The following is a 115,343-nucleotide window of genomic DNA, read 5'->3' on the forward strand; positions in this document are numbered from 1 at the left end:
ATGCAGATCGCCCAGAAAATGGCAGGCTATAGTCTTGGGGGGGCAGATCTTTTACGTCGTGCAATGGGTAAGAAAATCGCTTCTGAAATGGAACAGCAGAGGGCGATTTTCCGTGAAGGGGCTACGAAAAGAGGTATTCCCGCTGAAAAGGCTGAAGAAGTCTTTGACCTGATGGCTAAGTTTGCGGATTATGGTTTTAATAAATCCCATGCTGCTGCTTACGCATTGGTCTCTTACCAAACGGCCTGGATGAAAGCGAATTATCCTGTTGCATTTCTGGCCGGATGTATGTCTCTTGCTCGTGAAAAGACGGAGAAACTGGCTGCTTTATGTCAGGAGGCAAAAAGGATGGAAATCCCCATTTTGCCTGTAGATATTAATCGTTCACAAGCAGATTTCTCTATCGAAACACTTGAGACAGGGCAACAGGCAATTCGTTATGGCCTGTCAGCGATCAAACGGGTAGGAGCCACAGCCATGGAAGGGCTGGTTAAAAATCGTGGCGACGAGCCCTTTAGAGATATTACTGATTTTGCCGATCGTTGTGAGGCAAAAAACATGAATAAGATACAGATTGAAAGTTTGGCCAAGGCAGGTGCTTTTGATTCTATGGTTAAAAATCGTCACATGGTTTTTGCCAATGCTGAATTGATTATGCGTAGGGCGCAGGAAAGGGCACGTGAACGTCAGGTTGGGCAGGTTGGTTTATTTGGTGATGCAGGGGAATCTATGCGTGAGATCCTGCATTTGAAGCCAGTCAAACCCTGGCCTGATTTTGAGCGCTTATCACAGGAATCTTCTGTCATTGGCTTCCATATGAGTGCGCATCCGCTTGATGCTTATCGTTCTGTTCTACGTCGTATAGGCAGCACACCAGCAGCCAGTCTTGAACATCTGGCAGAAACTGGCGTGACAAGAGCCAAGATTGCCGGATGTGTTGTCGATAAAAAAGAGCGTCCTACCAGGACAGGAAAAAAAATGGCCTGGGTCACGCTGACTGATAGTAGTGGCAGTTGCGAAGTGACGCTTTTCTCTGAAACATTAGAGGTTAGCCGAGATCTTCTTGTAGCTGGGCAGGCTATATTGGTGACAGCTGACCTAAAAACAGATGGAGACGCTTTACGCATTACGGCACATTCAGTCATGGATCTTGAAAAGGCGGCAGAATCTGAAAAAGCTGAAATACGTCTTTGGTTTGATGATGAAACAGCTCTTGATGAGCTGGAGAATGTTCTTAAAGAAAGTACTGGGGGGCAGGGACGGATCGTATTGATGCCAGCAATGGAAGAAACACGAGATGTCGAGATTATCCTGCCCCAGTTTTACAAGGTAACGCCCCGTCTTGCAGAGAAACTTGCCACTTTAAGTAAGATCAGCCGCATGGAGCATCATTAATGCTGGAAATTGATCGGTAATTTCTTACCATTAACCCGGACTTTTGAATCTTCCAATGTAACTGTCCAGCCTGTGCGGTGATTGGGTTCACGGTCTCCCATAAGCCGTGCAACCAGAAAAGCCGCAGTCACTCTTACGGGGGCGACCCGACTTAAGTGATCAATCAACTTACCAATCTCACTGATGCTGAGATAAACATTTGCATTGGAGTTAGGCAAGTCTCCCGCAGCATGAACAGTGCCATGCCCATCAATCTGGCTATTGTCAATTACAGTATGGAAGCTGTTAAGTGAGAAATTAAAAGGCAGCTTGGTCGAAGGCTCCATTGATATGTCCGCCGATGCATTTTGCGGGAACAGGGGATAGGCTGCATCATGAAGCCCTTTGGCATTGATTTGTGCACGGATTAAAGGCGTTGTACTGACGATTTTGAAATTTACAGACCCGACATGAAAACTATGTTTGGGTTTTGTAATTGTTATATCAGACCATGTGGCTTCAGGGAGCGTGTCCTTGACTTCGTTAATTTCTGGAATGGCTGCGTTTTTACATCCTTCAGGCAGATCATGATGATAAGCAACAAGAACACCATAAGCGGCAGCAGCATTAACTCGGATGAGGGCATCACCATCAAGCTTCTTTTTATGGTCTTTTAACGAGGACGTGCCAACATCAATCGAATATCCAGTATCAGCGAGTTCAGCGTGGAAATTGATCGTCGTCAGACTATTGCCTGCGCCTTTATCCTGCTGGGAAAAAAAACGGAAACAGCTTTCTGGAAGGGGTGCCAGTGTACGCCCATAAGAAGGTGTAAAAGCAATGCTGCTGATGAAGAGAGAAGCTCCCCAGAACAGACTTTGCGCGGCTGTTTTCACGCGTGAAGGTTTTGGGGTAGAAAAAAGTGCCATGGCAGAACAGAAAAGCTCCATGAAAAACATATAAGATCAATCTTTATTAGAACTTTTTACGGTAAATAAAAGAGTAATTTTAGCTGCTTGTGCTATTACGTCTTTTCTTATGAGTAACAAATAAGCTACTTAGCTGGCTTACCATTGTATCACCTAAGTCTGCAGCTGAACTGATTGTCACACTATTGGCGTAATAGCGTGTGACGTCGTGACCGATACCGATGGCTGACAGCTCTATGGATGGATCTGCTTCCAGTTTGGCAATGACTTTATGAAGGTGGTCATCAAGATAATCAGGACTGTTCGCAGAGGCTGTACTGTCATCAACAGGGGCTCCATCTGAAATGACCATCAGGATACGCCTGCGTTCCGGTCTTGCTTTAAGTCTGCGTGCCGCCCATAAAAGTGCTTCACCATCAATATTTTCTTTAAGCAGTCCATCGCGTAGCATCAATCCCAGACTGAGGCGTGTGCGTCTCCAGGGGATATCGGCAGATTTATAGATAATATGGCGTAAGTCATTAAGTCTGCCAGGTTCAGAAGGGCGGCCGTCTTGTGTCCATTTGTAACGGCTTTGTCCACCTTTCCATGCACGGGTTGTAAAACCAAGCAGTTCTACCTTCACACCGCACCGTTCTAATGTACGGGTCAGAATATCGCTGCAAATAGCGGCTGTCGTAATGGGAGTCCCCCGCATAGAGCCAGAATTATCAATTAAGAGTGTAACAACAGTTTCTCTGAAATCTGTATTGCTTTCCAGTTTATAAGAAAGAGGAAGTGCAGGATTACTGACAATCCGCGGCAGGCGTGCAGCATCAAGAATACCTTCTTCCTCATCGAAGCTCCAATGGCGCTGCTGTTGAGCTAATAGTTTTCTTTGCAGTCGATGAGCCAAGCGGGAAACAAATTCTTTTGTCTGCTCTAATTGGTGGTCTAGCTGTTCTCTTAAAAAATGAAGTTCATCAAGGTCACATAATTCATCTGCTGGAATCGTTTCGTCAAATTCCCGTGTATAAACATGATATCCATCAGAGAAAGTGGTAAACTCTGAAGCTTCGGACCTAGGAGAAGAGGGACCAGCCGCTTCTTCATCTCCCTGCTCGCCCTCTGTCATGAGTGCTTCCATTTCATCTGAACTTAAATCTGCATTTTCAGAGACAGATTCGTCTCCCTGTTCAGTAGAAACAACCTGTTGCTCAGATTCTTCCGCAGCGGTTTCATCAGGTGTTTCTTTTGCTTGGGATTCACCTGTTTCGGATTGTTCCTGCGATTGCTGAGAATTGCTCTCCGAATCAGAGTCGTTTTTCCGTTTCTTTACAAGCCCCAGAGCGGTCAGAAGTTCCTGACCAGCCTGCATGAATTTTGCCTGATCAGATTGTGTTTCTGCAAGGTGATTAAGGGCCAGTTTTACCTGGGGGGAGAGGGCGTTTCGCCATTTTTTTAATGAAGGACCCCCGAGCTCTGCGCCAAATTCAGCCCCGAGCATATTTTCCCGTGCCAATAGCTCCAGGGCAAGGGCAGGAGGCATGTCCTCACGTGAGGACATCTCAGGTGTTTTGAGGATTTTTCCTCGCTCTATCAAACGCTGGTGCAGGTTTGACCTCACACCTTCCATATGGCGAGAACCATAAATTTCACAGCGGGCCTGCTCCAATGTGTCGAGAATATGTCGTGCTTCCTGGGGTAATAAGGGGTATGGAAGGTCAGGATCATGGTAGCGTGTTTTAAGAGCGTATGCGTCTATGGAACCACGGACTTTTAGCTTCTGCGCTTGGTCGAGTAGTTCCTGAGCATTTATAGACATGCCCGCGGGCAGCGTGATGCTGCCATCATGGCTCAAGGTACGTAAGGTTGCGAGGGTCGCCTTGCGAAAGCGTTCAGGCTGGGAGGTCATGACGCCTGAGATAAAGGTGAGCTGTTAAAACAACGTTGGTAATATTCTGCCACGATGTCACGCTCCATCTCATCACATTTATTGAGGAAAGTCAGACGGAACGAAAAAGCAATATCCTTGAAAATAAGATAATTTTCTGCCCAACTGATAACAGTACGGGGAGACATTAATGTTGAAATATCGCCCTGCATAAAGCCTGTCCGGGTGAGATCAGCCAATGTGACCATTTTCGCGATCAAATCGGAATCGAGCCGGTTTTCCATGCGTGATGTGACAATTCTGACTTCCTGTTCAAAGGGTAGGTAATTCAGGGTCGCAACGATGTTCCAGCGGTCCATCTGGCCTTGGTTAATCTGTTGGGTGCCATGGTAAAGACCGGTTGTATCCCCCAAACCGATTGTGTTGGCTGTTGCAAAAAGACGGAAAGAAGGGTGAGGGTGGATAACGCGGTTCTGGTCGAGAAGTGTTAGAGCGCCATTTGCTTCTAAGACGCGCTGGATGACGAACATGACATCAGGTCGACCTGCATCATATTCATCAAAAATCAGGGCACAGGGATTTTGCAGGCACCAGGGAAGCAGCCCTTCCTTAAATTCAGTAATCTGCAAACCATCTCGTAAGGTAATGGCATCTTTTCCGATCAGATCAATACGTGAAATATGGCTATCAAGATTAATTCGAACACATGGCCAGTTCAGGCGTGCAGCGATCTGGTCAATGTGAGAAGATTTTCCCGTACCGTGAAAGCCTTGTACCATGACACGGCGATTATAAATAAACCCTGCTAATATAGCGCGTGTTGTATCGCGGTCGAAACAGTAAGAAGAATCGATTTCAGGGACATAGTCAGTGTGCTGCGACCAGACTGGCACGTCAAAATCCAGATCCAGCTGAAACAGGTCTCTGGCCGGCTTTAGGCTATCAGGCTTGAGAGGCAAACTATTTGCCAGAGAAGAATCAGTCGAAAAAGTCACGGCAGTACTCCTGCGCTTAGCGATATTGAGATCGTGTTTATCGTAAAATGACATAAATTCATTTCTGGTGCTCAGTTTTTTGGTGAAGAGTCGCAAAATGAGCTTTTAGTGTCATATAGGCAGATACGATCGTCTTAAATTGTTCTTCAGCCTTGCTGTCGCCTTTATTCGCGTCTGGATGGTGGCGGCGCGCCAGAAGACGGTATCTGATTTTAACATCATCAAGGCTGACAGGCCACTTTAGATCCAGGGTTGCCAGCGCCTTTCTGAGTGGTTCTGACAATGGAGATGGCGGCACTTTTCTACTAGGTTTCTGGCGATATTCACGCAAAAGATCATGGGGGTCGCGTAAATCATTGAGAGTGAGATTAGGTTTCGCCCCTCCTCCGATAGATCCCAGTTTCCATGAAGGACGGTCCCATGAGGTATCTGCCCTGATCTGTGCTTCGATCTGGCCTGGTGTCATCCCCTTATAATAATTCCACCCGGCATTATATTGGCGGACATGCTCCAGGCAGAACCAATAATAATCGCGCAAATGCATCCTGCCTCTTGGTGCTTTATAGCCGGCAGGCTCTTCACATTCAGGGTGGTCACACACGCGGTCAGGGGCTTGGGGGTCAGGGGAAAAAGCTTTTGTTCGGGACATGTTACGTTGCATAGAGGGGAATATGGGTGTCTGCCTTTTCAACTTGCAAGTGAATTTACTATCTTTTGAAAAAAAGTGCTGGCAAGACGGTTTACTCTTTATCACAAAAGGAGATCAATTCGCCATGGCGATTCATGACCGTGAAGAGCGTATACGCCTTATCCTAAAAGAGGCATTACACCCGACAAAATTAATAATCATAGATGATAGTCACCGTCATGCCCGGCATGTCGAACATATGGCCGTGATTGATAAAGTCAAAGCACCATCTCATAAGGGGCAGACCCATTATAAAATAGAGATCGTTAGCCCGGTTTTTGATAGTAAAACACGTATAGAACGGCATAGACTGGTGCAGGATCTGCTGAAAACAGAGTTTGAAACTGGCCTTCATGCCCTGACGCTTACCTTAAAAGGAGAGGGAGAAAAATGAAAGGGAACTGGCGCGCAAAGTTTCTGTCAGTCTGTTTGGGGTTTGTGCCTGCCTGCCTGCCTGTCCTGTTACTTGAGGGGTGTGCAACAGGTGGTTATCACCAGCTTTCTGATAGAAAACAGGCAGATGTAAAGAGGATAGAATCCTATCTTAACAACCTTCATTCAATGCAGGCAGGATTTGCCCAGAACGGTTTTGGGAACAGCCAGCAGGGAGATGGCCATTTTGCCTATCTTCCCGGGGCTATCAGGATGGATTACGAAATCCCGACAGGCAGGCTTGTTCTGGCTCATGATGGGAAACTTCTTTTGATCGACCAGCAGACAGAATCTGTTACTCAGCTTTCCCTGAAGAAAAATCCACTGGGCTATCTGCTTCGCCATCCTATCCATTTTGATAAAGACGTACAGGTAACTGACGTACGCTATGGCAGCGAATATATCCAGATATCTCTGGCACAGGCAGATAATCCTTCGCAGGGACTTTTGACCCTGCAGTTTTCAGATATAAGAGGAAGACTGACTTTAATCGGTCTTAAGGGTGTTGATGCACAGGATCATCATTTCGGTTTATCCTTTTTTGATGTGAAGCAGAATCTGCCTGTTTCTGAAGAGATTTTTAAATTCCCGGCACATTAGAACCAAAAATGGCAGACCAGTTTTGCAGGAGTACCTTATCAGTTTTTTCCATTGAACAATCAGGGTCAAATTGTTTGAGGCTCGTTACACCATAATCACGAATCCCGCAGGGGATGATTCCTTCGAAATCATGGAGGTCAGGAGTGACATTGAGCGCTATTCCGTGCCAGCTGACCCAGCGACTGATGCGAATTCCTATGGCTGCAATTTTTGATTCCTGTTTGGTTAATGGGTCAAAGCACCATACTCCAACCCGGCCTTCACGTGTGAAGGCGTCAATATCAAGGCTGTTGAGTGAGGCAATAAGCCAGCTTTCTAGCCCTTTCACGTAAGAACGGATGTCACGTGGTGCGACCTGACCATGTGGGTGAGAGAGGTCCATCATGACATAGGCAATGCGTTGCCCAGGGCCGTGATATGTCCATTGTCCGCCACGCCCGGCTTTATAGGTCGGGTAATTATGAGGATTAATGAGGTCTTCAGCTCTGGCAGAAGTCCCCGCTGTATAAAGGGGAGGGTGCTGGGTGAACCAGAGCATCTGAGGGCCAGTCTGATGTTGTATATCCTGGACAATAGCGCTCATTTTGTCCAGGGCAGCCTCATAGGAACATAACTCTTTGTCACGTTTGAAAATTATTTCGTCAGAAAAGTGAATCATACTGTTGCTCTCTTTGTTTGTATGGGCTATACGCCGTCCCACCAGAGCGGTCACGTTTTAATTATCGTGACGCTTAAGCACGGAGCGGCCGTGGCGGAATGGTAGACGCGCAAGCTTGAGGTGCTTGTGGGAGAAATCCTGTGGAAGTTCGAGTCTTCTCGGCCGCACCACCTTCATATTCATTCTCACAGAGACGAATATGATCTGGTGGTAATTCTTTCTCGAAAATGTCTTTATTAAGAAACCGAAGGGGCTTATCTGATGACAGGAAGCCCTCATTCTTATTGTGCATCTGCTCGGAAATAGTAAATTAAGAAACGGTCATTTGCGATTTTTTAAATGAACTTTTATTCTTCTCCGTGATTTTAAAGTTGTTTTCCTTAATGGCTGTGAAGCTATTTATGTGCTCACGGTGGGGAATCTATTTTTGATTTGATGCTTAGAGAGGGTAGAGTACGTTTATGATTAAACCTTTACGTAAAGCTGTTTTACCAGTAGGCGGCCTTGGCACACGTTTTCTTCCTGCGACGAAGGCTATGCCCAAGGAAATGTTGCCTGTTGTTGATAAACCCCTCATTCAATATGCAATTGATGAAGCACGAGCTGCTGGAATTGAAGAGTTTTGCCTTATAACAGCACGTGGAAAAGACAATCTTATTGATTATTTTGATTCCGCTCCAGAACTTGAAAACACCTTACGTGAAAGAAACAAGACCAGCACGCTGGAGGCTTTAGAGGCGAGTATCATTGATGCTGGCTCAATGGTTGCTGTGCGTCAAAACAAACCCCTAGGGTTGGGGCATGCGATCTGGTGTGCGCGTTCTTTTATCGGGGATGATCCATTCGCGATTCTGCTCCCTGATGATATTGTAAAAAGTGAGAGAAGCTGCATTGCCCAGCTTGCAGATATTTATCATAAAACCGGTGGAAATGTCGTTGCGGTTAACGAAGTACCCCGTGAGCTAACCAAGCAATATGGTGTTCTTGAAACTGGCGCAGATGATGGCAGACTTGTGGAAGTCAAAGGTCTGGTTGAGAAACCTGACCCAGCTGATGCTCCTTCAAATCTGTCGATTATCGGGCGATATGTCCTGACGGCAGATGTGTTGAAACCCCTTTCAAAGCTGCAAACTGGCGTTGGTGGGGAGATTCAGCTTACAGATGCAATGGCGCAGCTGATAGGTAATCAACCTTTTCATGGTTTGCGTTATGAAGGTACCCGTTTTGATTGTGGAAGCAAGATTGGATTTCTTGAAGCCCAGATTGCCATGTCCATGGAACGTTCAGACCTGAAAGATGATGTTCGGGCGTTTTTGAAAAAATATATTTAAGAGGTTGTCATGACGTTTAAATATAATTTTGAGCCAACGAACCTCCGCGAATATGATATTCGCGGGATTGTTGATAAAACACTCCACCTTGAAGACGCCTATGCCGTCGGTAGGGTTTTTGGCAGTATTATCATTCGCAATGGTGGTAAATCCCTCGTTGTTGGTTATGACGGGCGTGTGTCATCTCCTTCATTGGAAGAAGCTCTGGTTCGTGGGGCCTCCGCATCTGGCGTTGACGTTAGGCGTATGGGGCGTGGCCCAACACCCATGCTTTATTTTGCAGCCGTGACAGGTCATGCTGACGGCGCAATCATGATTACAGGAAGCCATAATCCACCAGATCATAATGGCTTTAAAATGATGCTTCAGGGGAAGCCATTTTTTGGTCAGCAGATTCGTGAATTGGGGCGTATGGCTGCCAGTGGCGATGTTGTTCCTCAGGGGGAAGGTGCAATCAGCTCGTTTGACCCTTCAGAGGCATATATCGAGCGTCTTCTTCAGGATTATGACGGTAAACGGCCGCTCAAGGTTGTGTGGGATAATGGTAATTCTGCTGCGGGAGAAGTGCTTCAGAGGCTGGTAAAGAAACTTCCAGGTCAGCATATAGTCCTTTACCCTGAAATTGACGGTCATTTTCCCAATCATCATCCCGACCCCACAGTGGAAGAAAATTTGCAGGATTTGATCGCCGAGGTCAGAAAACAGAAAGCTGACGTCGGAATTGCTTTTGACGGAGATGCAGATCGCGTAGGGGTTGTGGATGATAAAGGTCATATCCTCTGGGGAGACCAGATCCTTGTTCTGCTTGCGCGTGACGTTTTGAAGCGTCATCCCGGTGCGACGATTATTGCTGATGTGAAAGCAAGTCAGGTCCTGTTTGATGAGGTGGAAAAAGCAGGTGGCAAGCCTTTGATGTGGCGGACCGGTCATTCATTGATCAAAAGCAAAATGGCTGAAACGAAGTCGCCTCTTGCCGGTGAAATGTCGGGCCATATTTTCTTTGCTGATAAATGGTACGGTTTTGACGATGCTATTTATGGTGCAATTCGCATTCTGAGTGTTGTCAGTAATCTGGATGGCAAACTTTCGAAGACACGTGAAGCATTGCCTGAAATGGTGAGTACTCCTGAGTTGCGTTTCCCTTGTGATGATAACCGCAAGTTTGAAGTGATCAAGGAAGTTGCTGCCCGCTTGAAAAAAGAAGGGGCCAAGGTTTCTGAAATTGATGGTGTACGCGTTTCGACTAATGATGGCTGGTGGCTGCTCAGAGCCTCTAATACACAGGCTGTTCTTGTTGCTCGCGCCGAGTCGTATAGCAATGAAGGCCTGGAAAGATTAAAAACAGCTCTCGTGGCGCAGCTTACAGCATCAGGTCTGAAAGCTCCTGATTTTTCTGCACCTGCTGTTCATGCTCATTGAACACATTGTTGTATCGTAAGATACTTGATTTCCTCTTCCCATCTGTTTGTCTTCTTTGTCGTGAGGAGATAGCAGAGGGAGGAGGTTTTTTTTGTGCTTCTTGTTTTTCGTCTCTCAGATTTATCACAGCACCATTCTGTAAGTCCTGTGGGGAGCCTTTTTCTTATAAAGAGCTTGGAGGAAAGGGAGGAATTTGCCTTTCCTGTCAGGAAAAACCCCCTTTGTGGCATGAAGCCCGTGCCTTGTTTATTTATAATGAGGCATCAAGAAAATTGCTCTTGCCGCTGAAATATGCAGATAGGCTTGAGAATATAAAGCCTCTTGTGATGCTTATGTATCGTCATGGATATGGGTTTTTATCAAAACATAAAGAGGCTGTTCTCGTTCCTGTTCCATTACACGCCTCGAAATTATGGTCACGTCGATATAATCAAGCAGCTCTTCTGGCCATGGGTTTAGGACGTTTGCAAAAAATACCGGTGCTTCCAGACGCCCTGATAAGACGCAAACGTACGGAAGCCTTGGCAAACTTATCTGTCCAGCAGCGTCGGGAAGAATTAAAAGACGCTTTTCAGGTGAATAAAAATAGGCTTATCTTTTTGAAAGATCGTCATGTGATTTTAATTGACGATATTTTAACAACGGGAGCCACGGCTGAAGCCTGCGTTTCCGTATTAAAGGAGGCGGGTTGTGGCCAGGTTGATCTTTTTGTTGTTGCAAGAGCCTGTGAAGGGCTAATGTAAAGAAGGATTTGAATTTTAATGACTACGCCCTTGATCGAGATTTATACGCAATCAGGTTGTCCATATTGCGTCAGGGCTGTGAACCTGCTGGAAAGCAAGGCAGTTGCGTTTATGGAGATCAATGCCCCCCGTGGATCAGCTGAGCGTGAAGAAGCAATTTTACGTTCAGGAGGGAAACAGACCGTTCCCCAGATATTTCTGAATAATCAGAGTTTGGGTGGCTGTGACGATATCATGCAACTCGAGGAAGAAGGAATGCTTGATGCGCTTTTATCTGGAGGGGAAAGCTAGAGGCGGCGCTGCTCTTATTGGCCGTTTTTCTTTCATAGGTCTTCTTGGTCTGCTCTTTTTTGTGGCGTCTTTTTCATATGGGAAAGCGGCGCCCGTAGAGCCTGTATCAATTCCTGAAGAAGGATATTGGCTTGCAGAGTCCAAGGATGGTGTTTTTTATCTGGCACCATGTAATCCCGGTGCCAAGCCTGATGAATTGCGTCTTTGTGGTTGGTTGGTTGGTCTGGATTATACTGAGGCAAAGCCCCCTGTTGATTATTGGGGACGCTCGCAATGTGGCCTGACGATGATGCAGAATCTCAAGCGTGATGATGAAGGTGCCTGGCAGGGTAAAATCCTCGATCCACGATCAGGCAGGCAATATGGGGCGCGTGTAAAACTGGGTAAGGACGGTATATTACGCCTTCATGGTTATGTCATTCTGCCATTATTTGGACAGACGCAGGAATGGACACGCTATAATGGTCCGCCAATTGGGCCAGAATGTCGTATGGACATGAGAAGATAATATCTTTCTTACGTTGAAAGTAATGACATAAAGCAGGGTAACAAGAAGAAACGGCTCAGCATATTTCTGTAAAGAAGAGGGAGTAAAGAATATGGAAAAAATTGTTTCCAGGCGCGGCTTTACTTTCGGTTTGACAGCCTTCGGTACTATTGCAGCAATGCCTGTAATGAGGATGCAACGGGCATGCGCTGAGGGTCCGGGTTTAAGGACATTATGTTTCGTCGGGGGCTATACAAAACATGGTCCTCCAGGCAATGAGGGAAATGGTCCGGGTATTTCAGTATTTGAAATGGATCAGAAGACGGGTGCTTTGACACTCATCACAAACTTTACAGATATTGCGAGTCCTTCTTTTATAACTCTCTCAAAAGATCACAGATTTTTATATGCTGTGAGTGAAATTGACGATTTTAACAAGGAAGGGCATGGGTGCGTTACGGCTTTTGCCGTGGATAAGCATACAGGATCTCTCTCTAAATTGAATAATGTCAGTTCGGGTGGTGCTATTCCAGCGCATTTAAGTGTGCATCCCTCGGGAAAATATCTTTTGGTTGCTAATTATGCCGGTGGGTCTGTCGCCGTAATTCCTGTAAAACAAGATGGCTCTTTGGGAACCGCAACAGATGTGGTGCATAATACAGGGCCACGTCAGCCAGACAGGGCTGCGGATAATCCACCCGGTAATTTTGCAGTTTCCGATCATAGTGGTGCTCATCCTCATATGATTGGTACTGATCCTTCAGGTCGTTATGTAATTGCAAATGATGCTGGACTAGATCGCGTTTATGTCTGGACCCTGAACCTGAAAAGCGGGAAATTAATGCCCGCAAAAACACCTTATTCTGAGATGACGCCTGGTTCCGCTCCCAGACATTTTGTTTTTAATCACTCCGGGCGGATTATGTATAATCTGTGCGAACAAAACTCAAAAGTGGATGTTTGCCAGTTTGATCCAGCGACGGGAGTTCTTTCTGTTGTGCAGACAGTCAGTACAGTCAGTTCCCATTTTAAAGGTTCAACTCTGGCGGCCGAAATCCTGCTTTCGGCTGATGGGAGGCATATTTATGTTTCAAATCGTCTGGGGGATTCTCTCGCCGTTTTTGATGTCGGGCAGGATGGCAGCCTAACTTTGAAGGATGAAGTCTGGATGCATGCTGATTATGGCCGGGCTATGATGTTCGACCCTGGCGGGAATTTTCTTTTCTGTGCAAATCAGCGCTCTGATGCCGTGACTTCATTTCGGGTAAATCGGGATGAGGGTATGCTTTCTTTTACGGATCATTTTACGGCAATAGGCAGTCCTACGACTTTTACCTTCTTGACGACGGATTCTTGATCAGAGAGCCCTGGTTATGGGAATTTTGAGACTCTCTGATCTATTGCCGGTTATTTTCTTGAAAAAAGCGCCATATAATTGACACTGAGATCCCGGCTTTCTTCCCATTTAGGCGGATGATAAGAAAGTCCACTTATATGGGTAAGCGTTAATCCGGCCTGAGTGGCCATATGGTCCAGTTCGACAGGTTTGATAAATTTCTGCCATTGGTGCGTGCCGATGGGAAGCAAACGAAGCACATATTCCGCGCCTAATTTGGCCATGAGAAATGAGCGGATCGTGCGATTCATTGTTGAAACGACGATATGACCGTTTTCTCTGGTTAAGGCTTGTAGCAGATAGAGAAAAGCTTCAGGGTCCCTGACATGTTCGATGATTTCCAGCGCGCAAACAACATCAAAATGTTTTCCTTCTCGCACAAGGCTTTCAGCGTCACCATGGCGGTATGCGAGGGGAGCAGCGGAAGGGGGTAGAGGAAATAGTTCTTTATGGGCGAGGGCAGCTTCTATCGCCTTGTCGCTGGCATCTACGCCTAATGTGTCAAATCCTAATTTGGCAAAGCTTTCACTGGCAAGGCCAGCACCGCAACCAATATCAAGCAAAGTAAGAGGGGAAGAAAAGGGAGAAAGAAGTGAAGTCAGCTTTTTTTTGACCCATTCGGTTCTGACTGGATTCATGGCATGGAGCGGGGCCATCGGTCCTTTGGGGTTCCACCATTCTTCTGCCAGGGCGCTGAAATGTTCAATTTCTTCTGTAACAACTGAAGAGTCAGCCTGTTTGAAGGCCGTATCAGAAACGGCTTGGGGTGTATCATTCATGACTCATTCTTTCTATAAAATTTATATTACTTAAGAGCATTGCTGGACGAGACCTGACAAGATGGGTATGTCATAAATCTTTCTGTGCAGAAAATCTGAATGTATCGGAGCTAATGTTCTAATGTCCACGCTTGATCCCTCTCAGGGTGATCCTGGCAGCCTCACGGATCATAATCTTTCACATCGTTCTCGTACAATCGTCATGAAATTTGGCGGCACATCAGTCGGGGACCTTGATCGTATTCGCAATGTTGCCCAGAAAATAAAAACTGAATATGAGCGAGGGAATCGCGTTGCCGTTGTTGTGTCGGCAATGGCAGGTGTCACCAATCAGATGGTGAAATACTGCTATGACCTCGATCCCGCACCTGTATTGGAAGAATATGACGCCGTTGTGGCGACAGGCGAACAAGTTACAAGTGGATTGGTGGCAATTGCGTTAAATAGCCTTGGGTTGAAATCCCGTTCTTTTCAGGGATGGCAAGTTCCGCTCATAACAGATGAGGCACATGGCAAAGCCGCTATTGAAACAGTTGATGGTCGGGCGATTCTCTCATGTCTTGAGGAAGGGGTCATCCCTGTCATTGCTGGGTTTCAGGGCGTAGATCATGCAGGAAGGATTGCAACCCTTGGACGTGGCGGGTCTGATACGTCAGCCGTTGCTTTTGCTGCTGCCATTGATGCTGATCAGTGCGACATTTATACCGACGTTGATGGGGTTTATACAACGGATCCGCGGATCGTAACAAAAGCCAAAAAGCTTGATCGTATTACATATGAAGAGATGCTGGAATTAGCTTCAGTTGGAGCAAAAGTCCTGCAGACTCGCAGTGTTGCTTTAGCGATGAGGGAAAAAGTACGTGTGCGTGTCCTGTCGTCATTTGAGCAGACTGACGATAAAAGTGGTACAATTGTTGTAGATGAGGATGAAGGCATGGAAAAAGGACTTGTAGCTGGGATCGCTTATTCCAGAGATGAAGCGAAAATCAGCCTTCGTGATGTTCCTGATAAACCTGGTGTTGCGGCAGCTATTTTTGGCGGTCTTGCCGGTAGTGGTATAAATGTTGATATGATCGTGCAGAGTATAGGTGTCGATCAGGCAACAAACATGACTTTCACAGTCAGTAAGGGTGATGAACGTAAAGCCTGCCAGCTTCTTGAAAATCTTCGTCAGGAAATCCCTTATAAGGGGCTGGAGACATCTCATGATGTTGTGAAGATTAGCGTTGTAGGCGTGGGGATGCGTTCTAATACGGGTGTTGCCGCAACAATGTTTAGAACATTGGCTGAACGTGGTATAAACGTGCAGGTTATTTCCACAAGTGAGATAAAAATTTCTGTACTAATTGACGCTGAATATACTGAATTGGCCATGCGTGCATTGCACGCAGCTTATGGGCTTGATGCTGAAAAGGAAGATTATTCATGAGCGACTCATCGGTGGAGGAGCAGGAAAAAGCTCGCCGAATTTTTACACAGCTTTCAAAACGTGGCTGTGATTTTCTGGGGAGTGATGTTGCGATTCTCGGTGGGGCAATGTCATGGGTAAGTGAGCGCAATCTTGTTTCAGCAATTTCAAATGCTGGCGGGTTTGGCGTTATTGCTTGTGGTGCAATGACGCCAGAAAGGCTTGAAGAAGAAATCATCGCCACAAAGGGTATGACGAATCGTCCTTTTGGGGTGAACTTGATCACGATGCACCCCAAGCTTGATGATCTTGTTGATGTCTGTCTGGCGCAGAGTGTGTCCCATATTGTTCTGGCAGGAGGGGTTCCAACTGGTGCTACGATCCGGCGCGTGCGTGATGGTGGGGCGCGTGCCATTGGGTTTGCACCTGCCCTTGCTCTTGGGAAACGCCTTGTTAAGCTTGGAATTGAGGCTCTTATTATCGAAGGGTCGGAAGCAGGGGGACATGTCGGCCCTGTTTCCCTGAATGTTCTGGCTCAGGAAATATTGCCTTATATAAGAGATGTTCCCATCTTCGTTGCTGGTGGCCTAGGGAGGGGCGGTGCTATTCTGTCCTATCTCGAAATGGGTGCTTCCGGTGCTCAGTTAGGGACGCTTTTTGCAGCTTCAACGGAAAGTATTGCTCATCCTAATTTTAAGGCAGCGTTTAAACGAGCCAATGCCCGTGATGCAGCGGTCTCTGTCCAGCTTGATGAGCGTTTTCCTGTTATTCCAGTGAGGGGGCTAGTAAATACGGCCAGCCGTCATTTCATGCAACATCAGGCTGATACGGTAGAAAAATTCAAGCAGGGCGTTATTGAGAAAGAAGCAGCTCAATTAGAAATTGAACATTTCTGGGCTGGTGCCCTAAGAAAAGCCGTAATTGAAGGCGATATTGACAATGGTTCAGTGATGGCGGGGCAGTCTGTCGGAATGGTTAAGGAAATCAGACCGGTTGCTGAAATTATAAAAATGCTTATTGACCAAGCGATAGAAGCTTTGGAAGTGAGAGATAGTCGTCCATAATCAGTAGATTGATACGTACTATTAGTTTTTTATCCCTATTTTCTGTCCTGTTATAGAGAGGTTGCTAATATGTCTGGCTCAAAATTAGAGGAGAAGACGACTCTACAGCCCACTATTGGCACAATCTTACGTAAAAGGCGTGAAGAACTGGGATGGGACGAGCAGCATATTGCAGATCATTTACGGATACGGGCTGCCCTCATATATGCCCTTGAAGGGGGGGACTATAAGTCCCTTCCAGGGCAGGCTTATGCAATTGGGTTTCTGAAAAATTATGCCTCTTTATTAGGGTTAGATGCTGAGAAACTCATTTCAGATTTTAAAACTGAAATTTCTGCCACTTTCCAAGAGGAGCCGGCTAAGCCGGAATTGCATTTTCCACAGCCAGTTGAAGAACGCTCATTACCAAAATGGCTTCTGATTACGGTTGGTCTGGCTGTGGTTTTGATGGCTTATATCGGGTGGTATCATTTTTCATCTCATGGAGGAGATGTTCCCAAAATAGAAAATGCTCCTCTTCTTGGTGGTAGTAATACAGATTCGAGCTCCCCGGTTCTTCCAAAAAAGACAGAATCTGATTTGGCAGAAAATAATAATGTTCCAGCTGATTCAGTTTCCAGTAATGCGTATGAAGAGAAGAGCGATAATCCTGTCCTCCCTGCCCAGACAGCGGAAAATGGAGCTGTCCAGAAGGAAAATGTTTCTTCAGAGCCATTGAGTAATTCTATGCCGGCTTCTGATTCGCAGCAGCCTAAATCTCCTTTTGTGGAACCAGCTCCTGCTTCTGAACCACAATCTGTTAAATCATCAGAACCTGCCTTGAAGCCTGATGAGTTACCCTCTGGTGTTATTGAACTGCATTTTACACAGGATAGCTGGACAAAAATTACCGACCGTAGCGGGAAAGTTCTTGAATCGCGTCTCTTTAAGTCTGGAGAGACATGGCACGGTGATGGCAGTGCAGCGCCTTATAGCATTACAGCGGGGAATGCAGCTGGAGTGATGATGAAAGCCGGAGCTGTTACTAGTGCACCTTTAGGACAGGCAGGGCAGGTTAAGAGAAATATTGCAGTGAGTGCTGAAGCTATCGTTAATGGAAGTTTCGGTCGTACAGATATGCAGCCTGCAAGTTCTGGGACTTCAGAAAAAGCTGATTCTGCAATATCAGCTGAGCCAAAAAATCTGGATCAAAACGAAGAGATTCATTAAATAAAAGCAGTCTGGCAGTTTTGGCCTTTATTCTTTATCGATTTATGAGTCTTTCAGTCTGACTCAGAGGGGTTGTTCATGAGTAGTTATCGTCCGTATCAATATATTGAACGCCGTAAATCCCGTCAGATACATGTCGGTAAAGTTGCTGTCGGGGGAGATGCCCCCATATCAGTTCAGACGATGACGAACACACTTACGACCGATATTGAGGCAACGATTGCTCAGATTCGTAAAGCTGAAATGGCCGGCGTGGATATTGTCCGTGTTTCCTGCCCTGATGAAGAAAGCACAAAGGCTCTAAAAACGATCATTGAAGAAGTGAATGTGCCGATTGTTGCTGATATTCACTTTCACTATAAAAGAGCGATTGAAGCTGCACAGGCAGGTGCCTCCTGTCTGCGTATTAATCCAGGTAATATTGGTAGTGCAGAACGTGTGCGTGAAGTCGTTAACGCGGCTCGCGAACATGGCTGTTCCATCCGTATTGGTGTGAATGCCGGCTCTCTGGAGAAGCATTTGCTTGAAAAATATGGTGAACCTAATCCTGATGCCCTGGTTGAAAGTGCCTTGGAGCACGCGAAAATCCTTCAAGATCATGATTTTCATGAATTCAAAATCAGTGTGAAAGCATCAGATGTATTTATGGCTGTTGCAGCATATCAGCAGCTTGCTGATTGCTGTGATCATCCCCTTCACATAGGCATTACAGAGGCTGGTTCAAAACGGGCAGGGACGGTGAAGTCCTCTATAGGTCTTGGAAATCTGCTTTGGGCTGGTGTTGGCGATACGATGCGCGTTTCTCTCTCTGCCCCTCCTGAGGAAGAGGTGCTGGTCGGCTGGGATATCCTGAAATCTCTTGGCTTACGGCATCGTGGTGTAAAGATTATTTCATGTCCTTCCTGTGCGCGTCAGGGCTTTAACGTTGTTGAGACTGTTCAGACACTTGAAGACCGTTTGCAGCACATTAAAACGCCTCTTACCCTTTCTATCATCGGTTGTGTCGTAAATGGGCCTGGTGAAGCACTTATGACAGATGTTGGCGTTACAGGCGGTGGTCAGGGGCGTCATATGGTTTATATGGCAGGTAAGCAGGATCATACGATTCCTGCCGAGGATATGATCAACCACGTGGTAGAGCTGGTTGAGGAACGTGTTGCGATTCTGGAAAAGGAGAAAGCAGCACAGGATGACTCTGGTAATTCAGCAGGCCACTAATGACACGTTTACAGCCGCCGCGCGGGACGCATGACCTTTTGGGAGAGGAGATGCGTCGTTATGTCCATATTGTTGACACAGCCAGAGATGTGTTGCGCCGTTATGGGTTTGCAGAATGGGCGACGCCCATCTTCGAAGATACACGCGTTTTCGCCCGTTCATTAGGTGAAACGTCAGATGTTGTCTCAAAGGAAATGTATAATTTCCAGGATAGAGGTGGCGACAGCCTGACTTTAAGACCTGAAGGAACAGCCGCGGTTTGTCGTGCATTGGTGTCAAATTCTTTGACGCAGTCTTTGCCACAGAAAGTTTTCTATCACGGCCCCATGTTTCGCTATGAGCGGCCGCAGAAAGGGCGTTTCCGTCAGTTTCATCAGATAGGAGCGGAGTTTCTTGGTGCCGACGGGCCTTTAAGAGATGCTGAGACAATTGTTATGGCTCAGGATTTTCTGTCATCTCTGGGGCTGATGGGTAATGTAACGCTTGAGCTTAATACATTAGGTGATCTAGCAAGCCGTCAGGCATGGAGAGAGGCTCTGATTGCCTATTTCCGTCAGCATAAAGAGGCGCTTTCGGAAGAAAGTCAGACAAGGCTTGAAGTCAATCCTTTGCGGATTCTTGACAGTAAATCAGAAAAAGACAAGCAGTTTCTGGCGGAGGCTCCTTCATATGCAGATTACCTGAATGAGCCTTCGAAGCGTTTTTGGGAGGAGTTGAAACAATATCTGACTGCTTTTGGTGTCAGTTTTGTCGAAAATCCTCGTATTGTGCGTGGTCTGGATTATTACAGCCATACTGCTTTTGAGTTTGTAACGACAGAGCTTGGGGCACAGGGAACTGTGCTGGCTGGCGGCCGTTATGAAGGGCTGGTAGAGGAAATGGGTGGTCCTTCCATTCCGGCTATTGGCTGGGCTGCGGGGATTGAACGTCTCTCATCATTAATGACATTGGCAGAAGCAGAAAAAGAAGGTATAGCCGTCCTCCCCGTAGGGGATAAGGCGTTACTGGAAGCTGCTTCACTGACTCATCAGCTGCGTCAGGCGGGTTTTGTGACCTCTCTCGAAACGCGTGGTGCCATTAAGAAGCGTATGGACCGTGTTTTACAGTCTGGTGCGACGCATGCTGTCTTTATCGGTGATGAAGATCTGGAGCGTCATGTGGTTCAGCTCCGGGATTTGAGGCAGCGTGAACAGGTGGAAATACCTGTAATGCAGCTGATTGAGACGTTAAAGCGGTTATAATTATAGGGACTTAAATTTGTCAGTCGATCACCGCCTTGGGCAGATTATTGCCCGTTTTGAAGAGTTACAGGCACTTATGTCATCGGGCGAGAATAGCGGGGAAGAGTTTACCCGTCTCTCGCGTGATTATGCGGCTCTCGAAGGGCCTGTTTCTGCTATAAAAGCTTGGCAGGAGGCTATTACACGTCGCGATGAAGCGCAGCTTCTTCTTAGTGATCCTGACCTGAAAGATCTTGCTGAATCTGAAATTTGCGAAGTTGAAGAGACACTTCCTGCTCTAGAACATGCCATGCATCTGGCGCTACTGCCTAAGGATGCAGCTGATGAGCGTAGTGCTATCCTTGAGATTAGACCAGCTGCTGGAGGTGATGAAGCTGCTCTTTTTGCTGCGGAGCTTTTTGAAGCCTATCGCCGTTATGCAGAAAAGCATGGATGGCGCTTTGAGGTTATGAGTCTGGTTGAAAGTGAGTTGGCTGGACTTAAGGAAGGTGTTGCAACAATTTCGGGCTCAGGGGTATTTGCCAGACTGAAATATGAATCAGGTGTTCATCGTGTCCAGCGTGTTCCAGCAACAGAAAGCCAGGGCCGTATCCATACTTCAACGGTGACGGTAGCCGTTTTACCAGAGGCCGAAGAAGTTGATGTGACGATTAATGATGAAGATCTCCGCATTGATGTTTATAGAGCGTCCGGTGCCGGTGGACAGCATGTAAACAAGACAGAAAGTGCTGTGCGAATCACTCATCTGCCGACTGGTGTGGTCGTTGCTATGCAGGAAGAGCGTAGTCAGCACCGCAACCGTGAAAAAGCAATGAAAATCCTGCGTTCCCGGCTTTATGAATCAGAACGTCAGAGAGCGCATAATGATCGTGCGGCTAATCGTAAGGCACAGGTCGGAACGGGAGATCGTTCAGAACGTATCAGGACCTATAACTTTCCACAGGGGCGGGTGACAGACCATCGTATTAATCTGACACTTTATAAAATAGCTCAGATCATGGCGGGTGATTTTGACGAGATCGTTGACGCGTTGACCCAGCATGAGCAGACGGAGCTTTTGGCAGCGGAAGGGTTTAAGGCGTAGTATCAGCTTGTCGGAAGTGAGCAGAGTTTTGAACGGCCTGGTTTGTGGCTGGAAGCATAGGGGTCGTCAAAATCTATGAGATAAAAATCGCTGAAATTCTCAGCTCCGATAGCCTCATAGGAATGGCCATCAGGATCATGCAAAATTCCTTCTGAGCTGACGCTCCGGGTCTCGATATGACCATTATGGTTAATGGTAATTTCTCCACATACTACATAGGGGACATCCAATCGTCCAACAGGTAGGGGAACTGTGACTTCCTGGCTATTGTGATTTATGGAAAGAGCAAAAGTCGCTACTAATGAGCCGTTAATATAGAGGCGTGATATTTCAGAAATTTCATCTTCAGCGCGGCGGTCAAGAACAGTAAAGCTTCCTCCTGCAAGGCCATCAACTTGTGCTGCGGCTTGTGAAGACTGTGTTCCAAGGGCAAAATTCCCTATTATGATAAGGCCAAAAGCAACGAGATTTAGAAATTTCATAAAGTTCTCCTTTAACCTCCGATAATTATGCTGCAAATGACCAATAAAAAACAACTCATGAAATGGGCCTCAGAGCAATTGCTCTGCGCTGGAATTGAAACACCCGAGCGTGAGGTCTCTTTACTGTTACAGAGTATTTTAGACTGTGAAGCATTAACTTTATGGCAGCGTGATGTGCTTTCAGAAGTAGAAGTTGCATCTTTTAAGAAAGCCCTTGCACGTCGTATAAAACGTGAACCTCTTGCTTTCATCGTAGGGAAGAAGGGATTTTGGACACTTGATTTCGAAGTTTCACCTGCGACCCTTATCCCAAGAGAAGATAGTGAAAGCCTCATTGAGGCACTTCTGGAAGTGAGGGCGGATCGTCAGAATGTTCAAACCATTCTGGACATGGGTACAGGCACAGGATGCCTGCTCCTTGCCGCATTAAGTGAGTATAAAAATGCCAGAGGCTTGGGTGTCGATATTAACGAAGAGGCCGTTTTATTGGCGCGTCGTAATGCATTATTAAATGGGCTTGAGAACAGGGCAGATTTTATGCAGTCTTCATGGGGTACGGAGGTTAGAGGGCGTTTTGACGTTATCTTGTCTAATCCACCTTATATCGAGCGGGATGTAATTGGGGAACTTATGCCTGAAGTTTCCCATTATGAGCCGCATCGTGCTCTTGATGGTGGAGAAGATGGTCTCGATGCTTACAGGATTTTATGCGCTACCATGCCGGATCATCTCGCAGAAGGGGGATGTATCATTTTTGAGCTGGGAGAAGGGCAGGAGGGGGATGTTAGTGCAATTGCGGCACAATATGGCCTGAAAAAACGACTGGTTAAACTAGATTTAGGCGGTATAGAACGTGCATTGGTTTTAGAGAAAGAGAATAAATATATTGGCGAACAGCTTCAAAATTGGTAAGAGAAGCCAAGTCAATCGGGTGAAAAGGTTTTCCCCGTAATGTCTCTCTTTGAAGAAGCGAGATTTGCAGCCTGAGAGGTGTTATAGCCTGATAGGTTAAGAAAGACTGCATGATGAAAAAACCGATAAACCAGACATTAGCGGGTAAGAATGATATGAAGCGTATGAGAAGCCGTCACCATCGCGCAGGAAGTGGGGGCGGAACGTCACGCCATGGGGCCGGGCAAGTACCCCTTAACCGGAATCATGTTTTTGAAAGCAATGGTCCTGATTTGCGCGTTCGTGGCACAGCTCAGCAGCTTTTTGAAAAATATCTCCAGCTGGGACGAGACGCAACTGGAACGGGAGACCGTATTCAGGCAGAAGCCTATTTCCAGCATGCGGAACATTATTTCCGCACATTAAATGCCATGAATCTGGCAGCACAGACAGCTCAGCAGGAGCGTGCAGAACGTCAGCGTTCTTATGACCAGGTCCGTCAGGGAAGCCGTCGCGAGGCTTCATTACGTGATAGACGCGAAGATGCTGAGGAAGAACAGGCAGAGATTGATCAGGAACAGCAAGACGAAGATCATAGGGATGAAGAGACACAGCTGGAAGACTGAGTCTCAAAAAAGAAAAAGGGAGGCGTTATGTGCTTCCCTTAGTTATTTTGTAATCGAAAAGCACGAAACATAACCCGTATAATATATACGGGCTTAATGTCGTTATTCTTATTATCAATGATTATTTATTGGTAGCGGCGGACGGATTTGAACCGCCGACCAAGGGATTATGATTCCCCTGCTCTACCACTGAGCTACGCCGCCATTTTCCAGGGATTTCCTGAAACGTTGAGTGGCTTTCTAAGCTAGTAAGAGGAAAGTGTCAACGGCAATTAGGACAGGAATTTAGTTTTTTTAACCTTCTTTTCTCTTTCGTTACAATCTCTTGTACGCTTCGAAGTCTCTTTGGATAAGTGGGATGAAATTGCAGCAAAGTAGCCTATTATGGAGTGCTGTTTCAGGAGATTAATTCTTTCCTGGAGCCATGGTGGAATTTTTACGTCCGTAAAAGACATAAGTTGCCAGTCCAAGGGAACAATAAATGGCGAGCAATATCACCGGAACAGGATTTCCGCCTCTTAGTGAATGAACCATATTTGCCAGAAGCGGGAAGCTCATAATTCCTGAAAATCCAATTCCAAGTGCAGGGATAATGCCGATCCATACACCTCTAATACGGATGCCTCCCAAAGGAACCTTGAAAGGTCTGGGTGTTTCAGGGTCTTTATTGCGTTGCCAGATCACAGTGAAGCAGACAATCCCAAAAGCTGATGCTGTGCCGATTGAAACCAGGTCACTGATAATATCAATCGGCATGGTCGCGGTCATAAGTCCAATTAGTAGACCAATAATGATCGTCCCAATCCAGGGGGTGCGGAATTTGGGGTGAATATGACAGAACATTTTGGGGATTAATCTATCACGACCAATTGTCAATAAGACTCGTGATTGCGCATACATTAGGCCAAGCAAAACAGAGCATAAGCCGATTGTCGCACCTAGATTGACGAGAAGAGCGAGCCATGGCTCATCCATGAGACGGGTTGCTACGGCAATAGGATCAGCGACATCAAGCTGTTGATAAGGAACAACGCCAAGTAAAACAGCGGCAACAGCAATATAGATAATGGTACAGATGATAAGGCTGCCAATGATGCCGAGCGGGATATCGCGGGTAGGGTTTTTGGCTTCTGATGAGGCCGTTGAGACGGCTTCAAAGCCTGCATACGCATAAAAGATCGTTGAAGCAGCTCTGAAAATGCCCGCAATACCGAAGTGAAAATTACCCTTGGAAGGAGGAATAAAAGGGTGCCAGTTTGCAGGATTAATAGTTTTAAGCCCCACAATCATAAAGATAAAGAGAACACCCACTTTGATGAACACAACAAGCGAGTTAAAACGGGCTGTCTCTTCAATTCCTCTGACTAAAAGCCATGTGATCAGCATTGTTGCAGCAAAGCCAATTGCGTCAAAACGCCAGCCAAAAGAAAGAGCTGTCCCGTCAGAGCCGGGAACTGGCTGTATGGTCGAGTGGTGTAAAAAATTAGGGATATGAAAACCAAATGTCTCGATCAAAGATGTTGCGTAACCGGAAAGACCTGCTGCAACAGCAGTGCAGGATATGCCATATTCAAGTAAGAGCAGCCAGCCGACAGTCCAGGCAACTTTTTCCCCCATGGAAATGTAAGCATAAGAATAGGCCGATCCTGAAACAGGAAATGTAGAGGCAAGTTCTCCATAGGAAAGGGCTGTAAAAAGACAGGCTAAAGCCGCGACCAGAAAGGAAAGTATCACAGAGGGGCCTGCATATTCTGCCGCAGCCGTCCCAGTCATGACATAAATACCAGCCCCCACAGTTGTCCCGACACCAATCAGCAAAAGTTGTAGGGCTGTGAGTTTCTTTTTTAGGCCATGACTTTGTGATTCCGCCGTTAATTGTGCCAGTGTTTTACGCCGGGAATGATTCTTTGAGGGAACTGGGGAAACAGGAAAGGTCATAAATTATTGCGACTCAATAATGAAAAAAGCCTTCCTGGGGCAGAAGGCGGCTCAGCATTCATGTGATGATTCCCTCTTGTTAGCGATGAAATGGAGGGAAGGAAAGGGGCAGATCACATTGAAAGGAAAAGAACTGCACCGATTCCTATACATAAACAGTAGATTCCAAATGGCGTTAAACCCTGCTGATCTGTCTTATGAAAAAAATGCAGAAGCAGTTTTGAACAGATAAGTGCTGCAATTCCAGCGACGACTGCACCAAAAAGGGACTGATACACAATTTGGGAATGGAGACTTACATGTCTCATCTCCCATATTTCTTTTGCGGTCGCAGCCAATATGACAGGCTGAGCCATGAGAAGTGAAAAGCGGGCAGCGTTAAAATGGTTAAACCCCCGTAATATCCCCCCATTCATCGTTGCTCCAGAGCGTGAAAACCCAGGTAGGAGTGCCAGACACTGCCATAGGCCTATAATGAAGGCATCTTTGAAGGTAATATGGCCCAGTTCCTGATCAGGACGTTCGCGGTGATGGTGCTGGATCTGCTCTGTCACAATGAGCAGCACGCCATTTAAGGTCAGGAAACAGGCAACCATGGTCGGGCTGGCAAAGAGAATTCTGAGTTTATGTTCAAACAGGCCACCCAGAATAACTGCCGGGATCGTGGCGATGATCAGGGTCAGGCATAATCTGATCGAAATCTGGCGTTCCTGCGTTCCTTTACGGCTTAAAAGTCCTTTAAGGATGCTCATCCAGTCTGCCCAGAATAGGCCTGCAAGGGCAATGAGTGTGCCGACATGCAGCATTGTCAGAAAAGGCAGGAAATATTCATTATTTTTATCAATAGACCAGTGCAGTAAACCAGGTAGCAGTACAGCATGGCCCAGACTGCTAACGGGAAATGGTTCGGTCACACCCTGAACGAGCGCCAGAATAAAAGCCTGAAGGTAGGTCATGCCTTGTTTTTCAGTCCCTTTGAAACGATGGATCAGTATAATTTGTTGGCAGAGTGCAAGCTTGACCCGTTATACGGACATCTCTACTCTGATCCTTTCCATACCAGAGGATAGACAGAAATTCGAGGGCACTATGCAAAGCATTATAAAAGGGCGTGTTGGTGCCTTTATTGCCAGTGCCGGTGTGGTAATTCTCACTTTGGGATTTATTTTTTATTGCCTGAAACAGGGGCAGCTGAACCATCATGATATGAGCCTTTACAAGGCTTCTTTCGTTTCTGCGAATGGTCTTGCAGCCGGGGCAGATGTGGTGTTGAACGGTGTTACCGTCGGTCGTGTCTATGAAATTACGTTAAATCCGGTTTTGGGGAAAGCACTTGTCTCTTTTGGTGTGGACGAAAATCTGCATCTGCCGAGTGATACGGCAGTGACGATTGGTGCCTCTACCATGACAGGAAATAACGCACTCCAGGTAGTGGTGGGGCAAAAACGTGATGTTTTGCCCCCTGACAGTATTATTACTGATGCTCGTCCATTGCTTTCGTTAGAGCAGCAAATCAGCAATTATATTTTTGGTGCAGGTAACTTATAAATTCAGTCATTCATTGGATAGGATGCAAGAAGTTTACGTTGTTTAAGCCATGACCGTAGAAGAGAGAAAAGCCCAGCACTTTTCCAACCTCGTTTTTTCATCTCGGCACCAATCAGAAAAGCCTGCCGATAGTGATAAAATTGGGCACGATAAGCTTCCCATATGGTTGTTTTGTGGTCCCAGATATGAATGGCCTCGGAGCCGACCCCGTTAATTTCAATAATCTGGAACTCTTCGCCTTTTTTCAAAGCATCAACTGACGCAAATTTTACGTCAATGCGGCCGAAATGAAAGTCGGGAATATCGGTCATGATTTCATTGATTCGTTTGCTCAGAGCAGGGGTTATATCCCCTCTGGCATCACGAAAGACCGAACCTTTGCAATGGTTTCCTGCAAAAACAAGCGTAAGTGATTCTCCTTTAGGAAGAATATCCTGAACACGGTGCTTGAGTCTGGGGAGATAGATATGGGGGATGAGACCCATGCGGGAATCATTGCAGATGAGTTCTTTAATTGTTGAGACGCCATCACCTGTAATAATGGGTGATTCCTTATAAGTGACAGAAGAAATCTGTCCTATTTTTTCACCGGGCTGGCGAATATAAAAAATACCTGCTTCATGAGGGTAAGTGACCAGGCTTTGAGCCATTAACATAACGTCAGCCGGGAAATGAGGCAGAATTTCAGCCAGCTCTTCTTCCGTTTTGACAAGTTTGACGCCCGTGCCATTACAGCCGATATCAGGTTTTACAACAACGGGAAATGAAATTCCTTTATGTTTCATGGCAGCGAGAGCATTTTTAAAAGCGGAAGTGCCACTCTTAAAGATCACATAGGGTGCAATGTACTTCTGGGCATGTGGCCCACCATCATCAAGAATTGAACTTTTACTTTCTCCACATAATCCCCCCGTCTCTATTCGGGGGTTAGCAGCTGTGGGAATGGTAAAATCCCTGTATCTGATGCCCATCAAAAGCCAGAAAAGAACGATAGGGGTATAAAAAATCGTATCAGGCCAGAATTCAAACAGGGAAAGAGACTTTACTGGTGTTGAAGGGGAAGAGGACGACATTTTAATTCAACGATTCACTTTCTGAAAATGAGCGATGAGACGCCCTATAACTAAAATACATAAAACAAACCCGATAATCCCAGCCCAACGCCATCCTCCCTTATGGGCAAGCAGCCAGCCCCCGATATGGAGTGAGAGCAGAAAAAGAAGTGACGTCCAGACCAGTGTGGCTACTACCGCAGTCAGGGCGAAAGGGATAAAAGGGGCATGATAAAAACCACAAGCTGTATAAAGTGGTAATCTGGCACCAGGTACGAAGCGTGAAATGCCAACAATTTTGATGACATTCTGGCCAAACCATTTTTTCGCTTGTTCCTGACTTGGAAGCGTTAGAAACCGTTTTATAAATGGCCATTTAGCACCGGCCCAACCCAATCCGTAAAGTCCTATATCGCCAACAGCGATGCCGATATAGAGGGCAATAAGTGCTAGAGTAACCGAAATTTCATGATCTTTCGAGGCAATAGCGACAAGGACCGTCGTTACATCTTCGAGGATGAATGTTCCGATAATGACGGAAAAAGCTTTGACCCAAGGGGACTGAGAAGCGATAAATGTTGAGAAATTAAACACCAGATCGTGACATTCCAGTTGTGGGTCCGTTTAAGGGCCGGTGACAGAGCACGGGAGTTCTTTTCCGTAATCATTCATAAATTTCACCCTATCTAGCGGTTAATGTATCAGACTGCTAGATGTAGATAATAATTTCGCTTTATATTCCAGTGCACTGATTCTGTAAGGCCTGAAAGGGCAATTTTTATGGAAAGACGGAATTTTCTTACTTTGCTGGCAGCAGGAAGCTTTTCTGTTCCAGTTTTTGCAAAAGCGGCTTCTTTAGGCGGTTTGCCTGGAGAGGCTGCACCTTATTATGCTGATTTTCTCCGCTCGATATATAGTCAGGCTCTTGCTCAGGGTGTGCCAGAAGAAATTCTCCAGCAGGCTTTAGGTGGCTTAAAAGCGCCCAATAATCAGGTTCTAATGCGGCAGAGACATCAACCTGAATTTACTCTTAGCTGGGCGCAGTATCGTGCAAAAGTGCTTGGGGAAGAACGTTTTGCCAAGGGCGTTGCAACTTACAGCCAGGTCCAGCCTGTCCTGGACCCAATTGCCTCGCGCTATCAGTGTGATAGCGCGATCATAATGGGGATATGGGGCCTTGAATCCTCATTTGGCGTGACACAGGGAAAATTCAATGTCATTGACGCCCTGGCAAGCCTTGCTTTCGCGAGTGGGCGTAAGAAGTTTTTCCAAAGTGAGCTTCTTAAGGCTCTCACTATATTGGGGCGTGGCGATATCAGTCCTGAAGCAATGATGGGCAGTTATGCTGGCGCTATGGGGCAGCCCCAATTTATGCCAAGTGCCTATCTACGTTATGGTTCCGATGGAGATGGGGACGGTAAATGCGATATATGGAACTCGCAGGCTGATGTATTTGCCTCCATTGCTCATTATCTGAGTGGGTCAGGATGGCAATATGGTCAGCCCTGGGTAGAAGAAGTCGTAGTGCCATTGGGAGAAAACGGACAGTTTTCGACGCCTCTGGCTAAAAGTTATCGTGAAGCCCAACCCCGTGCAGTTAGTCAATGGGCTTCTCTGGGAGTTACGAGACCAGATGGATCTGCCTTAAATATGGCAAATCCTGCAGCACGTTTGATACAACCTGACGGTGCCGGAACAGAAGCATTTCTGCTTTATCCGAACTTCAAGGCGATCAGAGCTTATAATCCTTCCGATTTTTATGCTCTTGCAGTGGGAATTCTCGGTCAGAGGTCGGTTGAGTTGAAAGAGTGAACTGGACTATCCAGTCATTAAGATAGTGGTGAGTGAATAAAGGTCAGATCATGTTGCAGAGAGTGAGAGGTTAACGTGCAGACAAGACGGTCTCTTATGAGTGGCGCTGCCGCTCTGGCAGTGGGGATAGGGGCGGGACAAGCCATTATGGCTTCTGATGCAATGGCAGCTGCACGTAAGAAACATCCCATACGTGCAAAACAGCCTTCAGTCTCTTCTCCGGCAACCAAGCTTCCGGTTGATGATAACGCCCAGACACTGCTTGGTCCAATGCCAACCTCTGCGCGTTGGGCCTATGTCTTGAATGCAACGACCAACACTGTCCTGCTAGAAAAAGCAGCTAATGAACGGATGGTGCCATCTTCTTTAACAAAGATGATGACAGCCTATATAGTCTTCGCTTTTCTGGCGGCAAACAGGCTACATCTGGATCAGCTGCTTCCTGTCAGTGAGAAAGCCTGGCGCATGCAAGGCTCGAAGATGTTTGTCCCTTTAGGACAGATGGTTTCTGTCCAGGATCTGATACAGGGTATGGTTATCCAGTCGGGGAATGACGCCTGTATCGTGTTGGCTGAACATATAGCAGGTTCTGAAGAGCGTTTTGCTGTTATGATGAATGAAATGGCAAAACGTATCGGACTGTCAGGGTCTCATTTCATGAATGCAACAGGCTGGCCTGTTGAAGGGCATTATATGACTGCACGTGACGTTGGGGTTCTGGCGTCCCGTCTTGTGCATGATTTTCCGCAATATTATCATTTCTTTGGTGAAAAAGAGTTCCTCTTTAACGGGATACGTCAAGGGAATCGTAATGTCCTAGTTGATAAGGGACTGGCTGATGGTCTGAAGACGGGCCATACGGATGCAGGCGGCTATGGGCTTTGTGCCAGCTCACTACGTGATGGAAGTCGCATCATTGTGGTGATTAATGGAGTAGAATCGAGTAATCAGCGTGCGCAGGAAGGTGAACGCCTTATGTCGTGGGCTTTTGCTAATTTTGAGACAGTAACTTTCTTTCATAAAGGACAGGTGATTGAACAGAATGTGCCTGTCTGGATGGGGTCTTATAAGACAGTCTCTCTTTTAGCCATGCAGACAGTCAGTATGACCTTGCCCATGGGAATGCGTGATCAGGTTATCATAAGCACTGATTATGAGTCTCCCCTTATACCACCTCTTCAGCAGGGGCAGTCATATGGGAGTTTGACATTGAGTTTTCCTAAAGGAGCAGGCCTGCCTTCAGAAAAAAAATATCCGCTGGCGGTGGGAGAAACCGTTGATAAACTAGGCTTTATGGGGCGTGTCCTTTCACGGGTTGGTTATGCTCCTTCGCGATAAGGTACATTCATCCGGTCTTTTTATTACATTTGAGGGCAATGAAGGCGTAGGGAAATCAACGCAAAGTCGCCTTCTGGCTGAAAGATTAAAACAAGACGGCTATCGCGTGTTTTTGACGCGAGAGCCGGGCGGGACAAGAGGTGCTGAAGAACTCAGAAACCTGCTTCTTTTTGGAGAGGGTGATTTCTCTTCCTGTTCCGAAATCCTTCTTCATATGGCAGCGCGATTAGACCATGTGGAAAAAAAGATCAGGCCTGCTCTTGCAGAAGGACAAATCGTAATCTGTGACCGTTTCCATGATTCGACGATTGCCTATCAAGCTTATGGAGTGAGCAGAAAAGAGAAAGAAGCCTTAGCGCTTGTCGCATTTCTCCGTGATTTCATAAAATGTGAACCAGATCTGACCTTCTGGCTTGATATGTCTCTTGAAGAAGCTTTTCTGCGTGTCAAAGAGCGTGGGGGGAAAATGGACCATTATGAGGCGCAGGGGACGGCTTTTCACGAGCGTGTCAGAGAGGGATTTATGGAGTTGTCACGGTTGGAAGTTGGCAGAATGATTCCTATTGATGCAACACCTTCTCAAGAAGAGATAGAGGAGCTGATTTATCAAAAAGTAAAAACGTCTCTGTTACAGAAGAGCTCATGACATTATTGCCTGCTCCACGCGCTGTCGGCAAAATTATCGGTCATCAAAAGGTGATAGAGCAGTTTCAGGAAGCTCTGGCTGCTGGCAGGCTTCATCATGGATGGCTGATTACCGGAGAGGAAGGAATAGGAAAGGCCAGCCTTGCTTTTTATCTGGCACGCAAGCTTTTAAAAGGTGAGGATCTGACATCTCCTGCGGGACGAAGGATTACAGCAGGTACTCATGGTGATCTTCTTGAAATTTCCCGGCAATATGACAGTAAGAAAGATCAGCTCAAAAAAGAAATAACAGTTTCTGACGTGCAGCCAGTGCAGGCGTTCTTTCATCAGACAGCAATGGATGGTGGATGGCGTGTTGTCATTATTGATGGTGCTGAATATCTCAATCGTTTTGCTGCCAATGCCCTTTTGAAGGTTCTTGAGGAACCGCCAGCCAAGACAGTCATGTTTCTGACGACATCATCACCAGGGAGGCTCTTGCCGACTTTGCGCAGTCGATGTCGCCTGCTTTCTCTCTCCTCTCTGGCAGAAAAGGAGATGAAAATATTATTTCCTGACCTGCCAGATGATCTGCTCAGCCATGCAAATGGTTCACCTGGCCGGGCTGTTTTTCTGATGCAGGACCAAAGGAAAGAGATCATAGCTCTTGTTGGACACATTCTTTCTCCTTCTTTTAAATTAGACAGTAATATCTGGCAGAAAATAAGCATTATAATAAAAGATAACCGGCTGTTTCCGTTATTGTGCAGCGAGCTGGGTGATGGTCTTGCCCAAAAGGCCAGATTATGCATTGTTCAGGGGGATCTGGAACAAGCGGCTGATTGGGCAGGAAAATATTCTGAACTTTCCGGTCTATGGCAGAAGCTTGAGCATTATAATCTCGATAAAATGGTCACGTTGCGAGAAGCTTTTGCGCTCATCAAGTCGTAAGAGTATAGAGTGAGAGATTATGTCTGACAATTTGACAGGAAGAATTATGACGCGGCGTTTTACCATCACAACTCCTATTTTTTATGTGAATGGAGCGCCCCATATCGGGCATGCTTACACTTCTATCGCTTGTGATGTGATTGCACGGTTTCACCGTCTCCGGGGGGAGGATGTTCTTTTTGTGACAGGGACGGATGAGCACGGGCAAAAGGTTGAGCAAAGTGCAGTGGCTCAGAATATGGCTCCGCAGGAATTTGCAGATCGTGTTTCAGCGCAATTCCGCCAGATGCAGAAAGAGATGGCGATCTCTGCGGATGACTTTGTTAGGACTACAGAGCCTCGTCATAAAAAAGCGGCGCAGGCTTTATGGGAAAAAGTTGCAGCGAATGGGCATATCTATTTAGGCGCCTATGAGGGATGGTATTCCACACGTGATGAAGCCTTTATCGGCGAAGATGAAGTGACTCTCCATGAGGATGGACGGCGTACTGCCCCTTCAGGAGCTCCGGTTGAGTGGGTGCGTGAGCCTTCTTATTTCTTTAAATTGTCGGAGTTTCAGGACCGTCTTCTGAAACTTTATGATGAAAATCCTGATTTTATCGGTCCTCAGGGCCCAAAGCGTGAGGTTGAGGCTTTTGTTCGGCAAGGCTTGCGTGACCTGTCTGTCAGCCGGACGAGTTTCAAATGGGGGATTGAAGTCCCAGGCGATTCAGAACATGTCATGTATGTCTGGTTTGATGCTCTTGCCAATTACCTGACAGCTGTAGGTTATCCTGATCCTCATGCTGAGAAGGCTGCTTATTGGCCGGCAGATGTGCATGTTGTGGGGAAAGAAATTGTCCGCTTTCACTGTATTTATTGGCCAGCATTTTTAATGGCAGCTGGGCTGCCTTTACCTAAAAAAGTGTTTGCTCATGGCTGGTGGACCGTAGAAGGCGAGAAAATGAGCAAGTCATTGGGCAATGTGTTGGACCCCAAAGCGCTGGCTGACGAGTTCGGACTTGACCAATTACGTTTTTTCCTGATGCGGGAAGTCCCATTTGGTGGGGATTCAAATTTCAGTCGTCGGTCCATGATTACACGGATGAATGTCGAACTGGCGAATGATCTGGGAAATTTGGCACAGAGAACATTGAGCCTTATTGCACGTAATCTGGAAGGACGTTTACCACCCCGTGGCAAAGTGACGGAAGATGACGAGGCTATTTTGGCACAGGCATCACTTTTGCCTGATCTGATGTCAGAACAGATAGAACGCATGGCTATCAGCGATGCTCTGGAAGAGGTCTGGAAGCTGATCAGGGCGGCGAATGCCTATATTGATCGTCAGGCTCCATGGGCTTTGAAGAAAACTGATCCTGAAAGAATGGCGGAGGTTCTGCGTGTGCTTTATGACGTTATCCGCACGATCGCAACCATGTTGCAGCCTTATATGCCTGATACAATGAACAAGATGCTGGATCAGCTCGCTCTGCAAAAAGACGAGCGCCATTTTTCTTCTCTGCTCACTCTTATTGAAGAGGGGCGCGTTCTGCCAAAGCCTGAAGGGCTTTTCCCACGTTTTGCAGAGACGGAAAAAGCATGATGGGACTTATTGACACTCATTGCCATCTTGACCGTCTTGAAGATGTAGAGCCTGCTTTCTCTCTTGCACGGGATATGGGGCTGAGTGGCATGATTACGATCGGCACAAGGTGGTCAGAACGCAGGAAACAGCTTGATCTTCTGAGGTATGATTCCCCTGAAATGCGTGTCTGGTGTGCTTTGGGCACGCACCCCGATCATGTTGGCGAAGAAAACCTGCCAGAGTGTGATGAGATGGTTGCAACACTTGAAACTTCAGGTGTTGTAGCTATTGGTGAAACAGGGCTGGATTACTTCCATAGTGGAGATGAGGCCAAGCCTGCTCAAAAAGCGTCGTTTCGGCGTCATATTGAAGCTTCGCGTAAAACGGGCCTGCCTGTTGTGATACATTCACGCATGGCAGATGAAGATATGGTTTCTCTTTTGCAGGAAGAAAGTGCCAAAGGGGTATTTCCTTTTCTGATCCACTGTTTTGCCTCAGGTCCATATCTGGCTAAATCCGTCCTTGAGCTTGGTGGTTATCTAAGTTTTTCAGGGCTTTTGACTTTTCCAAAATGCGATGAAATCCGCTCTGTTGCGCGGGAAGTGCCTGAAGATCGTATTTTAGTGGAAACAGATAGCCCGTTTCTTGCCCCAGTTCCCAAAAGAGGAAAACCAAATACACCAGCCTTTGTTACCTATACCGCAGAGCGTCTGGCACAAGAACGAGGCGTGGGTATTGAGCGGATCATTGAGCAGACAAGAGCAAATACTGCCCGGTTATTTACAAAACTCTCTTTATGAAGATCACGATTCTAGGGTGCGGAAGCTCTCCGGGGGTGCCGATGATTGGCGGAGAGGATTCTGTTCCCGCAGGTTTGTGGGGGGACTGTAATCCTGCTGAGCCAAGGAACCGTCGTACACGTTCATCCATCATGCTTGAAAAAAAGGGCTACAGGGTTCTGATTGATTGTGGTCCTGATTTCCGTTCCCAGATGCTGGATAATCATATGGGCCGTATTGATGCAGTGATTATTACGCATGCCCATAGTGATCATATAGCAGGTCTTGATGAGCTCAGGGCAGTTAACAGGGTTATAGAACGCCCTTTGCCTGTTATTGCGACTGAAGAAGTGATGGCTGAATTACGGAAGCGTTTTAATTACGCATTTCAGCCTTGGAATGGTGGAGGGTTTTTTAGACCTGTTTTTGAAGAAACTGTCATTCATTTTGACAGTGTTTTTGAAATCGGTCCCTTTACTTTTTATGGCTTTACCCAAAATCATGGTCGCGTCCGTTCCCTGGGTGTGCGTTGTGGCGATTTTGCTTATTCCACTGATGTTAACGACCTTCCAGAAGAGTCCCTGAAATGTCTGGAAGGGCTGGCTCTCTGGGTTGTCGGCTGCTTGCAATATCAGGCACATCCAGCTCATGCCTCACTGGAGCAGGTCATGACCTGGCGTGATCAGTTGAAACCACGCCAGATTATCCTGACCCATATGGGAGAAAAGCTGGATTATCACTCTTTGAAGGAGGTTTTACCTCCAGATACTACGCCCGCATGGGATGGACGTATGATCATGATGGGAGAGAATTAATGAAAATTCTTATGAATCCTGAAGAGCATGAACCCAAAGAAGCAGAAATATTTGAGACAGTAGAACAGTTCAAAGATTGGTATTGTAATTCATCAAAGGCAAAAATATTTGAACAGATTCCTCTGGCTGCTTTCAGTTATTATATGGAAGGGCTGACCGCTCTTACATTATGCAGGAGGGGAAACTGTCAGGTTGAGCTTTTAATAGGGCAGTCAGGTTATTGGTATGAGGGGGAGATTATTGCTGGTCAGCAATGTTATTTTTCCTATCAGGGAGGACATGTTCTTATAAAATATCTGGATGGTGGTGTCAGAGAGTGGAACCCCGAATCTTATATTGATGAATATTCAGTGATTAATGCGAGAGAAGAGTCCCCTTCATGGGCAGGTGAAGGTGGAAGTTACCAGGAAGGTGATAAATTCCAATTTTCTTTTGGTGCACAGGGCGGTGTCATTTTAGCCTATAGTCAGAGAGAAGATTCATATAGCTCCTGTCTGGAAACAGTGAAAATCATAGATAAAATTCTATAATTTCAGGGCGGGATGCAATGTCTTACATAACGCGCTTTGCTCCCAGTCCGACAGGATATCTCCATCTGGGACATGTTGTTTCTGCGCTTTATGCACAGGCTCTAGCTAGCTCTGGGGGAGATTATTACGTCAGGATTGAGGATTGTGATGAAACGCGTTGCACGGATCGGTTCAGATCATCTCTGATTGATGACCTTCAGTGGCTGGGTTTATGGCCACGGACAATGGTACGTGTCCAGTCTCAGCATAAAGTAGCTTATAACGCTGTCTTGAATGAATTACGACAGCGCGGGTTTCTTTATCCCTGCTGGTGTTCCCGGCGGGAAGTAGCTGAAAATGCCTTCAAAAAAGCTCCTGATGGAAGCTGGGTTTATAATGGAAAATGTCGTGGATTAGTCGTTGATCAAAAACAGTCCATTCTGCCGCAATGGCGGTTGGATATGCAAAAGGCTCTGGATTATTTAGGTGAAGAGCCTGGCTGGCGGGAGATAGGTTATTGTGCTGGAAAAGGGTTTCACCCAGGAAACGCTTCAGCTTTTGGGGATGTGGTTCTGGCGCGTCGTGATACGGGGGTTTCTTATCATCTATGCGTTACGTGCGATGATGCAGAACAAGGAATGGAGTGTATTACAAGAGGCATGGATATCGAGCCTCTGACAGCGATTCACCGTGTCTTGCAAGAACTAATGGGATGGTCCGAACCTGTTTATGCCCATCACGCCCTTATCATAGATCATCAAAGCGGGAAAAAACTCTCAAAACGTGACGGAGCAGAGGGTGTCCATGAACTGAGGAAACGAGGCTGGTCAGCCAGTCAGGTTAAAGCCCATCCCCTCGTTCAAGAGGCCCTTTCCGCCTCACTGATTTTGTAGCTTTTATTCCGGTGGATAAGAATGAGGGTAAGTGACGTCTCTTGAAGGACCGGGGGGCTGCGGGTTCCCCCTGATTCCACAGCCAGCTAAGAGAAGAGGGGCCAGACAGGCACATGAAAGCAGCAAAATACGACTGAATTTCATAAAATTATCCTTCGGGATTATCTTTGTGCTGACTTAGGATAATGATCCATTTTTCAGCTTGTAATTTTACGTTTTGTGGTGCTGTCCCTCCTTCACTGACGCGTGAGGCTAACGAAGAATCTACCGTCAGGACCGAATAAATATCTTTTGTAATGCCTGGTTCAACTGTCTGCATTTCGCTCAATGTTAGGTCAGAAAGGTCACATTGTTTTTTTTCAGCAAGACCGACTAATGTACCTGTGATGTGATGAGCCGTGCGGAAGGGGACGCGTAAAACACGTACCAGCCAGTCGGCAAGATCAGTTGCTGTTGAAAATCCGGCCCCTGCCAGTTCTCTCATACGCTCTTCATTGGGTTTAAGATCGCTAATCATTCCTTCCATGGCGGCGAGAGAGAGGGTAATAGCGCGGGTTGCGTCAAAAACAGGCTCTTTATCTTCCTGCGTGTCCTTGGCATAGGCAAGGGGAAGACCTTTCATGACGGTTAACAGTCCAACAAAATCGCCCATAATCCGGCCAATTTTAGCTCTCACCAGCTCAGCGGCATCAGGATTGCGCTTTTGGGGCATAATGGAAGAGCCTGTCGTAAACCCGTCTGAAAGTCTGATAAAGTTAAACGCAGCCGAAGCCCATTGAACAATTTCTTCCGCTAGACGTGAAAGATGCATGGCTTCAATAGAAAGACTGGAGAGGTAGTCCAAGGCAAAATCACGGTCTGACACAGCGTCGAGCGAATTGGCAGTTGGGCGGTCAAAGCCAAGGATATGAGCTGTCATCTGACGGTCTATAGGGAAAGATGTACCTGCAAGGGCCGCAGAACCTAAAGGACATTCATTAAGTCTTTTACGACCATCTTTCAGGCGGGAAACATCACGGGAGAGCATTTCGACGTAAGCGAGGAGATGATGGCCAAATGTAACAGGCTGTGCAACCTGTAAATGCGTAAAACCGGGCATAGGTAAAGCGTGATAGCTAAGAGCCTGACGCGCCAGTGTGAGCATGAGACTTTCTGTCTGGGTAATAATACTATCTGTTGCCTGCCGGACCCATAGACGAAAATCTGTTGCAACCTGGTCATTACGAGAGCGCGCAGTATGAAGGCGTTTCCCGGCTTCTCCAATCTTTTCAGCTAGTCTGGCTTCGATATTCATATGAATATCTTCAAGCGCTTCGGAAAATTCAAACTTACCTGCTTCAATATCGCGCGCAATGTCATTTAAACCATTGCGAATCTGCTCTTCTTCCTGAGGTGTTAAGAGCCCTACCTTGCAAAGCATGGCAGCATGAGCAAGAGAGCCCTGGATATCCTGACGCCATAATTGCTGATCAAAACTGATTGACGCATTTATTTCGCCCATAATGGCGGCTGGTCCGCCTGAAAATCTTCCCCCCCATTGGGCATTTTTCGAAGAAGTGGCGATTTGGTTTTCAGTTTTTTTGTGCGTCATGATGCCTGATTATGCTGACAGAAAAGGACAGATAATGATTATAATAGCGTCATAACGGTAAAGTGGCCAAGTGATGACGGTGTAATTAAATTCAGTAAAACCTACAGTTTTTTACTGAGTGGGTGGTCTGAAAGGGAAGAAAAGTGAGTTTTTTGAGTGAACAGGATCCAACCCCTTTTGCAAAAAAAGAGCTGTCTTCTGATAGTGTCTTTCTTCTGGTGAGCGATCACGCAGGGCGTCACGTTCCTCAACAGCTTGGTACAATGGGTGTCAGCGAGTCTGACTGGCAGCGTCATATCGCGTCCGACATCGGGATAAAACAGGTGGGTCATTTGCTGCATGAATTACTTGGCGCCCCTTTGATTGAGCAGATTTATTCCAGGCTTGTTATTGATTGTAACCGTTCTCCAGGTCATCCGACATCAATTCCAGAGGTGAGTGATTTTACGATTATAGAGGCAAATCAGTCTCTTACACCTGAAGAACGTAAAAAGCGTGAAGATGCTATTCTGCATCCTTATCATGCAGCCATAGAAGAGGCGTTGTTGCAAAGAAATCATAAAGAGACAGTTCTGGTGTCGCTACATAGTTTTACGCCTATTATGAATGGATTTCAAAGACCATGGCATGTCGGGCTTCTACATGACCATGACCCTATAAGCGCTGAAATCATGATCAGATTGATGAAGAAAGAAGGGCTGTGTGTTGGCGATAACGAACCTTATATCCTCACTGAACTGAATGATTATACGGTGCCTTACCATGCAGCCAGACGTGCTATGCCGGCTATTGAGATAGAAATTAGGCAGGACCTTATTGCTGATCGTGAGGGGCAGGAAGAATGGGCTGAGCGTCTGGCGCGCTTATTGCCTCTTTATTGGCAGGAAAGAAGAATAAAAGGAGCCTCTGAATGAATGGAGAAACACAATTAGCAGGCATTGTTGGCTGGCCTGTGGCACATTCGCGCTCTCCCCTGATGCATAATTATTGGTGTGAGAAATATGGCCTTAATGCCTCTTACGTCCCCTTGCCAGTAGCGCCAGGCGAGGTTGAAACAGCTTTGAGAGGGCTCGCGGCGGCTGGATTTAAAGGGGTGAATGTAACAATCCCCCATAAAGAAGCTGCATTTTCCATATGTGATGAATTAACTCAGACCGCAAAGCGGGCTGGCGCTGTCAATACGATTTTATTTGAAAAGGGACGTATTATAGGGGACTGCACAGACGGTACTGGCTTTTGTGAAAATGTCCTCACTCATGCCCATAATCTTGAAGGAACGGCCATTATTCTGGGGGCTGGCGGTGCAGCGCGTGCCGTTATCGCAGCATTACTGGATAGAGGGATGAACGTCATCATTACGAATCGCTCGCGTGATCGGGCTGAAACATTAGTTCAAACGCTGAAAGACGGTCAGGTTGTTGATTGGTCCGAATGGCCAGAGCATCTGGAGAAAGCCTCTCTGCTTGTTAATGCAACATCTTTGGGCATGCATGGTGTTGCGTCTCTTGATTGGGATAAATGCCTCAAACACGCTTCTTCTGAACTCTGTGTTGCTGATATTGTCTATACCCCCAGAGATACGCCTCTGATTCTGGCTGCACGGAAGAAGGGACTGAAGACCGTCGATGGATTGGGAATGTTGGTCTGCCAAGCTTTAGAGGGGTTTCGTCTTTGGTTTGGTGTTAAACCCGAGATGGATGAGGCTCTGATGAAACGTCTTGATGATGATTTGAATCATAAGGTGTAAGGGCATTACTTATGCGGGTGATCGGCCTTACAGGAGGGATGGCAGCGGGTAAGAGCACGCTCGCTTCCTGCTTTCGTCAATTTCATATCCCGGTTTTTGATGCTGATCTCTGTGTTAAAAAACTCCAGGCCCCTCATGGAAAAGCCATACCCTTATTGAAGAGATATTTTCCTGATGTCGTGTGCGGCAAGCAGCTTGATCGGGGTCTGCTTCGTAAACATCTCTTGGATTATCCGCATGATTTAAAAAAACTTGAGGCAATCATACATCCTCTGGTCCGCCGGGAGAGGGATTGTTTCATCCGCGCTTGTCGCCGACAGGGGCGAAAGTTATGCGTGCTGGATATCCCACTTTTATGGGAAAGCGGGGCCTATAAGAAATGTGATAAGGTCATTGTTGCCTATGCGCCATTAAGAGTGCGCCTGGAACGTTTAGGAAAGCGTTTCCAGAAAGAAAAGAAAATGTCTCTGCGGGAAGCGCGTCATTTTATAAAACGCCAGCTCCCCGAGGCGATTAAATGTCAGCGTGCGGATTTTGTCCTCCAGACAGGTCTTTCCCGTAACTGGACATTGCGCCAGAGTGTGTCTTTGGTAAAACAGCTCAAAAATCCATATTTTCACAATAGTAAAAAGGGTTAAGGGCGTCATGGTCCGTTCCATACTTTTCGATACAGAAACGACCGGCCTTGACCCTGAAATGGGTGATCGGGTTATTGAGATTGCGGCATTGGAGCTGGAAAACGATCTCCGTACAGGGAAGTTTTTTCATGTTCTGATCGACCCTGAACGTGATATTCCGCCCGAAGCGACCAAGGTTCATGGCTTTACGCGTGAAGACCTTTTGGGAAAGCCGAAATTTGCTGATATTGCTGATGCGTTTCTGGATTTTATCGCTGATGATAAAATGATAGCCCATAACGCGAAATTTGACTTTGGGTTTATCAATGCTGAGCTTAAACGATGTGGTAGGGAACCACTAGATTATCAGGTACGTGCCATTGATACAGTGATGATGGCACGAAAAAAATATCCAGGTATGCCCGCAAGTCTTGATGCCTTATGTCGCCGGTTTGGTATAGATTTATCAGAACGTGGTACCCATAATGCCCTGCTTGACTGTCGCCTTTTATCGGACGTTTATGTAGAGCTTATCGGAGGGCGGCAGAGAGGGCTTGGACTGGCTGGAATGGAGCGACAGGAAAACAGGATAAGCCAGTTAAACATAAAGCGTCAGAGCTATGATCGTGTGCCTCGTCCCATGGAAGCTCCTGATCAGGGGACGCTAGCGCGTCATGCAGAATTTCTTAAAACGATTACAGACCCACTCTGGATGAAATAAGGGTGAAAATACTTTTTATCACCTCACATCGTCTGGGAGATGCTGTGATCTCAACAGCCGTGCTCTCTGCTTTGTCAGAGCTTTATCCATCAGCCTCTTTTACAATTGTTTGTGGTACACATATTACATCGCTTTTTGAGAGTTTTCCACGATGTGAACGTCTGATCGGGATGGAGAAGCAGACATATAACCGCCATTGGATGAAATTATGGTGTCAGACGGTGCTTCATCACTGGTTTATGGTGGTAGATCTCCGTTCTTCCCTTATTAGCTGGGCATTATGGAGTCGTGAACGATATTTTGTTAAAGGGGGGCGCAGGCCAGGTCTGAAAATTCTACAGCAGGCGCGGTCTTTAGGATTGCAGGATGTGCCCTTGCCTCGTGTATGGCTAAAAAAAGAGACAATGGCAGAGGCACGACGTCTTTTTCCCTCAAGTGAAAAATGGCTGGCTTTGGGGCCGACAGCAGGCACGGCCTATAAAAAATGGCCGGCTGAAAATTTCATTGAAATCGGGCGTCGTTTTCTGAGGTTGGGTTATAAAATAGTTGTTCTTTATGGTGCTGGAGAGAATGAACGTAACGGTGCCCTGCTTCTTCTAACGCATTTGCCATGCCATGATTATGGTGGGGGAAAGGCGCTTTCTGACGTGGCTGCATGTCTGGCGGGCTGTTCTCTTTTTATCGGTAATGATTCGGGTCTCATGCATTTATCTGGATCAGTCGGAATACCAACTTTAGGGCTGTTCGGTCCCAGTAAAGCTTCGCAATATGCGCCATCTGGATTTTCTACCATGGCTCTATCAGCTCCGGGGAAAGAGGGCGAAGGTGATATGTGCCAAATCAGCGTTGATGAAGTCTTTCGCTCTGCACAGCTTCTGTTAAAACAATCACAGAAGAAACAGCCTCTTTTGAAGGAAGGAAAACCACATTATGTATTATGATCTGATCCTGCGTCATGGGACATGTGTGTTTCCCTGGGGAGAGGCCAAAGCAGATATTGGCGTTAAAGACCAACGCATCGTTTCTTTTGATGTCAGTGCGACAGATGAGGCAGGTCAGGTCATAGATGCGTCTCACCTGCATATTCTGCCTGGTCTTATGGATGCTCAGGTCCATTTTCGCGACCCGGGCAAGCCAGATGTTGAGACAATCGCAACAGGAACACGTGCTGCCGCTCTGGGAGGGGTGACGAGTGTTTTGGATATGCCAAATACCAATCCAGCCATTACGGATGCGGCCATGCTGGAATGGAAACGTAATCATATTAATCAGGTCGCTCATATTGATGTAGGCATTTATGTCGGTGCAACGCGTGAAAATGCGCCCCTTCTTGCTGAGCTGGAGCAGGAAAAGGGTGTCTGTGCCGTAAAAGTTTTTGCAGGGTCATCAACAGGTTCACTCATGGTCGAAAGTGATGAGGGAATTGAAGCTGTGCTGCACTCTGGTCACCGTCGCGTGGCTTTTCATGCAGAAGATGAATATCGCTTGAGGGATAGAAAATCGCTTTTCCAGAAAGGACAGCCTTATGCGATGCATGCCCAATGGCGTGACGTGGAATGCGCCTTACGGGCTACAAAACGTATTGTCGCTCTGGCTCACAAAACGGGCCGCCCTGTTCATATTCTCCATGTCTCGACAGCAGAAGAGTTACAGTTTTTAGAGGAACACCGTAATATTGCATCTGTCGAGCTTCTGGCTAATCACCTGACGTTGACAGGACCGGAATGTTACGAACGTCTTGGCGGACTTGCTGTCATGAATCCCCCTATTCGTGATGAGCGTCACCATAAGGCTTTATGGAAAGCGCTGCGTGAAGGACGGGTGGATGTGGTTTCTTCTGACCACGCGCCTCATCCTCTGGCAGCAAAAAAGCTCCCCTGGCTGGAATGTCCATCCGGGATGACGGGCGTGCAGACAATTGTCCCTTTAATGTTAAATCACGTCAATGCGGGTCGTCTGTCGCTTGCGCATCTTGTTGATGTTATGGCGGCTGGGCCTGCGCGTATTTATGGTATTCCGACCAAGGGGCGTCTGGCTGTTGGATATGACGCAGACTTTACATTGGTTGACCTGAAAAAAGAGCGAATGATTACCAATGACTGGATTGCATCACCGGTAGGATGGACGCCCTATGATGGTGTGACGGTAAAAGGGTGGCCAGTAGGGACTATTGTCCGGGGGCATGTCGTGATGCGCGATGATGAGATTCTGTCTGCTAATCAGGGGAGAACGATCTCTTTTCTTCCGTAACTGATTAGGAAGAAGGTTGTTATTAGGGGAGCTCTCTTCCTTCGAGAAAACCGTGCATAAGGTAATGGAAAAGCGGGCCAGCCCCATAAGCTTCAGTATCAGGGTGTCTTATAAGATAACGCTGGGCATCCCATAAGCAGGTGGCTGTTGGGGTGCGAAGGAGAATCCCATTACCTTCAAAATAAAGCTGTAACTCATTGTCGTAAATATGATTATAGCCTGTTTCATCAAGAAGAAGGGGGCGCACCATATGCCCTCCCGGTCTCGCGAGACTCTCATGCTCACGCAGTTTTTCGTGATTTGTGACATCATCAAGTTCAAGACTTAATTTTGCACGGCAATAGGTCTGCATTTCTTCAAAGGGGCGATTATGAAAATGCAGATAGGTGAATTTTGTTGGCATCTGCCCTCCAACCTCCATTGAGGCGGGTATATGGTGCCCATCATCAATGACAGCATTACATCTTGATGGGACAAATCCCTTAGGGAAATGTCTGTTAGGCGTAAACCATCCTGGTTGGGCGGGGACATTAAAGAGTGAAGGTGTAATTGCAAAGCCGCTACGCTGTCCTCTTAATCTGTCAAATTCAGCCAGAATTTTTTCTTTTTCGGTGGAGAGGCCGATGGGCGTAAAAACGGCGAGAAGTTCATCGCAATCAACAGGGAGGGCGAAGTCATAATTGCAATCCTGATCTAGTCTATTGATCAGAGTCGTGAAATGACGGCCCTTATGCCGGAAATCTTCTGTTTTGGTGAAGCGGCGCTCAATAATAGCGCCTCTATATTCTGCTTCGTTAAGAAGTGCCAAGCTATAAGGATCAGTTGAGCCATTATCGAAGATGATAAGATTATGGGTGCCAAAAATATTGCTATAATGAGCGAGCCATCGCGCCAGAAAAGGCCCCTCATTTTTCTGCATCATAATGATTTTAACCACTGACATCAAAATCAGACCTGTTTTTATCAATGAAATTGCTTTCAGGTTGTTTGCTGAAAGCAAATTGTCACGTATGCTTGCACCAATTTGACAGATGATCCAGCGGGAAAGCAGTGTGACTGACGATTTTATTCAGGAAATGCAAGAAGAACAGCGTAAGGAACGTCTAGCACAGGCGGCACGTCGTTTTGGTATTATAGCTGTGATATTGGTGGTTCTCGTATTGGCGGGGGGCGGGGTCTGGTTCTGGCAGCATCATAGTCTGATGAAAATGCAGGAAAAAGCATCTGTCCGTTATTTCTCTGCCTTGCATATGTTGTCTCCTTCAGTAGGAGAGCAGGAGTCTGACATCCAGTCACAGAGGAAACAGGCAGAGTCCATTCTGAATGATCTTGCCAGTAATGCCCCTGAAGGAATCAGGGCTTACGCCATGATGCGACTGGCTGACCTGAAAAAGGAAGATGGAGATGATAAAGCGGCTTTGTCTCTCTGGGGAAAAGTCGAGTCAGATAAAAAAACGGAATCAGCTCTCAGGGAATTGGCCTTGTATCTCTCTCTTAATGCACAGGCAGAGACATTGGCTGATCCAGAGCTGAGAAAAGGATACGAGTCCCTCATTCAAAAAGGAGGTAGCTTTGCCTCTTTGGCCCGTGAGGGAATAGTCGCTCTTGACCTGAAGCCTGGTAATACGGCAGATCAGCGCAAGGAAGCGAAAAGATTACTGATTGAGATTCAGACTTCAGCTGATTCCAGTGAGGCTCTGCGCCAGAGGGCAGGATTGCTCTTGAGGACTTTGGGGGATGTCAAATGATGCTGCGTGATTTTTTCCATAAGACTGATGAAAAAGCGTCTCTTTTCAGCAGACGTAATCTTTTGAAAATGGCTTGTTCAGCTGGGGCGCTCACTGGGCTGGGCGGATGTGGTCTTTTTAGTAGTGACGAAAAAAAAACCAGAGTAATCGGTCGTCGTTTTGATGTGCTTTCTACTGGTGCAGGTTTGAGTGTTGCCCATAATGAGCAAAACACATTCAGCCTGCCCCCGGTTGAGGATGTCCATGAATGGACAATGGATGGGCATGATCCCTCTCATAAAGCGATCAATGCCCGTTGGAATGCTGTTACCAAACCGCAATGGAGCCGCTCTGTCGGGGCAGAAGTCGATCCTGCTGATTTCCTGTCATTGGTTCTGTTTTTTCCTAATAATCATGGCGCCTTGCAATCCCCCCCTGTTATCGGGAATGGGCGGATTTTTGTTGCTGATGCCCAGGGTGCTGTGCATGCCTTTAGCTGGCCGAAAAGACGTCATATCTGGAGTCGTCAGCCTGCTAAACATACACGTTCCACCAATCTGGGGGGTGGTTTATCCCTTGTAGGTGATACACTTTACGTTGTTGATGGTGTTGCACAGGCACTCGCATTGGATGCGTCTAACGGCCATATAAAATGGAGTGTTTCAACAATAACGCCTGGTCGCTCAGCTCCTGTCGTGCAGGATGGTTTGATGGTTTTTTCGACCATAGATCAGCGTCTTTATGCATTGGATGTGAAAACTGGCCGTCAGGTCTGGACTTATCAGGCAACGGACGTTGATACAGGGTTGTTTGGTAATGCCACGCCTGCCTTTGTCGATGGGATTGTGCTTGCAGGTTTTGGAAGTGGTGAGCTTGTAGCACTGCGTGCAACCTCAGGTGAGCTGGTCTGGAGTGATAGTCTTGGGGGTGGTAACGGGCGCGGCGGTATTCTGGACTTTGCTTGTATTCGTGGTGCTCCCGTCATTATGGATGGTACAGCCTATGCAGCCTCTATGTCGCAGGTGCTGGTGGCGATTGATTTACGCTCGGGCAGGAGGCTTTGGGAGCGTGAAGTCAGTAGCCAGAATCCTCTCTGTGTTTGTGGTGACTGGCTCTTTGTCCTCTCTCTTGATCAGCAGTTAGCCTGTCTTGATCGTATTTCCGGGCGGGTGCGCTGGATCCGGCAGCTGCGTCGTTTCCAGCATCAGAAAAAAATGAAAGGTCAGATTGAGTGGGTGGGGCCTTTGCTGGTTAATAATAAGCTCGTTTGTTTCTCTTCCGTGCCTAAAGAGGGTATGGTTATCGTCGATGCTGCTACGGGAAAAATTGAACAAATTAAGAATATTCCTGCATCTTGTCAGGTGCAGCCAATTGTTTGTGACGGAAATGTGCTGACATTAAGTCAGGATGGTGTATTACGCGCCTATGGCTGAAGAAATTAAGCGGGCATCAAAACGCCCGGTCGTTGTTATTGCAGGACGTCCTAACGTCGGTAAATCTACTTTGTTCAATCGTCTGGTTGGCAGACGGCAGGCTATCGTCTCGGATGAGCCTGGTGTTACGCGTGATCGCAAGGAAGGGGATGCCCTTTTGCGTGGGCGCTCCGTTCGCCTTATCGACACAGCTGGGCTGGAAGAATCGGCTCCTGAGACTTTGTTCGGGCGCATGCGCGCTTCGTCGGAGCAAGGGGTTGCCCAGGCTGATCTAGTTGTTTTCTGTATTGATGCGCGTGCTGGCATTACACCTATTGATGCGCATTTTGCGACTTGGTTGAGAAAACAGAATCGTCCTGTCCTTCTTGTTGCCAATAAAGCAGAAGGAAAGGCAGGAACCGAGGCTGCCCTTGAGGCATACTCCCTTGGTTTAGGAGCCCCACTGGCACTTTCTGCCGAGCATGGTGAGGGAATTGCCGATCTTATGAGTGAGATCGTCGATAGATTGCCACCAGAAGAGCAGGAAGAAGCTGAAGAGGAAAAGCCTCTGAGGATTGCTATTGTCGGTCGTCCCAATGCTGGTAAGTCAACATTGCTCAATAGCCTTCTAGGTGAAGAGCGCATGATTACAGGTCCGGAAGCGGGGCTGACACGTGATGCTGTCAGTGTTTTCATTGAAGATGAACATGGCAGGATTGAGGTTGTTGATACGGCAGGAATGCGTAAAAGAGCCCGTGTGGATCAGGGGCTTGAGCGTATGTCTGTCTCAGCCTCTATCGAAGCTCTGAAAATGGCAGAGGTCGTTGTTCTTGTGCTTGATGCAACCAGAGGGGTTGATGAGCAGGACTTACAAATTGCACGACTAATTGAACGCGAGGGCCGCGCCTGTATACTGGCGCTTAATAAATGGGATGCAATAGAAAATCGTAAGAAGACACGTGAAGTCATTATGGACAGGATCGAGTCTTCTCTTGCGCAGATGCGTGGTATCACAGTTGTAACTTTTTCTGCTTTGACGGGAGAAGGGCTTTCTCGCCTGATTCCAGCGGTTAGGCAGGCTAGTGAAGTGTGGAATGCGCGTGTTGGTACAAGTGATTTAAACCGTTGGTTTGAGGAGGCTCTTGAACGGCACCAACCCCCGCTGGTTGATGGAAGGCGATTGAAACTACGCTATATCACTCAGGTTAAATCTCGTCCGCCTACTTTTGTAATTTTCGGAACGAGAGTTGAGCAGCTGCCTGAAGGATATAAACGCTATCTGGTCAATGGAATTCGTGAAGTGTTCCATTTGCCCGGTGTGCCTATCAGGCTGCAGTTGCGAGGAACGCGCAATCCATATTCGACTCAGGACAAAAAATAAGATTTCAGGTGAAATTTTATAAAATTGGTGGGGAAGGCTGTCTTCGGGGCCTGAACTTAAGAACCACTTGTCTTGGGAGAAAATAATATGGTGGATATAAAAAAAATGTCCCTTCATGGTGGTGAAGGGGGTTCCCAGAGTGGAAAAGGGCGTGGGATTGCATTGGCTCTGATTGCTGGTATGGCCGGGTTGATGTTTGGTCTTGATACCGGGGTTATTTCAGGTGCGCTTCCTTTTATGGCTGTTGATTTTCATGCCAGTGATGCAATCCAGGGATGGATTGTAGGTACAATGATGGGTGGCGCTGTTATAGGCTCCGCAGTTGCAGGACGGGTGTCCCTAAAATTCGGCAGAACAGGGGCTATGTTCCTGGCGGCGGTGCTTTTTGTAATCGGTACGCTTTTCTGTGCTCTGGCACCGAGTGTGACGATTATTTTTGTGGGTCGTATATTGCTTGGTCTGGCTGTTGGAATCGCAGCTTTTGCGGCGCCTCTCTATATTTCAGAGATAACGATTGAATCTGCGCGTGGTGCCATGATCGCCTTTTACCAGTTAATGGTAACAGTTGGTATTTTTCTGGCATTTGTGTTTGATGGTATCTTGTCCAATGGAGGGCATTGGCGCTGGATGCTTGGGATTATGGTTGTTCCTGCCATTCTTTTTATGGTCTCAGTTCGTATCCTGCCTCAAAGTCCACGCTGGCTGGTCCTCAAAGGACAAAGCGAAAGTGCCCGTCATGTTTTATATATGCTTCGTTCTGATAAAGAATTGGCGGATGAAGAGTTAAAGGGGATCCAGTCAAGATTAGAGAAAAATCATGAGCCAGGTTTTGCTCTTTTTCGTGACAATAAAAATTTCCGTCGATCTGTAGCCTTGGGCTTAATGTTGCAGATTTTTCAGCAATTAACAGGGATTAATGCGCTCCTTTATTATGCTCCAAGAGTGTTTCAGGCGGCTCATTTCGGGACACATGCGGCGATCTGGGCAACGACACTTGTCGGATTGGTTAATATGCTTTCAACCGGTATCGCGATTGTTTATTCGGATCGGTGGGGGCGTAAGCCACTTCTAATTGCAAGCTGCGTCATCATGGTTGCATCACTTCTCGGTGCGGCCGCTATTCTGGGCAGTGGCACTGACAACCTGGTGCTTGAGACAATTCTTTGTGGTTTGATCCTGTTTTTTGTTGCTGGATTTGCGATTGGTGCCGGTCCACTGGTCTGGACCTTGTGTTCTGAAGTCCAGCCCACAAGTGGGCGTGATTTTGGCATTGGGTGTTCAACATTAATGAATTGGGCAGCCAATATGGTTATTTCAGCCATTTTCCCGGTTGTAATGGGCATGATCGGTGGAAGCCTGACATTCGTTATTTTTGCGCTATGTAATGGCCTTTTTATTTTATTTACGATTTTCTTCGTGCCGGAAACAAAAGGCATCACATTGGAGAGGATCGAAGCCAATCTTTATGCTGGAAAAGCACTGCGTCATTTAGGAGATTAAATCACTCATGCAAGCAGAAAAGGCTGATTTCAGCCAAGAAGAATATGACCCACTTCGTCATGCCGGGCTTTATGGGGCTCAACGTTTCAAGGCTATGTCAGCTGTTCTGCTTGCTCTGCTGCTCTCCGTTCTTGATTATGCAATCGCAAATGTTGCTCTTCCTACAATTGCAGGGGATCTGCATTCAGATCCCTCAAGAGCTATCTGGGTTGTTAATGCGTACCAGTTAGCAAGTCTTTCTTTTGTCCTCCCATTAGCAGCAATTGGTGCCCGTATTGGTTTTGGACGCATGTATCAATTCGGGATTGCCCTTTTTATTATTGCTTCGGCTCTTTGTGCCTTATCGCAAAACATGCTGGAACTTGCTCTCTCCCGGGCGCTGCAAGGGGTGGGTGGGTCTTGTATCATGAGCGTTAATATCGCCTTGGTCCGTTTTATCTATCCTCATAAATTTCTAGGAAAAGGGATAGCGTTAAACGGTTTCTTTGTCGGGTTGGGTGTAAGTATTGGCCCGACAATTGGTTCTTTTATCCTAAGTGTGGCTTCATGGAACTGGATTTTCTGGATTAATCTGCCTTTGGGGGCATTGGCATTGTTTCTCTCCTGGCTGGAGCTTCCCCAGACACCACGTAGTCATGTTAGGATTGATTATACAGGCTCGTTATTGACAGTCATTTCCTTTGCGACATTAGGGGTCGGAATTGACGGATTGATGCATAAGGATTTTGCAATTGGTACAGGGCTCACTGCTTTAAGTCTTGTCAGTTGGTATTGTCTGATTCAGTGGCAGAAAAATCGGGAAGAGCCTATCGTTCCTCTGGATATCTTGAAAAGACGTCCGTTTTTTATTGCATGTTTTGTAAGCTATTGCGGCTTTATGGCCTCTAATCTTTATATTGTGGCCATGCCTTTTACCTTGGCAGATGCCTTTCATAAAAATCCCGCAACAGTCGGTCTGCTTATTGCGCCTTGGGCTGTCGGGACAGCGTCCATGTCTTATGTGATCGGACATTTTACAGACCGTTTTTCAGCATCTTTTCTTTCTTCACTAGGTCTGTTGATTACGGCAACGGGGTTTGTCCTTTTATGGGCACTTCCACTTGAGGCATCCAATCTCGATATTGCCTGGCGTACACTTCTGGCAGGATGGGGGTTTGGTATGTTCCAGCCGCCCAATAATCGTGCCATTATGGTCACTGCTCCCGTCGGGCGTGAAGGTAGCGCAAGTGGTATGCTTTCAGTCGCTCGTCTGGGAGGGCAGACTTCTGGGGCACTGATTGTTGCGGGTATGTTTACGGTTTTTTCGCATCCTGCTTTTATCTGCCTTGGGGCCGCAGCATTTGTTGCTTTTCTGGGGGCCTGTCTGAGTGCTGGACGTTCCCTGTTTCAGAGGCAGATAATTTCCTCGGTTTCTTAGGCAAGACGTCCCAGAATAAAGGCTAATGCAAGCAGGATCCCTGCTGGCACATTTTGTCGGAACGCTTTTAAGCAAGCTGGTGCGTTATAAGGGTCAAGTGTTGCTGCCTGTTTTGCCAATAATAAAGTTGCAGGAATAAATCCGAGGTAAAACCATGGATGTAATCCGGCACTGCTGGCAGACAGGAAAAAAAGAAACAGGGCTGTTCCGTAACATCCGCCAACGAAAGAACGTGCCTTATGCTGCATTTTTAGCGAAGTGGATTTGACGCCAATACGGGCATCATCTTCCATATCCTGAAAGCCGTAAACGGTGTCGAACCCAAGTTGCCATAAAATGACCCCCGCATAAAGTGTCAGGCAGACTGCATCAATCCGTCCCTCGCTGGCGGCGTAGCCCATAGGTGCACCGAAACCAAATGTAAACCCCATCACAAGCTGGGGCCACCAAGTCAGCCGTTTTGCGGTAGGATAAAAAGCCACTAAAAGCAGGGCAACCGGTGTGAGTAGCCAGCAGATTTCCGGGAGAGCCAATAATATGCAAAAGCTGGCTCCTAAAAGGATGATAAGCAATCCTAATCCCTGTCTGACGGTTAGCGCGCCACTGGCAAGTGGTCTATGTGCCGTGCGAGCCACTTGTGAATCAATTTTACGGTCCCATAGATCATTCACAACGCAGCCCGCAGAGCGCATAAGCAGAGAACCAAGGGCAAAAAGAATGACATCAAGAATGCGGGTCCAGAGCTCACTGTTCTGGGCAAGGAAAATGCCAAAAACACTTGGGAGAAAAAGAAGCCATGTTCCGACAGGACGGTCTAGCCTGGCAAGGAGGGCATAAGATCGCCACGGTTCAGAGAGTCTGGCGATGAAACCATTTAAGTGGATGTCAGTATGCGGTGCCTTGGGAAGCATTGTTTCTCCTGGACCAGGTAAAGCGGAAAAGAACCTCTGTAACAGTTTAAAAGACATCTGGCCTCTTGATAAGAGGTGAGTTAATCTCGGCCCTATGAATTATACCGATCCCCGTCTTTATCTTCCACCTGAGCAGGGTCTCTTCACAGAGGGCGCTGAACTACGTTTATTACCACAGCAAGCCCACTATCTGGGGAATGTTATGCGGCGCAAGGCAGGGCAGTCTATCCGTCTGTTTAATGGAATGAATGGTGAATGGAATGCTGAGCTGGTTTCTATTAAGCGTGGCGAAGCAGTCGTTTCTCTTTCACATTTAATACGACCTCAAGAAGAAACACAGCCCTTACATTTGATTTTCTCTCTTTTGAAAAGGGAAGCGACTGAGCTTGTGATTCGTATGGGGACAGAGCTTGGTGTGACTTTTTTTCACCCGGTGATTACTGCGCGGACAAATCATCACAGGCTGAATGAAGAACGTCTAGCGCTGATTGCCAGTGAAGCTTCCGAGCAATGTGAGCGTTTGGACATTCCTGTTATTCAGGCTGTGCGCTCTTTTTCTGATTGTTTATCTCATTGGCCAGAAGAGATTCCCCTAATTGCCGCATTGGAAAGACAGAAAGGAGAGAAAAATTTTCCGCAAGGTTCAGGACTTATCGTGGGGCCTGAAGGCGGTTTTACGGCAGAGGAAATGGCGACGTTGAGAAAACACAAAGCAGTGAAGGCGGTTTCTTTGGGGCTACGTATTTTACGTGCAGAAACGGCCATATGCTCAGGTCTTTCTCTTCTTAATGTTCGTTAATGGTCTTATGATAAAATGAGCAGATTGCATGTAATGACAGGGGAATTACCCTTGAAAAAAGTCCCATGCTTATCGAACTATAATGTTTTATAGTCCTATTGTTTTTTATAAGTGTTTTTTGCAAATAAGGCCCATTATTTTATGTCAAATCCTGGTCAGACCAATACAACTCCGCTTGAGAGTAGGGCACAGCTCATTGAAGTGCTTTCAAGAGGCTGCAAACCTGCAAGGGAATGGAAGATTGGGACGGAGCATGAAAAATTTGGCTTCGTATTTTTTGATGCAGCTTCTGCTGAACGTGCACCATATAGCCCGCCACCTTATAAGCCTGAGGGTATAGAAGAGTTACTGACCTCATTCACCACGATGGGGTGGAAGCCTATTTATGATAAGGGTAATCTTATAGGCCTTACAGGCGAAAATATTCATAAAGGAGCCTCACTTTCCCTGGAGCCAGCGGGACAATTTGAGCTTTCGGGCGCACCGCTTAAAACATTGCATGAGACGAAAGAGGAAATGGCGTCTCATTTTGCCCAGGCAAAAGTGCCAGCTTCCCTTTTAGGGTTAGGCTTTGCCCCATTAGGTTTCCATCCCTTATGCAGACGTGATGAAATGCCCTGGATGCCTAAAAGCCGTTATGCGATCATGCGTCGTTATATGCCCAAAGTCGGGAGCCGAGGGCTGGATATGATGACCCGCACCTGCACTGTGCAAGTTAATCTGGATTTTTCTGACGAAAGCGATATGGCACGTAAAATGCGTGTCTCGCTTGCCTTGCAGCCTGTTGCCACAGCCCTTTTTGCCAATTCACCCTTTATAGAGGGGAAGCCAAATGGCTGGCTTTCAAACAGGGCGCGTGTATGGCTTGATACGGATAATGACAGAAGCGGCCAGCCTTCGCTCTTTTTTGATGAAGATTTTGGTTTTGAGAAATATGTTGATTGGGTGTTGGATGTACCCATGTATTTCGTTATGCGTTCCGGTCAGTATCACGATGTTGCAGGATGTTCTTTTCGCAAATGGCTTGAAGGCGAGGATCAACCTTCTTTAAGAGGGTTGACGCCGTGCATCGGAGATTTTGAAGATCACCTGACGACGGTTTTTCCCGATGTGCGTCTGAAGCAGTTTCTTGAAATGAGAGGCGCTGATGCTGGGCGGCCTGATATGATGTTGGCCCAGTCTGCTTTATGGGTTGGCTTGCTTTATGATTCTTCAGTTTTGAGAGAAGTAGAGCAGCTTGTTAAAAAGCACCCTTGGACTATTTATCAGGATCTCAGGGGGGAAGTGCCCCATTTCGGTCTGGATGCTGATTTCCCCGGTGGGCTGAAACATTTTACACGCAAGATACTGGCATTAGCCATAGAGGGGCTGAAGGCGAGAGGTCTTGGAGAAGAAACATATCTTGATCCATTGTTGGAAATTTCAGAGGGTGCACCTCTTCAGGCTCAATATTGGCTGGAACGCTATAAAACAGTCTGGGATGGTAATGTCCGTCCAATTTTTGAGGAAGCCGCGGTCATTTAAGACCGGGCGGCTTGTATATCTATTGAGAGTTTCATTTATGCTGAAAATTCTGACTTTTCTCTGTAGTGTTTTTTGCCTGTTTATGACGGCTCCCGCTTTCTCGGCGGTCTTGTCTCATGCGCAGCAGGGCTGGATCACCCAGATTGAAAACAACCTTGCAGCAACGCATAGCTTTCAGGCAAGATTTCAGCAGATAGCTCCAGATGGAAAAGCAAGCACCGGAACGGTATTTCTTACAAGACCTGGGCGTGTGCGTTTTAATTATGATGCGCCTAGTCCACTTTTGCTCGTTGCAAATGAGGGGAAGGTTGTATTTCAGGATCGTTCTATAGATCAGGTCACCACCTTACCCTTACGGCGCACGCCTTTGGGGCTTCTTCTGCGTCCAGATCCAAAATTCTCTGGTGATGTGACAGTGACTTCCTTTCAGGAAGTAAATGGTGAGATCCAGATTACCGTCATCAGGACGGAGTCTCCCAATGAGGGTACATTGACAATGTTTTTTGCTGAAAAGCCATTTGCCTTCCTTGGGTGGACGGTTCATGATGCCCAAGGTGCGGTGACGCAAATCCGTCTTTCAGACGTAAAGATAAATGTCGCTCTTGCGGCAGATCTCTTTACGTTACCGAAAGCAGAATAAAGTCTGTTATTTCTGTAATAGGCTCAGGGCTTTTTTATAAACGACTTTCCGGGGTAGATTCATACTGCCGGCAATGAGTGTGACGGCATCTTTGAGCGAATGTGTCTCCAAAGCCCTGCCGAGCACTTGTTCCAGAGCCTCCTCTGTTTCTTCTTCCTCTTCAGGTGGAGAAAGGAGGAGAGTAATTTCTCCTCTGGGTGTATGTTCTTTAAAATACTCAATTAGTTCAGAGAGGGGGTTGCGAGCCATTTCTTCGTATAATTTGGTCAATTCGCGGCCGATTGCGGCTTCCCTATTGGGGCCGAAAATATCTGCCAGCATTTCAAGACTTTCAACTAGACGCCGGGGTGACTCATACCAGGCTAATGTGGCCTGAAGGCCTGCCTGCTCAGATGCTTTCAATGTAGCTAGATGTGCTCGGCGGGCTTCGCCTCGTGGCATAAAGCCAAGAAAAAGGAAAGGTGCAGGTGGAAAGCCTGATAAAATCAAGGCTGTGATAGCGGCATTCGGTCCGGGAAGTGCTGTGACTTTAATGGATTGAGAGCGGGCAGCTCTTACGAGGCGATAGCCAGGGTCAGAAAAAACAGGTGTTCCAGCGTCTGAAACGACAGCAAATGTCTTACCTTTTTTCAATTCTGAGAGTAAAAAAGAAAGTTGTTCTTCTTCGTTATGATCATGCAAAGGCAGAAGTGTATTTGTGATACCGTAATGGCGTAAAATCTTACTGGTTACCCTTGTATCTTCACAAAGGAGCGCGTCAGCTTCTTTTAAGGTTTCAAGGGCTCGCAAGGTTATATCGGCTAAATTACCAATAGGTGTTGCTACAAGAATAAGTTGCCCGCTAGAAGCGGTAATTGCATTGCCTTGGAGGGGCTTATATGATTTTTCAGACATTACTTTCCCCAATGAGTCGTCTTGTGCATTATTGCCGTGATCAGGGAGGCTTGCGCAAGAGAAAGAATGGTTCCTGTTTTGCAATGGCTCTTCTGGCTGGTGGGACGATGACTGCGCTTTCGGGGTGTAGTTTCTTTGAGCCAAATCCTGATTTATCTCTCCCTAAAGCGCCTATCATGTCGGGGGGAGAGATTCCGGCTCAGAAGCCGCGTGTAGGGCTTATTTTACCTTTGACAGGTTCTGAGGCTTCTATTGGGCTGCGTCTGCGTGAAGCCGCACTTCTTGCTTTGCCACAGGGGCAAGAACCTCCCCTTGATATATATGACGAGACAGCAGAAGGAGGCGCTACTGGTGCAGCTTACAAAGCCCTCAAAGCGGGTGATAAAATTGTCCTCGGTCCTCTGACGTCCAGCTCCACTGAACAAGTCGCAGATGTTCTTCAGGCATCTGGCGTTCCAGTGCTTGCATTCACTAGTGATAATCAGCAAGCCCGTTCCACTGTATGGATTATGGGTCTGACACCAGAGCAGCAGGTGAAGCGTCTTGTACAGGCCGCTCAGTCAGAGGGTAGGAAATCTTTTGCTGCATTTCTGCCAGATAATGCCTTGGGCCATGCTATGGGGAATGCTCTTGTTTCACTCTGTCAGCAAAATAACCTTGAACCTCCAAAAGTTGCTTATCATACAGAGGATGAAGCTGCTATAGCGACGTCATTTTCTACTTTTCTGGGACAAGGGACACAGGGGCAAGAGGCACAATCGGGGCCGCAGAATGAAACTCAGTTTTCGTCTTCTTCAGAACCATCAGCGATTGACCCTTTAGGAAGTGATAATCCTGTTGCTAATTCTACAGCCGTTATAAATAATACTCCTGTAAAACCTTCATTTGATGCTTTATTGCTGGGCGATACAGGTTTGGCTCTTGGACATGTGATTGACGTAGTACAGAGCTACAAAATTGGCACTCCTCAGATACGTATTCTCGGGCCAATGCTCTGGAAATCTTTCGATGGGAAGTTGGGTGCTCTCAGGGGAGCTTGGTATCCGGCATTTGACGACCGTCTGAGAGAGCGTTATGTCCAGAAATATCAGGCTGTATACCATAGTTTCCCTTCACCAGTGTCTGATTTTGCTTATGATTCAGCTGCTTTAGCAGGATCATTGATACGTAATCACCAGCTTGATAAGGCAAATCTGACCCGGGCTAATGGGTTCTCTGGTTCGAATGGAACTTTCTGGTTGAAAGATAATGGGACTGTTGAGCGGTCTCTTATGATCTATCAGATACAGCCTGGGGGCGGAGCACGCATGGTTGTGCCTGGGAAAGCCCAAAAGGCACGGCAGGCTCAGACAGCTTCAAAGTAATTTCAAAAGCCGGTCTTCTTAAAAGAAGCACGGCTTTTTTTATGGGCCTTCTTTTAATGGATAGGTGGTAAAACGGGTCTGACTTTATTGAGGGCTTTATCAAGAGAGGGAAAGCGCCCCAGTTCCCGTTTGTTAAGATGGTCGTTTAAGACCCACTCTTTTCCTATAGGCATAATGATATAAGCAGGCTCTGCATTTTCTCTTACCCAGATTGTAATCTGTTCTGTATGTGGAGAAAGGGGATCTACTGATGCATCGAGTAGCCCCATGGACAAGCCAGCTTCTAACCATTGAGAAAGATAATCTTTATGGCGAGCTAAAATTTTCTGACGAAAAGGAATGACATTGTTGATGTCTGTTTGAGACACGAAATCATATGAGGACGATTCGCATAAAACAGTTCTTGCCATTGTGGAATTCCCTGGAAACTTATAGTCAGAAACATGGTTCTCACTTATTGCAACACTGTTATGCTTATAACGCATAACATAAAATGCTTTCAAATTATTTTTTGCTCCAGGCATGAGCCGTTACTTATCATGATTAATGTACAGGCTTTTCTCCCATCTGCGGTGAAACCATAGCCATTGTGAGGGATTTTGTTCGATCCAGCTTTGTAATCTGTCATTGAGTTTTTGGGTAAGTGTGCTGATAGCCTCCTGTTGTGAAAAAGAATTTAAAGACGAGGCTGGGTCAAGAGGGGAATCAACCTGAAGGACAAAACGTGTAGGGCCTTCTCGCCATATATGGCCTGTGACAATCAAGGCTTTGTAGCGAAGGGCTAAGGCAGCTGCAGCAGGGGCCGTCATAGCGGGATGACCAAAGAGGGTTGCCTCAATTCCATCATTCATTTTCTGGTCACCCAGAACGCCGAGGTGTCCGCCTTGAGCGAGATGTTTAAGAGCCTGTCTGGCGCCTTTTGCTCCTTTGGGAAACATCTCGACTTGCTGTCCGACAGCTTTTTCTCTCAAGCGACGTAACATACGGTCTAGAAATGGATTATTGGGTTTTCGGTAAAAGGGCGCGAAAGCAAGGCCATAACGCGCTACGATGACAGGGAGTAATTCCCAGTTACCTAAATGTCCTGAAAAAAAAATGACAGGACGCTTGCTTTCGAGCGCTGCTTGAAGATGCTCTTCTCCAATAACGCGCAAGCCGGTCCTGGAAGAAATATTTTGAGAAACTTTATGTAAATGGGGAAATTCTGCGAAAGTGCGTCCTATATTATCCCATGCTCCACAAATGGTATTTATGCGCCATCCAGATCCATATTGAGGGAACGCGATCTGTAGGTTGCGATTAGCTATTTTCGAAAGTCTTAAAGTAGGGCCAATCAGGCGACACAGCGTGCCGCCTATCCATGATGCTACTCTAATGGGCAGGAAAGACAGACAGAGAATAATGAAATTGAGCAGGACGTTCTGAATGAAATAAAGAAAAATCTTCACTTTTTTTGATTAAGTAATTTGTCTAGCCAGTAATCTGCCATTTCAGGCTGGTTCCAATACATATCGATTTTAATAACTGTTACAAGCCTCATAAATTCCGGAGGAAGCTTTACAGCATCTTTTTCTGTTGTAACCAGAACCGTTCCTTCTATGCGTGCCAAAAGAGCAAGGTCAGAAAGTTCAGCATGAGAATATACATGATGATCTGGAAAAGGAATTGTATTCAGTAAAAATAATCCAGACTCACGGAGCATATCAAAAAATTTTTCGGGTCTTCCAATACCGGCAAAAGCAATTAGCTGTTTTCCCTGAAGCGCCCTTATCTCTGGTCTTGGGTAAAAAGAAAGATAAGCAAGAGGGAAAGAAGGCGGGATGTTTTCTGTAAGTTTACGTCGATCCGGGCCGATAATAACAGCACCATGAGCTCTTTTAAAAGCCGAACTGAAAGTTTCCCGAAGGGGACCAGCCGGCATTATACAATTATTTCCAACACCAAATTCGCCATCGAAAACAAGAAGAGACACGTCTTTATAGAGTGATGGGTCCTGAAATCCATCATCTAGAATGAGACAGTCTGCACCATTATTAATGGCGTTCTGGGCGTTGAGGAGGCGGTTTTTACCACACCATGTAGGTGCAGATGCGGCCAGAAGGAGGGCCTCATCGCCCACAGTTATAGCCGTGTCATGACGCAGATCGACCTTGTGGGATAGGTGCGGACGGCCCCCATACCCTCTGGTAATGACATGAGGCTCGTAACCTCTTTCTTTAAGTTTGGCTATAAAATGGAGTGTAAGTGGTGTTTTGCCTGCACCGCCTACTGTAATATTTCCAATACATAAGACAGGCACACTTACCTTGCTGGAAGGAAGATTCTGTCTTCTGTAGTTCAAATATTGTGCAAAATACGCCACTGGAGACAAAAGCCATGCTGGCAGACGTGCTCCTGAACCACTCCAAAACTTCGGTTGGCGTAAATTCTTCATTTTCTGATAGTTACAATAGAATTGTGGTTAGAATTTGGCGCCCAAGGGAAGAAGAAACATTTTTCTTTTCAAAAAGGTTATTCAAAGAGGAATGATTTTTCTCTTCTATAATCCAATGGGCAATTTCATTTTCGTTTTTAAGGATGCTCAAATGGGATTGGAGGCGTTTACAGGCTCCAGTCCAGTTACTCATATAGGGGCCACATGCGGTTCTGCATCCAGCTTTAAGGGGTTCAAACGGGTTATGACCTCCACCAGGTGGACAGAGGGATTTACCAATAAAGGCGGATTGTGAAAGATTCAAGAAAAGACCAACCTCTCCCAATGTATCAATGATCCATAGTAAATCTGATGAAGCTGGTAATTCGCCAAGCGAACGTCTGGGAGCATTATATCGGGCTGCAAGCTGTTTTCCCCGTTCAGGATGGCGGGGAATAATGATACCTAAAAGGGAGGGAGATTTCAGCTGGGCCTGTTTTAAGCCAGTAATAATGATTTCTTCTTCCCCTTCATGGGTAGAGACCGCGATAAACACAGGCCGGCTTCCTATTTTCTGACGTAACGCATTGAGGGTTGCGGGGTCTGCCCTGAGCGGTGGTGCATCTTCTTTCAGCTCTCCCACGGGGGGCAGAGTTATAATGCCGAGTTTCTGGAAATGTTTCTGATCATGAAAGCCACGGGGATTGATCCAGCTGGCGGGAGCGAGAATGGCCTGAAAAATCGTCTTGCAATAAGACCAGTTTTGCGCGGATCTTTCTGATAAACGTGCATTGACCAGCATAAAGGGAATGTTATTACGGGAACATTCTCTCACGATACCGGGCCATATTTCACTTTCAATGAAGACACTTCCTACAGGTTTCCAATGTCTTAGAAACAGGGCACGTGCCAGGGGGATATCATAAGGTAAAAAGGTGTGAATCAGACGGGTATCATAAACAGGGTGCGTGCGCGCAATCTGATAGCCTGTGACGGTCGTGGTGGTCAGGAGAATAACCAGAGACTTATCAAGTTCAAGCAATGCGTCAATCAAAGGGAAAGCGGAAAGTGTTTCTCCAACGCTGGCTGCATGTATCCAGAGTCGTTTTTGTGGTGTCCGGGCTAGAAAATCACGTTGATGAAGGGAGAGCAGGCCAAAACGTTCCTTAAGACGCCCAGGAATTTCCTTTCCATTCTTTTTTCGCCAGAAGCTATAGAGGATCAGAACAGGGAAAAGAAGCCAGCCCGTAATATCCCACAGGATAAAAAGAAAGCGCCATTGCCCGGCTCGGGATTTATTGCTGGACATAAATCAGATTTATTGACGCTTTCCTGAAAAACAGACTTTCATAAATGACCCTAGCGGCTCATCATGATTGTCATATCGCCATTTTCAAGCATATAGCGTGTCACCCCGCCCAAAAGACGTTGCCTCAAACGGGAGTGGGAATAAGCTCCCATACTTAAAAGATCAGCTTTAAGATCGTGAGCTGCTTTCAGAAGTTTTTCACCAATTTGACGTTTACTCCCTTCGATCATTTCACATTTGGCTGTGATGCCGTGCAGTTCAAGATAAGCAAGGGCTTCCACCTCATCAGGGCCGATCCTTTGGTAATTTGGGCTTGTAAGCAGGGTGACTTTTTCTGCCTGCCGCGTCCAGGGGAGTACATTACGAAGGGCAAGAGCTGATTCGGCAGTGCCATTCCAGGCAATGGCAATATGCTGTCCTACGTGAGAGGGCGGTTTGGGAGGCGCGATCACTACAGGCTGACTGCCTTCATAAAGCATGGCATGGAGAATATCCGAAGCGTGAGAGTCTTTATTGGAAACCAGGGGTGGTACCAGGATGATGTCAGCAAGACGAGACTGCCACGTTAGAACATCATCAACCGTCCCTTCCATGAATTTCAGTGTAATCTGGGGAATATTTGTGCCATGAAGTGACGGGAGGTTACTGCTTTCTCCTGCGTCGGAGAGGTCACGCCAGACAATTCTTCCTTCTTGTTGCAGCCTGTCAAGATAGTGACATAATTTATCAAAATTATTTCTTGAATGACTTATGGTCGCTTCAATCATATCAGCCATAGCGACTGTTGCCATTCCTTCACCGGCTATGGCGGCAATGTCCCCCGGACGATCATTAAACAGGATGCAACTGATCCGCGCACGATATCGTTTTGCCAGAAGCAGGCCTGTCTCAAAAACACTTTCCAGAGAATGGATTGATGTCAGAGGGAGAAGGATATTTCTGGTTTCTGCATTCATTGAGAGAGACCTTCCTGGCTTTCTATTACGGATAAAGGCGCTCGACGTTCCAGGTTCTGGCTTCGATCTTTACACCGGAATGGTTCTGGGCTTCCCATCTTGCCCGATCATGCAGGCGATGTGGTTGCTCCTGCCAAAACTCAAATGAATCCGGAATGACACGGTAACCAGACCAGTTTTCCGGACGGGGAATCTGATCGCCCTCTCTATACTGAGCTTCAAGATCAGATAGTTTCTGCTCAAAGATTTCCCTGGTTTCAAGTCTGTGTGACTGGTTTGAAGCAATGGCCCCCAGGCGCGATATGCGGGAACGGCTAGCAAAATAGGCGTCAGCTTCACCTGAGGTAACAGATTCAACACGTCCTTCAATGCGAATCTGACGTCTTAGGCTTTTCCAGTGAAAAAGTAGTGCAGCATAAGGGTTTTGCTCCAGCTCTTCACCTTTTCGACTGTTTTTATTGGTATAGAAAATAAAGCCGCGTCGGCTGACACCCTTTAAGAGCAGGATTCTTACAGAAGGCCGTCCGTCAGCTGTCGCAGTGGCAACACTCATGGCATTGGGATCATTGGGCTCGCTGGCATCAGCTTCTCTCATCCAGGCAGTAAAAAGATCAAAAGGATCGGCGTTGAGATCGAGGAGCATATGTTCTGGAAGGGCTGATATTTTACCTTTAGATACCTTTTTGAACATAAATGTTCTCCTTGATGTAGCGCTCTCTCAAAAAAATTGAGAGGAAGTGTAATATTGTTCTTTTCTGACTTTCAGATAAGATCATGCATTTTTAAACAAACTTACTCTTGCCCGAGCGTAGGACTTATGCAAGCAGAAAAAGCAAAGAGTTGTAGTACTTAACACGATCAGGATTTAAATCATGTCTGAAACAGAAGAGACCACCACTCAAGCTCCTGTCAGCGGAACGCTTATGAAGGGGAAAAGAGGTGTGATTATGGGGGTCGCTAATAAAAGCTCGATCGCTTGGGCTATTGCGACTGCCTGTGCTGCTCAGGGAGCAGAAATTGCTTTCACTTATCAGGGAGAAGCATTAGGTAAACGTGTTTACCCGCTTGCTGAGAGCGTCGGATCAGACATGGTGATTGCCTGTGACGTAAGCGATGATGATGCAATTAATGCAGCTTTTGATGAGATTGAGAAAAAATGGGGCAAAATTGACTTTGTTGTCCATGCAATTGGTTGGGCTGATAAGCAATATTTACGTGGACGTTATGTTGACACGCCACGTCAGGCCTTCCTGCAAGCATTAGATATTTCCTGCTATTCCTTTACAGCAGTTGCACGCCGGGCTGCCGCGATGATGAATCCTGGTGGGTCCATTCTGACGCTGACTTACCTTGGTGCTGAACGTGTCATGCCGCATTATAACGTGATGGGTGTTGCTAAAGCAGCCTTAGAGGCTTCTGTCCGTTATATGGCTGTTGATCTGGGTAAAGAAAATATCCGCGTCAATGGTATTTCTGCCGGACCCATTAAGACATTGGCTGCAAATGGCATTGGGGATTTCCGTTATATTCTGCGCTGGAATCAGTTGAATTCACCTCTAGAACGTAATGTTTCGCTCAAAGATGTCGGTGGTGCAGGGCTTTATATTCTTTCCGATCTGGCATCAGGTGTTACAGGTGAGATTCATCATGTTGATTGCGGTTATAACATCATTGGTATGAAGAATCCCGAGGCACCAGATATCAGTCTGAATTCTGGAGAGTAATTTTTATGTCGGAGAACAGTTTCGGGCGTCTTTTCCGCGTGACAACATGGGGAGAAAGTCATGGGCCTGCAATTGGCTGCGTCATTGATGGCTGTCCACCACGCCTGGAACTCTCCGAAAGTGACATCCAGCCTTGGCTTGATAAACGTAAGCCGGGGCAGTCAAAATATACGACACAAAGGCGAGAGGCAGATCAGGTCAAGATTCTTTCCGGAGTATTTGAGGGAAAAACCACGGGAACACCAATTTCTCTCCTGATTGAAAATACAGACCAGCGCTCAAAGGATTATGGCGATATTGCTCAGTCATATAGACCTGGCCACGCAGATATTGCCTATGATCTGAAATATGGTATCCGCGATTATCGTGGGGGAGGGCGTTCATCGGCACGTGAGACGGCCATGCGTGTTGCTGCTGGGGCTGTTGCCCGATTGATCCTGCGGAAATTTGTCGGGCCGGAAGTGACGATCAGGGGAGCTCTAACGGCAATCGGGGCGAAGCATATTGATCGTGAACAATGGGATTGGGACGAGAGGGAAAGAAACCCCTTCTGGTGTCCTGATGCGCTCTGTGTTGAAAACTGGGTTAAGCAGCTTGAGGATATCCGTAAGGAAGGATCTTCCATAGGGGCGTTAGTTGAGGTCGTGGCAGAAAATCTTCCTGCTGGTCTTGGCGCGCCAATTTATGGCAAGCTTGATGCAGAGATTGCTTCAGCATTAATGGGAATCAATGGTGTCAAAGCTGTTGAAATAGGAGATGGGTTTGACGTTGTGGGGCTGAAAGGCCAGGAAAACGCAGACCCTATCCGCCATGGAACGATTCCTTCAAAACCACATTTCCTCAGCAATCATGCAGGCGGAATTCTGGGAGGTATCTCGACAGGTCAGCCTATCGTTGCACGCATGGCTGTTAAGCCCACAAGTTCCATTCTTGTGCCTGTTCCGAGTATTAATTCAGCAGGACAGGATGTGGAAGTCACGACAAAAGGTCGCCACGATCCATGTATCGGAATCCGAGCTGTCCCGGTTGCTGAAGCAATGATGGCCTGTGTGCTGGCCGATCAGTTTTTACGCAACCGTGCTCAGTGCGGATAGGCTTTCTCCAAAATTACTTGAGAAGAAACATTCAGCCGGTTGATTTTCTCCCGGCTGTTTTGTTTTGGAGTCTGTTTAAAGAAGAAAAGGCCACACATTTTTTTGCGTCGGGGGACTCCTGGAGCATAGATAAAATATTTTTTTAAGATTGGATTGAAAGCGTATTTCTCTGTTTTTTTTCCTGTTTTTCGATTCACAAATCTTCTTCTGAAACGATATATAGTAGTCAAGATCTTACTTTCTATCGATATGTTGCTATGTATGCTGCATCAGCCCCTTTGAGGAAGGAGACTTCCAAGAAAAGGGAGGTTTCAAGATTTCAGTTAAAGGTTCCAGACCATGACCTTCCAGGAAGCACAGATGACGTCTGCTAAAAGTTCAGATGTCGTTGAACCAGACCTTTTTGAGAAGGATATACAACTTCCCAACCATTATGCAGTTCATATTGATTCGTCGCGTGATGCTCTTCTGACCGCTTTCGGCCGGGCAACGCTGGATGATCGTTACCTGCTGGAAGGGGAGACATATCAGGGCCTGTTTGCACGTGTTGCTTCACGATATGGGGCTGACGCAGAGCATACGCAACGCCTTTATGATTATATGTCGCGTCATTGGTTCATGCCGGCAACGCCTATTCTGTCAAATGGCGGAACAAAGCGTGGCTTGCCGATTTCCTGTTTCTTGAATGAAGCTGATGATAGCTTGCAGGGGATTGTTGATCTCTGGAATGAGAATGTCTGGCTTGCCGCTAAAGGAGGCGGGATTGGCTCCTATTGGGGCAATCTGCGTTCCATTGGTGAGCATATTGGCCGTAATGGCCGGACCTCTGGTGTTATTCCGTTTATCCGTGTGATGGACAGTCTGACTCTTGCCATCAGTCAGGGGAGTCTGCGCCGTGGGTCGGCAGCAGTATATCTGCCGATCTGGCATCCCGAAATTGAAGAATTTATTGAAATGCGCCGCCCCACAGGAGGGGATCCTAACCGCAAAGCCCTTAATCTGCATCATGGTGTGCTGATTACGGATGATTTCATGCGTGCCTTGGCCGCTGATGAAGAGTGGCCGCTGGTTTCTCCCAAGGACCATAGCGTCATTCGCAAGGTTTCAGCCCGTGCTCTCTGGATACGCCTTCTGACTGCCCGTATGGAACAGGGTGAGCCTTATATTGTTTATTCCGATACAGTAAACAGAGCACGGCCTGAGCATCATCGTCTAGCAGGGCTTGAGGTCAAAACATCTAATCTCTGTGCTGAAATTACATTGCCAACTGGTGTTGATCATCACGGAAAGCGTCGTACGGCTGTGTGCTGCCTCTCTTCTCTCAATCTGGAATATTGGGATGAGTGGAAAGACAATAAACAGTTTATTAGTGATGTCATGCTGTTCCTTGATAATGTCTTGCAGGATTTTATCGATAATGCGCCAAGCCATATGGACCATGCTCGTTATGCGGCAATGAGAGAGCGCTCGGTTGGGCTGGGAGTCATGGGATTCCATTCTTTCCTTCAGGCCCGCATGATCCCTTTTGGCAGTGTGATGGCTAAAGTCTGGAATAAAAAGATATTTGCCCATATCTCTGAACAGGCTCATCAGGCTTCTCGTGATATTGCTGAGGTGAGGGGAGCATGTCCTGATGCTGAGGATTATGGAATCAAGGAGCGTTTTTCCCATAAGTTGGCGATTGCCCCTACGGCATCTATTTCCATTATTGCCGGGAATGCCAGCCCTGGGATTGACCCTATCAGCGCGAATGTCTTTTTACAGAAAACCCTTTCTGGTTCTTTTACGGTAAGAAACCGTCATCTGGCCAAAGTGCTGGATAAATATGGCAAGAACACTGACGAAATCTGGTCAGCTATTACCCTGAATAAAGGTTCCGTGCAGAATCTTGATTTCTTGACCCAGGATGAAAAAGACGTCTTCAAGACTGCCTTTGAGATTGACCAGCGTTGGGTGATTGAACATGCTGCGGATCGGGCACCTTTCATCTGCCAGTCGCAATCGGTTAATCTTTTCCTGCCTGCTGATGTGCATAAACGTGACCTTGTGCGCGTTCATTATGAAGCCTGGAAAAAAGGGGTAAAATCACTTTATTACTGCCGTTCGCTTTCCATACAGAGAGCGGATGCTGTCTCTAATGTGGCAGTTAAACGTGATATTATGGATGGAGATGATAACCATCTTCCGACAGCGACAGAGCGTACATCTGAGCAAAAAAATAATGAATATGAGGAATGTCTGTCCTGCCAATAAGGCAGGATGATAGAATGTATTAGAGCGATGTGTCAGACAAATAGGAGAGTCCATCCATGACAGAGGCGAAACCCCTTCCAGCTGCTCCAGAAGGGACAGTTGAATCCAACTTGATGGTTGAAAATCCTGTTTACAAGCCTTTTCGTTATCCTTGGGCTTATGACGCATGGTTAACACAACAGCGTTTGCATTGGTTGCCTGAAGAGGTTCCGATGTCTGAAGATGTCAAGGACTGGCACCGTAAGCTAACAGATACTGAGCGTAATCTCGTTACACAGATTTTCCGCTTTTTCACACAAAGTGATGTGGAGGTTAACTCTGCTTATATGAAATATTACAGTCAGGTTTTTAAACCGACTGAAATATTGATGATGCTCTCATGTTTTTCAAATATTGAGACCATTCATATTGCGGCTTATTCTCACCTTCTTGATACAATTGGTATGCCGGAGACAGAATATTCAGCATTTCTGAAATATAAGGAAATGAAGGACAAGTATGATTTCATGCAGTCCTTCAATATTAATAATAAACGCGAGATTGCTAAAACTATGGCGGCTTTTGGAGCGTTTATGGAAGGGTTGCAGCTTTTTGCATCCTTCGCGATTTTGTTGAATTTTCCTCGTTTCAATAAATTGAAAGGGATGGGACAGATTGTTTCATGGTCTGTACGTGATGAAACATTGCACTGCCTTTCCATGATTCGGCTTTTCCGTACGTTTATTCGTGAAAATCCAGAACTCTGGACAGAAGATTTTCAGAATGAGCTGACATCAATCTGCCGTGAAACGGTCGAGCATGAAGATGCCTTTATTGACCTCGCTTTTGAAATGGGGCCAGTAGAGGGGCTTAATGCCGAGCAGGTAAAGCGTTATATACGGTTCATCGCGGATCGTCGTTTAACCCAGCTTGGGCTGGATCCTGTTTATGGCATTGAAGAGAATCCGCTTCCCTGGGTTGATGATATGCTTAACGCAGTTGAGCACACAAATTTCTTCGAAAATCGTGCCACGGAATATTCCCGTGCTTCGACACAGGGAAGCTGGGAAGAGGCTTTTGAAAGCGGTATTTTTAACTAAGTTGTTTAAAAGACTGAAGCGGGGAGGAGAAGGAGCTGGAAATCAGGTTCCTTCTCCTCTTCTTCATAGCTTATAATTTTGCTAGACTTCACATCGTTGATCGACCTCACTTTTTTGTAAGATATCAGTGAGGTTTTAATGTAGTACCCTATTCTGGAAACAGGATATGGATAGTGGAGTTGCAGCCCTTGGTTTCTTTCTCACCGGATCATCAAATAAAAATGAGACCTGACACAGGCGAGGAAAGCGTCAGAAGTGAGGATGCTCTTCATGCTCTCGCAGCTTATCTAGATGAGGATATGCAGGCTTGTAATCACGCTATTTTAGAGCGTATGAAAAGCCCTGTTGCCCTGATTCCCCAGTTGGCTGCGCATCTGATTGCAGCGGGGGGGAAAAGATTACGTCCTTTACTGACACTCGCTTCTGCCAGACTTTGTGGCTATCCTACCGGGCCGGATCATCAGCGTCATGTAGGATTGGCTGCCTGCGTGGAATTTATCCATACGGCAACTCTGCTTCATGATGACGTGGTTGATGAAAGTAAATTAAGACGGGGTCTCGAATCAGCAAATGCCCTTTTCGGTAACAAGGCGTCGGTCCTTGTTGGTGACTTTTTGTTTGCGCGTTCTTTTCAGCTGATGACAGCAGATGGCTCGCTCAAGGTAATGGCGATTCTGTCTGACGCTTCAGCGACGATCGCTGAAGGAGAGGTCCTTCAGATGACAACCCAGAATGATCTTTCCACTTCCATAGATCGTTATCTCGAAGTCATTCATGGCAAGACAGCAGCGCTATTTGCTGCTGCATGTCGTGTAGGTGCCGTTGTGGCTGATAAAAGTGAGGAAGAGGAACTGGCCCTCGAAGCTTATGGCACAAATCTGGGTATGGCTTTTCAGTTAGTTGATGATGCTCTTGATTATGCGGCTGATCAAAAATTATTGGGTAAGACGGTTGGGGATGATTTCCGTGAGGGGAAAATTACACTTCCTGTTTTGACAGCATATGAAATGGGTAATCCAGAAGATAAAATTTTCTGGAAACGCGTGATTGAAGAAAATGAACAGTCTGAAGCTGATCTTGAGCATGCCTTGATGCTGATTGAACAAAGTGACGCAATTAAGGTTACACTGAAAAAAGCTGCTGAATATGCTGAAAAAGCTGTGAAGTCACTTGAAATTTTTCCTCCAAGTGAGCTGAAGACCCTGTTAGTGAATACAGTGCTTTATACCGTCCATCGTGCTCATTAAGAAGCGGCGAAAAGCATATAGTTTTGATAGCCTAGCCATTTGATTTGCTGAAGTAATTTACTTTCATCCTGTGGCGGGGCTGTCATAAAAAAGCGTGGTGCAGGACTGTCATGATCCACTTGCAAGGGGAAAGACCAGTTTTCTCCTAAACGTCTTAAGGTTTGTTGAGCTACCGCAGGAGCTGGGTCCAACCACATAATGTGGGGTGGACCAACCCGTTGAAAACTGGGAAGTAAAAAGCTGTAATGCGTGCATCCCAGACCAATTGTATCAATTTTGTTGCCGTCTTTTTGCTGAAAAAGCTGTTCTAACTCATGTTTAATGGCTGAAGGATCAGGTGTTTCTCCTCGAAAAGCCTGTTCTGCCATATCAGCGAGAGCACGTCCTCCATGTACCAGAAGCCTGCAATCAGAAGCATAATCATGCCAGAGTCTGGTGATATAGGGGCGCCTGGCAGTAGCTGATGTTGCTAAAAGACCGATTGTACGTGTGACTGAAACACGGCCTGCCCATCTTATCGGTGGAACACAGCCAACAATAGGTACTGTAAGTTTTTCGCGTAAGGCCGTTAGGGCCAAGGTGCTGGCTGTATTACAGGCGATGACCAGAAGGTCCGGCTTGAAAGTCTGTTCTGCTTTGGCAAGAAGGGAGACAATCCTGTTTGTCAGAAATTGGTCTTCCTGCTCGCCATATGGGAAGAGAGCAGTATCTGCAAGGTAATCAATGCGTAAAACAGGGGCAAGCTGGCGTAATGCCTGAACTGCTCCCATTCCTCCAATTCCAGAATCAAAAACCAGAATCCTGGGAGCTGTTCTGTGAAGGGATGGGAGAGAATTCATGAATATTCAGCCTTTGTCCTCAGTCTTGAAAGCTAGGGCCTCTTCAACGCTGCCTACACCACCATGTGCTTTTGACCAGCCACAGGGGTCTTCAAGGAAACGGCGGACTTCGGCACTATCTTCGTCAGAGAAATATTTCCCACCTGCGCAGGCTTCAAGAACATCCCACCATGTGCAAAGGGCATGGAGATTAATGCCCATAGCAGATAAGGATTTCTGGGCACCTGGGAAGACGCCATAATAAAAAACAACAAACGTATGGTCGACGATTGCACCAGCTTCACGCAATGCTTTGACAAAACGGATTTTGGAGGCTCCATCAGTGGTGAGGTCTTCTACGAGAAGGGTTCGCATATTCTCAGGGACGTCACCCTCAATCTGTGCATTACGGCCAAACCCCTTAGGTTTTTTACGCACGTAAGCCATTGGAGTCATTAGGCGATCTGCAATCCAGGCGGAGAAAGGTATCCCGGCTGTTTCCCCACCGACAACAGCATCAAGGCTTTCATAACCGATATGTCGTTCAATTTTCTGAACAGCAAGTTCCATGATCTTGGTGCGTGCCCGTGGGAAGAAAATGATTTTACGGCAGTCAATATAAACGGGAGATTTCCAGCCTGAAGTCAGGGTATATGGTTCGTTGGGACGAAAATTAATAGCTTTGATTTCAAGCAGGATACGCGCTGTTGTCAGCGCCGCATCACGGTCCCATTGTGTTGAGCGTGCAGGTGCCGTTGAAAGAGCATCGGCGGTCATGGTTGTCTCCCCAGAACAAATTCTTTCTCAGTAAATTCTTTCACTGACATCTAGCCGTTAGAGACTCATAAGGGTAGAGAAAAGATGTTTATTAATGTGATTAGCTCATAAATAGTTTGTAAGCCGTCACAAGTTCGTGTCTTAATAAGGCTGTCCATTATGGTCGCCTATGATCATGAGAATGTGGAGTCGTGTTTCGGGCAGGCGATTCCTGATGGAGATCGCGCAGATTATGGCTATTGATACGCGTCATATAGGGCGGAAATGCGAAAGAGCGGTTATAACGGCTTATCAGGAGCTTAAGGAAACTGGCCATGATGATATGGAGGCTTTCACGGCCTGTACTTCGTTATACCGTATTTATCATCCGGAATCTTCTCTTCTTGAAGCACGTTTGCTCGTTTCAGAATGGATTGACCATCACCTTGTCAGGAAAAGCAAGGGTGAGACGCGAGGATGTGATTGCTAGAAACTTACTTATGTTTCAGGAACATTGAGGAACAGCATTGTCTGGAATAAGAATTTCCTTATTTCTGTCAGATATCTCTCCCAGATTGGTATGAATGGGGTAACTGGGATGTGACTAGCTGCGTAGCTTTTACGGTTATCACGACGTTATTTGCTCTCTTGTCATGGTATTATGGGCCTTTTCTCTTCCAAAATTTCGTAAACGCAGAGAGTTCATAAGGACAAAAATGCTTGATAATGCCATAGCCCCTGCGGCAAATATCGGGGAGAGTAAGACCCCGGACAAAGGATAAAAAACGCCAGCGGCAAAGGGGATCAGGGCAGTATTATAGGCAAATGCCCAGAACAGATTTTGATGAATTATATGAATTGTGGCGCGTGACAGTGAGATGGCTGTCACAACCTTATCAAGCTGTCCTGAAATAAGCACTATATCGGCTGATTCAATGGCGATATCCGTTCCATTACCTATGGCAAGACCAACATCGGCGCTCGCTAATGCAGGGGCATCGTTGATGCCATCACCAACGTAGGCAATTTTCCCATAGTTTTCCCTTAATTGCTTTATAGCGTCCACTTTTCCTTCCGGAAGGATGTCAGCGATAATTGTGCTGATTCCAAGTTTTTCGGCGATAATTCCAGCGGTTATATGATTATCTCCGGTGATGATTGCTGTTTTGATACCAAGTTTATGAAGCGTGTGGATTGCCTGTGGTGAGGTCTCCTTAATTGGGTCTGCTATAGCGATCATTGCTGCAAGCCTCCCATTAATGGCAACATAAAGAGGGGATTTACCCTCGTGTCCTAATCGCTCTGCTATCGTGGCAAAAGGCGTAAGAATGAGCCCTAGTTCTTTCATATAGCGACTCGCGCCAATCTGGACTGATATCTCGCCAATTTGTGCTTTAATGCCTAACCCTGGCAGTGCTTCAAAAGAAGTTATGGAAGGGAGATGAATCTCTTCACTTTTGGCTTCTGCCATGATCGCATGGGCAATAGGATGCTCAGATTTGCTTTCAGCCGCAGCGATCAGACCCAATACGGTTTTGCGGTCAAAATCCTGCATGGTCTGGAAGTCTGTAAGAGCAGGGTGACCTTCTGTTAGCGTGCCGGTTTTATCAAAGGCGATTATTTTAACATCTTTGAGAAGCTGGAGGGCTTCTCCCTTCCGGAAGAGAATACCTAGTTCAGCGGCCCGTCCAGTCCCAATCATGATGGCTGTTGGTGTTGCAAGCCCCATGGCACAGGGGCAGGCAATAATGAGTACAGAAACTGCATTGACTAAGGCAAAACTCAGGGAAGGCGAAGGACCTAATATTAGCCAGATAAGGAAAGTTAGGGCGGAAATGATAAATATAACGGGGACAAACCACATGGTGATCTTATCGACCAGAGCCTGTATCGGTAATTTTGCGTTCTGGGCCTGCTCAACCATATGCATAATTTGGGCGAGCATTGTGTCCTGCCCAACAGCCGTTGCACGGAAAGTAAGTGCTCCTTGCTGATTAATCGTCCCGCCTACCAGGCTACTTCCCTGGGTTTTCAGATTAGGGATGGGTTCGCCCGTAACCATTGATTCATCAACATAGCTCTGGCCTTCAATGACGTCTCCATCGACGGCAATACGTTCACCTGGGCGTACTTCAATGATATCGCCTGTTACAACGTCATTAATAGGAATTTCCTGCACTTTATTATGGCGGCGTACACGTGCTGTTCTTGCCTGTAATCTCCCCAGTCGTCTGATGGCCTCTGAAGCGTGTCCTTTTGCGCGGGCTTCCAGGTAACGCCCTAGCAGAACGAGAGTTACGATAAAAGCTGCAGCTTCATAATAAACATGCACTGTTCCCATAGGGAGGAGATTGGGAGAAAATGTTGCAATAACGGAATAAATATAAGCTGCTAATGTGCCGACAGCAACCAGTGAGTTCATATCAGGTGCAAGCCGCACTAATGCAGGGATCCCTTTTCTGTAAAAGCGAAATCCCGGGAAAGCGAGCACTAATGTTGTGAGGATAAACTGGGCATATAAGCTAAGCCGGTTCATCTGAAGGGCTGGTATGATATGACTGCCCATTTCAAGGAAAAATACTGGTAAACTTAGAATAGCTGCAATGTAGACACTACGTTTAAGGGCATAGTCCCTAGCTCTTTTATGAATGGCGCTGGATTCATCCTGATCTGTGCTTCTATCAAGTGGGCGTGCCTTGTACCCAGCCTTATTGAGAGTGTTGATAAGGGTTCCTGCACTCTCTGTTCCTGTAATATTGGCGTGATTGGTTGCCAGATTGACCGTGACTTCCATCACGCCAGGAAGATTTTTTAAAGTCCGTTCCACACGACCAACGCAGGAGGCGCAATTCATGCCTTCTATCGTAAGTTCAATATGATTTAACGGAACGGAGAAACCAGCTGTTTCAACTGCTTTAATGAGTGTTTCTTCTGCTGTTTCCGGGCTGGCCTGAATTGTAGCATTTTCTGTAGCGAGGTTCACACTGGCTTTCTGAACGCCTTCAACCCTTGTTAAAACGCGTTCAAGACGTGCGGCACAAGAGGCACAGCTCATGCCTTCTATAGGCAAAGTAATTGTCATATTGCCTTGCCTTTTTGTGCCTGTCATATTGCTCCCCTTTAGCAGCTCATCAGTGAAACATCCTTCATTATGCAACTTCCAACCATTAGAAGGTCAAGGAAAAGAAGTTTTATTTATGATAATCAACTTGTTTATCTTCAAGGAAATATGATCCTGTTTCTCTTCCTCAAGGTTAAAGACTGATCTCGTGTCAGTGTTTAAAAATGGATTTTGAGAGAACCCGTAGCGCCGCTGTCAGTTGAGTGATCTCCATATTGACCAATATAGGACAGGTCCAGGTCCAGTATATCAGTCAGTCGCGCCGTAATCCCTGTATCAATGATTGCTGCATTACTCGAAAGACGGGTTCCTGCAATATCCATATCATTATTGCCACCAGTCATGGCAAACGCTTCGTGTTGACGTGATCCTAGCTCTCCGAAAGCGTGGCGGTAAGCTGCCATGAAGTGGGGCATGAAGAGTGTTTTTCCGAGATTGAACTGGGTAGATGCATGCAGCCCGAAGGTCGCGAAAGTCACACCATTATCAGAACTACGGCCTCTTAATGCGGCTTCGCCATTATGTTCACGGTAGCTATTGGTCTGCATATTAACGTAAGCCACATTCATGAATGGCTCAAATATGCTGTGCCATTGGTACATTTTATAGCCAAGCTCGGCAAAGCTTTGTGCTGTCCCACCAAGATAGTGGCTGGTCAGTTTTTTACCGTAAGAAGCAACTGAAATGTCACGACGTGTATTGATGACATTCCAGCTATAAGCAACACCAAGACGCAGATGTAACTGACCCCAATATGTGCCAGCATAACCACCCACTGTTACGTTATTACTATTACCGGAAGAAGAGCGACCCTGTCCGACATTAAACATGGAATGACCATATGAGAAGAGGCCGCCTACGCGCCAGTTACTGTTACGGATCGGTGTATCGACACCCATGATGAATCCTGTCGTGCGGTCATGCATCGCTGCGGCATTTCCTGTGCCGCTATTATGGCCAAGGCTTCCATATGCCTGCCCCCACATGATGGTGTGTTCGGAAGAACAGGCACCGTTCTTTTGATGGGTTTTCATGTCATAGATACTCTGTCCATTACCGGCATAATCACATTCACTATTAGCCAGACGGTTCAGAGCGGCGTTACGAACAAAAAAGCTGTCCTGGATCAAGGCTGTACGGATCGAAGCGTGAACTTCACCAGAAAGATTATCCAAGGCTTTACGTGCCTGATCTTTGGTCAGGCCCGCCATAGCTTGTGCCAGGGTGCTATTGGAAGAAATATGGTCCAGTCCGTGGCCTGTCTCAATCTGATTACGTGTTTCTCCTGGAGAGGCAAAGCTCTGTTGGCCGCGTGAGAGCACGATATCTACATCGTTAAGATGATATACAAGGGTCGGGTCTAGATAGGCATATTGCGAACCAAGGTTGGTTTGTAGCTTGTCATATGCGCCACTGACACCTTGCGCTGCATTCATGACACGATAGGCTTCTCCATAGGTCAGTCTATCTGGGTTGGAAACATGAAGAGCCAGTGTCCCACCATTCAGGACAGCTTTGCCACTGACGAGGATACGGTCCGATGCAAGTTCATCTGGCTTGTAATTATTTGCTTCATCAAGCTTATTCCCTATTTTGTCAGCCGTACCACGAATATTTAAGATCGAATTTGCATTCATGGTCAGATTTCCTGAGATTTTTAGGGAAGCAGGATTATGGTCTGTGCCTGCAGCGAGAGTTGCCCCGGCATTAATAGTGACATTCCCACCGACAGTGCCATTTCCACGTAATGTGCCATCAATAGATGTCTGACCAGTCGTACTGTTATTGCCCGTGATAATCAGTTCTGCCTCATGTTGGACGGCAGTATTTCCTGTATAAAGGTTATTGCCCGAGAGTGTTTCTGTTCCAGCAGTGATTGTGAGGTCCCCATTACCGGAGAGGGAGCCTGAATAAGTGTCGCCTGCATTATTAAGTGTAAGTGTTCCCTCAAGGGTTCCATTCCCAGCACCGGAGAGGGAGGCAGCAGAAGCATTGTCGCTTGTGACATTGAAACTGCCACTTTGGACGTCGAGCCTGCCGGTGATACGATCACCACTGAGTGCCAGCTGCCCGCCATGATTGACGACATCACCCGTGACATTGTTCCTAGCACCTAACATCATGTTGCCTTCATTGGTGACAGAGGCGAGTGTTCCTCCGGTTGCCTTGAAGGTGGCATTCTGGTTATTGGTGACAGCACCAGCATTGGAGTCAGTTAGTGTGGCTGCTCCGTTACTGTTTGTGACGTCAGACAAAGTAGCATGTTCAGCGGTGAGGGTGCCGCTATTTGTGGAAACACCAGAGACTTTTCCGCCATTTACGTTAGTGATTGCAGCGTTATTTAGCGCCCCGGCGAGAGATCCTGTGAGGTTTAGGGTGCCATTCTGCACATCTGTTTCACCTGTATAAAAATTAGTGCCCGAGAGGGTTGTTGTGCCTGTTCCCTGTTGGACGAAGCTCCCTGTTCCAGAAATAACCTGGGATAATGTGACATCATTACTGTGGTTAATGGCCAATGTTCCGTTGTCAGTAATATTCTGGTCACCCAGTGAGCCTGTTGTGCCACCATTCCCGAGTTGCAGGGTTCCGCCATCAATAATAGTTGGTTTTGCAAAGTTATTGTCGGAAGAGAGGATCAGCTTGCCAGCATCTGTTTTATCAAGAGATGTCCCACCATTGACTTGACTGCCATCAATGACGGAATTGATTTCTGCAGTGATATTCTTTCCTGATGCTGAATTATTTCCTACCTGGATGACCGTGTTAGACTGTGTTGCATAAAGGTTATCACCTTTAATGACGTATGTCTGGCCATCTATATTGCCAAACTGAATGCCAGAGATGCTGACTGATGCATCTGGTTTATCCTGAACCTGAACGATCCCGGCAGAACCTAAGAAGATAGCGGTATTTCCAGAAGTCCAGACGGTATTGGCTGCCCCATCTTGTGAGGTCCAGTTAGGGATTGTACCGGCTTCAGGGGCAGACCAGACACCATCGCCTCCTTCAATACGGCCGTTGCCGTTTCCATTTCCCGCACGGTGACTGGCATTATCGCCATCCCAGAAATTTAGACTGTCTCCACCAATGACAACGTTAACCTGATGGTTAATGGAGGTTTGGAGTATGGGGGTACCAGCTTCCTGTAGACCACTTGCCATAGAGAGTGTTGTTGAAGCGTTTTGATGAAGCGTCCCTTCATAGCCATAAAGATTATAAACACCAGCACCCAGTTTATTGTTGGAGATAGAGGGGCCGTCAGTATTAACCTCAAGGATAATATTTCCTCCAAGGGTTAGGTCTCCGCCGATATTGATATAGTCATTATATTGACCACCTGCCATATTTGCCTGTCCCAGCCGGAATTTCTGAGTGGAATGGTCGTCTAGTATCAGATTTCCTGAGATTTTTAGGGAAGCAGGATTATGGTCTGTGCCTGCAGCGAGAGTTGCCCCGGCATTAATAGTGACATTCCCACCGACAGTGCCATTTCCACGTAATGTGCCATCAATAGATGTCTGACCAGTCGTACTGTTATTGCCCGTGATAATCAGTTCTGCCTCATGTTGGACGGCAGTATTTCCTGTATAAAGGTTATTGCCCGAGAGTGTTTCTGTTCCAGCAGTGATTGTGAGGTCCCCATTACCGGAGAGGGAGCCTGAATAAGTGTCGCCTGCATTATTAAGTGTAAGTGTTCCCTCAAGGGTTCCATTCCCAGCACCGGAGAGGGAGGCAGCAGAAGCATTGTCGCTTGTGACATTGAAACTGCCACTTTGGACGTCGAGCCTGCCGGTGATACGATCACCACTGAGTGCCAGCTGCCCGCCATGATTGACGACATCACCCGTGACATTGTTCCTAGCACCTAACATCATGTTGCCTTCATTGGTGACAGAGGCGAGTGTTCCTCCGGTTGCCTTGAAGGTGGCATTCTGGTTATTGGTGACAGCACCAGCATTGGAGTCAGTTAGTGTGGCTGCTCCGTTACTGTTTGTGACGTCAGACAAAGTGGCATGTTCAGCGGTGAGGGTGCCGCTATTTGTGGAAACACCAGAGACAGAGCCGCCATTTACGTCAGTGATTGCAGCGTTATTGAGTGTACCGGCGATAGACCCTGTGAGGCTCAGGGTGCCATTCTGCACATCTGTTTTACCTGTATAAAAATTAGTGCCGGAGAGTGTTTGTTTTCCTGTACCTACTTTAATGAGATTTCCGCCTGTGCCTCCATTTGCTCCCCCATCCTGGATCGAACCGGCAATTATTTCATCTTTATCTGACGAACCAATTGTTAATTTATTTCCTCCCAGCAGGACTGAAGCTCCCTGCGTTCCAAGAGAGCCGATAGAAAGTCCATTTGGAGATGTTACAGCAGATATGTCCAGACTACCGCCGTGATCGAGTTCAATGGTTGTATTTTGAGTAGCTGTTGAATTCCCTGAAAATGATATATCACCCCAGCCATAAATATTGGCAGAGTCTGCGGAGCTGTTATCTTTGAAATAAACATCGGCAGAACTGTCAGTTCCGATATGGGCCTGTCCCGATTTACTATTTCCGTCAAAGTAAAGTGGAGAATGGGAATGGACAAATATATCTGATTTGTCAGCGTTACTATTATCTGTAAAATGAATTGAGGTTGCTTTGTTATCGGACCAGTTTTCAGTAATATGGGCCTGTCCAGCACTACTATTCCCTTTGAACTGGAGAGAGGTGCCCCCATTTATATTAATTATTGCGCTACCAGCGGTACTGGTATCGAGAAATTGGACCTTGCTGGCATTTTGTCCCCGGCTTGGGGAGTTTACGTCAATGATTGAGTCATTTCCAGCCGAGCTGTTATCAGAAAATTGGAGTAAGCTTGTATCCTGCAAAGTAATATGAGCCTGTCCAGCGGTGCTATTATCGTGAAAGTGGAAGAGATCTGAGTCCTGTAAGGTGATAGTAGCATTACCTGCTGTGCCTGTATTCGTAAATTGGACTGAACTCCGGGAAGCTGAAACATTATGGTATCCGAGAGAGGAGCCGTCATTCATATTTATATCAGCTCCCTCAAACCTGACGTCACCCCCATGATTGCTTGTAGTGGATGTACCAAAGGGGTTTAAGGTATTTGCGTTAACTGTAAGAATATGCGTCTGGTTGGTATCATCATAGCTGGTTTTATGGCCAGTTATTGCCGTATAGCCAGTGTAGGTACTGTTGCTGTTTAGGTTAAGAATTGAGGGGGCATCCCCAGCATCTAGATTGCTAGAGCTTGTATATCTTACACCACCAGGTCCGATGATTGCAGAATTTGCATCAAATCTATGACCATCAATCTGGATGATTGCATTATTTTTTCCGAAAATAATGCTTCTGTTACTCTGATTCCAGTCTCCAGAAAGTTCGAGAATACCCCCATTGATAGCAAGATCTGTATTCGCAGCTCCCAAGTTATTGTCCCGTGATATGATGAGCGTTCCATCAGCAATAACCGTGCCGCCCCTATAGCTATTTATGCCACCAAGTGTGAGGGAACCTTTATCTGTTTTAACCAGTGTTGTAGGATGGTTCACGTCATCAGTAATATTGACATTGATCGTAGCACTATCATTAAAACCAGAACCACTGCCATTACCGACGCGTATGGTGGAAACAAGACCAGATGCGTTATATAAATTCCCTGTTGTTTGCTGATCGCTCTTTGAGCCGTTATGTGTGACACCAAAATCTGTCTCATTATTGGTATATTGGCTGCCATGCAGGGTAAGAGCGCTATCGGAGTTTTCTGAAGCAATTGTGAAAGAAGTGCCGTTAGAGGGATCAAGCTGCATACCTGCGATGTCAATATTACCTTTTACTGTAGCAGTGCCACCTGTATGTTGAAAAATCGCATAATCGCCTGCACTCCAGGACGAATTTGTGTTCCCGTCAATTGTGGTCCAGTTTGAAATTTCACCAGGGTTTTGCGTCCAAAAGCCTATACCTCCATCAACCTGGCCATTTGATGAGGTTTCATTACCATCCCAGAAAGAAAGATGATCAGACCCGTTAGCAAGAGCAACATTAACCTGATTCAAACTTGTTTGCAGGTAGTTCTGCTTATCGGCAATGTTATTGCCATCAATTTCCAGGCTGGCATTTTCTCCAACGAGATTTCCATTATATTTATAGAGATTCTGAATACCAGAGCCTAATGAGCCGGATAGATTTGTAACCTTGATTATGCCATTGAGTGTGAGATCACCATCGACGACAAAGGATCCTTGTTTTAATTTTCCAGAACCTGATGAATCACTTAGGGGAGTAAAATCAGATAGTCCCTCAACATCCAGATTTCCTCCGAATTCCAGATTGACGGAATTACCTGCCGGGAAGGTGATTGTTCCGCCTTGTTCTATGATAGAACTTCCATTGGCAGCACCAATAAAACCTGTTCCGCTTAAAACGCCACCATTTTTGACAGTGACTTGACTGGTGTTTCTGGCATTTCCGTAAACATGAAGTTTACCGCCATTTTCAATAGTTGTTGTTCCGCTATAGTCATTTTCACCATTCAAATCGACACCAATGCTTGTAGAAGAAATGTCGAGACTTAGGCCGTCATGCAAAACACCTGTGATGCCAGAGCCGAATACTTCTTTCGTTCCAGAAACCTTTATAGTACCAGTACCTTTGATAGAACCAACAATGACGCCCTGATTTTCATCATGCCCACCGACTGAATTGGCATTTGTAATGTTAAGGTTTGTTGCCCCTAGGTTAATAGTGCCGCCTGTTATCCCTGGATTAATACTTCCATTTTCATTTTTCTTGAGGTTTGTGTTCAGGTTCGTAATATTTACTGACTGTGTCGCATGTGAAATATCAAGGATCCCGTCACTTGAAACGAATATATTGCTTGATTTTGAAATACGTCCGGTGCCAGAAAGAAATAGTGTTCCATTGATAATATTTGTATCACCAGTATAATTATTTGTACCTGTTAAGGTCTTGTTTCCTCCAGAAAGTGTTATTCCACCATTTCCTGAAATATTTCCAGAATAATTTTGTTGGTTGGTTGCATTTGTCAGGGTTAAAGTCTTATCTCCCAGTATAACTGTGCCAGCGCCATTAAGATCGGTTATTGAAGAACCTTTATCTGTATTACTAATATCGAAACTGGCACTATTGCTAATATTGATAGCTGATGAAGAGGAAATATCTCCAGAGCCGGCAAGGGAGAGGGTTCCCTGTTGTATATTCGTTGCGCCATGATAGTCATTTCTAACAGAGAGTATGGTAGTACCAGGACCATTATGTAGAATTGACGTATCAAAGCCTGTTATAGGCATCGTTATACTTATAGACTGTCCTTGTTCTGGGGAATATGTGACATCAGAATTTTCAGCATAAGCGATGCTCGGAGAGATTGATAAAAGTCCTGTTCCACTGAGTAAAGCGATGACATTGACTGAAATATTGAGATTGTTCAGATGAGTTTTTTTTTCTTTATAATGGGTCTTAGTGGTATTTTTTTTACGGATTTTATTGCCAGTCACAGTTTTCAATCCTTAATTTTCATTCAGGAGTAATACGGTGCTGTTTGTATATGTGGTATATATTAATATATATGAAACAAAAATATTAACTTATCTTAATTAATGTTTCGTATATTATCATATGTATTAATTTTTTATTACTTAATATGTATTTGTTGTCAAAAATAATTAATATTTATATTTTTGAGAATATATTATATTATTACTTTTAATTAATAAAACAATTTAAAATATGTTCTATATAAAATTAATATGTGCAGTAGGTATTATAATAAAAATAGCCCTGTTTGTTTGAAAAACAGGGCTATTTTTGATTTAATCTTTTAATGTGAACTTCAATCCCTGAACTCCTGCGGCGAGGCGGGCTCCACGGTTTGAAGATGTAATTTTCAGGTGTACACCGTTAGTATTGGAGAGTAGTGCACCGCCGACGCCTTCATTTGCTGTTGCTTCGCCTGCGGCAGAGCCATATTCGCCGTCAAAATCATGAAGATGTTTGAGATTGAAGACATCTCCATCAGCATTGATTTTGGAGTAACCTAATGCAGCGATATTTCCGCCATGAATGCTAAATCGGTGTTTTTTTCCACGAAAGGTGAGAGTTCCTTCACCCCATGTATAGCCAACGCCCAAATCAGCAGAACGCGTCGTAAAATGAATGTGACCAACAGGTTTAGCAACTGGTTTCTCAGTCTTTTTGGCTTCATCAGCGAAGGAGGAAGGAGCAGCGACACAAAGCCCCAGAGCTGAAATAAAGGTTAACCCATAAAGAGAATATTTACGCATTGTTTATCCTTCCTGTAAGAGTGATTCCGACAGATGAAGGCGGTTTTATAATAAGGATGAGGAAATAACTTATCCATTTCTTATTATAAAATGCCTCTGATAAATCTAGCATTCTTTCGGTTAATGCGGTCTTATTTTTTATTAATTCATTTTCTTTCTGCCATTGGAATTACATTTCGTGCCTTTTCTCCTATGTATAATTGACGTGGTCTTGCAATGCGTGTGGTTGGATCAGCCATCATCTCCAGCCACTGACTTACCCAGCCTGCTGTCCGCGCAACGGCGAAAAGAGCTGTAAACATAGTTGTAGGGATGCCCAAAGCTTTAAGGATGAGACCTGAATAAAAATCTACATTAGGATAAAGTTTCCTCGTGACAAAATATTCGTCTTCAATGGCAATTTTTTCCAGTTCCTTAGCAAGGTCGAAGAAAGGATCCCTTTTGATATTCAGTGTCTCGATTACTTCGTAATATGTAGCCCGCATCAATTTTGCCCGTGGATCAAAATTACGATAAACACGATGCCCGAAGCCCATGAGTCTTATGCCGGAATGTTTGTCCTTGACCTTTTCCAGAAAAGAAGGAATTTCCTTTTTATTACCAATTTGATCGAACATATTCAGCACGGCTTCGTTAGCGCCTCCATGTGCTGGCCCCCAAAGGGCGGCAATCCCAGCTGATATACAGGCAAATGGATTAGCTCCTGTGGAGCCAACCAGCCGGACTGCCGTAGTGGAGGCATTTTGTTCGTGGTCAGCATGAAGAATAAAAATGCGGTCAAGCGCACGTGCCAGGACAGGGTCTACCTTATAATGCCTGCCAGGACGGCTAAAGAGCATGTTCAGAAAGTTTTCTGAGAAAGAAAGGTCTTCCTCAGGATAAACAAAAGGTTCTCCACGGCTATATTTATAGGCCCATGCAGCGATTGTCGGAACCTTGGAAATAAGTCTCCGAGCTGAACGGTCGCGTTGAGCAGGGTCATTAATATCAAGGCCATCGCTATAAAAGGCAGAGAGAGCAGCAACAGTTCCACATAAAATAGGCATTGGATGCGCATCGCGCCGGAAGCCATTAAAAAAGTTCCGAATCTGTTCATGCAACAGGCGCTGTGTTGCCATATCAGCTGAAAATTTCTCATACTGATCTTTGGTTGGTAATTCTCCATAAAGCAGGAGATAAGAGGTTTCTGTATAATCAGTCTGAAGCGCCAGTTGTTCTATGGGGTAGCCACGATGGAGGAGAATTCCTTTTTCGCCGTCAATATAAGTAATTTTACTTTTACAGGCTGCTGTAGAACCAAAGCCAGGGTCAAACGTAAATAATCCAGCTTCTTGCGGTAAACGTCGATGGTCCAGGACTGAAGGGCCCATAGTTCCGTGGATGACAGGAAAAGTGAAAGAGAGTGTTTCATTTGTTTCATCTGGCATTACGAAAAATTCCTCTCATATTACCGGTAACATGAACTGGTTATAGTAGTTTCGATAAAGAAATGGATAATTGCAAGTAATAAAAAATCATAGATGTAAAAATAATAAAAGGGGCGATAGGAATGAACCTACCGCCCCTTTTATCTTGTAAGAACCTTTTAAGAAAATAAGCTCTTATTTGGTTCCTTCAGGGAGTGCATAGACAACCAGTGCATCAGAAATCGGGGTCATCATGAAGTGGTGACCACCAGCCAGAATAGCAACATATTGGCGTCCGTTAACAGAGTAAGTCATAGGTGTTGCCTGTCCGCCACCTGGCAGGACATCACTCCAGATAACTTTACCTGTTTTCATATCAATCGCACGAATAAGATTATCCGTTGCGGCTGCAATGAAAGCAACGCCACCACCTGTCTGGATTGGTCCACCATTATTTGGTGTGCCAATATTAAGAGGCAGGAATGTTGGAAGACCAAAAGGTCCATTGGCGCGGGCTGTCCCAAGTGGTTTCTGCCATAGAACTTTATGAGCTTTAAGGTCAATTGCAGTAATCATGCCAAAAGGAGGCTTGTTACACATAACCTTTGTAAAGCTGTTCCAGAAAGGACTGACAGAGATACCATAAGGTGTATCACCCATAGCTCCATTACCTTCAGCGCCACCACCATTTGGGTTGTACTGAGGAGAATCTACAGGAATATAGCCGAGTTTATCGCCAGTTTTACGGTCAACCAGCTGGTCATACATGGGCGTGTTGCTCCAGTTAGCCAGAAGGATGCCTGTCTTGGGATCGTAAGAAGCACTACCCCAGTCACTACCACCATTATAGCCAGGATATTCCAGCCATGGACGTTTGATGCTTGGAGGCGTGAACTCACCAACGTAGTCGGCCTTCAGGAATTTGATACGGCAATATAGCTGGTCAAGTGGTGAAACACCCCACATGTCCGCTTCTTTATATTCCGGGAAGCCAAGTCTTGGAACGCCAACTGACCATGGTTGTGTTGGTGAACGGGGATCTTCAGGAATATTCCCTGGAGATGGTGCCGCTTTTTCAACAACAGGGAACCCTGGAAGAGGGGTACCAGTACGACGGTCGAGAATAAATGTCTGACCACGTTTTGTAGGCTGAATTAGAGCTGGGATAACCGTGCCATCATCGGCATGATAGTCGAACAATGTTGGTTGTGAACCGATGTCATAGTCCCAGACGTCTTTATGCACGGTCTGGAATACCCAGCGTTTTTCACCAGTTTTGGCATCAAGTGCGACCACTGCTGAAGACACTTCATTCTCTGCCGGGCTGCGCATGGCGCTGAAGTAATCAGCCCCGGAGTTTCCGGTTGGAACATAGACGAGACCAAGCTTGTTATCGCCTGTCATGCCTGTCCATGAGTTCGGTGTCCCACGACTATATACATGACCTGGTGCAGGCTGGTGATGGTCTGTCGGATTATTGACATCCCAAGCCCAGACAAATTTGCCAGATTCTGCATCATAACCACGAATAACACCAGAAGGCGCCCAACGACGTTGCCCGTCCAGAACTTCGTGATTTACGACGATAACACCATTAACGACAGGTGGTGTTGCCGTCAGAGAAACCTGTCCAGGTACGGCATAGCCAAGCCCCTGCATCAGATTAACTTGACCATTATGGCCGAAGGATTCACAGAGTTTGCCGTCTTTCGCATCAACAGCGATAAGACGCATATCCAGCGTCCCCTCAATGATACGGTTATGGCAAGGCTGTCCTTCAGGCACTGTGGAAGAGGTATAGTAAACAACACCTCGACATGCTGCGGTATAAGGGATGCTTTCATAGGCAACCCCTGCATTATAACGCCAGATTTCCTTACCGTTTGTAGCATCAACGCGCATCATGTCGTTCAAAGCTGAACAGAGGTAAAGGGAATCACCAACTTTAATAGGGGTGGTTTCAGCAGCCCATTTATTGGCTTTTCCTTTAGGAACCAGACTTCCTGTGTGATAGACGAAAACTCTTTGGAGCTTGCCTGCATTTTCAGGAGTAATCTGATTCAGAGGTGAATAGCGGGTCTGATATTCATCTCTTCCGTAAGAGGGCCAATCTTCTGGCTTGGGATTATCGGTCTCCTGTGGAACCATTGCTGGAACCTGATCAGGAGCAATTTCACCAATATCAGGGATCTTGGTAGAATTGATGCCTGCTGGTTGTGGTGCCAGTGGATCAGGAGATGTAAAGACTGACGATTTGGCAGCTTCAGCATATGGCCCACCTTGATAAGGATAGGCCGGATCTCCGTGAAAGGCCTCACCGGCATTGCCTGGTCCTGGAGGCGCATCCGTAGGAGGGACTTGTGCCAGAGCAGGAACGGAGCCTAGCGCGGTGCTCAGGAAGAGCGCCTTGAAAATCGTAGAATTACGCATATTAAGCGCTCCTTTTACGGCCATTCAGCATGAGCAGGCAGATTACGGTCAGAACGGCAATAAGAGTAGGCCCCATAAGGCGAGGTAACCAGCCGATCCAGTTAAAACCGACTTCATAAACCGTCCATGGGAATGTTAATACCCAACCGAGTAGAAAAAGCCAGCACCCCAAAGGACGACGCATCATCATAAGAATGCCACCTGGGGTAAGGAAAAGGACGCCTTCTAGCAGATAATACCAGGAGCCGCCATAAGAGACCAGAACTGCACCTTCAATGATGAAGTAAAGGCCAAAGAGAAAAATTACGAGGCCAACGAGCATGGTGAGTAACCCACCTAGTGTCGAAGGTCTTTGTGACGTGTTTGTAGAAGAGAGCATATGAGCACCTCATAACAGGTGTTAGACCTGTTCCCCCTTTTGAAGGATTTTAGGCTTTCGGAAAAGCCTCTAAAGTGTACACATTTTCGTGCATAAAAACAAAAGATTTAATTTCTACAATATATTTATTGATTATTTTTTTGAGAAATAGAATCTATTGCTTTTTTTATATTTCTATGATTTTGAACAACTTCATCAATTATTGTTCTGAAAATGCGATCGGCAAAATCTGGATTAAGATTCGCATCTTGAGCTAGTGAATATAATCTTTCTGCCTGCTCGGCTTCCCTCTGATTATCAGTAGGGGGGAGTTCATGACTAGCTTTAAACTTCCCTATTTCGTTTGTACATTTAAATCGTTCTGCAAGCATATAAATAATAGCTGCATCAATATTATCAATGCTTTTACGCAGCCGCCATAATGGTTCTAGGTAATCTTTATCTTTGTTGTTGTCAGAAGTCATTAATGTCAATCCATGCTAAGTGTCCGCCCTTGCCAGCACCAAGATCCATGAAGAACGTCCTCCCACCCAGTCTGCCTTCCTTCAGGTGAGGGCGACCATCTGTTGATCTCTGATCGTGGCCAACATAAACAGTCATACCGTGTGGTACTCTATGAATCCAGTTCAGACGTCTTTCAGGATAACCATCTGGTTGTAACTGGTGGGTCGTTTCTCCAAAAAGAGCGCGTGAAATGGGAGCTGATAGCTTGTTTATACCAGTTTCAGGAGGAGGCATGGTAATCATGAGGGTATGAAAACTGGCATGCAGGAAAAAGGTCTGATTGATTCGTTGCCATACAGGTGCTTTGGCAATCATATGATAAACATTATGCTCAAAGTCCTTGTGAGGGGCGGACCTGACCTGATGGAGTGTTGTTTCTAGGGCTTGGTCATAATGCACCTGACGTCCTTCCAAAAGGCGCGCCAGCTTACGGTCATGATTGCCGAGGACAAACATGCCTTTATGCTCATAAAGCATCGTGAGCATTAATTTTAGGACGCCAGCACTGTCAGGCCCATGATCGACAAGATCTCCCAGCTGAATAACGTAGCGTTCGGTCGCTATAGCGTGGCGGAATGCTTCAATGTCTCCATGCACGTCTCCTACCACACGTATACCATGTTTGCGGATACGCTCTAAAATTGTTTCATTCAGGGTAGGGTTAGTGAAAATGGGAATGACCTCTCAAAATTCAGTAAGGCAGTTTCTTATTCTGCGCCCTGAAAGAGAAAAACGTCAACTCCCTATGAATTTGGAACTATCACTAAGATTAACAGATAGTACGCGACTAACGCCACGCTCCTGCATTGTAACGCCGTAAAGCTGGTTCATATGAGCCATCGTTACCTGATGGTGTGTAACAACCAGAAAGCGTGTGTCGGTTTGTTTGTTTATGTCGATAATTAAACGGCAGAACTGTTCGACATTTGCTTCATCCAGGGGAGCATCAATCTCATCAAGGACGCAAATAGGGGCAGGGTTACAGAAAAAAGCAGCAAAGATGAGCGAAAGTGCTGTCAGTGCCTGTTCTCCCCCAGAGAGCAATGAGAGCGTTGAAAGTTTTTTCCCAGGTGGCTGTGCGTAAATTTCCAGTCCTGCTTCCAGAGGGTCATCACTTCCAATCATTGCCAGATGTGCTTTTCCTCCACCAAATATACGGGAAAAAAGTGCCTGGAAATGCTGGTCAACATCTGCAAAGACTGCACTTAAACGTGTCCGTCCTTCACGGTTAATTGTCGAAACAATTTTTTGTTGCTTCTCTATAGCCTCAGTGAGTTCGGCGAGCTCTTTTGTGAGCGCATCGGCTTCATTTGTGGCTTCATCATGTTCTGTTTCTGCCTTCAAATTGACAGTCCCCAACTGATCGCGCTCTTGTTGGAGCCTGTTAATATCACGGCGTAATGATGTTTCGCTTTTTCCAGAAAGATCGCTTTGAAGAGGTGTATTTTCTATAGGATTAGGAAGAGGTTCTTGCGTGGTTAACTGTTCAAGCTGATTTTGTGCCTGCGTTAAACGCTCAGTCAGGCCACTTGATTTTTCTCTTATTGTCGTATGCAGGTCTTGTAGAGAGGCAAGCTCGTCACGGCTTGTATCAAGGGTTTTTGTCAGTAAAGAAAGTTTCTGATCTGCTTCGTCATAACGGGTTTTCAGGCTTTCATAGGATGATTTCAACGCTTCAACCTGTTCTGACAGCTGAGCCGGATTTTCCTGAGTTTGAAGTGATAATTCAAAAACCTGTTTTTTCTGTTTTAGGTCATGAACTTCCTTTGATAAACGCGTCTTATCATTTTCGCTATTCTGGAGCTTGAGTGTTATAGCTTGTATCTGTTCTGTAATAGAGCGCGTTTTTTGCTCAAGTGCTTCATAAGCGGCACGATTTTCCTGAAAAGAGAATCTGTCTTTTTCGAATTTTATCTGTAAATTCTCAACTGTTTTGGCTCCATCTTCTAGAGAGGGCATTTTCTCGATGGTGGTCAGGGCCTGTTTCAGTTCCTTATCAAGGGAAAGACATAGCTCCTGTTGTGTTTTGGCCTGCTGTCGCAGCGTATCACGTCTGCCTATGGAGGCGGACTGTTCCTGTGTCAGAATATTAAGTTTGTTTTGGGCACGGTCATAATCTGCGCGGAGAGCCTGATAATGCGTCTCCAGCTGTCCTAATGTCGTGAGCCTATCATTGAGTTCTGATTGTTGTTCTGTAAGTCTTTTCTGAGTTTCTCCCAAATCCATTTGGGAAAGCTCAGTTTCAAAACTTTTCTTTTGATCTGAAAGTGTCTGAAAATCGGCTTCGATATGTTTGAGGGTGGCAGAGACATCTTTTAAACGAGACTGTATATTGTCAGATTGTAACTGAATCTGGGTATAATCACGTTCGACAATACTAAAATTTTTATAAGATTCTGCACGTTTGTTATGAGCTTCAATCACAGCTTCGCGTGCTGTAATGGTTTTCTGTTCTTCCAAATGGGTCTCAGTCGGATCATCATTTAGCTCTGCAAGGGTTTCTTTGAGGCCAGTGATGTTATTCTTAACGTCATTCTGGCTTGCAATATATTTGTCCAGCTGAGTCTGGGCGTAATTGAGGCGCTTGTCAGAAAGCTCCTGACTATGTTCCTGTTCCTTAACCTGAAAACGTAAGTGAGAGAGATCACGTTCGAGGGTGATTGCTTCATCACGTCGCGTTTCAATTTTGGCTTGAAGAAGCTTGTTATTATTCTGTTCCTCATCAAGCAGGGCGCTCACTTTTTTCGATGTTTGCTCTAATGAATTGCCCTGGTCGCGTAATTCCCGCAATCTCTGCAGATTCTGTAACTTTCTTGTTTCTGATGGCTGAATATCGGGACTTTGAACATATCCATCCCAGCGCCATAGTGAACCATCACGCGCAATAAGCGATGCACCTGAGACAAGACTAGTCTGTAAGGCAGGGGCCTGTGATGTGTCTTCGATGATATAAACAGCGTTCAGGGCCCTTGATAAGGCAGGAGGAGCTTTGACAAAGTCTGAAAGTGTCTGAAGGCCTTCAAGAGGTGACGGAAGGGGAGGGTGATGCGGAAGCTTACGCCAGGCCCGTTTATAAGGAATCTTTTTCTGGATGGAATCATCACTGATCAATACGGCATTGAGTGCATCACTCAAGGCAACCGCTAGCGCATGAGCATAATCTGGATCAACTTCAAGGGAGGTGAATAAGGAGGGACTGTCATCACCTGAAGAAATTTCAAGAGAATGTTCCAGGCCGGAGGCTTCTCCTTTAATCTGAAGGAGCTGTAATTCCTGCTGATGAAGTTGCCTGCGCGTATCTGAAAGTTTGTTGAAAGAACTTTTTAATGCCTCCTGCCAGGATTTCATATCCTGCAGGGCATTGTCATAAAGTTTTTGCTTATCAGCAAGATTATTACGAATGACGTCCAGATCGCTGTGAGAGTCTTTTTCAGACTGGGCTTCCGAGAGCGCTTTTTGAGCCTGAACAAGATGTTGAGCCGTTGTTTGCTGAAGATGTTCCAGACGCTCAATTTCAAGTTCCAGCAATTTTCGTTTTTGTGTCTTTTCTTTCTGACTAGTCCGGACTTTAAGCCATATTTGTTCCTGTTTATCCTGCGCATCTCGTGCTGTTTTTTCAGCGGCGTCGGCTTCCTCCAGTAATGCGTGTGCTTTGGATAGAGCCTGTTTCTGTGTTTCCAGTGTCTCAGGAGAAATAATGGATGTTTCAAGGGATTTCTGCTCAGATAAGCTTTTCTGATGCCTGACTTCGAGCGTTTTTAGTCTTTCAGAAATCAGGTTACCCTGGGTTGAAAGATGTTTTTGGCGTTGTATGTTAGCTTCAAGAGCAGATTTCGCTTTCTCAACAGAAATTTTCTGTTCCTGGCATAGGTCGCTGTAAGCTGCTTTGTCCTGCTCTGCCTTGATAAGGGTCTGGCGCGCCAGTTCAGCCTGTTCTCCAGCTTGTGTGACGAGAGAGGAATTAGAGCATATCTGCTCATTTTTCTGAAGCTCGACCTGTATCTGATCGAGACTATCCTGACTTTGTTTTAAATGTTGACGAAGAGCATCACATTGGTTTTTAGCCGTTTCATAACGGAGTGTTGCCTGATGATAGTCCTCCTTGGCCTTATCATAGGCAGATTTGCAATCATCAAGATCTTTTTCCTGTCTGTCTATTTTTTGTTTTTCAGAAATCAGGTCGATGGAAGGATCGTAATCCTTGTTTAACGTCGCCAGATTTTCGTTATAAGCTGTTTCCTGCTGACGGAGAGCTGTGAGCTCGTTATTTTTATCATCCAGCGTGTTTTTAAGCTCGTTAAATTGTTCCGAGCGTTCGTCCCATGTTTTTTTGATATGGGACAGATTATTCTGGGCAATCTCCATTTGAAGTTTTTGTTCTTCCAAACGGGGGCGAAGCTGGTCTAATTGCGCCTTCTGAGCGTTTTGCTCCTGCTGTAGCGCTTCAAAAGCAGCTTTTTTCTCATGTAGGGAAGTGGCTGCTTTTTCCAGGGATTCTTTAGCCTGTGAAAGCTCATTTTGAGAGGATTCTACCTTGATACGGGCCTGATTATGCCGCAGATGTAAAAGCTCTGTTTCGGTGCTTCTTATGGATTCTGACAAAGTGCGATAGGCTTTTGCCTGCTCGCTTTGTTCAGAGAGTGTTTTAATCCGGTCATTAAGCTTATCGAGGTGAATCTGCGCCTGTTCCAGATTGGTCTGTGCCTGCTTTAACTTGGTTTCAGCGTCTTTCCGGCGGACATAGAGCCCTTTTATCCCTGCGGCTTCTTCAAGTAAGACGCGTCTTTCTTCAGGCTTAACCTCAATAATCTGACTAACGCGATTTTGACTTATAATTGCAGAGCTACGAGCGCCGGAATCCATATCGGCAAAGAGCATCTGAATGTCTTTGGCCCGTACAACCGTATTATTCAGACGGTAAGTACTATTACTGCCCCGTTCAGCCTGACGTGAAATAACCAGTTCTGCACATTCCTGAAATGGAGATTGTGCCAGACCCTGAGCATCATCAATCTGGACCGAAACCTGTGCAAGATTGCGAGCTGACCGGGCATTTGTGCCAGCAAAGATGAGGTCATCACTATCGCCACCACGCAGAGCCTTGGCAGAGCTTTCTCCCATGACCCAGCGCAGTGCATCGACGATATTGGATTTCCCGCAGCCATTAGGCCCGATAATTCCCGTCAGGCCGGGCAGAATTTCTACCGTTACTTCATCGGCAAAACTTTTGAACCCAGCGATCGTCAGGCGGGTAAAATGGGGTTTGTTACTGGCAGTCATCTAGCTTCTTAAATTATTTTGAAGCTTCTTTGACAAGGTCTGAAAATTTCTCGAATGTTTCAGGGTCCTGTGCATAAGGTGTTTCATTAAAGCGGAAATAGGGTGTTCCCTGAATGTCATATTTTTTCATGTCAGCAGTAATCTGCTCTGACAAAGTCTTGGTAAATTCTTGATCGTTCTGAATTGCGTCAAACTGGGTGCTGGAAACACCAGCCAGGGCGGCCTCCTGGCGGAGATGCTGTAGGGGGTCTCCATCAGCGAAAGCCCATTTCATCTGACGTGAGAATAGTGAGCTGATAAAGGCTTCATAGCGTGATTCAGGCAGAGAACGTGCGATCATTGCGGCCGTCAAGGCAACGCGGTCCATGGGGAAATCATGAAACTGATAGCGGATTTTTCCTGTTTCAATAAGTTCCTTACGGATTTTAGGGAATTCTTCCGTCGCAAAGTGAGCACAATGCGTACATGTGAGGGAAAACCACTCCTGAACAAGGACAGGGGCTTTCGGATCGCCGATAATACGAGAGCCAAGACGTGGATCTGCATTTGTGCCGGCCTTCGCTATTTTTATAAGACTGGCACTGACGGCCAGAGTAGGCGCAGCTTTTAAGAGAGAACGACGAGAAAGAAATAGCTTATTCATATGGCATCCTAACAATAAATTCAGTCAAAGTCTCAAAAAGAAAGCTGGGAAAAACTACATGTCAAGTAACCTGATGGTCATCATCTCCTGTTTTTGTACCATCTTTATGTCTTTCGGTCCAATCATCAGGGATACGCATGCGTAATGCCAGAATATGGCGTGTATCAGCATCCATGACACGGAAGATTAAGCCACTGGGATGGGTTATGACTTCATCACGGGTAGGGACATGTTCAGCCAGTCTGAAGACGAGGCCACCGACTGTTTCTATTTCTGCTTCGCGTTCACTTTCAGTCAGTACAGGGCCGAGTTTTTCTTCCAGTGTTTCAATAGGCAGGCGTGGATCGAGATCAATCGCCCCATCTGCCCTTTCACGCCACGGTGTTGTAACGGGTTCATCATGTTCGTCAGAAATATCGCCAACAATTGTTTCAATTAGGTCTTCAATTGTGACGAGACCGTCAATGCTGCCATATTCGTCAATAACAAGTGCCATATGAGTGCGGCGTTGTCTCATCTGAAGCATAAGATCAAGCACAGGAATTGTTGGGGCAACAAAAAGAGGCTGTCTAAGGAGTTTTCGGAGGTCAAATTCGCTGACAGGGCCATTATATGAAATAAGGTCCTTAAGGTGAATCATGCCCACAATATCATCCAGCTCTTCGTGATAAACAGGAAGACGAGAGTGATTTTCCGTTCTCATAAGTGCCAGGGCATCTTCATAGGTGAGGTCATCAGGCATGGCAACAATATCTGCCCGTGGTACCATGGCATCATCGGCGGTGATGTCTCGTAGATGGAGGACATTAAGAATAAGGGCACGCTCCTGTCGATCAAGCTCAGAGGGGTCTTCAGATGTTTTTGAAAGGGTTGAAGAGTCTTTAACGAGATCTGTAAGAGCCTGACGCACGCTTATTGAACGGGGTTTACGACTGAAAAATTTCAGAAGCTGAGACCGCTCAGAAGGGGACTGTGTCATATGGCTAATCTCCGTCGGGTTCTCCATGGGTCAGCAAAGCCCATTTGCCTCAATATGCGTGTTTCCAGCATTTCCATAGTTCTGGCCTCTCCGGGATGATGGTGATCATACCCGGCAAGGTGCAAAAGTCCATGGACGATGAGATGAGTGCTATGAGCCTTCAAACTCTTTCCTGAATCACGGGATTCCCGTTCTATGGTTTCAAATGCAAGAATGATGCTGCCACCTTCACCAGGGGAAGATGGTTCAAATGTCAGAACATTGGTTGGTTTGTTTTTCCCACGAAACTGGGCATTAAGCTTTTTGATCATATGATCGGTCGCAAAAACGAACTCAGGGTAACATGCAATGAAACTTTCTCCTAAAAGCCTCTGGGTCGCTACCAGGGCCTTGGAAACTAGTTTCTCGGGGCAGTTTCCTGAAAGACGCCATTTTCTGTCATCAATCATTACGGAAATATCCGTAAGAGACTTATCTTCTGATAGAAGATTTCGGGGAATCATGACGAACTCGTGAGTAGGGGTTGTGAGAAGGAGCAGGGGGAAGTTGATCGTAAGCGTCAATAATACGGGCGACAAGTGGGTGACGGATGACATCAGAGGATGTGAGGTGGGAAAAGCCGATTCCAGGGACATTTTTTAGTGTGGAAACAGCTTCCTTAAGTCCTGATGTCATTGCCGGAGGAAGGTCGATCTGGCTCAAATCACCTGTAATAGCCATATGTGTCCCAGTTCCCATACGGGTTAGGAACATTTTCATCTGTGCTGGTGTCGTATTCTGGGCTTCGTCAAGAATGACATAGGCATGAGAAAGTGTGCGGCCTCGCATAAAGGCAAGCGGAGCAACTTCAATCTCACCACTTGCCATGCGTCTGGCAATCTGATCACCGGGCATCATGTCGTGAAGGGCGTCATAAAGTGGGCGCAGATAGGGATCAATTTTTTCACGCATATCGCCAGGGAGGAAGCCTAGCCTTTCTCCCGCTTCGACAGCCGGACGGGACAGGATAATCCGTTCCACCTGCCCTGATAGAAATAATGAGACTGCCTGTGCAACTGCCAGATATGTCTTCCCTGTGCCAGCAGGTCCGAGCCCGAAAACAAGTTCGTTTGCTGCCAGATTGGCCATATAAGCAGCCTGTCCTTGGGAACGGGGCGTAATAACACCACGTTTTGTCTGAAAGCTGGGAAGCTGTTCGAGAACTGGGTCGCTTTTCTTTACAGAGCTGAAAGGGCGTAATGTAGGCATGGAAACAAGCCTTATGATTCCCATAACCTGTTCTGAATCAATGGACTTTTCTTTTTTAGCCAAGGTATGTAGGGCTTCAAAGGCTGCTTCCGCTTGGGAAACCGCTTCGGTGGTTCCCATAATCGCAATGCGGTTTCCCCGACAGGAAAGGCGCACACCCAGCCCTTGTTCTAGCTGAACAAGGTGACGGTCATGCTCCCCGAGAATGCGTTTTAGAATCACGTTATTTTCAAAACGCAATGTGATAGAGTGCTTATCCTCGGAGTAGGTAGAAGAGGATAATGATTGAGAGGATAAATCTTTCAAAAGCTTTTTCTCTCTTCGCCAAGAACGCCTCCGAGGGAATTCGTAAGCTGTTCAGTAATATGGACTTTCACAATTTGCCCAATCAGGGATGGATCTCCCTCGAAATGGACAGGTTGCAGATAGGGCGAGCGTCCACTTAACTGCCCTGCTTTGCGTCCAGTGCCAGTAACCAGAATATCCTGGGTTGTGTTAAGAAGGGAGGCATTAAAAGCATCCTGCTGTTCACGTAAAAGTGCCTGAAGCGCCGCAAGCCTTCTGTCTTTAATCTCTTCATCAACCTGAAAAGGCTGCCCTGCCGCAGGTGTACCAGGACGGGGAGAATATTTAAAGCTATAGGCGCCCGCGAAGGTCACATCGCGGATAAGCTGCATGGTCGCTTCAAAGTCCTCTTCTGTTTCGCCAGGGTGGCCGACAATAAAGTCTGAAGAAAGGGCAATATCAGGTCGGGCCTTGCGTAAATTACGGATAATCTCCCGATATTCGTCAGCAGTATGATTGCGGTTCATGGCTTTGAGAATTCGGTCTGATCCGCTTTGCACAGGCAAATGCAGGAATGGCATCAGAAGGGGATTATCTTTATGAGCGTCAATCAGGCTTTGTTCCATATCACGCGGGTGGGACGTTGTATAACGGATACGTTTCAGGCCGGGGATAGTACTCAATCTTTCTGCGAGGCCAGCAAGATTGATTATTTTATCATTCTCCTGTCCATGAAAGGCATTAACATTCTGCCCCAGAAGGGTAATTTCTTTTACGCCACTCTCAACCAGTCGTGTCGCTTCAGCCATAATAGAGGGAACAGGACGGCTCGTTTCTGCACCACGTGTATAAGGAACAACACAGAATGAACAGAATTTGTCACAGCCTTCCTGGATTGTAAGGAAAGCAGTCAGATTGCCTGAAGTTTGTGGGGCTGAATCTTCAGGCAGGAAATCAAATTTTGTTTCAACAGGGAAATCTGTATCAATAATGGTTTTGCCGGCTCTGGCAACACGGGCAACCATTTCAGGTAAACGATGATAGGTTTGCGGGCCTAATATCAGATCAACATAAGGGGCCCTGGCCAGGATTTCTTCACCTTCAGCCTGCGCGACGCATCCTGCCACAGCGAGGAGGGTCTTGCGTCCTTCTGCCAGGTTGGCCTCGCAAATGAGTCTGAGACGTCCCAGTTCAGAAAAAACTTTTTCAGCTGCACGTTCACGGATATGGCAGGTATTCAGGATGATCATGTCGGCATCTTCGGCACGTTCAACAGGACCATATCCTAATGGACGCAGGACGTCTGCCATGCGGGCGCTGTCATAGACATTCATCTGACACCCCCATGTGATGATATGGAGACCACGAACAGTTTGTGAAGACGCTGCTAGCTGTGACATATAGAACTGAAGTACCATCCCTGAAGGAAAAATCTTTCAATAATAAGAAGCCTGCCTTCAAATCAAGCTTCAAATGAAGGTCATGTTTTACAAAAATCAGCTCTCAAGACGATTTTGCCTAAGGTCTTCAGTCCCCTGAAGGATAATTTCATATGTTTTGTTCGCAAGTAATTTTCGCGAAGTGAAATTATCAGGGTCAAGAGGAGGATGGAAATAAACACTGGCCCGCATTGACCGCCATTTTCCTAATGACCAGAGATGAGGTGCCAGATCCATATCTCCAAACCATGAGAATATAGAGGCACGACGGCTTTTTCCGACAGGAAGCCCCTCTAATCGATCATAGACAACTGAAATAGGCTGAACAAGCAGGGGAGGAGGCAGGGAAGGATCATCATCCGCCTGTCCACGCTTTTTGACAGGTTTAGCAATTGCAAAGAGGGAGGAAAGGAAAGGAAGAACCCTCATCCCATCTGAAGATGTTCCTTCAGGGAAAAGGGCGATATTATAGCCTTCCTTTAATCTATTGGTGACTTCAGTGACTTCATGTCCTGTTCCCAAACGGTTACGACTGATATAAATCGTCCCTCCAAGGCGGGTTAATATACCGATCAAGGGCCAGTTACGGACTTCCTGTTTTGAAATAAACAATGTCGGCAATACGGAACCAAGGACCAGAATATCAAGCCATGACGTGTGATTAGCGATAAACAGCACAGGTTTCCTGCCCTGCTTAAGGTCGTTTTCAGTGTAAATGCCGCCTGCCCGTTTCCCAATAGGGTTAACCTGAATCCCCATGATTTTGCATACAATTTTCCAGAAAAAACAGGGAAATCTGACATGAAGACGGCCCGGTGCCCGAATCAGAAAAGCCTGAAGGCAGCAAGCCAGAAACCCCCATATCAATACGGCTATAAGCCTGGCTGTACATCGTAAGTTACGAGCAATAGATTGTGGCGACGTAGGCTCATCTTTTTCAAAAAGAGCTTCAGGGTCAAAAACAGGACGGGAAGAAACCCCCGCTTTTTGTTTGTTGGGAGGCATATATGGAACGGACATAAAATGATTGATAAGGGGTTTTTAGTATAGAAACAATCTTAATCCACTCTTAGAAGGAAAGAAAACAATAAGCAAATCGGGCGTACAGCCATATCCATCATGCTTGTAGCTGTGTAAAAAGAAACATATCTGGGCAATATGGAAGAGCGGTGGTGTGACCTTCAGGGAGAGATAGTGAAGCCTTTAAGGACATATGGTTTGTGTTTGACGCTTTCGGTTGGCAGTTTTTTTGGAATTCAGCAGGTTTTTGCCGAAACCAGCACGTCAGAACAAAAGGAAATCACATTCTCTTATGAGACGCAGATTAAATCTACGTCTCATGAGGCGGTTGATGATGCCTTAAAAGCTTCTTCCCAGCTCATAATGTTACAAAAAACACATCAGATCGGGGCTTACGCACTCGCCGGACGTATCCGCAGTGATTACGAACGATTAAATGGTGCTTTGCAGTCTCAGGGTTATTATGACGGAAAGCTCAGGATTTCTGTAACAATTAACGGGCATGAGTATGAGGGGCGCGACCCTGCTATGCTAACGGCTCTTGAGCAGGATAAAAGCGGGAAAACGGTCAAAATTTCTGTTTTGGTTATATTAGGACAGATTTTTCATATAGGCTCTATAGACATTCTTTCTTCTCCCCAAAAAGGTCTGGAGACCTCTACACGGAAAGTTTTCCTGACGGAGAAAGAAAAGGCTGCGTTGAATATAAAGGTTGGGGACGAGGCCATTGCCGGGAAGATTCTGGATGCTCAGTCAAAATTAGGCGATTTTCTCCTTGAAGAAGGTTATGGCACGGCCACTGTCTCACGACCACAGGCAATTCTTCATCAGGAACAGCATAACATCACGGTGAGACTGTTTATTGATAAAGGCCCAAAATTGGTTGTAGGCTCCCTTACTTTTAAAGGCTTGAAACATGTTAAGCAGGATTATGTAAAGAAACGGATCCTTTTGCATGAAGGTGAGCTTTATCAACCTTCAGAAATTGAGAAAGCCCGTTTGGATTTAAGTAGTACAGGTCTTTTTTCTTCAATTCAGATCACAAATGCCCCTCCTGTGATTTCAATTTCACCTGAAAAGAGTGAAGTTAGAAATATTCATGAAGCGATGCCGCTTAATCTGGATTTTCAGGAAGGAAAGCGTAGACGTGTCTCTGGTGAGGTTGGATTTTCGACTGATCTTGGGGGACGGCTTGGGGCAAGTTGGTTGCACCGTAATTTTCTGGGGCGGGGAGAGCGTCTGAAAGTTTCAGCACTTGCGACAGGGTTGGGCGGAAGCGCGCAGCAGGGGCTTGGTTATGATGGTTATGTTGATTTCAGCAAACCAGATTTCCTTGATCGCGGGCGTAATCTGAATCTCAGGGTAGAGGCTGTCCGTCAGCTATTATATTCCTATCATCAGACAGCTTTTTTGATGAAAGGCGGTTTTTCCCAGCCTGTTGGTGATGAGTGGAACGTCAATGGGGCGATTGCCCTTGAGCAGGAAAAAATAAGACAGTTTGGCCATTCTCAGGACTATTTTATAGTTTCACTGCCTCTTGGGGCTGATTATGATACGACACACCGTCCTAATGCAATTGAGCCGGCGACACATGGTGTCAAAATATCCATATCTGCGTCTCCTTCTGAATCGATGGAACATAAGACATCATTTTTTGCTATTTTGAATGGTCAGATTTCAACTTATTTTGACCTGCATAATATCGGTCTTTCACGCCCGGGACGGAGTGTCATTGCTTTAAGAGGGACAATAGGCTCCATTCAGGGAGCGAATACGTGGGACATTCCGCCAGACCAGCGCCTTTATGCAGGTGGTCAGGCCACAGTGCGTGGTTATAGATATCAGGGAGTAGGGCCCCAATTCCGGCATAGCAAATATGCGATTGGGGGGAGCTCTATGGATGCGGCAACGGTTGAATACCGCCAGAGACTTTTTAAAAGTTTTGGGGCAGCTTTTTTTGCTGATGCCGGGCAGGTTGGGCGTGGTTCCATGCCTGGTCATGGTAAGGTGCGGGTCGGATATGGAGCTGGCGTGCGCTATTTTACGCCTATTGGCCCTATCCGTGTGGATATGGCCCTTCCAATGCACCGTCCAGAACGGGGCGATAAATGGGAGCTTTATATCGGGCTGGGGGAAACATTCTGATGCGTTTTCATCGCCGTCTTTATTATATAGTCATTCTGGTTCTCGGCCTGATTCTGACAGTGATGGGCATGAGTGTTACAGCCCTTCTTGTAAGTCTTAATCTGCCATCAGTACAGCGTGTTATTGAAGAAAAAATGCCCTCATTAACGGGCAATATGGTGCATCTGGAAGGGATTTCCGGCTTTTTGCCATCTCATCTCTATTTGCAGAAGTTAACCCTTGTTGATGAGAAGGGAGTCTGGCTTGAGCTTGATAAGGCAGATTTAAAATGGTCACCTTTGGCTTTGCTTCATATGAAAGCCAAGGTAAAAACATTTACAGCTGAACGTTTTATTTTTGAGCGCTTGCCCTATTCCAGTGAGCCTTCACCACCATCTGACCCGAATGATAAGCCTTTTAATCTGCCTTTGGCGGTTGATATAAGGTCACTGAATGCGCCTCATATTGAAATAGGCGCTGAATTAACACAGAAGCGTTTGCTTCTTTCCCTTTCTGGCAAGGCGAAAATTTCGAGTATTAATCCCTTTATCCAGGGCGTTAGTGTTAAAAATTTCCCTTCCATAATGATTGACGCTATTGCCCAGCGTTTTGATGAGCCAGCAATACTTTCCGTAAAGCTTGAAAAAAGGAAAAGGCGTGCTGATGGTCAGATAAGATTCAAGGAGGGAGGGCACGGCTTTCTGAGCACAATGCTTCATATCCCAGCCCTTGATCCGCTGACTGTTAATATTAGTTTCAAAGGCCCTTATCGTAAATTCAGAACGAAAATAGATCTGGCTGCCGGGCGGGATATGAAGACGCAGCTTGTACTTCATGAATCCGGGCAGATGAATCTCATCAGAAAAAATGGCAGAATTTCTTTAAACGCTTCGTCCCCTGCGATGAAATTATTGCCAACTCTTGGGTGGGATCATCTTAATATCAAGGCATCACTGGATGGTTCTCTTACGGCCCCTGCGGGAGAAGCGTCAGTCCAGCTTAATAATCTGGCTGCTTTCGGACTTATGGCTCGTTCGATTGATGTCTATTTTACAGGGGATAAGAAAAAGATATTTCATACAAATGGGGAATTGCGCTTAACAGGGTCTGTTGCGGGTTTAAAGATTCCCGGAAAAAAGCCCCTGTTATTTTATTCATCTCCTATAAATCTGACGGGGATTTACCATCCTTTCAGAAAAATTCAGCCTTTTACAGTCAGCTTGCAGCATGAGCTGATCCAGCTTTCTCTTGATGGTGTGGGTAAGCCGGCTCTGAAAGGGAAACTTGATCTGAAATTACCCTCCCTCCAGCCTTTTGCAGAATATGCCAATATTACCCTAGAGGGACGCTCTCATTTGACGGGAGATTTTGCCTTTCCGGTAAGGGAGAAAGGGGTGGTTAAAGCGGGAGTTAAGGGGGAGATTCAGGTTCTGTCTGGTTTGCCACAAGCTGTAGGGCTTATTGGCAAACAAGGCAGTTTTTCTTTGAATATGCAGCGTAACGCCCAGGGACTAATGACTCTGGAAGGGTTGAATATTTCAGGACGTGCTTTGCAGGTCAAAGGGAAAGCTGCCTTAAATCCTGCTGCTCATGGTACCCTAAATTCTGAACTCTTTCTGTCGTTGCCTGAGCTCAGGCAGGTTTCTCCTATAGTGCAGGGACATCTCCAGGCCAATATGACGATGAATGGTCTGTTAGATGATTTGAAAAGCAGTTTGCATATTGAGAGTGTCGCTGGTTTTTCCTCTTCTGCGACCCATATTAGCCCCGGTCCTGTTATAGTGGATATGGCAGTGGAACATCTTCCAGACTTCCCTGAAGGCAAGGTACAGGTGAAAGGGGACCTTGATAAAGCTCCGCTATCGATTGATCTGTCTTTTCATAAGGATCGACAGGGGAATATGGGGGCGACCCTCAGTAATCTTGCGTGGAAGACATTACAAGGACACGGAGATATTAACCTTCCACGGGGAAAGAAGATTCCCCGTGGGGAAATGGATATAACATTATCGAAATTTGAGTCTTTTGCCTCATTGATCGGCCAGCCAGTAAAGGGTTCTCTTTCATTAGGGTTCCATACGCTCAAAGAGCAGGGTGATAAATCCCAGGAGCGTGTTCATCTTGACCTGAAGTCACAATTGAGTATGGCAGATTATGCAATTCGCTCATTATCATTGAGCGGAAATGCTGATCACCTTTCTACCGAGCCAGTTTTTGATTTATCTGCTCAGATAGAGGGTCTTAAAGCAAAAGGCATAAAGGGAGGTGCGCATTTTTCCATTAAGGGGCCGCAAAAAGCCCTTGGGTTAAACCTTTCCGGAAAATTTGAAAACGTGATGCAAGCCCCTGCCAGACTTGATCTGGCAGTGCTGGCAAATCTGCCTGCATCACAATTAGCTATTAATAAGCTGGATGGTTTGATCAAGGGAGAAACAGTACGTCTTCAGTCACCAGCAACACTCAGATATGGGACAATATTAAGTGTTGAACATTTTAAATTATCAGCCACCACCCCTCAGAGCGTGCCTGCAATTCTGGCTGCAAATGGCACGGTTAAGCCTAAACTTGACCTGAGTTTTTCACTCGATCATGTGACCCCTGCTCTGGCAACCCCTTTCATGCCCGGACTAAAAGGCGGGGGGACGTTTAAAGCACAAGGCAGGGTGACAGGCACGCTGGCAGATCCAACAGGCTCAGTAACAGCAGAGGGGCAGAATCTTTATTTAAATACGGAATATGCCGCCTCTCTTCCGCGTTCTTCTTTCTCTGCTAAAGCCAATCTGGCTCATAAGCAGGTACAGTTACAGCTTGATGCACAGGCAGGAGACAGGCTCACAGCTCATGCCAGGGGGACAATTCCACTCTCTAAGGGAGGGGCTTTATCAATTCGCTCAAGTGGTAAATTGAATCTGACTTTGCTTAATGCCGTTCTTGGTGCTTCAGGAATGGGGATAAAGGGTCAGGTAGATATGGATATCACTGCCCAGGGCAAGCTGAATCATCCTGATCTTACGGGAGCTGTTCACCTTGTAGGGGGAGAATTTACGCATTATGCACAAGGTGTCCACCTCTCAGATATAAAGGCTGACCTCATTGCGCAGAATGATGAGTTGAGGGTGAAGAGTTTTAGTCTGAAAGCTGGAAAGGGGACGATGTCCCTTTCCGGGCAGATAGGAGTTTTACGCCCTAATATTCCATTCGATCTGATGTTTTCCATGAATAAGGCTCAGCCAGTCGTCAGTGATCTGCTTATGGAAACCCTGGATTCATCAATCCATATTCATGGTCAGGCACGTTCTGAAATTAATGTTGATGGTTCAATCAGGATTCCAGAAGCGAATATCAATATTCCTGATTCCATGCCGGCTTCGGTACCTCAGCTAGAGGTGATAAAACCGGGGAAAGAGCAGGAGAAAAAACCTCCATCCCCCTTCATCATAAATCTGAATGTGGATGTTCTGTCATCAGGACAGCTTTTTGTTCATGGTCACGGTGTTTTTGCTGAAATGATGGGGAAACTGCACCTGAGGGGTACAAACCTTGCGCCGGAAGTGACAGGAGGGTTTGATTTGAAAAGGGGCAGTTTTAATCTCGCAGGGATCAGTCTCAATTTTACCAAAGGGCGTGTCGCGTTTAATGGGAGTGGTGTCGGGCACAGGCTTGATCCAACACTTGATTTCAGGGCAGATAGAGCGGCAGAGGGGATCGTGGCAAGTCTGCTTGTGTCAGGTTATGCAAGTGATCCAAAGCTGAATTTTATTTCAGCGCCACAGCGACCGAAGGACGAGGTGCTCTCTGTATTGTTATTTGGTAATACGCGCGCGTCATTATCACCGACCCAGCTTGCAGCTTTGGGGGCTGCTGTTGTTCAGATAGGGGGAGGGTCAGCTTTTGACCCTCTTAGTGTCGTCAGGAATGGGTTGGGTCTGGATGAACTTTCTGTCGGTAGTAGCACTGGAAGCAAGGATGGTAAGGAAAAATCTACCCTGGAAGCAGGGAAATATGTGATGAAAGGCGTCTATGTTGGTGCAAAAGAGGGGCTTTCTGGCAATAATACACAGGCAGAAGTACGGGTTGATCTGACAAAACATCTCAAATTTAATACAACAGTCGGCACAGGTGGGCAGATTACCGGTTTCACAACACCGGAAAATGATCCCGGTTCCTCACTTGGGCTGTCTTATGGAATTGACTATTGAGACAGGGCCTTGCTTAGAGCGCGTTCAGTGAGTTCTTGTTTGATTTTCTCAATGACAGGATACCAGTCACCGAAATAGGGCTGACGATAGATGCGGATTGAAGGATACCATCTTGTTTCAGACTGGTTGATGCCCCACCGCCAGCAATTACAAAAACGGTCCATTAAAATGGTTTCTTTTCCGAGTGCACCAGCCAGATGAACAATAGAAGTATCAACTGTTATAACGATGTCCAGAGCTTCAATAAAAGCTGCTGTGTCCTCCATTGTTTTACACTCATCCATATAATCAAGAAGATAGCGGGAATAAGCGGCTTTCTGAACGGCTCTTGGCCCTTTTTGTAGACTGAAATATTGAATGAGAGGATCTCCAAAAAGGCTCTCTAATTCATTTAAATTCATGGAACGATGATAATCAATAAGGCGGGAAGTGCGATCATTTTCATGTATCCCTCCAGACCAGGCCAAACCGACACGCAGAATATGGGGCGGGATTGAACCTAGTTTGTCACGCCATTTCGCTGTTTTTTTAGAAGAGGGGGAGAAATAGGGGGATGAGACGCTGAAAGGCATAGCTGGATAGGCGTTCAGGGCGCGGGGAAGGCTTATAAATGGACAATGATAATCATAATCCGGTCTCGTTCCGCCGACCTGTGAAATGCCGACCCCTTCTATCCTTTTTATAAGAGAGGATAGCTGCTCACTTCCCCAGACATGAATATCGGCACCTGTCTCAGCCAGGAGGGGAATAAAGCGCGAATACATGATGGAATCCCCTAGACCTTCCTCATGAGTGATTAGAATCTTTTTGCCTTTTAAGGATGTTCCCGGCTGCAAGGTTGGCAACAATTTCTGAGGAGGAAGAGATGTATGGAAGGGGAGTTTCAGGCGCCATTCATGTTCCTGCCATCCTTGGGAGAAGCGCCCCATTTTTAAAAGGGCAATAGAATGGTTTAAACGTAAAAGAGGCTCGTGTGAGGCAATGGCGATCGCGCGCCGATAAAGTGTTAGAGCCTCTTCCACAGCATTTGTATTGTTATAGATATAGGCAAGATTATTCATGACATTCCAGTTATGAGGTAACTGGATCATGAGCTTTTGAAGCAGGTTCAGCGCTTCTCCAAAAGCGCCCTGTTCGCAAAGGATTTTGACGAGAACAGTCTTAAGGGAGAAGGCATGGGGAGAAAGATTTAGACTACTTCTCAGAAGTGTCTCGGCTTCATAAAGACGATGAAGCTGTACCAGTGATAATCCTTTTAACCCGATAAGAGCATCAGAACTATTATAGAGCTTTTCGTATGTGTTGAGTAACTGTAAGAAAGATTCTTCTTCCTGCTCTGTCTGCAATTGTTCCTGTAATCTTGAAAAAGGATTTTGTAGTCCACTCTCAATCGTATGTCGTAAATATCGGGCAGACTGGGTGTAATCTCCTATGAGAAAATAGTAACTACCTTTCCAGAAAGAACGTAATTCGTCACTCGGAAGCGTTTTTTCTATGACGGATAGTGCGTCTTGCATCTGGTTATGGCGAAGCAGGGCCAAAGGCTGTAGATCAATAATCGGCCTCATTAAGCCCCCATTATCCTTATTATGCCAGGATAGCTTAAATTATTGAACTGATCTTAAATCCAGATTGAAAATCATGGCCAGACTAAAAATGATCATCAGATCCATTATTGTTAGAAAAATTGTTCTGGTTAATGATATGAATTACGCCATAGATCATTAACCAGAGAGAAGGCTCAGGCCTTTTTCATTGTTTCTGTGAGTGTTTTCAGCACAGTTTCGGAGTCTTTATTCTCCAGAACAGCCAATTCAGCGACGAAGCGTTCCTGTGCGGCTTCAAAGAGTTTGCGTTCTGAAAAACTGCCATCAAGACTATCTACATTACGACGAAGGTCACGCAAAACCTCTGCGATCTGAATCAGATCACCAGAATTGATCTTCTCCTGATAGGCAATTGCACGACGTGCCCACATACCGCGGCTTATATGAGGTTTCCCCTTCACAACCGCCATGGCTTTATCAACAATCTCACGTGTCGCAATCTTGCGAAGGCCTGATTTGCGGGCCTTGGCTAAGGGGATATGCAGTGTCATCTGGTTGCCGGGGAATGAGATCTCAATCATCTCAATCATGGTCCCTACAACTTCGACATTGCCAATATTTTCGACACGACCCACACCGTGGGCTGCATAGACGATTGAATCGCCAACCTGAAAAGGATCATTTTTCAAGCCGGGATCTTTTTGCTGGGCTGTACGCTCAGCGGCATCGCGTGCCATGTCTTCAGTAACACCGCCTCTTTGAGGCATTCTAAAATTGCTGCTCATGCGGCCATAATATCAAAAAAAAATCTCCTTGTCTCTATGTCAGATTGTCATTCCTTATGGCTGTATTCCATCATGAGCGGGAACCATATCATGAGGCGTCATATGTACAGGCTGGAGGAGGTCTCTTTCTATAGTACGCGCCATGGAAAGCATAGGGAGTGCATGAGCGGTGTTGCTAAATGGCTCCTGTAAATCCCGTCCACTACGGTCCAGCATCTGGAATAAGAGTCCTATAATGCTGGATCCTAATGGAGTGATCCATCCTAAAGTCTGTACAGCGGAAAGAGGGAGCATTATGCAGAAGAGGTGGGTTACAATATCAGGAAGGACTGAATATTGTATGGGTAAGGGAGTTTTCTGAATGCGTTCGAGGCCGCCTTGGGCATTGGCGAGATCAGAAAGAATTCGATCTATTGTGCCATGTACGGCACCATCAATTTTATAAAGATCAACTTCTTCACGAACTTTAAGGCCAATTTCATAGAGAAGTGCGTTAGGACGATTGCTACATAAAAAGACATGCTTTTTCCATTCGTCGTCCAAAAGTGAATCGATCTCTGGTCCAACTTCACTATTGCTGAGTGCAGCCTTGAGTAAGTATGGATAAGCAGCCATTGCTTTGGCAAGGTCAGGGCGACCATTCAGTAAAGAGGCTGCCTGTCTTCCAAATGAGCGGCAATTATTTGTAATGCTTCCCCATAAAGTGCGTCCCTCCCACCAGCGGGCATAAGCGGCATTGTTTCGTATTCCTAGAAATAGCGCTAAGGCAGATCCCATAAGTGAGATGGGAAGCGCAGGCTGCTCCATCCATTCCTGGTGATAAATCTGGAACATGATGACGACAACGCAATCCCATAACGCCAGAATCGTTAGAGAAGGTAAGGTTTCTTTAACAAGAATTATAAGGCCTTGTTGTCTTTTAACGATCAATAGTTCTGCTCCCTGTTTCTGAACGTTTTGAAAAATTCTGCTATTTTACACAGAGACGTATTTATTCAATGGTTACAAGTTACATATTGGAAAGGAATAAATCTGATGGACGTTCTTGCTGCATTGGCTTTAGGGGCAGGGAAGCCTCTTGTAATTGATACTGTCCAACTGGAGGGTCCCCGAACAGGAGAAGTCCTTGTAGAAATCAAGGCTACAGGGCTTTGTCATACTGATAAATTTACTCTTTCCGGTCAAGATCCTGAAGGGTTGTTCCCTTCTATTCTTGGTCATGAAGGAGCTGGCATTGTCCGTGAGATTGGGCCTGGTGTTAAAAATCTGAAAGTGGGCGATCACGTTATTCCCCTTTATACGCCAGAATGCCGTGAGTGCCCGTCCTGTCTCTCTCGTAAAACAAATCTCTGCACATCAATCAGAGCCACTCAGGGCAAAGGGCTTATGCCTGATGGGACAACCCGTTTTTCTTATAAGGGCAAGCCAGTCTATCACTATATGGGGTGTTCCACTTTTGCCAATTATACCGTAATGCCTGAAATCGCTTTGGCAAAAATCCGTAAAGACGCACCTTTTGACAAGGTCTGTTACATTGGTTGTGGGGTCACAACGGGTATTGGGGCTGTGCTATTCACAGCAAAAGTCGAGCCTATGTCCAGTGTTGCCGTATTCGGCCTTGGAGGTATTGGCCTGAATGTGGTCCAGGGGGCCAGAATGGCGGGGGCAAAGCGCATTATCGGAATTGATATTAATCCTGAACGTGAAAAAATGGGTCGTCTCTTCGGACTGACTGATTTTGTGAATCCCCGTGATCTAGGCGAAAACGGAGATATTGTAGGCCATCTGATTGAAATGACGGGTGGTGGTCTGGATTATACTTTCGAGTGTGTTGGAAATGTGAAGCTTATGCGACAGGCTCTTGAAAGTGCTCATAGAGGGTGGGGCGTTTCCTGTGTGATCGGTGTTGCTGGAGCTGGTCAGGAAATCAGCACCCGTCCTTTCCAGCTTGTGACGGGAAGGCGTTGGATCGGTTCCGCTTTCGGTGGGGCTAGAGGGCGGACAGATGTTCCTAAAATTGTGGACTGGTATATGGAAGGCCGGATTAATATTGATGACCTCATTACAAACAAGATCAGTCTGGAAGAAATCAATAAAGGCTTTGAGATGATGGAGCGTGGTGAAGTCATTCGCACTGTTGTGGAGTATAAATAATGAGCAATACGCCATTTGAAACAGTGGAATCCCATATCTGTTTTGGAGGAACTTTACGTTTTATTCGTCTTTATTCAGAATCCTTAAAAAGCAAAACGACAATTAGCGTGTATTTGCCTCCTCAACTCAAAGAGGGGGAGAAATACCCCGTCATATATTGCCTCTCTGGTCTGACGTGTAATTACGAGAATTTCATCGTCAAAGCGAACGTGGTCCGTTTTGCAGCAAAATGGGGCTTTGCACTTATCGCTCCTGATACGTCACCACGCGATACAGGAATAAGAGGGGAAATGGATGATCCATATATTGGTGCTGGCGCTGGTTTTTATGTCGATGCCACAGCAATGCCATGGGCAGACCATTATAAAATGGCCAGTTTTACAGGAGAGGAATTGCCGCGCCTGATGGAATCTCTTTTCCCGATTGACCCGGAAAAATGTGGCATTATGGGTCACTCCATGGGAGGGATGGGTGCTTTGGGGATTGCCTTGCGCAACCCACAGAAATGGAAAAGCGTTTCTGCCTTTGCTCCCATAGGTCATCCATCCTCAGTTGAATGGGGATGGAAAGTGACAGACGCCTATTTTGGCGGTGACGTGCAGAAATGGAGAAATTATGATCCCTGTCTGTTGCTTGAAAATGGTCACAAACACCCAACTTCCATCCTGGTTGACCAGGGGCTGGAAGATGAGTTCTGGAATGATCTCAAACCGGATGATTTAGCGGTGTCATTTAAAAGGTCAGGCCAATCGGCAGAATTGCGTCGCCATGCCGGGTATGATCATTCTTATTGGTTTGTACAAAGTTTTATTGAAGACCATATGGCTCATCATGCGACGATTCTGAGAGGTTAGTGATTGCTGTAAAGCACTTCGGGTGTGACAAGAACCTCGCTATTAGGGTGCAAGCCATCAGGCGTAATCTGCTGATAGAAACAGCTTTTACGTCCTGTATGGCAGGCAACACCGTGTTGTTTTACGGTCATTAATAAAGCATCTCCATCGCAATCCAGTGCTGCGGAAAGGAGTTTCTGTTCCTGACCAGATGTTTCCCCCTTACGCCATAATTTTTTCCTGCTACGGGAATAGTAACAGACGCGTCCTGTCAGGAGTGTCTCGGTTAATGCCTCTTTATTCATCCAGGCAAGCATGAGAATGAGCTGATGCTCATCCTGTGCAATGGCGGCAATTAGTCCGTTTTCATCAAATTTAATGCTTTGTATGATCTTTTCCAAAAGATCAGAAGAAGGGGCATGCCAGGTCACGATCAAAGTCCTTATGATGAAAAAGCTTGGATAAAATGCTCAGGACACGCTGTAGTGACAGACATGCCTTCATAAATCAGTTCAGCATTGGTCCATAGAGCTCTGGGAAGCATAATGAATGCTAAATTCTCATAACGGGAAAGAAGCGGCATAGGAGGAGAGGATTCAGAAATCACAGTGCCGCTTTCTGAGGGGAAAAAGCCATTTTGTAAGTGCACAAGAGCGAGACGTTTTCTTATAAGACCACGATAATGTGAACGTGCAGTCACTTCCTGGCCCATATAGCATCCTTTTCTCCAGGAGATTGCCCCGAGGCAGTCCAGATTTGCTTCCAGGGCGATTGTTTTATCAGGGATGATATCATTCATCTCTGGCACACCGGCATGAAGGCGTTGTTTCAACCACTCTTTATCACCAGCGCCAGGAAGGTCGGGAGAGAGCACACTTAAGGCACGCCACCCAGGGATAGACATAGCATCACATTTGGCGACGATCAGTGATTCATAGGAAGGAGAAATTTCCTGTGTTCCGGCATAAACATTTAAATCTGTTATTGACAGTTCAATCTCAGCACGTAGTTTGAACGTGAGTAATTGTTTTAACAAGGAAGGTGCCTGTTCCTGAGAGCAATCAAGATAAAAGGCGTCCTGTGTACGGAAAATATAGAATAAGTAGCGGATTTTTCCTTGTGGACTGAGCATGGCAGATAACTTTATTTCGCCTGGTTTTAGGTCTTTGATATCTGCGGTAATGAGGCCTTGCAGAAAGGGAATACTGTCTGAGCCTTTTAGGCAAAGAACACTGCGGCAGGAAATGTGGTTGTATTTCATAAGGGTTCTTATGATAATCAAATTCGCCTAAAGAACAATTATTTCATTTTTATAGTGTATCCTCGATATGGGGATATTGGGGTTTGTTTATTGTTATTGAAGGGGGATAACGCTCTTGCCAGCAGAGGAAATCGTCAATCCCATGTCCAGTCCGTCTAATCGACGCTGGCGAATCGCTCAGTTCCTGATTCCTATACTGAGTGTAATCCTGGTGATTGGTGCTATTATTATTGTGTCACTGCATAATTTCCGCACAACGCGGGATGGTGCCATAGAGCTTTCAAGAAGCCTGCTTTTGAGTGATCAGCGTTATATCACTCAAGAAGTTACAAATTATCTTTCTCCTGCTCGATCTTCGTCCATAGTGGCAAGGGATATCCTTAATAGTGAGAATATTGATCAAAATGTCGCAAATTTCATGCTTCTGGGGCGGTCAATTTTAAAAAATGTTCCTCAGGTGGCCAGTTTTTATCTGGCTGACGATGAAGGACATTTTTGGATGATGGCAAAGCGTGAGGGGAATTACGAGGAAACGACGTATCAGAGTATCAAAAACCATAATTCGTTTGCACATAATGTCACAGATGTTGAGGGACGCTCTATCAGCAAAGATACTCTTAACACTGATTCCCATTATGATCCTCGTGAACATGATTGGTATCAAGGTGCGATAAAACGAATGAACAAGCCAGGGCAGAAAAATATATTCTGGCGTGAACCATATCCTTATCTTTCAACAAATCAGTTTATTATTACAGCGTCCTCAGCTTTTAAGACCGTAGATGGGCGCCGGATGGTTTTTGCTATCAATATTTCACTCAATGAGCTTACGAATTTTGTTAATGGCTTAAAGGTTGGTAAAAGTGGTCGTGCTATAATTGTGGACGTAAATGGTCATGTTATTGCCGGTCAGAATATGGCGAGAATAGACCAACCTGGATTTGACGCTTCAAAAGTTCAACTGGATGAAGCAACGCAGCCTGTTTTCCTCCGTACGCTAAATATTTTTAGAATTAAGGGCGATGGTGCCGGACTTGTGGAAGTTAAGGGCAAGCGGTTTGTTACAATCGCTTCGGCGATGACTGTTGCTAAGAAGTCATGGGTTTTACTTCTTAATGCCCCTGCAAGCGATTTTTCAAGTTTTGCGCGTAAAGTTCAAAAACAGAATATTTATTTCTCATTTGTTGTTATTATTCTCTCCTGCTTTTTGGCAATAGGATTGATTTATCAGGGCCGCAGGGTAATCCATTATCAGAAGACTCTGAAAAAGGGACGCGAAAAGATAAAGGCAGAAAGTGCGGGACTGCTTAAAATAGCCAACACACCAGCTTTACTGGACCCTGATAAGGAAATACCTGTCATGACTGAGGTGATGACAGAAAGAGGCAGAGCTAAACGAGCAAGTATATGGCGTTTGTTACCTGATGGGGAGCGTCTGATATGCGAGGACATGTTCGACCGCCAACATGATGCACATGGTTCAGGAATGGAGCTTTCAAAACATGTTTATCCTGGTCTTTTTGAATGTCTGCATGATGCGCAGTTAATCGACGTCCCTAATGCAGAGGAAGATGAAAGATTTAAGACCTTACACCGTGTTTTTATGCGTAATATAGACGCAAAACATTTATTTCTGGTTCCTATTTTGGAGCAACATAATCCGGTTGGCGTTATTCTAATCGAAGACCCCACTCAGCACGAAGGTTTGGAACGGATCGTTGCACTAGTTTCTTCCATTGAAGCACTGCGTTTCTTGCAGAGAAATAAAAAGATGGAGGACTCACTTCCTGAAGAAACGCAAAGTTTTGAAGAAGCATCGAAAATAGATATAAAACAAATATTCCAGTCTGAAACAGGATTTTTATTGGATCCAGAACATCAGGAAGATGGACCAATTAAAGATGGGCTTTATCCTTTTGTACCTATTATGGTCCTTGAGTTTCTTGAAACTTATGCAACACAGGAGGAGACAGCTCAGCATAATCTGGATCTCATTAATGAGCTGACAGGACAGATTCAGAGCATTGCCCGGAAAGCTGAGCTGTTTTCGATGCAAGTTGCTGGTAATAGGGTGATTTTTTTGGGAAGTTGCCAGCAGAAGCAGGACATGGCTAGTGTATTGCGTCTGGCTGATGTAGCAATCAATATCCGTGAAATTTGTCTGAATATAATTTCTGGTCTTTCTACAAAGATGATGTTCAGGATCGGAATTGATGTCGGTCCCCTCATGGCGGCGCATATTGGTGATAGTCCTTCAGTATTTAATGTCTGGGGGGCCGCGTTAAATACAGCTGATCTCATGGCTCATAATGCGCCAGATGGGGGACAGATCCAGGTTTCTGAGCAGGCATATGCGATCCTGAGAGGATATTTTCTGTTCAGGCCAAGGGGAGATTTTTATCTTCCTGGCAAAGGTGTTGCGCGTAGTTACATCATGGCAGGTCGTCGATGAGATTTTCTGATAGGTTTTTGCTTGTTCAGCGTTCTCTGGCGACTATTGGGTATTTAGCGCGCAGTCAGCCACGCTTTATGCTGATTATGATTGGATCTGCTTGGGGCGTTCTGTGTCAGGCAGTGCAACCTGTTACCTGGCGTCGTTCTGTTCAGATTGAATTCTGGCGAAATTTACGTCAAATGACGGGAGGCGGGTTTGTTAGTGCTTTAGTCGTTGCTGTTTTGACCGGCTTTGGAATTGTTGCGCAAGCTGTATACTGGCTTGGTTTTGCGGGTATGGCGCAAATGACTGGCAGTATTCTTTCCACGGTGCTGGTTCGTGAGATTGCTCCGGTTTTGGTGGGGATTATTCTTCTTGGGCGCTCAGGTATGCTCATTGTAACGGATTTGGGAAATATGACCCTTCAGAGGCAATTACGTGTTTTGAATGGACAGGGTATAGATCCATTTATAGCGCTTTTATTACCTCGAAGCCTTGCAATGACATTAAGTGGTTTTACGTTGGGTATCGTATTTAGTCTGATTGCCTTGACGATGGGGTATTTTGTATGCTGGGTGGAAAATATCGTTACGATGCCAATCTGGACATTCATGTTTCAGGTTATCAGCTCCGTCCACCCGGAAGATTATATCAGTATTCCTTTAAAGTTCCTTTTAAGTGGCTTTGCCGTTGGTCTTAGCTGTTGTCTCTCAGGGTTGGATATAAACAGCGAGGATGATCTTACGACCATTTTACCTAAGGGATTTTCCAGAGGGATCATGTCCGTTATGGCAATTAATGTCATTTTAGATATGATTTTTTAGGCGCTCACTATGCTTGACAGCTCTTCACTGGTCAAATTCTTCGGTCCTGTACTGGAATTGAACAATGCGCGTCCGATTTACGAAGGAGAAGGACTCTCTTACGGGCGATATAATTTTTCACTTAACGCGGGTGAATGTGCTCTCATTCAATGTAGGGATAAACATCAGGCCGCAGCTTTTACTGATCTCTGTTCAGGACTTGTGCCAATTGGTGAAGGAAGGGCCCGTTGCCTAGGGTTGGATTGGAAGGATCTTGAAGATCGTCGAGCTTCAGCTCTTAGAGGCTATATTGGTCGGATCTATCATGGGGAAGAATGGTTAGAACTTTATTCCATGCAAATGAATATTCTATGGGCAAGGCTTTATCATTCCAGGACCAAGCTTGATACGCTCATTGATGAGGCAGTAAGACTGTCAATGCGTTTTGGTTTGCCGGGTTTACCAACTGAACTGCCCTCACATTTGACACCTATTGATAAGCGCCGTGCCGAATATGTTCGTGCCTTTATAGGACATCCGGCTTTAATGTTGCTGGAAGAACCGGTTCTGTCGGAACCAGACGAACTTTATAATGCCTTTTTGAGTGAGCTGACATCTGCTCGTGAACGGGGATGTGCCATAGTGTGGATATCATCCAATTCATTATCATGGAGGGATTATGAGCAGGATAATATGCAAAAATTTCGCCTGAGTGATAGTGGTCTTATGACAATGAGAGGTATGTAATGCTCCATCTGCGTCGAGAATCTGATACAGCCAGACCTTTATTTCGTAACCGCTATGCTGATGAATGGGTGGGGTTACTCGTCCTTGCCGCCATGGTTTTATTCGCTGCGGCAGTGATTGAAACTGGTCTTTTACGACAATGGCTTTCGCCTTCGTTAAAAATTCATTTTGTTTTGCCTCAGAGTGGTGTGGCTGGCCTGGCTGTTGGAAATGACATTGAAGTAATGG

At 46.1% G+C, this 115,343-nt stretch carries 101 protein-coding genes, 2 tRNA genes and 1 pseudogene (2 of these 104 cut by a window edge); 58 read left to right on the top strand and 46 right to left on the bottom strand.

The features are described from left to right. Positions 1-1,395, top strand: partial view of a DNA polymerase III subunit alpha gene (gene dnaE, locus AC3B6P_RS06030; RefSeq protein WP_489805195.1) — the 3' portion only. It extends 2,031 nt beyond the left edge of the window; only the last 1,395 of its 3,426 coding nucleotides appear in the window; its start codon lies off the left edge, out of view; the stop codon is at positions 1,393-1,395. On the opposite strand, the gene AC3B6P_RS06035 is transcribed toward dnaE, so the two are convergent. From AC3B6P_RS06035 to AC3B6P_RS06050, 4 genes are read right to left on the bottom strand one after another with little or no spacing between them, the layout of a single operon-like run. Then, a complete protein-coding gene (locus AC3B6P_RS06035) occupies positions 1,392-2,333 on the bottom strand; it encodes a hypothetical protein (protein WP_489805196.1) in 942 nt (313 codons plus the stop codon). The genes dnaE and AC3B6P_RS06035 overlap by 4 nt on opposite strands. 49 nt (positions 2,334-2,382) lie before the next feature. Continuing rightward, positions 2,383-4,197, bottom strand: a complete 1,815-nt coding sequence (locus tag AC3B6P_RS06040) for a cobaltochelatase CobT-related protein (RefSeq protein WP_489805197.1) — start codon at positions 4,195-4,197, stop codon at positions 2,383-2,385. Next, positions 4,194-5,225, bottom strand: coding sequence for an AAA family ATPase (locus AC3B6P_RS06045; RefSeq protein ID WP_489805198.1), 1,032 nt, complete (start codon positions 5,223-5,225; stop codon positions 4,194-4,196). Before AC3B6P_RS06045 ends, AC3B6P_RS06040 begins: the two co-directional genes overlap by 4 nt. A gap of 4 nt (positions 5,226-5,229) precedes the next feature. Further along, complete coding sequence (locus tag AC3B6P_RS06050) at positions 5,230-5,832, bottom strand: J domain-containing protein (RefSeq protein WP_489805199.1); 603 nt, start codon at positions 5,830-5,832, stop codon at positions 5,230-5,232. 112 nt (positions 5,833-5,944) lie between these two features. Between AC3B6P_RS06050 and AC3B6P_RS06055 the strand changes: the two genes are divergently transcribed. Both AC3B6P_RS06055 and AC3B6P_RS06060 read left to right on the top strand, forming a co-directional pair. Continuing rightward, positions 5,945-6,253 (top strand): BolA family protein, encoded by a 309-nt coding sequence (locus AC3B6P_RS06055; protein WP_489805200.1) that lies wholly within the window; start codon positions 5,945-5,947, stop codon positions 6,251-6,253. Then, positions 6,250-6,891, top strand: coding sequence for a LolA family protein (locus AC3B6P_RS06060; protein ID WP_489805201.1), 642 nt, complete (start codon positions 6,250-6,252; stop codon positions 6,889-6,891). Before AC3B6P_RS06055 ends, AC3B6P_RS06060 begins: the two co-directional genes overlap by 4 nt. Here the strand turns inward: AC3B6P_RS06060 and lipB are convergent. Continuing rightward, complete coding sequence (gene lipB, locus AC3B6P_RS06065; RefSeq protein ID WP_489805202.1) at positions 6,872-7,549, bottom strand: lipoyl(octanoyl) transferase LipB; 678 nt, start codon at positions 7,547-7,549, stop codon at positions 6,872-6,874. The genes AC3B6P_RS06060 and lipB overlap by 20 nt on opposite strands. An 84-nt stretch (positions 7,550-7,633) precedes the next feature. Here lipB and AC3B6P_RS06070 point away from each other — a divergent pair. From AC3B6P_RS06070 to AC3B6P_RS06105, 8 genes and pseudogenes are all read left to right on the top strand, one after another. Then, positions 7,634-7,719 (top strand) — tRNA-Leu (locus AC3B6P_RS06070). A 291-nt stretch (positions 7,720-8,010) separates the two neighbouring features. Then, entirely contained in the window at positions 8,011-8,880 is an 870-nt protein-coding gene (gene galU, locus AC3B6P_RS06075; protein WP_489805203.1) for a UTP--glucose-1-phosphate uridylyltransferase GalU, read from the top strand. A 9-nt stretch (positions 8,881-8,889) separates the two neighbouring features. Continuing rightward, complete coding sequence (gene pgmG, locus AC3B6P_RS06080; protein WP_489805204.1) at positions 8,890-10,299, top strand: phosphoglucomutase/phosphomannomutase PgmG; 1,410 nt, start codon at positions 8,890-8,892, stop codon at positions 10,297-10,299. Between the two features lie 8 nt (positions 10,300-10,307). Next, positions 10,308-10,496, top strand: a pseudogene (locus tag AC3B6P_RS06085) (double zinc ribbon domain-containing protein); the annotation flags it as partial. 24 nt (positions 10,497-10,520) lie between these two features. Further along, on the top strand, positions 10,521-11,042 hold the full coding sequence (locus AC3B6P_RS06090) for a ComF family protein (RefSeq protein WP_489805554.1): 522 nt from the start codon (positions 10,521-10,523) through the stop codon (positions 11,040-11,042). An 18-nt stretch (positions 11,043-11,060) separates the two neighbouring features. Continuing rightward, positions 11,061-11,333 (top strand): glutaredoxin 3, encoded by a 273-nt coding sequence (gene grxC / locus AC3B6P_RS06095; protein ID WP_489805205.1) that lies wholly within the window; start codon positions 11,061-11,063, stop codon positions 11,331-11,333. Further along, positions 11,305-11,841, top strand: coding sequence for a DUF2147 domain-containing protein (locus tag AC3B6P_RS06100; protein WP_489805206.1), 537 nt, complete (start codon positions 11,305-11,307; stop codon positions 11,839-11,841). Before grxC ends, AC3B6P_RS06100 begins: the two co-directional genes overlap by 29 nt. A 91-nt stretch (positions 11,842-11,932) precedes the next feature. Next, positions 11,933-13,177 carry a lactonase family protein gene (locus tag AC3B6P_RS06105; RefSeq protein ID WP_489805207.1) on the top strand — a complete coding sequence of 415 codons (1,245 nt, stop codon included), beginning with the start codon at positions 11,933-11,935 and terminating at the stop codon, positions 13,175-13,177. A gap of 50 nt (positions 13,178-13,227) precedes the next feature. Here AC3B6P_RS06105 and ubiG read toward each other — a convergent pair whose 3' ends face one another. After that, positions 13,228-13,995, bottom strand: a complete 768-nt coding sequence (gene ubiG / locus AC3B6P_RS06110) for a bifunctional 2-polyprenyl-6-hydroxyphenol methylase/3-demethylubiquinol 3-O-methyltransferase UbiG (protein WP_489805208.1) — start codon at positions 13,993-13,995, stop codon at positions 13,228-13,230. Positions 13,996-14,197: 202 nt separating this feature from the next. Here ubiG and AC3B6P_RS06115 point away from each other — a divergent pair, with 202 nt between their 5' ends. The 6 genes from AC3B6P_RS06115 to prfA all read left to right on the top strand — a co-directional run bounded on the left by AC3B6P_RS06115 (position 14,198) and on the right by prfA (position 21,219). Further along, positions 14,198-15,424: an aspartate kinase gene (locus AC3B6P_RS06115; protein ID WP_489805555.1), complete on the top strand. Its 1,227-nt coding sequence runs from the start codon at positions 14,198-14,200 to the stop codon at positions 15,422-15,424. Then, on the top strand, positions 15,421-16,467 hold the full coding sequence (locus tag AC3B6P_RS06120) for an NAD(P)H-dependent flavin oxidoreductase (protein WP_489805209.1): 1,047 nt from the start codon (positions 15,421-15,423) through the stop codon (positions 16,465-16,467). Before AC3B6P_RS06115 ends, AC3B6P_RS06120 begins: the two co-directional genes overlap by 4 nt. A gap of 69 nt (positions 16,468-16,536) precedes the next feature. Further along, positions 16,537-17,676: a helix-turn-helix domain-containing protein gene (locus tag AC3B6P_RS06125; RefSeq protein ID WP_489805210.1), complete on the top strand. Its 1,140-nt coding sequence runs from the start codon at positions 16,537-16,539 to the stop codon at positions 17,674-17,676. 78 nt (positions 17,677-17,754) lie between these two features. Continuing rightward, on the top strand, positions 17,755-18,894 hold the full coding sequence (gene ispG / locus AC3B6P_RS06130) for a flavodoxin-dependent (E)-4-hydroxy-3-methylbut-2-enyl-diphosphate synthase (RefSeq protein WP_489805211.1): 1,140 nt from the start codon (positions 17,755-17,757) through the stop codon (positions 18,892-18,894). Further along, positions 18,894-20,135, top strand: coding sequence for a histidine--tRNA ligase (hisS, locus tag AC3B6P_RS06135; RefSeq protein ID WP_489805212.1), 1,242 nt, complete (start codon positions 18,894-18,896; stop codon positions 20,133-20,135). The genes ispG and hisS overlap by 1 nt, the downstream gene beginning before the upstream one ends. Positions 20,136-20,151: 16 nt before the next feature. Further along, entirely contained in the window at positions 20,152-21,219 is a 1,068-nt protein-coding gene (gene prfA / locus AC3B6P_RS06140; RefSeq protein ID WP_489805213.1) for a peptide chain release factor 1, read from the top strand. A 2-nt stretch (positions 21,220-21,221) separates the two neighbouring features. On the opposite strand, the gene AC3B6P_RS06145 is transcribed toward prfA, so the two are convergent. After that, a complete protein-coding gene (locus AC3B6P_RS06145; protein WP_489805214.1) occupies positions 21,222-21,701 on the bottom strand; it encodes a hypothetical protein in 480 nt (159 codons plus the stop codon). A gap of 36 nt (positions 21,702-21,737) precedes the next feature. Here AC3B6P_RS06145 and prmC point away from each other — a divergent pair, with 36 nt between their 5' ends. Continuing rightward, complete coding sequence (prmC, locus tag AC3B6P_RS06150) at positions 21,738-22,613, top strand: peptide chain release factor N(5)-glutamine methyltransferase (protein ID WP_489805215.1); 876 nt, start codon at positions 21,738-21,740, stop codon at positions 22,611-22,613. 110 nt (positions 22,614-22,723) lie between these two features. After that, complete coding sequence (locus tag AC3B6P_RS06155; protein ID WP_489805216.1) at positions 22,724-23,218, top strand: DUF4167 domain-containing protein; 495 nt, start codon at positions 22,724-22,726, stop codon at positions 23,216-23,218. Between the two features lie 129 nt (positions 23,219-23,347). Here the strand turns inward: AC3B6P_RS06155 and AC3B6P_RS06160 are convergent. From AC3B6P_RS06160 to AC3B6P_RS06170, 3 genes are all read right to left on the bottom strand, one after another. Continuing rightward, positions 23,348-23,422 (bottom strand) — tRNA-Met (locus tag AC3B6P_RS06160). Between the two features lie 201 nt (positions 23,423-23,623). After that, positions 23,624-25,156, bottom strand: a complete 1,533-nt coding sequence (locus AC3B6P_RS06165) for an APC family permease (protein WP_489805217.1) — start codon at positions 25,154-25,156, stop codon at positions 23,624-23,626. A gap of 113 nt (positions 25,157-25,269) precedes the next feature. After that, positions 25,270-26,112 (bottom strand): undecaprenyl-diphosphate phosphatase, encoded by an 843-nt coding sequence (locus AC3B6P_RS06170; protein WP_489805218.1) that lies wholly within the window; start codon positions 26,110-26,112, stop codon positions 25,270-25,272. A 61-nt stretch (positions 26,113-26,173) separates the two neighbouring features. On the opposite strand from AC3B6P_RS06170, the gene AC3B6P_RS06175 reads away from it, so the two are divergent. Next, on the top strand, positions 26,174-26,704 hold the full coding sequence (locus AC3B6P_RS06175; protein ID WP_489805219.1) for an MlaD family protein: 531 nt from the start codon (positions 26,174-26,176) through the stop codon (positions 26,702-26,704). Between the two features lie 2 nt (positions 26,705-26,706). Here AC3B6P_RS06175 and AC3B6P_RS06180 read toward each other — a convergent pair whose 3' ends face one another. Beyond that, positions 26,707-27,777 carry a D-alanine--D-alanine ligase gene (locus AC3B6P_RS06180; RefSeq protein ID WP_489805220.1) on the bottom strand — a complete coding sequence of 357 codons (1,071 nt, stop codon included), beginning with the start codon at positions 27,775-27,777 and terminating at the stop codon, positions 26,707-26,709. 6 nt (positions 27,778-27,783) lie between these two features. Further along, positions 27,784-28,350 (bottom strand): DedA family protein, encoded by a 567-nt coding sequence (locus AC3B6P_RS06185; protein WP_489805221.1) that lies wholly within the window; start codon positions 28,348-28,350, stop codon positions 27,784-27,786. A gap of 186 nt (positions 28,351-28,536) precedes the next feature. On the opposite strand from AC3B6P_RS06185, the gene AC3B6P_RS06190 reads away from it, so the two are divergent. The 9 genes from AC3B6P_RS06190 (at position 28,537) to gluQRS (ending at position 37,044) form a co-directional block, all read left to right on the top strand. Next, a complete protein-coding gene (locus AC3B6P_RS06190) occupies positions 28,537-29,568 on the top strand; it encodes a lytic murein transglycosylase (protein WP_489805222.1) in 1,032 nt (343 codons plus the stop codon). Positions 29,569-29,664: 96 nt separating this feature from the next. Next, positions 29,665-30,906, top strand: coding sequence for a D-alanyl-D-alanine carboxypeptidase family protein (locus AC3B6P_RS06195; RefSeq protein WP_489805223.1), 1,242 nt, complete (start codon positions 29,665-29,667; stop codon positions 30,904-30,906). Continuing rightward, complete coding sequence (gene tmk, locus AC3B6P_RS06200) at positions 30,890-31,552, top strand: dTMP kinase (RefSeq protein WP_489805224.1); 663 nt, start codon at positions 30,890-30,892, stop codon at positions 31,550-31,552. The genes AC3B6P_RS06195 and tmk overlap by 17 nt, the downstream gene beginning before the upstream one ends. Beyond that, positions 31,549-32,481 (top strand): DNA polymerase III subunit delta', encoded by a 933-nt coding sequence (locus tag AC3B6P_RS06205; protein ID WP_489805225.1) that lies wholly within the window; start codon positions 31,549-31,551, stop codon positions 32,479-32,481. Before tmk ends, AC3B6P_RS06205 begins: the two co-directional genes overlap by 4 nt. Positions 32,482-32,527: 46 nt before the next feature. Then, positions 32,528-34,066 (top strand): methionine--tRNA ligase, encoded by a 1,539-nt coding sequence (gene metG, locus AC3B6P_RS06210; RefSeq protein ID WP_489805556.1) that lies wholly within the window; start codon positions 32,528-32,530, stop codon positions 34,064-34,066. Beyond that, positions 34,063-34,848, top strand: a complete 786-nt coding sequence (locus tag AC3B6P_RS06215) for a TatD family hydrolase (RefSeq protein ID WP_489805226.1) — start codon at positions 34,063-34,065, stop codon at positions 34,846-34,848. The genes metG and AC3B6P_RS06215 overlap by 4 nt, the downstream gene beginning before the upstream one ends. Beyond that, the gene (locus AC3B6P_RS06220) at positions 34,845-35,642 is read left to right on the top strand and encodes an MBL fold metallo-hydrolase (protein WP_489805227.1); all 798 of its coding nucleotides are present in this window, start codon (positions 34,845-34,847) and stop codon (positions 35,640-35,642) included. Before AC3B6P_RS06215 ends, AC3B6P_RS06220 begins: the two co-directional genes overlap by 4 nt. Next, on the top strand, positions 35,642-36,172 hold the full coding sequence (locus tag AC3B6P_RS06225; protein ID WP_489805228.1) for a hypothetical protein: 531 nt from the start codon (positions 35,642-35,644) through the stop codon (positions 36,170-36,172). Before AC3B6P_RS06220 ends, AC3B6P_RS06225 begins: the two co-directional genes overlap by 1 nt. Before the next feature lie 17 nt (positions 36,173-36,189). Next, positions 36,190-37,044 carry a tRNA glutamyl-Q(34) synthetase GluQRS gene (gene gluQRS, locus AC3B6P_RS06230; RefSeq protein ID WP_489805229.1) on the top strand — a complete coding sequence of 285 codons (855 nt, stop codon included), beginning with the start codon at positions 36,190-36,192 and terminating at the stop codon, positions 37,042-37,044. Positions 37,045-37,047: 3 nt separating this feature from the next. On the opposite strand, the gene AC3B6P_RS06235 is transcribed toward gluQRS, so the two are convergent. Continuing rightward, on the bottom strand, positions 37,048-37,188 hold the full coding sequence (locus AC3B6P_RS06235; protein ID WP_489805230.1) for a hypothetical protein: 141 nt from the start codon (positions 37,186-37,188) through the stop codon (positions 37,048-37,050). Between the two features lie 4 nt (positions 37,189-37,192). After that, the gene (argH, locus tag AC3B6P_RS06240; protein WP_489805231.1) at positions 37,193-38,635 is read right to left on the bottom strand and encodes an argininosuccinate lyase; all 1,443 of its coding nucleotides are present in this window, start codon (positions 38,633-38,635) and stop codon (positions 37,193-37,195) included. Positions 38,636-38,787: 152 nt separating this feature from the next. On the opposite strand from argH, the gene AC3B6P_RS06245 reads away from it, so the two are divergent. The 6 genes from AC3B6P_RS06245 to AC3B6P_RS06270 are packed head-to-tail and all read left to right on the top strand — an operon-like array spanning position 38,788 to position 43,970. Continuing rightward, positions 38,788-39,549, top strand: coding sequence for an N-formylglutamate amidohydrolase (locus AC3B6P_RS06245; RefSeq protein WP_489805557.1), 762 nt, complete (start codon positions 38,788-38,790; stop codon positions 39,547-39,549). Further along, entirely contained in the window at positions 39,546-40,382 is an 837-nt protein-coding gene (locus AC3B6P_RS06250) for a shikimate dehydrogenase (RefSeq protein ID WP_489805232.1), read from the top strand. Before AC3B6P_RS06245 ends, AC3B6P_RS06250 begins: the two co-directional genes overlap by 4 nt. An 11-nt stretch (positions 40,383-40,393) precedes the next feature. Further along, entirely contained in the window at positions 40,394-41,020 is a 627-nt protein-coding gene (coaE, locus tag AC3B6P_RS06255; protein WP_489805233.1) for a dephospho-CoA kinase, read from the top strand. Positions 41,021-41,027: 7 nt separating this feature from the next. Further along, positions 41,028-41,720, top strand: a complete 693-nt coding sequence (gene dnaQ / locus AC3B6P_RS06260) for a DNA polymerase III subunit epsilon (RefSeq protein WP_489805234.1) — start codon at positions 41,028-41,030, stop codon at positions 41,718-41,720. Positions 41,721-41,722: 2 nt separating this feature from the next. Next, the gene (locus AC3B6P_RS06265; RefSeq protein WP_489805235.1) at positions 41,723-42,661 is read left to right on the top strand and encodes a glycosyltransferase family 9 protein; all 939 of its coding nucleotides are present in this window, start codon (positions 41,723-41,725) and stop codon (positions 42,659-42,661) included. Then, complete coding sequence (locus tag AC3B6P_RS06270; RefSeq protein WP_489805236.1) at positions 42,651-43,970, top strand: dihydroorotase; 1,320 nt, start codon at positions 42,651-42,653, stop codon at positions 43,968-43,970. Before AC3B6P_RS06265 ends, AC3B6P_RS06270 begins: the two co-directional genes overlap by 11 nt. Positions 43,971-43,992: 22 nt before the next feature. Here AC3B6P_RS06270 and AC3B6P_RS06275 read toward each other — a convergent pair whose 3' ends face one another. Next, positions 43,993-44,913 carry a glycosyltransferase family 2 protein gene (locus AC3B6P_RS06275; RefSeq protein WP_489805237.1) on the bottom strand — a complete coding sequence of 307 codons (921 nt, stop codon included), beginning with the start codon at positions 44,911-44,913 and terminating at the stop codon, positions 43,993-43,995. Between the two features lie 109 nt (positions 44,914-45,022). On the opposite strand from AC3B6P_RS06275, the gene AC3B6P_RS06280 reads away from it, so the two are divergent. From AC3B6P_RS06280 to AC3B6P_RS06300, 5 genes are all read left to right on the top strand, one after another. Further along, positions 45,023-45,718, top strand: a complete 696-nt coding sequence (locus tag AC3B6P_RS06280) for a tetratricopeptide repeat protein (protein ID WP_489805238.1) — start codon at positions 45,023-45,025, stop codon at positions 45,716-45,718. Further along, complete coding sequence (locus tag AC3B6P_RS06285; protein WP_489805558.1) at positions 45,718-47,130, top strand: PQQ-binding-like beta-propeller repeat protein; 1,413 nt, start codon at positions 45,718-45,720, stop codon at positions 47,128-47,130. Before AC3B6P_RS06280 ends, AC3B6P_RS06285 begins: the two co-directional genes overlap by 1 nt. Then, the gene (gene der, locus AC3B6P_RS06290; protein WP_489805239.1) at positions 47,123-48,490 is read left to right on the top strand and encodes a ribosome biogenesis GTPase Der; all 1,368 of its coding nucleotides are present in this window, start codon (positions 47,123-47,125) and stop codon (positions 48,488-48,490) included. Before AC3B6P_RS06285 ends, der begins: the two co-directional genes overlap by 8 nt. A gap of 87 nt (positions 48,491-48,577) precedes the next feature. Beyond that, positions 48,578-49,990, top strand: a complete 1,413-nt coding sequence (locus AC3B6P_RS06295; RefSeq protein ID WP_489805240.1) for a sugar porter family MFS transporter — start codon at positions 48,578-48,580, stop codon at positions 49,988-49,990. 7 nt (positions 49,991-49,997) lie between these two features. Then, positions 49,998-51,407, top strand: coding sequence for an MFS transporter (locus AC3B6P_RS06300; RefSeq protein WP_489805241.1), 1,410 nt, complete (start codon positions 49,998-50,000; stop codon positions 51,405-51,407). Here the strand turns inward: AC3B6P_RS06300 and ubiA are convergent. Continuing rightward, positions 51,404-52,318 (bottom strand): 4-hydroxybenzoate octaprenyltransferase, encoded by a 915-nt coding sequence (gene ubiA, locus AC3B6P_RS06305; RefSeq protein ID WP_489805559.1) that lies wholly within the window; start codon positions 52,316-52,318, stop codon positions 51,404-51,406. The two genes, AC3B6P_RS06300 and ubiA, sit on opposite strands and share 4 nt — an antisense overlap. A gap of 94 nt (positions 52,319-52,412) precedes the next feature. Between ubiA and AC3B6P_RS06310 the strand changes: the two genes are divergently transcribed. The 3 genes from AC3B6P_RS06310 (at position 52,413) to AC3B6P_RS06320 (ending at position 55,281) form a co-directional block, all read left to right on the top strand. Next, positions 52,413-53,117 (top strand): 16S rRNA (uracil(1498)-N(3))-methyltransferase, encoded by a 705-nt coding sequence (locus tag AC3B6P_RS06310; protein WP_489805242.1) that lies wholly within the window; start codon positions 52,413-52,415, stop codon positions 53,115-53,117. A gap of 141 nt (positions 53,118-53,258) precedes the next feature. After that, the gene (locus tag AC3B6P_RS06315) at positions 53,259-54,641 is read left to right on the top strand and encodes a glutamate--cysteine ligase (RefSeq protein ID WP_489805243.1); all 1,383 of its coding nucleotides are present in this window, start codon (positions 53,259-53,261) and stop codon (positions 54,639-54,641) included. A gap of 37 nt (positions 54,642-54,678) precedes the next feature. Further along, positions 54,679-55,281, top strand: a complete 603-nt coding sequence (locus tag AC3B6P_RS06320) for a LolA family protein (protein WP_489805244.1) — start codon at positions 54,679-54,681, stop codon at positions 55,279-55,281. Between the two features lie 6 nt (positions 55,282-55,287). Here the strand turns inward: AC3B6P_RS06320 and rsmI are convergent, their stop codons facing one another. After that, positions 55,288-56,175, bottom strand: coding sequence for a 16S rRNA (cytidine(1402)-2'-O)-methyltransferase (gene rsmI / locus AC3B6P_RS06325; protein WP_489805245.1), 888 nt, complete (start codon positions 56,173-56,175; stop codon positions 55,288-55,290). Here rsmI and AC3B6P_RS06330 point away from each other — a divergent pair. Beyond that, positions 56,160-57,539 (top strand): penicillin-binding protein activator, encoded by a 1,380-nt coding sequence (locus tag AC3B6P_RS06330; RefSeq protein WP_489805246.1) that lies wholly within the window; start codon positions 56,160-56,162, stop codon positions 57,537-57,539. The genes rsmI and AC3B6P_RS06330 overlap by 16 nt on opposite strands. Positions 57,540-57,592: 53 nt before the next feature. On the opposite strand, the gene AC3B6P_RS06335 is transcribed toward AC3B6P_RS06330, so the two are convergent. From AC3B6P_RS06335 to pdxH, 6 genes are all read right to left on the bottom strand, one after another. Further along, complete coding sequence (locus AC3B6P_RS06335; protein WP_489805247.1) at positions 57,593-57,949, bottom strand: hypothetical protein; 357 nt, start codon at positions 57,947-57,949, stop codon at positions 57,593-57,595. Positions 57,950-58,069: 120 nt separating this feature from the next. Continuing rightward, complete coding sequence (locus tag AC3B6P_RS06340; protein WP_489805248.1) at positions 58,070-58,987, bottom strand: lysophospholipid acyltransferase family protein; 918 nt, start codon at positions 58,985-58,987, stop codon at positions 58,070-58,072. Then, positions 58,984-59,973 (bottom strand): tetraacyldisaccharide 4'-kinase, encoded by a 990-nt coding sequence (gene lpxK, locus AC3B6P_RS06345; protein WP_489805249.1) that lies wholly within the window; start codon positions 59,971-59,973, stop codon positions 58,984-58,986. Before lpxK ends, AC3B6P_RS06340 begins: the two co-directional genes overlap by 4 nt. Positions 59,974-59,983: 10 nt before the next feature. Next, a complete protein-coding gene (locus AC3B6P_RS06350; RefSeq protein WP_489805250.1) occupies positions 59,984-61,261 on the bottom strand; it encodes a 3-deoxy-D-manno-octulosonic acid transferase in 1,278 nt (425 codons plus the stop codon). A 50-nt stretch (positions 61,262-61,311) separates the two neighbouring features. Next, the gene (locus AC3B6P_RS06355) at positions 61,312-62,217 is read right to left on the bottom strand and encodes a universal stress protein (RefSeq protein ID WP_489805251.1); all 906 of its coding nucleotides are present in this window, start codon (positions 62,215-62,217) and stop codon (positions 61,312-61,314) included. 25 nt (positions 62,218-62,242) lie between these two features. Further along, positions 62,243-62,908 (bottom strand): pyridoxamine 5'-phosphate oxidase, encoded by a 666-nt coding sequence (gene pdxH / locus AC3B6P_RS06360; protein WP_489805252.1) that lies wholly within the window; start codon positions 62,906-62,908, stop codon positions 62,243-62,245. Between the two features lie 181 nt (positions 62,909-63,089). Here pdxH and fabI point away from each other — a divergent pair, with 181 nt between their 5' ends. Both fabI and aroC read left to right on the top strand, forming a co-directional pair. Further along, positions 63,090-63,941, top strand: coding sequence for an enoyl-ACP reductase FabI (gene fabI, locus AC3B6P_RS06365; RefSeq protein ID WP_489805253.1), 852 nt, complete (start codon positions 63,090-63,092; stop codon positions 63,939-63,941). A gap of 5 nt (positions 63,942-63,946) precedes the next feature. Continuing rightward, on the top strand, positions 63,947-65,035 hold the full coding sequence (gene aroC, locus AC3B6P_RS06370; protein ID WP_489805254.1) for a chorismate synthase: 1,089 nt from the start codon (positions 63,947-63,949) through the stop codon (positions 65,033-65,035). Here aroC and AC3B6P_RS06375 read toward each other — a convergent pair. Further along, complete coding sequence (locus tag AC3B6P_RS06375) at positions 65,023-65,232, bottom strand: hypothetical protein (RefSeq protein WP_489805255.1); 210 nt, start codon at positions 65,230-65,232, stop codon at positions 65,023-65,025. The genes aroC and AC3B6P_RS06375 overlap by 13 nt on opposite strands. Positions 65,233-65,395: 163 nt before the next feature. Here AC3B6P_RS06375 and AC3B6P_RS06380 point away from each other — a divergent pair, with 163 nt between their 5' ends. The 3 genes from AC3B6P_RS06380 (at position 65,396) to AC3B6P_RS06390 (ending at position 69,614) form a co-directional block, all read left to right on the top strand. Beyond that, complete coding sequence (locus AC3B6P_RS06380) at positions 65,396-67,288, top strand: ribonucleoside-diphosphate reductase subunit alpha (RefSeq protein WP_489805256.1); 1,893 nt, start codon at positions 65,396-65,398, stop codon at positions 67,286-67,288. A 56-nt stretch (positions 67,289-67,344) separates the two neighbouring features. Beyond that, positions 67,345-68,367, top strand: coding sequence for a ribonucleotide-diphosphate reductase subunit beta (locus AC3B6P_RS06385; RefSeq protein ID WP_489805257.1), 1,023 nt, complete (start codon positions 67,345-67,347; stop codon positions 68,365-68,367). Between the two features lie 221 nt (positions 68,368-68,588). Next, the gene (locus AC3B6P_RS06390) at positions 68,589-69,614 is read left to right on the top strand and encodes a polyprenyl synthetase family protein (protein WP_489805258.1); all 1,026 of its coding nucleotides are present in this window, start codon (positions 68,589-68,591) and stop codon (positions 69,612-69,614) included. Here the strand turns inward: AC3B6P_RS06390 and murI are convergent. Both murI and AC3B6P_RS06400 read right to left on the bottom strand, forming a co-directional pair. Next, entirely contained in the window at positions 69,611-70,453 is an 843-nt protein-coding gene (gene murI / locus AC3B6P_RS06395) for a glutamate racemase (protein WP_489805259.1), read from the bottom strand. The two genes, AC3B6P_RS06390 and murI, sit on opposite strands and share 4 nt — an antisense overlap. 6 nt (positions 70,454-70,459) lie before the next feature. Further along, complete coding sequence (locus AC3B6P_RS06400; RefSeq protein WP_489805260.1) at positions 70,460-71,209, bottom strand: orotate phosphoribosyltransferase; 750 nt, start codon at positions 71,207-71,209, stop codon at positions 70,460-70,462. 232 nt (positions 71,210-71,441) lie between these two features. On the opposite strand from AC3B6P_RS06400, the gene AC3B6P_RS06405 reads away from it, so the two are divergent. Beyond that, on the top strand, positions 71,442-71,678 hold the full coding sequence (locus AC3B6P_RS06405) for a hypothetical protein (RefSeq protein ID WP_489805560.1): 237 nt from the start codon (positions 71,442-71,444) through the stop codon (positions 71,676-71,678). Between the two features lie 138 nt (positions 71,679-71,816). On the opposite strand, the gene AC3B6P_RS06410 is transcribed toward AC3B6P_RS06405, so the two are convergent. The 15 genes from AC3B6P_RS06410 to AC3B6P_RS06480 form a co-directional block, all read right to left on the bottom strand. After that, positions 71,817-74,297, bottom strand: a complete 2,481-nt coding sequence (locus tag AC3B6P_RS06410; protein WP_489805261.1) for a heavy metal translocating P-type ATPase — start codon at positions 74,295-74,297, stop codon at positions 71,817-71,819. A gap of 170 nt (positions 74,298-74,467) precedes the next feature. Continuing rightward, positions 74,468-81,829 (bottom strand): autotransporter domain-containing protein, encoded by a 7,362-nt coding sequence (locus tag AC3B6P_RS06415; RefSeq protein ID WP_489805262.1) that lies wholly within the window; start codon positions 81,827-81,829, stop codon positions 74,468-74,470. Positions 81,830-82,144: 315 nt separating this feature from the next. After that, positions 82,145-82,615: a hypothetical protein gene (locus tag AC3B6P_RS06420; protein WP_489805263.1), complete on the bottom strand. Its 471-nt coding sequence runs from the start codon at positions 82,613-82,615 to the stop codon at positions 82,145-82,147. A gap of 146 nt (positions 82,616-82,761) precedes the next feature. Then, positions 82,762-84,042, bottom strand: coding sequence for a citrate synthase (locus AC3B6P_RS06425; RefSeq protein ID WP_489805264.1), 1,281 nt, complete (start codon positions 84,040-84,042; stop codon positions 82,762-82,764). Positions 84,043-84,216: 174 nt separating this feature from the next. Next, positions 84,217-86,451, bottom strand: a complete 2,235-nt coding sequence (locus tag AC3B6P_RS06430; protein WP_489805265.1) for a pyrroloquinoline quinone-dependent dehydrogenase — start codon at positions 86,449-86,451, stop codon at positions 84,217-84,219. A gap of 1 nt (position 86,452) precedes the next feature. After that, a complete protein-coding gene (locus AC3B6P_RS06435) occupies positions 86,453-86,830 on the bottom strand; it encodes a glycerol dehydrogenase (protein ID WP_489805266.1) in 378 nt (125 codons plus the stop codon). A 125-nt stretch (positions 86,831-86,955) separates the two neighbouring features. Beyond that, the gene (locus AC3B6P_RS06440) at positions 86,956-87,294 is read right to left on the bottom strand and encodes a chorismate mutase (RefSeq protein ID WP_489805267.1); all 339 of its coding nucleotides are present in this window, start codon (positions 87,292-87,294) and stop codon (positions 86,956-86,958) included. Then, the gene (locus tag AC3B6P_RS06445) at positions 87,284-87,943 is read right to left on the bottom strand and encodes a metallophosphoesterase (protein ID WP_489805268.1); all 660 of its coding nucleotides are present in this window, start codon (positions 87,941-87,943) and stop codon (positions 87,284-87,286) included. Before AC3B6P_RS06445 ends, AC3B6P_RS06440 begins: the two co-directional genes overlap by 11 nt. A 126-nt stretch (positions 87,944-88,069) precedes the next feature. Continuing rightward, a complete protein-coding gene (locus tag AC3B6P_RS06450) occupies positions 88,070-92,614 on the bottom strand; it encodes an AAA family ATPase (RefSeq protein WP_489805269.1) in 4,545 nt (1,514 codons plus the stop codon). A gap of 13 nt (positions 92,615-92,627) precedes the next feature. Beyond that, positions 92,628-93,257, bottom strand: a complete 630-nt coding sequence (locus AC3B6P_RS06455; RefSeq protein ID WP_489805270.1) for a thioredoxin domain-containing protein — start codon at positions 93,255-93,257, stop codon at positions 92,628-92,630. 61 nt (positions 93,258-93,318) lie between these two features. Further along, complete coding sequence (locus AC3B6P_RS06460; protein ID WP_489805271.1) at positions 93,319-94,236, bottom strand: hemolysin family protein; 918 nt, start codon at positions 94,234-94,236, stop codon at positions 93,319-93,321. Continuing rightward, positions 94,233-94,685 carry an rRNA maturation RNase YbeY gene (ybeY, locus tag AC3B6P_RS06465; RefSeq protein WP_489805272.1) on the bottom strand — a complete coding sequence of 151 codons (453 nt, stop codon included), beginning with the start codon at positions 94,683-94,685 and terminating at the stop codon, positions 94,233-94,235. Before ybeY ends, AC3B6P_RS06460 begins: the two co-directional genes overlap by 4 nt. Positions 94,686-94,707: 22 nt before the next feature. Then, on the bottom strand, positions 94,708-95,790 hold the full coding sequence (locus AC3B6P_RS06470) for a PhoH family protein (RefSeq protein WP_489805273.1): 1,083 nt from the start codon (positions 95,788-95,790) through the stop codon (positions 94,708-94,710). Beyond that, positions 95,787-97,169: a tRNA (N6-isopentenyl adenosine(37)-C2)-methylthiotransferase MiaB gene (gene miaB / locus AC3B6P_RS06475; protein WP_489805274.1), complete on the bottom strand. Its 1,383-nt coding sequence runs from the start codon at positions 97,167-97,169 to the stop codon at positions 95,787-95,789. The genes AC3B6P_RS06470 and miaB overlap by 4 nt, the downstream gene beginning before the upstream one ends. Before the next feature lie 96 nt (positions 97,170-97,265). Beyond that, complete coding sequence (locus AC3B6P_RS06480; protein WP_489805275.1) at positions 97,266-98,228, bottom strand: lysophospholipid acyltransferase family protein; 963 nt, start codon at positions 98,226-98,228, stop codon at positions 97,266-97,268. A 174-nt stretch (positions 98,229-98,402) separates the two neighbouring features. On the opposite strand from AC3B6P_RS06480, the gene AC3B6P_RS06485 reads away from it, so the two are divergent. Next, positions 98,403-100,373, top strand: coding sequence for an autotransporter assembly complex protein TamA (locus AC3B6P_RS06485; RefSeq protein ID WP_489805276.1), 1,971 nt, complete (start codon positions 98,403-98,405; stop codon positions 100,371-100,373). Further along, a complete protein-coding gene (locus AC3B6P_RS06490; protein ID WP_489805277.1) occupies positions 100,373-104,551 on the top strand; it encodes a translocation/assembly module TamB domain-containing protein in 4,179 nt (1,392 codons plus the stop codon). Before AC3B6P_RS06485 ends, AC3B6P_RS06490 begins: the two co-directional genes overlap by 1 nt. Here the strand turns inward: AC3B6P_RS06490 and AC3B6P_RS06495 are convergent. From AC3B6P_RS06495 to AC3B6P_RS06505, 3 genes are all read right to left on the bottom strand, one after another. After that, a complete protein-coding gene (locus AC3B6P_RS06495) occupies positions 104,545-106,119 on the bottom strand; it encodes a tetratricopeptide repeat protein (protein WP_489805278.1) in 1,575 nt (524 codons plus the stop codon). The two genes, AC3B6P_RS06490 and AC3B6P_RS06495, sit on opposite strands and share 7 nt — an antisense overlap. 173 nt (positions 106,120-106,292) lie before the next feature. After that, positions 106,293-106,883 carry a CarD family transcriptional regulator gene (locus AC3B6P_RS06500; protein WP_489805279.1) on the bottom strand — a complete coding sequence of 197 codons (591 nt, stop codon included), beginning with the start codon at positions 106,881-106,883 and terminating at the stop codon, positions 106,293-106,295. A gap of 54 nt (positions 106,884-106,937) precedes the next feature. Further along, a complete protein-coding gene (locus AC3B6P_RS06505) occupies positions 106,938-107,813 on the bottom strand; it encodes a bestrophin family protein (RefSeq protein WP_489805280.1) in 876 nt (291 codons plus the stop codon). 105 nt (positions 107,814-107,918) lie between these two features. Between AC3B6P_RS06505 and AC3B6P_RS06510 the strand changes: the two genes are divergently transcribed. Together AC3B6P_RS06510 and fghA are read left to right on the top strand one after the other, a co-directional pair. After that, positions 107,919-109,037, top strand: a complete 1,119-nt coding sequence (locus AC3B6P_RS06510) for an S-(hydroxymethyl)glutathione dehydrogenase/class III alcohol dehydrogenase (RefSeq protein ID WP_489805281.1) — start codon at positions 107,919-107,921, stop codon at positions 109,035-109,037. Then, a complete protein-coding gene (gene fghA / locus AC3B6P_RS06515) occupies positions 109,037-109,891 on the top strand; it encodes an S-formylglutathione hydrolase (protein ID WP_489805282.1) in 855 nt (284 codons plus the stop codon). The genes AC3B6P_RS06510 and fghA overlap by 1 nt, the downstream gene beginning before the upstream one ends. Here the strand turns inward: fghA and hisI are convergent. Together hisI and ygfZ are read right to left on the bottom strand one after the other, a co-directional pair. Beyond that, entirely contained in the window at positions 109,888-110,301 is a 414-nt protein-coding gene (gene hisI, locus AC3B6P_RS06520) for a phosphoribosyl-AMP cyclohydrolase (RefSeq protein WP_489805283.1), read from the bottom strand. The genes fghA and hisI overlap by 4 nt on opposite strands. Before the next feature lie 11 nt (positions 110,302-110,312). Then, positions 110,313-111,131 carry a CAF17-like 4Fe-4S cluster assembly/insertion protein YgfZ gene (gene ygfZ / locus AC3B6P_RS06525; RefSeq protein ID WP_489805284.1) on the bottom strand — a complete coding sequence of 273 codons (819 nt, stop codon included), beginning with the start codon at positions 111,129-111,131 and terminating at the stop codon, positions 110,313-110,315. A 142-nt stretch (positions 111,132-111,273) separates the two neighbouring features. Here ygfZ and AC3B6P_RS06530 point away from each other — a divergent pair, with 142 nt between their 5' ends. The 4 genes in view from AC3B6P_RS06530 to AC3B6P_RS06545 are tightly spaced (at most 9 nt apart) and all read left to right on the top strand, a layout consistent with a single transcriptional unit that may run on beyond the window. After that, entirely contained in the window at positions 111,274-113,583 is a 2,310-nt protein-coding gene (locus tag AC3B6P_RS06530) for an adenylate/guanylate cyclase domain-containing protein (RefSeq protein ID WP_489805285.1), read from the top strand. Continuing rightward, positions 113,580-114,389 (top strand): MlaE family ABC transporter permease, encoded by an 810-nt coding sequence (locus tag AC3B6P_RS06535; RefSeq protein WP_489805286.1) that lies wholly within the window; start codon positions 113,580-113,582, stop codon positions 114,387-114,389. The genes AC3B6P_RS06530 and AC3B6P_RS06535 overlap by 4 nt, the downstream gene beginning before the upstream one ends. Positions 114,390-114,398: 9 nt before the next feature. Then, positions 114,399-115,115 (top strand): P-loop NTPase family protein, encoded by a 717-nt coding sequence (locus AC3B6P_RS06540; protein ID WP_489805287.1) that lies wholly within the window; start codon positions 114,399-114,401, stop codon positions 115,113-115,115. Further along, positions 115,115-115,343: the start of an MlaD family protein gene (locus AC3B6P_RS06545; RefSeq protein ID WP_489805288.1), read on the top strand. It continues 728 nt past the right edge of the window; the window shows 229 of its 957 coding nt (coding positions 1-229); its start codon is at positions 115,115-115,117; its stop codon lies off the right edge, out of view. Before AC3B6P_RS06540 ends, AC3B6P_RS06545 begins: the two co-directional genes overlap by 1 nt.

The sequence above is a fragment of the Aristophania sp. ESL1142 genome (assembly GCF_058107345.1).

Coding starts and splice junctions, on each gene's coding strand:
- AC3B6P_RS06035 (WP_489805196.1), bottom strand. CDS start 2,333: ATGTTTTTCATGGAGCTTTTCTGTTCTGCCATGGCACTTTTTTCTACC.
- AC3B6P_RS06040 (WP_489805197.1), bottom strand. CDS start 4,197: ATGACCTCCCAGCCTGAACGCTTTCGCAAGGCGACCCTCGCAACCTTA.
- AC3B6P_RS06045 (WP_489805198.1), bottom strand. CDS start 5,225: ATGTCATTTTACGATAAACACGATCTCAATATCGCTAAGCGCAGGAGT.
- AC3B6P_RS06050 (WP_489805199.1), bottom strand. CDS start 5,832: ATGCAACGTAACATGTCCCGAACAAAAGCTTTTTCCCCTGACCCCCAA.
- AC3B6P_RS06055 (WP_489805200.1), top strand. CDS start 5,945: ATGGCGATTCATGACCGTGAAGAGCGTATACGCCTTATCCTAAAAGAG.
- AC3B6P_RS06060 (WP_489805201.1), top strand. CDS start 6,250: ATGAAAGGGAACTGGCGCGCAAAGTTTCTGTCAGTCTGTTTGGGGTTT.
- lipB (WP_489805202.1), bottom strand. CDS start 7,549: ATGATTCACTTTTCTGACGAAATAATTTTCAAACGTGACAAAGAGTTA.
- galU (WP_489805203.1), top strand. CDS start 8,011: ATGATTAAACCTTTACGTAAAGCTGTTTTACCAGTAGGCGGCCTTGGC.
- pgmG (WP_489805204.1), top strand. CDS start 8,890: ATGACGTTTAAATATAATTTTGAGCCAACGAACCTCCGCGAATATGAT.
- grxC (WP_489805205.1), top strand. CDS start 11,061: ATGACTACGCCCTTGATCGAGATTTATACGCAATCAGGTTGTCCATAT.
- AC3B6P_RS06100 (WP_489805206.1), top strand. CDS start 11,305: ATGCGCTTTTATCTGGAGGGGAAAGCTAGAGGCGGCGCTGCTCTTATT.
- AC3B6P_RS06105 (WP_489805207.1), top strand. CDS start 11,933: ATGGAAAAAATTGTTTCCAGGCGCGGCTTTACTTTCGGTTTGACAGCC.
- ubiG (WP_489805208.1), bottom strand. CDS start 13,995: ATGAATGATACACCCCAAGCCGTTTCTGATACGGCCTTCAAACAGGCT.
- AC3B6P_RS06115 (WP_489805555.1), top strand. CDS start 14,198: ATGAAATTTGGCGGCACATCAGTCGGGGACCTTGATCGTATTCGCAAT.
- AC3B6P_RS06120 (WP_489805209.1), top strand. CDS start 15,421: ATGAGCGACTCATCGGTGGAGGAGCAGGAAAAAGCTCGCCGAATTTTT.
- AC3B6P_RS06125 (WP_489805210.1), top strand. CDS start 16,537: ATGTCTGGCTCAAAATTAGAGGAGAAGACGACTCTACAGCCCACTATT.
- ispG (WP_489805211.1), top strand. CDS start 17,755: ATGAGTAGTTATCGTCCGTATCAATATATTGAACGCCGTAAATCCCGT.
- hisS (WP_489805212.1), top strand. CDS start 18,894: ATGACACGTTTACAGCCGCCGCGCGGGACGCATGACCTTTTGGGAGAG.
- AC3B6P_RS06145 (WP_489805214.1), bottom strand. CDS start 21,701: ATGAAATTTCTAAATCTCGTTGCTTTTGGCCTTATCATAATAGGGAAT.
- prmC (WP_489805215.1), top strand. CDS start 21,738: ATGACCAATAAAAAACAACTCATGAAATGGGCCTCAGAGCAATTGCTC.
- AC3B6P_RS06155 (WP_489805216.1), top strand. CDS start 22,724: ATGATGAAAAAACCGATAAACCAGACATTAGCGGGTAAGAATGATATG.
- AC3B6P_RS06165 (WP_489805217.1), bottom strand. CDS start 25,156: ATGACCTTTCCTGTTTCCCCAGTTCCCTCAAAGAATCATTCCCGGCGT.
- AC3B6P_RS06170 (WP_489805218.1), bottom strand. CDS start 26,112: ATGACCTACCTTCAGGCTTTTATTCTGGCGCTCGTTCAGGGTGTGACC.
- AC3B6P_RS06180 (WP_489805220.1), bottom strand. CDS start 27,777: ATGTCGTCCTCTTCCCCTTCAACACCAGTAAAGTCTCTTTCCCTGTTT.
- AC3B6P_RS06190 (WP_489805222.1), top strand. CDS start 28,537: ATGGAAAGACGGAATTTTCTTACTTTGCTGGCAGCAGGAAGCTTTTCT.
- AC3B6P_RS06195 (WP_489805223.1), top strand. CDS start 29,665: ATGAGTGGCGCTGCCGCTCTGGCAGTGGGGATAGGGGCGGGACAAGCC.
- tmk (WP_489805224.1), top strand. CDS start 30,890: ATGCTCCTTCGCGATAAGGTACATTCATCCGGTCTTTTTATTACATTT.
- AC3B6P_RS06205 (WP_489805225.1), top strand. CDS start 31,549: ATGACATTATTGCCTGCTCCACGCGCTGTCGGCAAAATTATCGGTCAT.
- metG (WP_489805556.1), top strand. CDS start 32,528: ATGACGCGGCGTTTTACCATCACAACTCCTATTTTTTATGTGAATGGA.
- AC3B6P_RS06215 (WP_489805226.1), top strand. CDS start 34,063: ATGATGGGACTTATTGACACTCATTGCCATCTTGACCGTCTTGAAGAT.
- AC3B6P_RS06220 (WP_489805227.1), top strand. CDS start 34,845: ATGAAGATCACGATTCTAGGGTGCGGAAGCTCTCCGGGGGTGCCGATG.
- AC3B6P_RS06225 (WP_489805228.1), top strand. CDS start 35,642: ATGAAAATTCTTATGAATCCTGAAGAGCATGAACCCAAAGAAGCAGAA.
- gluQRS (WP_489805229.1), top strand. CDS start 36,190: ATGTCTTACATAACGCGCTTTGCTCCCAGTCCGACAGGATATCTCCAT.
- AC3B6P_RS06235 (WP_489805230.1), bottom strand. CDS start 37,188: ATGAAATTCAGTCGTATTTTGCTGCTTTCATGTGCCTGTCTGGCCCCT.
- argH (WP_489805231.1), bottom strand. CDS start 38,635: ATGACGCACAAAAAAACTGAAAACCAAATCGCCACTTCTTCGAAAAAT.
- AC3B6P_RS06250 (WP_489805232.1), top strand. CDS start 39,546: ATGAATGGAGAAACACAATTAGCAGGCATTGTTGGCTGGCCTGTGGCA.
- coaE (WP_489805233.1), top strand. CDS start 40,394: ATGCGGGTGATCGGCCTTACAGGAGGGATGGCAGCGGGTAAGAGCACG.
- dnaQ (WP_489805234.1), top strand. CDS start 41,028: ATGGTCCGTTCCATACTTTTCGATACAGAAACGACCGGCCTTGACCCT.
- AC3B6P_RS06270 (WP_489805236.1), top strand. CDS start 42,651: ATGTATTATGATCTGATCCTGCGTCATGGGACATGTGTGTTTCCCTGG.
- AC3B6P_RS06275 (WP_489805237.1), bottom strand. CDS start 44,913: ATGTCAGTGGTTAAAATCATTATGATGCAGAAAAATGAGGGGCCTTTT.
- AC3B6P_RS06285 (WP_489805558.1), top strand. CDS start 45,718: ATGCTGCGTGATTTTTTCCATAAGACTGATGAAAAAGCGTCTCTTTTC.
- der (WP_489805239.1), top strand. CDS start 47,123: ATGGCTGAAGAAATTAAGCGGGCATCAAAACGCCCGGTCGTTGTTATT.
- AC3B6P_RS06295 (WP_489805240.1), top strand. CDS start 48,578: ATGGTGGATATAAAAAAAATGTCCCTTCATGGTGGTGAAGGGGGTTCC.
- AC3B6P_RS06300 (WP_489805241.1), top strand. CDS start 49,998: ATGCAAGCAGAAAAGGCTGATTTCAGCCAAGAAGAATATGACCCACTT.
- ubiA (WP_489805559.1), bottom strand. CDS start 52,318: ATGCTTCCCAAGGCACCGCATACTGACATCCACTTAAATGGTTTCATC.
- AC3B6P_RS06310 (WP_489805242.1), top strand. CDS start 52,413: ATGAATTATACCGATCCCCGTCTTTATCTTCCACCTGAGCAGGGTCTC.
- AC3B6P_RS06315 (WP_489805243.1), top strand. CDS start 53,259: ATGTCAAATCCTGGTCAGACCAATACAACTCCGCTTGAGAGTAGGGCA.
- AC3B6P_RS06320 (WP_489805244.1), top strand. CDS start 54,679: ATGCTGAAAATTCTGACTTTTCTCTGTAGTGTTTTTTGCCTGTTTATG.
- AC3B6P_RS06330 (WP_489805246.1), top strand. CDS start 56,160: ATGATTTTTCAGACATTACTTTCCCCAATGAGTCGTCTTGTGCATTAT.
- rsmI (WP_489805245.1), bottom strand. CDS start 56,175: ATGTCTGAAAAATCATATAAGCCCCTCCAAGGCAATGCAATTACCGCT.
- AC3B6P_RS06335 (WP_489805247.1), bottom strand. CDS start 57,949: ATGGCAAGAACTGTTTTATGCGAATCGTCCTCATATGATTTCGTGTCT.
- lpxK (WP_489805249.1), bottom strand. CDS start 59,973: ATGAAGAATTTACGCCAACCGAAGTTTTGGAGTGGTTCAGGAGCACGT.
- AC3B6P_RS06350 (WP_489805250.1), bottom strand. CDS start 61,261: ATGTCCAGCAATAAATCCCGAGCCGGGCAATGGCGCTTTCTTTTTATC.
- AC3B6P_RS06355 (WP_489805251.1), bottom strand. CDS start 62,217: ATGAATGCAGAAACCAGAAATATCCTTCTCCCTCTGACATCAATCCAT.
- pdxH (WP_489805252.1), bottom strand. CDS start 62,908: ATGTTCAAAAAGGTATCTAAAGGTAAAATATCAGCCCTTCCAGAACAT.
- fabI (WP_489805253.1), top strand. CDS start 63,090: ATGTCTGAAACAGAAGAGACCACCACTCAAGCTCCTGTCAGCGGAACG.
- aroC (WP_489805254.1), top strand. CDS start 63,947: ATGTCGGAGAACAGTTTCGGGCGTCTTTTCCGCGTGACAACATGGGGA.
- AC3B6P_RS06380 (WP_489805256.1), top strand. CDS start 65,396: ATGACGTCTGCTAAAAGTTCAGATGTCGTTGAACCAGACCTTTTTGAG.
- AC3B6P_RS06385 (WP_489805257.1), top strand. CDS start 67,345: ATGACAGAGGCGAAACCCCTTCCAGCTGCTCCAGAAGGGACAGTTGAA.
- AC3B6P_RS06390 (WP_489805258.1), top strand. CDS start 68,589: ATGAGACCTGACACAGGCGAGGAAAGCGTCAGAAGTGAGGATGCTCTT.
- murI (WP_489805259.1), bottom strand. CDS start 70,453: ATGAATTCTCTCCCATCCCTTCACAGAACAGCTCCCAGGATTCTGGTT.
- AC3B6P_RS06400 (WP_489805260.1), bottom strand. CDS start 71,209: ATGACCGCCGATGCTCTTTCAACGGCACCTGCACGCTCAACACAATGG.
- AC3B6P_RS06405 (WP_489805560.1), top strand. CDS start 71,442: ATGGCTATTGATACGCGTCATATAGGGCGGAAATGCGAAAGAGCGGTT.
- AC3B6P_RS06410 (WP_489805261.1), bottom strand. CDS start 74,297: ATGACAGGCACAAAAAGGCAAGGCAATATGACAATTACTTTGCCTATA.
- AC3B6P_RS06420 (WP_489805263.1), bottom strand. CDS start 82,615: ATGCGTAAATATTCTCTTTATGGGTTAACCTTTATTTCAGCTCTGGGG.
- AC3B6P_RS06425 (WP_489805264.1), bottom strand. CDS start 84,042: ATGCCAGATGAAACAAATGAAACACTCTCTTTCACTTTTCCTGTCATC.
- AC3B6P_RS06430 (WP_489805265.1), bottom strand. CDS start 86,451: ATGCGTAATTCTACGATTTTCAAGGCGCTCTTCCTGAGCACCGCGCTA.
- AC3B6P_RS06435 (WP_489805266.1), bottom strand. CDS start 86,830: ATGCTCTCTTCTACAAACACGTCACAAAGACCTTCGACACTAGGTGGG.
- AC3B6P_RS06440 (WP_489805267.1), bottom strand. CDS start 87,294: ATGACTTCTGACAACAACAAAGATAAAGATTACCTAGAACCATTATGG.
- AC3B6P_RS06450 (WP_489805269.1), bottom strand. CDS start 92,614: ATGACTGCCAGTAACAAACCCCATTTTACCCGCCTGACGATCGCTGGG.
- AC3B6P_RS06455 (WP_489805270.1), bottom strand. CDS start 93,257: ATGAATAAGCTATTTCTTTCTCGTCGTTCTCTCTTAAAAGCTGCGCCT.
- AC3B6P_RS06460 (WP_489805271.1), bottom strand. CDS start 94,236: ATGACACAGTCCCCTTCTGAGCGGTCTCAGCTTCTGAAATTTTTCAGT.
- ybeY (WP_489805272.1), bottom strand. CDS start 94,685: ATGATTGATGACAGAAAATGGCGTCTTTCAGGAAACTGCCCCGAGAAA.
- miaB (WP_489805274.1), bottom strand. CDS start 97,169: ATGTCACAGCTAGCAGCGTCTTCACAAACTGTTCGTGGTCTCCATATC.
- AC3B6P_RS06480 (WP_489805275.1), bottom strand. CDS start 98,228: ATGTCCGTTCCATATATGCCTCCCAACAAACAAAAAGCGGGGGTTTCT.
- AC3B6P_RS06490 (WP_489805277.1), top strand. CDS start 100,373: ATGCGTTTTCATCGCCGTCTTTATTATATAGTCATTCTGGTTCTCGGC.
- AC3B6P_RS06495 (WP_489805278.1), bottom strand. CDS start 106,119: ATGAGGCCGATTATTGATCTACAGCCTTTGGCCCTGCTTCGCCATAAC.
- AC3B6P_RS06500 (WP_489805279.1), bottom strand. CDS start 106,883: ATGAGCAGCAATTTTAGAATGCCTCAAAGAGGCGGTGTTACTGAAGAC.
- AC3B6P_RS06510 (WP_489805281.1), top strand. CDS start 107,919: ATGGACGTTCTTGCTGCATTGGCTTTAGGGGCAGGGAAGCCTCTTGTA.
- fghA (WP_489805282.1), top strand. CDS start 109,037: ATGAGCAATACGCCATTTGAAACAGTGGAATCCCATATCTGTTTTGGA.
- ygfZ (WP_489805284.1), bottom strand. CDS start 111,131: ATGAAATACAACCACATTTCCTGCCGCAGTGTTCTTTGCCTAAAAGGC.
- AC3B6P_RS06530 (WP_489805285.1), top strand. CDS start 111,274: ATGTCCAGTCCGTCTAATCGACGCTGGCGAATCGCTCAGTTCCTGATT.
- AC3B6P_RS06535 (WP_489805286.1), top strand. CDS start 113,580: ATGAGATTTTCTGATAGGTTTTTGCTTGTTCAGCGTTCTCTGGCGACT.
- AC3B6P_RS06540 (WP_489805287.1), top strand. CDS start 114,399: ATGCTTGACAGCTCTTCACTGGTCAAATTCTTCGGTCCTGTACTGGAA.